This is a genomic window from Paenibacillus nuruki, assembly GCF_001721045.1.
Lineage (GTDB): Bacteria > Bacillota > Bacilli > Paenibacillales > Paenibacillaceae > Saccharibacillus > Saccharibacillus nuruki.
Genome location: NZ_MDER01000038.1, coordinates 57,672 through 173,014 on the forward strand (window position 1 = coordinate 57,672; position 115,343 = coordinate 173,014).

Consider the following 115,343-nt stretch of genomic DNA (forward strand, 5'->3'; position numbering starts at 1 on the left):
GAATGAATAGCAGCCACAGGTGTAGACATTGGATCTACTAATCCTGTAATTAATCGAGCTTCGCGAATTCGTTTGGCAGTAAGATTCTCAAATGTTGCAAGAACGTTGCCTTCATCATCATAAATAGAAATATGACGTTTGATAATATCTGCATCAGCAACAAGATCTTCTTTAGTTTGTACAGTATGAGTATAGATACGTTCAGGAAGAGAACGATAAATCACAAATCGCTCAATCATAAATGGAATATATGGTTTGAACCCTTCCTGTGATCTCTCATTGCCCTGTTCATCCCAACGAAACGATGTGCCGGCGAATGTAGCTCCATCTAATAAAGCTACATGTGCATAAAACTTATCAATATAAGGCGTAGCTATAGAGCTGATCTGTAAATGCATCCACTCATTATCACCTTGTTGATATACAGTGCCCGAATTTTTCATAAAGTCATAATGATGAATATCTGACTGACGTGCTAATCCATATACTTTGTCCATATCCCATTGAATAGCGGCTTGTTTCTTGAGCAAAGGCATTTGAGACTGTGCTTTAATACTGCTGTCAGTATCTATAGGATGAAGCGAACATTCCATATTAATCACTTTGTCGTTCTCTTTGGTACTCTGCTGGGCATGATATACTTTTCGACTGGATACGATGATATCTGTATGTGTATCGTGAGTTGTAAAAGATACCAAAATGTCAATATCAAACTGTTCTGATGTAACGATAGGTTGCTTAAATACAACATGATGCAATTCAATAGATTGAGTTCCTAATGCTTTAGAACTGAGACGATAAATCATATCAAGCAGTACAACACCAGGGAGTGTACATATTTGATGCACTCGATGATCTTGTACAAAATAATCGGTATGCTTCAGCTTTTGCAAAAAGGTTTCGGTACGAGATGCTATAGTCATGCCTATTGACTCCCTTCGCCAACTTTAATCACGTCAAAAAAGTCAGATGTTACTTCTGATTTTGGATAGTCTTGGTATTCAGTAGGCCAGTATCGTTGACGATCAAAGCCAACATTAGAATAAACTAAAGGCAACTGGCGACGGTAAGAAGCAGGAATTCCTTCATCACTCACAAGAATATGAGCATTATTGCCACCTAATCCAAATGCGCTAATACCCGCACGTAAAATGCCTTGTTCATTCCTCCACTTCTGATGTTGTTGCACAATATAAAACGGTGATTGCTCAAATCGAAATCTTGGATTAGGTACTTCACAATGAAGTGTAGGTGGTAACTCTTGATGCACTAGAGAAAGTAACACTTTAATAAAGCTAGCGACTCCAGCGGCGCTTAATAAATGGCCAATATTGCTTTTTACACTACCCACTCCACAGAATTGCTGACGATCTGTCACATCTGAGAAAACACTTGTTAATGCTTTCAATTCAATCGGATCACCAATTAATGTTCCAGTACCATGTGTCTCTATATAACTAATCGTTGAAGGATCAATATTCGCATTCTGTACTGCTTTGTATAATAGTTCTTTCTGTGCTTCTGGATTGGGCGTTGTGATTCCCATCGTATTTCCATCGTTATTTAAGGCACTACCATCAATCACACCATAAATACGATCTTGATCTGCAATCGCTTGGTTAAGCGGTTTTAGCATTACGACTCCACAACCTTCTCCTAATCCTATCCCGTCTGCCTCTGCACTAAATGTTTTGCATCGTGAGTCAGTTGATAATACATTGGCTGACCCTAAGGTTTCAAAAGGAACTTCATCTAATAAAATATCGACACCCCCAGCAAAAGCCAATTCACATTCTCCATTTTGAATACTTTGTACAGCTAGATGAATCGCTGTCAGTGAACTAGAACAAGCAGTATCTACAACCAGATTAGGCCCTTTCAAATTATAAAAATGAGCTAGATGCGCTGCGATAAAATTTTGTCCAATACCGACAATCGTATCTTTAGCTGTACGATTGACTTTAGAAGAATAGTTACTGGTACGTGATCCTACAAATACACCTGTTTGTGTATTGGATAACTGATTTTTGGTATAGCCAGCATCCATAGCTGCTTCGACACTTACTTCTAATAGTTGACGTTGCAACGGATCAATTTGCACCGCCAATGCTTCGCTTATACCAAAATAAGCAGGATCAAATGCATCGATATTTTTTAAAAAAGCACCATATCGTGCATGAGTTATTGAATCATTTGGATGAGTCATTGTTTGTTTCTGACTCTGACGAGAAGCAGGTGCCTGTTGAATACTATCTTTTCCTAATTTTAAATTATTCCAAAATTGCAACGGATCATCGGCATCTGGAAAGTGGCAACCTATACCGATCACCGCAATCTTTTGCTTAGACTCTTGTGGTTCCTGTGAAGCAGAAATAGATGCATTCTGTGATTGTTCAATATTAGCCGATGTTGAACTTTGTCCATGTACTATATTTTTATCATTTGTGAATAAAGTAACTAACTCTAATGGATACGTATATACCAATTGCTCTGCCAATTGTTGAATAGTAGGATACTCTAACATCATAGTTGGGTCTACTGCTGTACCTTGTAGGGTTCGATCTAATGTTGTAATAATTTGAGCCAATAAAATAGAATCTATTCCGTATTCAGCAAACGGTGTACGATCATCTAATCGCGTAACATCTACTTTTAACTCATGTGCAATTAGCTTTGTTAACCAGCTCAAAGTCATTTGATGTAGCTTATCAGACTCAGGCATAGTGATGGATGGTGTAGCCGTATGATCAGATTTAATTTTTTGTTCTGATATTAGCTGATTAGAGAGTATAGGCTTTGGATATTTCATCCATAGAGATGGTTGAGCAATCTCTTGATTGATGATTGCAGGCAATATCACTCTGTTTTTGGATCTATTGATAATGTAATCAAGTAACTGTAATCCTTCTTTATTCGTCATACTAAGTAATCCTGTTTGCTCATAAGGTTTACTTTTAACTTCGCCAAATCCTGTTTCTTTCCAACTGGGCCATTGAATGCTGTAGATCGGATATGAACCTGTATGTGCTTCAGCAAAATAATCCATATACGCATTTGCCATAGCATAATCACTTTGTCCAACAGCCAGAGATGGAATAATCGCTGCAACTGACGAGAATAATATCCAGAATTGTAAAGGTTCTTGTTGTAGGCATTGATACAAAGTATGCAATCCCTGTATTTTAGGATTCATCACAGATTCTACAGACTCTATATCTTTGCGAATAAAGGCTGGATTTATGGGATCAGCTGTACCTGCACAATGGATAACACCACCTATAGAACCTAACACTGAATGGACTTCATGGATGACTTTCTGTAGTTCTTGAACAGATGTCAAATCTACAGAAGTCACATAGACCTGTACACCTTGTTTTTCAAGCTGTACAATCGATCTTATTTTTTCTGCTGTTTTCGAATTTTGAGTATTATATACATGCCATTCTTCTCTTGGTGGTAATAGTTCTTGACCACTTAATACAAGCTTTTTCACTCCGTACTGAGCTACAAAATGCTGAGCACATAACATGCCTAGACCTCTTGTTCCTCCTGTAATCCAAAGTACTTGTTCTTGAGAAAATGAAAGATGTTGGGCATTATGAGCAGAAAAATTAGAGATATTTTCTTCTGGCTTGAGATACGCTACCCAACGTTGCTCTGAACGATAACAAACTTCCACATCTGGAGAATCCAAAAACAGCTCTTGAACAATCGCAAAAGCTGTACTCTCTTCTAGTGCATTAACATCAAAATCAATATGTCTTGAACGTACATGAGCATATTCATGTTGTAACATTCGGTATAGTCCTACACGTTCCGCTCCTTGAAGATGTATAGATGTATTTTGAAAAGATTCTAATCCTTTGGTCACCTGTAATAGAGTGATCGATGTCTTCTGATGGACTTCGATCCAACGTTGAAGCCATAGTAACCAACCGTTGTGTAATGTATGCTGAATTGTACTATTACTTGTAATATCGTTTGTCCATCCCGTGAGATCAATAACGCTTGTAATGGATTTTACTTCTTCATCTGTATTCAACAGCTTATGCTCCAGCTCATCTTCATGCCAGATCAAAGAATGGGGAATCGCAGAAGATAAATGATCTCCTAAAGTTCCTGTCTGATCATTCATTAAAATCACAACATGTTGATTAGAAGGTACTACAACCTTGTTAGTTAATGATTCAACCATAGGACTCATTTGCCAATGCTTGCTGTAGAAGATCGATGTTCGTTCAGGTGTTTCTGATATCTTTTGCACTTTGGTCGGTACGATTGAACTGTTAGACATGAGATCATCTGGAGCCCAGTATCTTTCTTTTGCAAAAGGGTACGTAGGTAAAGCAATACGTTGTGGCTGTGTATCAACATAAAGTAATTTCCAATTGATAGCTAGACCTTTAACCCATAATTCCAACAATTGATTATATTGATGGTGCTCTAGCCACGAAGCAATCATATTCTCAAATCCAAGATCTGAAGACAACATAGATAACATTTCTTTATGCTGCTTAGTATGCCCTCGATATAGCTGATAGGAGTGAGATTGGGTAGTTGATTGTAAATAAGATTTTAATTTTTCTTGCATATCAGATAGCGAATGAGTGACAAATGCTAAGCGCTCTTCCATTGCTTCTCTACCCATCTGCAACGTATACGCAATATTTTGTAGACGATATGCTGAACGATCGGTCTCTAATGTCTCCAACAATTGTTCTACTTGTAAGCGCAGTTGTGATACTGTTTTGGAAGATAATACAATCAGTACAGGATCATTTTCAGGTAAATGACTAACTGCTGTGATGTCTTGATGTACTGTATATTCTTCGATAATAAGATGAGCGTTCGAACCGCCAGCTCCAAAAGAAGAAAGACCTGCTCTTCTAGGTATTTCTTGCTTTTGACCATGTTCCCCAAGTAAAGGTCGTTTCCATTCTGATAATTCTTTTTGCACAACAAACGGAATATGATTAAAGTCGATATTGGGATTCAATACATCTGCATGCAAAGAAGGAACAAGCTGTTGATGCTTCATTTGTAATAGAATTTTAGTTAATCCTGCGATACCAGCGGCGCTTTCACAATGTCCAATATTAGACTTCACTGAACCTATAGCACAGAAATGCTCTTCTTCTGTATTTTGCTGATAAACGGCGTTTAATCCGGCTATCTCAATAGGATCACCTAGTGTCGTTCCTGTACCATGCGCTTCTACATAGCTAATTGTTCTTGGTTCTACTCCTGCTCGGTCAAATGCTTTCTGAATAACTTGAGACTGAGCAACCGGATTAGGAACGGTATAACCATTGGTTTTCCCACCATGATTGATTGCCGACCCTTTAATAATTCCATAAATATGGTCACCGTCTGCCTGAGCAACAGATAGTGGTTTGAGTACAACAGCTCCTACACCTTCTCCAGGTACATAACCATCACCACCTGCCCCAAAGCTTTCACATTTGCCTTGACTAGAAAGAAATCCACCCTGATTCAGCATCAGATACTTGTTAGGATGAACAGAGATATTCACACCACCTGCAATAGCGGTGGAACATTCCTGAGTAATAAGACTCTGGCAAGCCAAATGAATGGCTGTTAACGATGAAGAACACATCGTATCTATAGCCATACTCGGTCCATTAAAGTTACAGAAATATGAGACACGATTCGCAATAGATGCAGGATTTCCACTAAGTGCTACTGAACTATGACTTAACGCTTGCGCTTGTGCTCCATACAATTGATACTCTTCATACATAACACCTACGTAGACGCCTACTTCATTATTTTCATTAGAGTTGGAGTCGTTAGCATTACCCAGTGTTTGTCGGGTATATCCTGCATCTTCTATTGCTTGATATACCGTTTGTAAAAATAATCGTTCTTGCGGGTCCATCATCTCTGCTTCTTTAGGCGAAATATTAAAAAATAGTGGATCAAATTGATCTACTCCATTCATAAATCCACCCTTAATGATATTCTCTGAGGATGTAGAGCCTATCGAGTGTTGATTCCACCGATTCTCAGGAATGTCAGTAATGCAGTCTATTCCGTGTTTTAGATTTTCCCAGTATTGATCCAAATGATCTGCCTGAGGATATCGACCTGATAATCCGATAATAGCAATATCTGTTTCACGTTCTTTTGCAGGCTGGTTTGCAGAATAAGCAAATTTGAAACGAGAATGGATATTGGGTAAAGATTCTTGTCCTGCATCTCTGTATTGACCTGAATATGAAGGCTCTACTTTAGCAACAGATGATGATTTTGGTCTCTTGGTGTTAAATTGTTTATTCAAAATAGCAGAATGAGCTTTGATTAAATATTTTGCTAATGCTGACAATGTCTGATATTCAAACAATAAAGTTTTGGATAATCGACCAAATGTCTGCTCTAATTGTTCTGTAAATTGTAGTGTCGTAATTGAATCTATTCCATACTTTTCCATTGGAGCATTGGCTTCGATCTGTTCTACCGACAACTTAAGAACACTAGACAATGTTTGCTTTAAATACATCATGGTTGCAGATTCTAGATCCATGGATGGTTCTACAGCTTCAGTAGATTGTTTTTCAGATGAATGATTATAGGGTTGTTCTACTGCTCTATTTGTATCTGTTGGTGCTGAGATCATCATTGTAGATTCGATCCAATTCGTTAATTGCTGAATTGTGGTATATTCTACAAACGTTAACGTGGTTAATTTCAATAGAAAAGTCTGATTCAATTGATGAGATAAATCGGTCAACATCGTCTGATCAAAACCATATTCTGACCATTCTGTTTCGGTATCCAGTTCAGAAGAATCTACTTTAAGAATAGTAGAAATGGTGTGTAGTATTTGTTTTTCGACCTTATCATTTGTTATTTTCGCAACAGAGAAAACTTCCTTTTTTCGGGATAATAATGTTGATGATAACTGAGCTTGATTACCATATAGGGTGATGATTTGAGATTGATTTGATGCCATGCCTGCATAAAAAAGATCTAAACCAGTAACCGTAGGCAATGGTCTCATACCTGTGGTACGATACAAAAACTGTGCTGTATCCTGATCAAGATGCATGCCACCTTCTAACCACAGACCCCAATTAAAGCTCACTGTCTGACCGGAACATTGTCCAGATAATACTTTTTGATGACGATCGGTAGCATATTGATCCATAAAAGCATTTGCTGTTGCATAATCAGCTTGACCTGCATTACCGAATGCACTGGCAACCGATGAAAATAATACAAAAAAGTCTAATGGTATAGATTGAGTAGCTAAGTCCAAATGGACAGTACCTGTGACTTTTGGAGCTAGCACTTGATTAAACTCTTCTTCTGTTTTTTTGATAATGAAATTATCCTGAGTCATACCCGCACTATGAATAATACCGTTTAGTGATCCATATTGCTGAGTAATCCATGTGACTAATTGTTGTACAGCTGTCAGTTGAGTTAGATCAAGCTGTTTGTATATCACCACTGCTTCTTTCAATCGTAAAGAGTGAAGTAGAGGTTCAGCTATACTCTCTGCTCGACCTGTCAAAATAAGTGTGGGTTGCTCAACTTGTTGTATAATCTCCTGCGCAAAAATCATTCCTAACCCACCTGTGCCACCGGTAATCAAATAAACTCCGCCATTTTTCCATGGGGAGCGAGTAGTCTTTTTCGGTATAATAATCTGTTCATAATCAGATTGGGTATAACGTTGTTGAGATTCATATCGGATATGTTGATCTATACTATACCGATTTTCTTGCAATTGTGTTATGACTTGCGCAGTTGTCAGAGATGGTTGCGTCTCTATCATTTGAATATTTATATTTGGGTTTTCTAATGTAGCTGTTTTGAGTAATGCTATAAGAGCAGTATGCGATTGTTGAGAATTCTCACGAACAGTAACCATTTGAACCAAAATACGATCTTCTTTATACATTTGCAAAATATGCTTTATTTCTTTAAAGGCTTGCGTAGCTAATTGCTTAAATCGTTGATCTATCGAAATGATTGATTCGGCAACATGTGCTACCTGAACCGGTAATAAAGAAATGCACTGAGCATGAGGTACATGCATCTTCAATTGTTCTGCCAATTCTAAATCCGGCTCACAAAGCATAATAATATACTGATCATATTTATCATTGTCGGCATCTGATCGATGGGTAATCTCTTTTTCTTCCCACTTTGGAGAAAGTAACATAGCTGTTTCATTGCGTATCGCTTTGCTTGTTAAACCTTGTAATCTTACACAAAGAAGTCCTGTATGATCCATCAGATCAATATTTAACTTGGATATAGAAGATTGTACAAATTCATCTTGATAGACATGTGCCCACATCATTGACGTTGTTGGACTATAGATATCTATCTGTTCCAAAGCAAACGGTAAAAATGTCTCTTGCTCTTGGGATTGATCCTCCCTACCTAACCATATACCAATAGAAGTTTGCAAAGCTCCATCTAACATTGCAGGATGAAGTACATAATCTTCGCTATTAAGTTGTAATTCTTCTGGCAACTGTAGCTGTGCCAACCATTCATTTGATCCTGCATATAGATGATGAATCGTCTGATGACGTTCTCCATAATTCATATTCAATTGACGATAAGCTTTATAGCATGTATCAGCTGTAAACTCTTTTATCTGACATCGTTTTTGGATCTGATGAATATCGAATAATGGTTGATCCATAGGCATAGCTTCAATTATAGCGTTCCCTTCACAATGAATAATCGGTTCGGCTAGATGGTCAGATTGCGTGTATATTTCATAACGAATGACATTTTCCTGTTCTGAAAATAAAGCAATGTGTACCGAAGTAGCTACTTGTTGAATCACAAGCGGGTGTTTCCATACTGTTTGTTGCAAAGATACCGAGTACCCTTGTGCTGTTGTTCCATCAATAGCTTGCTCGACAGCAGCTCTTGCCATCTCTAAATACGTTACTGCTGGTAAAAGAGGCTCATCTCCTATACGATGATCTGCTATAAAAAATTCATCACTCTCAAATACTGTCGTATATTTTTGCACACTCATATTGGAAGTGTTGGTATGAACTAAAGGATGAAGTACAGATTGAGAGCCAGACATCGATTCTACTTCTGATTTACACGTCTCTTCGACTTCAGGAATCCAGTAACGATCACGGGCAAAAGGATACGTAGGTAAACTTAATTTTTGAAATTTTTCAGTTGAATATACTGTATCCCAATTCAAGTCTATCCCATTAACCCATAATTCAAGCAGTTTGGAATACTTCCCTTTTTCAATCCATTGCTGAATAGTGGCTACCATATCTTCATCATTAGATAAAAGAGGTAACGCAGGCCTATCATTCTGTATTTCACCATAGTATACCGATGAAGGAACATGTTCCGATTCTACATAGTCTTGAAGCTGATCAATAAGATTAGTGATCGAAGAAGCTACAATGCCCAAACGAAAATCCATCGCTTCTCTACCTGTACATAAAGTATAAGCAATATCAGCCAAACGCTGATCTGTATACGTTTGTTGTATTAAATGATCGTGTAAGTGTAGCACTACCTTTTTTAATCGTTCTTCGTTTTTGGCAGATAATATAATCATTACTGGTTGTACAGGTGTAATTAATTGTTGTGCGACAGGGGCAGATCTATATTCTTGAATCACAATGTGAGCATTGGAACCGCCTGCACCGAATGAAGACACACCAGCAGTCAAAGGAACTTCAGTCATCACATGATCTATTGCGATCACAGGACGCTTCCATTCACTTAATTGATGTTGCACAATAAAAGGTGTTTTAGCAAAGTCGATATTAGGATTAGCCGGTTGTGAATGAATAGACGGAGCAAGTGTACGGTGCTTCATTTGCAGTAATACTTTGGTTATGCCTGCGATTCCTGCTGCACTTTCGCAATGTCCGATATTCGATTTGGCGGAACCAATAGCGCAAAATGAACGATCTGATGTATACCGATCAAACATTTTGGTAAGACCAGCAATCTCAATAGGATCACCTAACGATGTACCTGTACCATGAGCTTCAATATAACTAATACTTCTAGGATTGATGTCTGATTCTTGTATTGCTTTATCTATCACTTCTGCTTGCTGGTTTGGATTAGGAACCGTATAGCCGTTCGTTTTGCCTCCATGATTAATCGATGTTCCTTTAATAACTCCATAAATATGATCTCCATCTGCTATCGCTTTGGATAAAGGTTTGAGGATAGCTGTGCCGACGCCTTCACCAGGAACATATCCATCTCCACCTTCTCCAAAACTTTCGCATCTACCTTTACTGGATAAAAAATGCCCCTGTGTTAGCATGACATATTTGTTAGGATGTACAGAGACATTGACTCCACCTGCTATCGCTACTTCACATTCTTGCTTTTGCAGACTCTGACAAGCCAGATGAATCGCCGTTAATGACGAAGAACACATCGTATCAACAACCATACTCGGTCCATGAAAATTAAAGTAATAAGATACACGATTAGCAATAGATGCAGGATTCCCATTCAATGCAAATGGTTCTTTATGAATTTTTTGAGATTCTACACCATACAATTGATATTCTTGATACATGACACCTATATATACGCCCACTTTATTCACTTTTGATTGATTGGTGGATTGAACTAAATTAGTACGAGTATACCCAGCATCTTCTATAGCCGCATATACATTTTCTAAAAATAATCGTTCTTGCGGATCAATACGTTCTGCTTCTCTCGGAGAAATATTAAAAAAGAGTGCATCAAAACGATCCACTCCGTTTATAAATCCACCCCATTTACCAGAAACCTTACCCTCATTAGCGGGACGTTGAATATCAGTATGCACTTTATAGTTCCAACGCTCTTGAGGTATCTCTGTAATGCAGTCTTTTCCATTTTTTAAATTGTCCCAATACTGCGATATATCTTCTGCTTCAGGATAACGCCCTGCTAATCCAATAATAGCAATATCGAGTGCTTTGGAAGACGTATGCTCTGTTGTTGTTAGAGCATGATTAGCAGGCTCAGCAACACTTTTAAGATTAGTAGATACTTTGGAATATCTTGTATTCTTGGTGTTTCTTAATTCTAGAGAAGCACCGCGTGGTGGGTTCTGTTCTGGTTGTTTGTTGGAATGATTTCCTTTACCGGTGTCCAAAAGCTGAATTAATTGTTTACGATGTGATGTTAAAAAGTATTCTGTTAACTCTTGTAGATTATGATATTCAAAAAATAATGTTTTGGAGAGTGAACCAAACACAGTTTCTAACTGATCTGTTAATTTCATAACCATGATAGAGTCTATTCCATATTTTTCGAGCGGTGCATCTGCTTCAATCTGTCGTTCAGGTAGCATTAACACCGAAGATAACAATGTTTTGAGGTACTGAACGGCTTGATCTTGAAGCTCATCATCATTTGCAGAGTTTTTATGGATAGGATGTTCTATAGATGGTGTAGAAAGCTCATTATGACTAGAAAGCAATTGTTGCAATTGCCTAGCCCCTTCGATCTTATCTATCTTTCCTTGTTCAATCTGTTTGTATAGATGTGATAATGATTCATTCAATGTTAACACCTCATTTCTTTATTATTTTTAAAATGGCTTTGACTGATTATGCTGTTCTAATAATTGATCTAACGAATATTGACCACTTTGAATATGGTCAAACATTTCTAAAAAATATTGATCTTGTACGTCTAAATCTCTACCTTTGTCCACATCCATAAAGCTACGAATTTGTACACCATTGCCATACATAACTACGATTTGAGATTGTTCATGTTGTAATGCTTGATGTAATGCATCAATAGCAGTGGATTGATCGATAGGAAGCATTCCCGAAATCTCCTTCATAGAAGTACTCCTTTGTGTATCCATCTGCATACCACCTTGCTCCCAAAGAGGCCAATTTATAGATAATGTATGACCTGTTCGCTTAGCTGTATGCACCAATTTATTCCGATAATGAGCATATTGATCCATAAAAGCATTAGCTGTTGCATAATCGCTCTGTCCGATATTACCAAGCACTCCTGCAAGAGATGAAAAAAGAACAAAGAAATCCAGTTCAAACAGTTGGCTATATTGATCTAAATATATCGTTCCATTCACTTTAGCTTCTAATACATTGTTCCACTCTTCTGGTGTTTTTCTAATCATAAAGCTATCTTTCAACACACCAGCACTGTGTATAATTCCGTTTAATCTTCCGAATTCTTTTTGGATAGTATTCATCAAAGTAGATACTTCTTCTCTATTTGTAATATCAGATACATAATAAAAAGCCTGAGCTCCATACTCTTGTAATTTATCTATTTTGGTTTGAATCTCTTTATCTAACATAGAGCGACCTGTGATAATCAAAATCGGCTCTGTAACAGATTGTGCTATATCTTGCGCAATCAGATAACCGATTCCTCCCATTCCCCCAGTAATTAAGTAGACATGTTGATCTTTCCATGCCTGTTTTATAGAGGTAGCACTAGGAACAAATTCTTGCCATGTTGCAATATATCTTCGATAGTTATGATAAGAAATATGCGTATCACCTGCACTATCTCTACACTCACATAATTTATCTACTGGATCAAATGCAGCAGCTAAACCGTCTAATTCGATCATTTGTACAATTAACTTCGGCTTTTCTAACTCCGCTGTTTTTAACATACCTGAAAGTGCAGTATACAATTGATAATCTTGATCATGTACGACCACTAATTGTACTAAAATAGAACCTTCTGGTTTGGACTGTAGTAATCGTTGTACTTGAGTAAATGCTTCTAAAGCCGCCGTTCCAAATCGTTGTTCTAAAGGTTGATTCCCATCACAACCAAGCTGTATGCATAATGCGTCTGGAAGTTCTCGTCGAATCTGTTCAGCTATATGTGTCGCAGGACTACAGACCATAATGATATGTTGATGAAATGAAATTTCAGGTACTGTTACAGTATCTTGCTCCAACCATTCGGGTACCAACATTATAGTTTCTTTAGGATACAACGGAGCTTGTAACGATTCTAAACGTTTACTTGTAAATCCTTTTAGACTCGCACAGACTTCCCCATTTTCATGACAAATATCAATATCTAATTTCTGTACTTTATCCATTGGATCACTTCCTTCGCTGTAACGAATATAAGACCACATCGATGCAGAACATGCACTAAATATTCGAATCTGTTCTAATGCAAATGGCAATAGTGGAGCATTTGAACGATCTGCTGAATGATGGCTACCCACGATCAGCCCAATAGAAGCTTGTAATGCTCCATCCATCATACTTGGATGAAGCACATAAGAAGATAATGAAGCTTCTAGCATCTTAGGTATATTCAATGGAGCCAGCACACCCATTGTACCTATTTGCAAAGAAGAAATACTCTGCAACCGCTCTCCATAATACAATCCCATCTGTTCAAACTTTTCATAGCAGGTAGTCGCTATTATCTCTTCTTTAACAGACTTTTGAATAGTGGCTAGATCCAATATAGGTGCATCTGTTAAAGATTGTTGTACCGCTCTACCCTGATTATGAATAGTTCTTGTAGTTACATGGTGACTTTCTTGTTCTGTATACACTTCATATTGAATATGGTTTTCATCTTCTGCATATAACGCAACATGAACAGCCAATTCTCTATCTTCCATACGGATTGGAGTTGCCCAGATTATATTTTCTAACGACCACAAAGTGCGGTCTAAAGATGTACTTGTAGATTGTGCAATCGCTTCGCGCACCATTTCCAAATAAGCAACGCCTGGCAAAATGTTATTCCCATTCACTACATGATCTGCGAAGAAGAATTCCTGACCATTAAAAATAGAAGTAAATCTTTGCTCCGATAATTGAGAAGTATTGCGATGTAGCAAAGGATGCAAAACCATCTTATCGATGACTGTCGATGCATTACGCTCCCGGTCTTGATCTGATATCGCTATATCTGTTTCTGTCTGCATAGGTGCTAACCAATATTTTTCCTTTACAAAAGGATAAGCAGGTAAATGAACAATATTGCTTGTGACTGATCGATTCAATGCACTCCAATGAATAGGCACACCTTGTATCCAAAGTTCTAAAAGAGCATCATACTGACCTTGTAAATAATAATCATTTATAATCTGCTGCATGTGTTCTTCAGAGTCAAACATCGACGTCATATCAAATAAACGTTTTACAGTTCCTTTGTAATAATTAGGCATATGTTCGTCAGGTTGTTGAATAAAAGAGGTTAATTTGGATTGTAAATCCGATACCGAATGTACCATCCAAGCCACACGTTCTTCCATCGCTTCTCTACCCACTTGTAACGTATAAGCAATATCTGTTAATGAAGAATGTGATGATACAGCATGCTCTAGAAATGAAAGTAATTGACGAGCACGTTCGATCAGTTGCTCGGATTGACGGGCAGACAATACAATCATTGTTGGCTGAAGATCAATCGGTTCAGATTGTGATTGGAGTTCAGTCGGCTGTGCTATATATTCCTCTAAAATCACATGGGCATTAGATCCGCCCGCACCAAAAGAAGAGATTCCAGCAATACGCGGAACTTCTTTAAGTTGACCTTCGATATTTATTTGTGGTCTTTTCCAATCTGATAAATGTTGCTGTACAGCAAAAGGAGTCTGCTCAAATGGAATCTCCGGATTAAGTCTTGTTGCATGTAATGTAGGTGCAATTTTTTTATGCTTCATCTGTAAAATGATTTTGGTGATTCCTGCAATTCCTGCTGCTGATTCAAGATGTCCCATATTACTTTTCACAGAACCAATAGCACAATATTGTTGTTCTTGCGTGTCTATACGGAATGCTTTGGTTAATCCTGATACTTCAATAGGATCACCTAATGCTGTTCCTGTTCCATGAGCTTCGATATAACTAATTTCCTGCGCATGAATACCTGCTCGATCCATCGTATCGCGAATGAGGTTAGCCTGAGCTGTTGGATTGGGAACCATATATCCATTGGTTTTACCGCCGTGATTAATACCTGTGCCTCGGATGATAGCATGAATAGCATCCCCATCTGCTATAGCTTTTGATAGTGGTTTGAGTAGCAATACACCTACACCTTCACCTGGAACAAATCCATCTGCTTGCTCTGCAAAACTTTTACATTGACTATCAGCTGCTAGCATCTGTTGTGCACATAGACCAATATAATTGGATGGATGCAAATATAGATTTACTCCTCCAGCAATCGCTAATTCACAAGCTCCACTACGTATACTTTCACAAGCTTCGTGAATGGCTGTTAACGAAGAAGAGCACATCGTATCGACCGGCTTACTAGGTCCATGCAGATCAAGCAAATAAGACACTCGATTCGCTACTGAGCTAAATGAAGTCATTGGAAATAAATCACTCCCCTGCTTCCACAGTTCCGGTCCATACAAGTTGTAGCCTGTTTTCGTAATACCGGCAAATACACCCACTCTGCTCTTATAATGTTCTGTCAGCTTTTCTCTAGTATGTCCAGCATCTTCTAACGATTCCCATACTGATTGTAAAAAAATACGTTCTTGTGGGTCCATATTGATCGCTTCTCGAGGCGATAGTTTGAAAAATAAAGGATCAAAATCTGCAAACCCGTTTATAAATCCGCCCCATTTACTATAACTCTGTCCTTGAGCTACGGCATGCTTACGATCAGGGTTATAAAATCCTTCGATAGACCAGCGCTCTTCAGGTATTTCGCTAATACAATCGATTCCATGTTCCAAGTTGTACCAATATTGCTCTAGATTATCGGCTTGCGGATAGCGTCCACTCATCCCAATAATAGCTATAGGCTCTTGTTGTATGGGCGATGTAGAGTGAGCTGAACTAACAGATTGAGCTACAGGGGGTACTGTTGGTTCTTGCGCTTGCATTTCTTGTACAGGCATTCTTAATTTACGATATCCTTTGTCCGAAATCACTTTAGAGCTGTTATTAGTTAATAAAGACGTTGATGCTACTCTAGTTGATTGGGATGGATTTATCTCTAATAATTCAATAAGCTGTTGCTGATGCTCTTTTATAAAATACTTCATAAGAGCTAGCAATGACTGATGCTCAAAAAATAAAGTACTGTTGATCGAATCAAAATGTTTACGTAACTTATTCGTCAATTGCACAATCAATATTGAATCGATACCGTATTTCTCTAATGGCTCTGAAATATCAATCTGGTCATAAGGTAACTTAACTAAATCCCCGATTAGTTGCTGAAAATAAGGCTTACTGTGTTGCAGCATTTGTTCTTCTGTGATTGGTTCTTCGGTAGCAAGATTCAAATTTATCTGAACATTCTCCTGATGCTCGTGTGGATGAGAGATATCTTGTTCCATAGATGTAGTATTGATTGTCCGGGCTTGCTCCATCGTCTTCTTATCCATATTGTTGAGTAAAAGATTATTAGATTGAGATCGTGGTAAACGAATCAATCCTTGACTAGCAGCTACGATAATTTGTTGCCCTAATGGTTGGGCTGACTTCGTAGGAAATGTTACTGTATGAAAACCTGTATATTCAAGTGCTGTACGCCAGTGATGCTCATCCAATACAGGCGATCCTAGAATACGAATAGATGCATCTTCATACATCCACCAACCTTCTAACAATCCAAAAGTAAGATGACTAAACAATGTACTGCGATTGAGTTCATTCAACAATAACAATCCATTACGTTTCAAAAGTGAATGGATATGCTTGGCTGTACGATTAATATTTTGTGTTGCATGTAGCACATTTGCGGCAATAACAATATCATAACTACCTATAGATAATGATTGTTCTTGCACAGGCTGTTCGACATTGAATAATTGGTATTTGAGATAAGAATGATCTTGACCAAACATCATTTCTGCTCGATTCAAAAAAGCCTTCGACAGATCAGTGTATGCATATTCTGCAATAGCGTCTGTATAAGGCTTTAATTTTTTCAAGACGATACTACTTGTTCCTCCAGTACCTGCTCCTGCTTCCAAAATACGAATAGACGCTGATGGATCATGTTGTAACCTTGCTTGAATATAAGAGACAACTGTATCAGCAAGCTTTTCATTAAAATAATCTGCAACTGCATTATTCTTGTACAAGTTTTCAAGTAATGACATCGAAGCATCTGGAAACATGATATCTGTAGCTAACACTTTACCTTTTATAATATCTGGAAGATGCTTCAACATTGTATCTACTAATACGACTTGAGCGCGCAGATCAGGATGTTGAATCCAGACTTCTTTTCGATGCTCCCATTGGATCCAAAGTTGTTCAGTGGAACCATATAGATCATCTATATTTTTTTGTTTTAACATCAATCTACTATGGTCTAACCAGCGTTCATATACTTCAATAACTTCATTATGATGCTCCAAACACTGTGCCTGTTGTAACTGATAATACAATAAATGAGCTAATAAAGTTTCTAATTCTTGATCAAATATTTGCATCGTTTGCATCAAGCTATTCACTTTAGCATGATCTTTATAATCTCGTTGTAATGTCTCTATAGCTATAGCATTCACTTCTGGCGCAATCCATAATTGTTCATCTGCATGGGTAGTAATGACTGCATCAGGTTGAGTAGTACGAATAAAAGTCATATGATCTATAGCGTTTCCCACGAGATATTCAATAGCCTGCATAGCTTCTTTAGGCTCTATAAATCCTACGCCTGATTGAATTAACCTTTGCTTGAAGGCTGTAGGTACTTTTTCGGCAATTCCGATTTCGCCCCAGTATCCCCAGCTTATTACTTTGATTGGAAATTCAAATTGTTTTCTCATCTCATACGCAAATGTATCTGTAAAAGTACAGCCTGCCGCATAGCTACTCTGACCAATCGGCTTGCTAAATGAACTCATAGAAGAAAAGAATAGTACAATTTCTAGCGGCTCTTTTGCAAAAACTTGCATCATAGCAAGACTGATATCTATTTTGGCAGATAGACTGGCTTGAAAGTGTTCTTCTTGCATATGACTCAAACTGGCATCCATAACTCCTACCGCCGAATGGATCATACCATTAATAGACGAATACGATTGTTTAATCGTTTGATAAGCTTCTGTCAGACTTTGCAGATTAGATGCATCGGCACTGATATATAAAGGTGCTATCCCCTGCTGACCTAAGAGATCTATTTTATTTTGAATTTGCGGATTCAATGGTCGTCTACCGATCCATACTATTCTCGCATTATACGTATTAATCATATACTGACTCCATACTTCCCCAATTCCGCCAGCACCGCCAATAACTACATAGACTCCATTCTGTTGAAAAGAAGTGACTGATTCTTTTGGGGCATCAACTATCATTAACTGTTGACGATACCATTGTTTTTCACGATATAACCAAGTATTACCTTCAAGATCAGCAGGTAAAGTTAACAAATCACAGGTAGCAATATCAAAATGATCTTCCATATCCACATGTTGAATATTCCAATTGGAATATTCTTTAGCCAGAGAACCTACTAGACCTGCAATACCTGCATGTTCTGCATATACATTTTCGTTAACAGATAAAGGCTGCGTATATGCTGTAACAATAGTCCATGCTAGATCCTTTTCGCCATAACCTAACTGTAATAATGATTTCAATATTCGAAATATTTGTATTATTCCTTTAGATGGTTGGTGTACAGGGACATGTAAAAGATCAAGATGAATCGTATTAGATATAGACCATACAATATGATCAATTACAGGCTCTTTTTCTAACAAAGCAGTGATTTGATCTACATCAGCATCTATTTCTAATTGCGCATATCGTATCTGTGGATAATCTTGGATTAGATTCAACCACAATGCTGGAGTCTCTCCTATGCATAACACATGTGTTGAAGGCAAAATATGAGATGCTGTAAATTCTGGAATAACGCTATCCCATACCGGATACTGCATCAATGCACCTACTGGAGGAGCACTTACAGTATGCTGTACATCATCTTGATGATGACTCAAATGAAGAATACTTAGCCCTTTAAGTTCAATACAGAGTTCTCCTTGTTCATTACAGATATCAATGTCTACTTTATCCAAAGATTTCTGTTGTTCTGGAGTATCTTGATAACGTACCCAGGCCCACATGGTAGATGTACATGATTGATATATTCTCATTTCATCCAATGCAAATGGAGTTACTGAATCATATCCAAGTGAAGGTAATCCTATACATGCTTGAATAGCTGCATCCATCATACTTGGATGTAAAATATATTGTTCTTCTGTATGTGATACGGTTGGTGGCAGTGATAATTGAGCGATAGCTTGCTGATGCCCTACGTATATGTTTTGTAGCGCTTGTTGAGCAGGCCCATAATAAAGTCCAACCTGTTTGAAAGATGCATAACATTCTTCTCCTATAATCATCTGCTGGTCGCACTTTTGAATAAGAGAAGAGATATCAATTTCTTTGTGTTCTTTTGTAGTTGGAACCACTGTTACTGTTCCCTGATTGTACAGTGTAGTCAGTGCATCATCTTGTTGACTATAAATTTCGTAATGTAGTACCTGATCATTTTGTGGAATCAATTGAATATGAATCTGTACAGGTTCTTTGTCTACAGCTATTGGACGTACCCAGGTTACATTTTTGAATACAATCATTGATTCTTGATGTTCATAAAGTTCTAATGCTTGCACCACAGAAGCACGCGCCATCTCCAAATAAGCAACACCTGGCAATATTCGCTGTCCTTTAATCACATGATCATCTAAGAAAAATTCTTTTCCTGTAAATGTGGATGTAAATCTCTGTTGGATCAGTGTAGACGTATTATGATGAAGCAATGGATGGATCATATTCGATTCATTTGCTGTTGTATTCTGATTAGAATCTATAGTTAATTCATTAGGAATCCAATATCGTTTATTTTCAAAAGCATATGTCGGCAAACTGATTCGTTGTAATGAACGATCGATATACATAGTTGCCCAATCGATATCCATTCCTTTTACCCACAGTTTTAATAATTTATGATATTTCCCCTTTTGCATCCAGCGTTGTACAGTTTCTTGCATATCCTCATCTGCTGTTAAAAATTCAAGTACTTCCTGATCTCGCTTCACTTGTCCAACATACATATGATCATTCCATAATGTAGAATCGGTTTGTTCAATATAGTTATTTAATTGAGTAATAAGTTCATGAATCGAAGATACACGTATAGCTAATCTTTCTTCCATGGCTTCTCTACCCACTTGCAAAGTGTATGCAATCCGTTCTAACTCATGATCTGTATAGCGATCAGATTGCATAGCTATTCTTAATTGCTTAGCTTGTTCTCGTAAACGCTGTTCATTTCGTGCAGATAATACAATTAATACAGACTCTTCATGTGCAGATGAATCTGTATTGAGAGAAGAAGGTACATATTCTTCGACCAGCACATGAGTATTCACTCCACCAAATCCAAAAGAGCTTACTCCTGCTCTACGTGGCAATACGTTGCCTTGTTCATCTTGTAAAGGCACCCATGATCGGTTTGTATCCACAATATAAAATGGACTTTGCTCTAATTGAATATATGGATTCAATTGTTCAAAATGGACTGTTTTAACCAGTGTTTGATGTTTCATTTGTAATAATACTTTAATGATTCCTGCAATACCTGCTGCTAATTCCAAATGCCCAATATTGGTTTTGATAGATCCTAATCCGCAGGTTGCTGTATTAGATGCAGCATCATAACCTAACTCATTGAATGCCATTTTCAGACCATTGATCTCAATAGGATCACCCAGTGGAGTCCCTGTTCCATGTGCTTCAATATAACTGATTGTTGCAGGATCAACATGAGCACGGCTATAGACAGATTTAATCAAATCTGCCTGAGCTCTTGGATTCGGTGCAGTCAATGAGGTCGCTCTTCCTCCATGATTTTCACTGGTACCACGAATTAATCCATAGATATGATCGCCTGCTTGCTCGGCGTCTTTTAAGCGTTTGATAAAAATCATACCTACGCCTTCTCCGCGAACATAACCATTAACCTGATCAGAGAATGTTTTGCAACGACCATCCTGACTTAACATCCCTGCTTTGTTAAAGCTAATATGATAATCAGGATCAAGAATAGTATTGACTCCACCCACCACTGCCGTATCACAATCTCCATTATGAATCGCTTGTACAGCTCGATGAAGAGCAACCAGAGAACTGGAGCACGCTGTTTCAATAGGTTCACTTGGTCCATTTACATTTAGAAAAAAGCTCATTCGATTCGGTCCTACAGACGACACACTACCTGTCGATGAGTATCCTTCGATCTCTGTATTTGCTTGAGACAAAAGATGGCTATAACCACTATTAGCCGTACCTACAAAAATTCCCATTTTACTACCTGATAAGCTAGAAGGAGCATAACCTGCATCTTCTATCGCTTTCCAGATATACATCATCATGAGACGCTGTTGCGGGTCCATCAATTCAGCCTCACGCGGAGAAATGCCAAAAAACATTGGATCAAAATCAGCTACTCCATCTATAAAGCTTCCCCATTTAATATTCGTCTTATTCTTTTCTTGATAAGGATCACCATAGTAGGCTTTCCAATCCCAACGATCAGCAGGTATCTCGGAAATACAATCTTTACCTTCTATTAGATTTTCCCAAAGTGCATGAATATCTTCTGCCATAGGAAATCTACCGCTCATCCCTATAATAGCGACAGGGTCTGGACTTTGATCTGTAGAAGAAACAGGTTGATATGAGGTCTCTGTTTCTACTGGCTTTTGAAAACGCGATCGTGTTGTAGGAATAGATCTACTATTTACCGATTCAGCTTCTTGTTTAAGCCCATTATCTACTGTCTTTGTTGAATCCGAAGTGAAAGGAACTTTCCTTTGAACATTTGGCATCAAGGTAGATGTTAATTGTACGGCATAAGTAGTTACCAAATGTTTGGCTAATGTATGAAGAGTTGAATATTCAAAAAAGACAGTTGGTGTTAAATCCAAGTGATATTTCTCATTTAGCTGATTGGAGAAGTCTGTAAATGAGATCGAGTCAAATCCATATTCGTTCAATTCTACATCTGGATAAATATCTTTTGAGCTTACTTTAAGCATATGAGAAACGATTTGAATTAAAGCAGATTGCATTTTCTCAATTAATGGAGTTGAATTCATCTCGCTTTTCCCCTCTATGAATGGGTCTAATATAGATGGAGTTGAATCATGATGTAGAATAGTAGAAGCATGCTGTTCTGTTAAGCTTTCTGCTACAAAAGGTTGTAATAACGATTGAAGCTTATCGGTATCGCCATGTAAAACAACAACCTGATCTTGGCTACTTTTAATAGCTTTATAAAATAACTGGATTCCTGTATCGGCATCCATAGGAATCATACCTAACTGTTTTCGAATTCGTGTGCGTTCTACAGTATTTAACTGCATCCCTCCATCTTCCCAAAGCGGAAAATTGAGTGATAATGTCTTACCTGAACGCTGTTGATAAGTCACTTTATGATTACGCTCCGAAGCGAAGATATCCATAAAAGCATTTGCGGTTGCATAATCTGCTTGACCTGTATTACCGACCACTGAAGCAAGAGAAGAGAAAAGCACAAAAAAATCAAGTGGCATATCTGCGCTTACTTGATCTAGCAATAATGTTCCATGAACTTTAGGAGCTAATACTTCTTCGATTTCTTCGTTAACTTTGTGCTGGATATAATGATCACGATGTATACCTGCACTGTGAATAATACCATGCAACTCTCCACAGATGGATCTAATCTGATCGATCATAGTAGTTACATCTTCTGCTATTGTAATGTCTGCTACAAGATAGTGAATTTGAGCTTGATGATGTTGCAATTGATCTAACTTTGCTTGCATAAAATGATCTAGCGGTGAACGACCCACTATAATAAGAGTAACTTGATTGGTTTGTTGAATAATCTCTTGCGCAAAAATATACCCAAGACCTCCAAGGCCTCCTGTAATTAAATAATGACCTTGATCTTTCCATGGAAGCTGCGATTCTTCAGATAGTGTAGGCTCCCACTTGTTCCAATCACGTATATAACGAATCTGATTATCGTAACGTACAATAGAAACAGATTCATTCTGATTATCTTTGATTTTGTGTAGCACATTTATAGCTGTTTCTTGAAGACCCACTTGAATACATTGCGTTTTAAATTTACTGTATTCTTGTTGAGCCGTCTGTAATGTTGCAGCTAATCCAAGTAACGTATGATACTTTCCTTTATTAGGTACAATAAGTTGCAGCAATATGTTTTCGGAAGAATTGGATATTGATTGCTTTAACACGTCAATCAATTGTACTGTGCAACTTGTAAATAAGTGTGCATTCTGTTCTTCTGTTGTTACATAAGCAATCTCTTCTTCTTGCAAAATAATACAGTGAACATGTGGCATACTTGTACGAATATCATTGTATATAGATGCAAAAGATGGAGCTAATACTATGATATGATGAATATTTCTATTGGTATGATCGGAATGTGATAATACTGTCTGTTCTGTCCAAGTTGGCGTAAGTAGCATCGAATCATGATGATCTGAAGATGCTGTTATTGCATGCTCTAATGTTCTAGGCGTAAAGCCACTAAACCGAACACAAATATGACCTTCATTATCGCAAAGATCAATATCTAATTTATGAATTTTATCATTTGCTGTACTTCCAGCACTATATCTTGCCCATACCCACATTTCTGGAAGGCATGGTTGAAATATTTCCAATTTCTGTAGTGTAAATGGAAGTGTAGATTTGCCTTGATATAAAGGGTTACTTACAGTCCCGATCGTATAACCAATCGCTACTTGTAAGGCGGAATCCATCATACTAGGATGCAATTGATATAACTCTTTATCTGGTAACTGATCTACAGGCATCTTGAGGCGTGCTAACACTTCATGATCTTCTGTTGCTTTGGTATAGACGACCTCTATGCCTTTTAAGCTTTCTCCTAAAGTTATTCCATTTTTCTGTGACTGCTCATAAAATTGGTTAGCACTTATAGGACTGATTGAATATTGATGTTGTAGATGAACAATGTCGATGGCTGTTGGTGGTGCTTGCTCTATAATGGATGCTGATCCTTGACTATATACAAGACGATCTCTATTTTCTGTAGAATCGCTATAAATTTCAAAAGAAAGGTCACCATTTGATTCTACATATATATCAATATGAGCTATAAATGGATCTATTTCTAAATGTAAAGGACTGGTCCACACGATATTTTTAAGTTGAATGATTTGATGATCTGGGATACCGCCTATCGCTTCTGTAACAGCTGCTCGTATCCATTCCAGATGAGCCACCCCTGGCAATACTTTGTTGCCTTGTACAATGTGATCTCGGAAAAAGAATTCGTTACCCGTAAATATAGAAGTATATTTTTGTTGTTGTAAATCTGACGTATTTTTGTGCAGCAATGGATGAATAGATTCAACAGCTACTGATTTAGAAGAGGTAAATCTTGCTGCTGGTGTAGATAAGGCTGGAACCCAGTATTGATTTTTAGCAAATGGATAGGTTGGAAGCGGTATTCGGTGTTGTTCTTCTTTTGCAAATATATCTCCCAGATTCCACTCATACCCTTGCACAAATACATCCTTCACTGCTACTAAATATTCCAGATAAGAAGCATCTTGTTTGGCTTGTTGGCACTTTTGAATACAGTCTGCTGCATATTTTTTGAATGATAATTGTTCACGGTTTTCACTTCGATTTACTTGCCCTACAGTTACTTCTGGAGATTCGCCTTGATCTAACCATTGTTGTAGATATGTCGTTAATTCTTGCTGACTTTGTACAATACAAGCCAAACGGTGATTCAAATGCTGTCTACCACTCAATAGGGTGTAACTGATCGCAGCACAATCAGCTGTATGATTCATATTCCAAGATAGTAATTGTTGCGCTTGCTGACGTAATTGTTGCTCTGTACGTGCAGATAATACGATAAGATATCCTGCTTTGGATACTTGGGATTGGGCACCAGTCTGTGGTGCTTCTTCTATTACCATATGAGCATTAGTTCCGCTAAATCCAAATGAGCTAATCGCTGCACGTCGAGCTTGATCTATAGGAACTTCCCACTCTTTAGTGGTCGTATTAACATAAAAAGGGCTATCTGAAAAAGAAATGTTGGCATTGCCCTTTTCCAAATGTAAAGAAGCTGGAATTTTTTTATTTTTAAGTGATAGTACTATTTTGAGAATCCCTGCAATACCTGCCGCTGTCGCCAAATGTCCGATGTTGGTTTTGATTGAACCTATAGCGCAATATTCTTGTTCATTTGTATACGTGCTAAAAGCTTTTGTTAATGCTTGATATTCAATAGGATCGCCTAATTTTGTTCCAGTCCCATGTGCTTCTACCATCTGAATATGTGCCGGATTAATATTAAACGAATCATATACTTGTTGTTCTAATCTAGTCTGAGATTTGGCACTTGGTGCTGTAATCCCATTCGTTGTACCATCTTGATTGATTCCACTTCCCTGTATCACACCGTAGATATGATCTCCATCCTCTAGTGCTTCGTGCAGACGTTTCAATACAATAGTTCCTGCACCTTCCCCGGGTACAAAACCATCTGCTTTCTCATCAAAAGTGTGACATCTTCCTTCAAGAGATAACATACCTGCACGATTAGAATCTAGATAAAATTGAGGTGTCGATTGAAGAAAAACACCACCAGCTAATGCCATATTAATTTCATTTGCCCATAATGCCTGACAAGCTAAATGAATTGCAACCAACGAGCTAGAACAAGCTGTATCTACAGCAATAGCAGGTCCTTGTAAATCTAAATAATAAGCAATTCGTGCAGGTATAATAGATCCTGCTTTGCCCCAAAATGATTGCGGTGGCGGATTATCTCCGACTAGCGTTGGATAATCACTACTCGTACAACCTACATAAACACCGCATTTTTGACCTTTGATCGAATGACCCGCATAACCTGCATCTTCTAATGCTTTCCAAGATTCTTCTAGAAAAATACGTTGTTGCGGATCCATATATATAGCTTCTTGTCCTGAAATATTAAAAAATAACGGATCAAATGTGCTGATATCATCTAAAAAACTACCTTGATCGCAATATTCCTGATCTGCATCATAATATTGCGATAAATCCCATCGAGATACACGCTGAATCAGATCGGTTCCTTGTTCTAAATGTTTCCATAATTCATCAGGAGTATTGGAACCTGCAAAGCGCCCACTAATCCCTATAATCGCAATCGGCTCACGTGAATGTATATCCTGATTGGAAGATAACGCAGGCTTGGGCTTGGATTGTGGCACTACATGATATTGCCATTCTTCTGGAATAGTCACTACGATTTTCCCGATATTTTCGCGGTTTTCAATGTTCCGATAAGCTTCTTGCAATTGATCAAATCTAAACAGTTGACCGATATGAGGAACAATGATCCCTTTTGCTACCCAATCTAACATTTCGTTGTAGTACTCTACCAATCTTTCAGGTTGCTCTAAACTTAGTTTTCTTAAGTCAAGGCTGTAAAAAGACTGATTAGAGCCCATTTGAGATAGATCGATTGCTTTTGCACTTTTTAAAGCAGTCATTGCGATTTCAATATAACTTCCATTGGAAGCTAGACTATTTAATCCTTTTTGAAGAGCATCGCCTGATAAAGTGTTAAGAATAATATCCACGCCTTGACCGTTTGTAAGCTGTTTAATCTGTTTTTCAAAATCGACTTCTCTATAATTGATCACATGATCTACACCTATAGATAATAAATAATCCAACTTGTGTTGTGAGCCTGCTGTGGCATAGATTTCAGCCCCATAGTGTTTAGCCAGCTGAATAGCGACCAGACCAACTCCTCCGGTGGCAGTCTGAATTAATATCCGTTGCTTGGGTCTGATCTGTACTTTGCCAAAAGCAGCAATAACAGTCATAGCGACAACAGGTAAAGAACAAGCTTCTGCAAAAGAAAGCGTAGATGGTTTGGCAAACACTTGAGATGCTTTACATGTAATAGCTGTTGCATGGGCTCCCATATGTTCGCTAGCAAAAAAGACAACGTCTTCTCCAGAACGAATATGTGTCACTTGTGCCCCTACATCGACTACAATTCCTGCGGCTTCAAAACCAGGTGTAAATGGATAGGGAGGCATTGTAGGATACATCCCTTTTACGCTTAATAAATCACCAAAATTTAAAGAAAACGCGCGTACAGCGATACGAACTTCATCTTCTTTAAGTGCTGGTACTTCATGCGCTTGAATAGATAATTCTTGAATATCGGATGGTCGATGAAGTACAACTTGATAAAAAGAGGTATCAGAAGCGTTAGGAGTTATTGTATGCTCCTCTGAAATAATTCGGTTTATGGGTGAAGAATTATATTTGGTATCCTCTTTTGAAGGTTGTACAGATACACTTACTTTGCTAGGAGTTAGATTATCTTGAATCGTTGAAACAGGTTCACTCGCTTCAGACGAATCTTTAGCCACTTGTAACATCTGTTTGAAATGAGCAGAATATTCTTCTAATAAGTACTCTACCAACAAATCAACATTGTTGTAATCAAACAATACGGTAGTCTGTAGAGATAATTGACCACGCTTATTGATTAAATTAACCAGATGTACAGCAATAATAGAATCGACTCCATATTCAGCAAAGCTACGATCATTTTGAATACGATCTGTATTGATTTTGAGATCCTCTGCTATACTTCCGCGAACGATATCACTGACAAAGTCCAGCACCGCTTGATCTGTTACAGCATTAACACTAGCATCTTCTTTAGCTTGCTTTCTCATAAAAGTATGGTTAGGTGGAATTATAGGTATATCGACTTCCGGTATGATATTATTTCGAGCATGAATAACAATTCCATCGCTTTGAGAAGCAATAATTTGTTGCTTGAACATTACCGCTTCTGATGCAGGATATGTAATCGTGTGAAAACCTTCGCGTTTTAATATTTTTTTCCAAGAGTCAGCTGATAGTGCAGGTGATCCACTAATACGTAAAGCTTTATCTTCATAAGCCCACCATCCTTCAAGTAATCCAAACGTCAGATGATTGATTAACGACTTATCTGTGATTTCATTCACAAGTAACATCCCATTTTTCTTTAGAGTGGTTTTAACAGTTTGCACAGTATGACGAATATTTTGGGTTGTATGCAGAACATTACTGGCAATAATAAGATCATATGCACCCAGATCAACGCCTTGACTAGCAAATGACTTTTTCAAATCAATAATTTGATAGTTCAAATAAGGTACAGACGGTCCATACTTTTGTTCTGCATGCATCAAGAATGCTTTTGAAATATCGCTATACACATATTCCTCTATATGACTTTCCCATATTTTTAAATGTTCAAAAACTACTTCACTTGTTCCCCCCGTTCCTGCTCCTATTTCTAAAATACGTACTTTTCTGCCCGCTTGTGCACACTTTTCAACATAAGCAGAGGCAGATTCTGCAAGTACAGTATTGAAGTAATCTGCTGTAGAATGATGTTTGTAAATACCTTCTACCAGTTGCATAGAAGATTCAGGAAACATAATTTCAGTAGCTAATCTGTCTCCTTGCAAAATAGAAGGTAGATTACGCAACATACGATCCACTAACTGGACTTGAGCTTGAAGATCCGGGTTTTGTAACCAGCCAGAAAGTTGTTTTTCCCATTTGTCCCAATAGCGATCTACTACTTGTTTATATATGTTCGTGTCTTTTAAGTTATCTTTATGAGTAGGCAATAACTGAACTTGAGCTTGAAGCATTGCAATACTTTCCACTAACCATTGAGGATAAAATGATAATGTACCTTTTTGCCATACAAAATCTTTATTCAAACAACCTGTAGCATGCAACTGGCACCACAATAGTTGGATTAAAAGTTCATTGACAGCTTCCATTTGTTGATTTGCTGATTCCATCATCTTGAAGTTTTTCATGTCTGAGCACTCCTTTTTATTGCAACCCAAACAAAACGATTATTGATATACCATAATCGTTTTGTTGTTGTTCCATAATGGCAACTCTGGTTGTCCTATCGTCTCAATCATTACAAGCTGATCTAAAGTATTTGTTAAAAGTAACTCAAGGGCTTGATTAGCTTCTGGTGGCTCAATAGAACCAATTCCTTTGTTTGCCATACTCTGTTGAACTTCTGGAGATACAACGGATCCAACATTTCCCCAATATCCCCAGTTCATCACTTTAACTGCACATGAGAAAGACTGTGATAATTGACGGGCAAAAGCATCCATATACGTACAACCCGCTACATAATTACTTTGTCCTGGTAATTTCATAAATGAATTTAAAGAAGAAAAAAATAACACAAAATCTAATGATTCTTTAGCGAATACCTGTGCCATATTTACACTGATATTTAATTTGGGTGCAAGCCCTTTACAGAATTGTTGCTCATCCATATTTGCCAAACTACGATCAGACAAGACCAGAGCAGAATGAATGACTCCATCAATACGATTATAATGTTGCTTGATCTGCTGATATGCTAGCTGTAATTGATTAATATCTGTAGCATCCCCCGAAATATATAAAGGCTGTGGTCCCCAACGAGCCAGTCGATCTAACTGAGCTTGAATCTGTTGATTTTTTTCTTTTCTTCCTATCCATATCACATGGGCATTATACTTACGAATCATATATTCGCTCCATACTTCACCTATTCCGCCAGAACCACCAATAATCACGTAGACTCCACCTTGACGATATATCGTAGATGTGGTGTTTTGTTCATATTCGACAGCTAGTAATTCCTGACGATACCATTCATGTTCACGAAATAGATAAGCATCTCCTTGCGGATCAGGTGCAAGAGATAAAATACTTTCAATTGGAATATCTGCTCCTATTTCCATATCCACTAGACGAATATGCCAGTGACTATATTCTTTGGCAAGCGATCCAATATATCCATGTAATGCAGCTTGTGCGGGATTAATAGCATCAAATGGATGGATACTTTGTGCTTGATAGGTGAGTACAGTTACATGTAATGATCGGCTCCCATAACCAAGTGCTAACAAACTTTTAACGAAGCGAAAAAATAGAAGAACTTCTTTTTCTTGAAAAGTGATACTTTGTTGCTCACTGGCATATGGCATAGATTCCGAAGAAGCAGACCATATGATATGATCGATTTCTTTGAATATAGATAACTGATTATTTATGCCATCAATCGATTGATTAGGATCTAGAGACACTATATTTATATTTGGAATATACTGTGACCACATTTCTGACATGCTAGATTGATTATGGATATAAACGACAGTTTCTATAGACTCCGATAAATCTGTTGTAGGAATACTGTCGAGCATCTCCCACACTGGCGTAAACATCATTGTTGCTGTATTTGAAGTCGCCCGAGTATCTGTACTTGTATAAGGCTGCTCGGTAGTATGATCGGATTGCATGCGACGTGTAACAAATTCTTTTAATCGTATACATACGGTTCCTTGCTGATTGCAAATATTAATATCCAATCTAGGCATAGGATCATGAGAATGACTACCTGCACTGTATTGAATATGCACCCACATCTCTGGATCACAGTTCTCTACTACTTCGAGCCTTTGTAGAGCAAAAGGAAGAGACGGTACACTCATAGATGTATCAAATCCTGTAGTTAATCCTATAGAAGCTTGCAACGCCCCATCAAGCAGAGCAGGGTGAAGAATATAAGGTTGAATTGTATTTTTAAATACATCTGGTAAAGATAATTTAGCTATCAGTTGATTCGAACCTAAAGATACATGCTGTATGGTCTGATGAGCAACACCATAGGATAATCCCATCGCAGTAAATGCTCTGTAACATTCAGCAGCAGACCATTGTTTTAGCTGACAATCTTGTTGAATAGACTGGATATCGATGACTTCCTTTTGCAATGCAATATCAAATGTCGCTCTACCTTGACTACATAAGCGCCATTCTTGTTGATCTTGCTCACTATAAATCTCATAACTAATCTCTTCTACATGTTCCAATTGCAGATTAATATGCACTGATTTAGGCGCATGTTCGATAGAAATAGGATTCGCCCATACTATATGAGTTAATGCAAAAGACAAAGGCAGTTCAGTATTCGAACCTCTTGATAAAGGCATAGAGTGTTTGACTGCTTGTAAAGCCATTTCCAAATGAGCTGCTCCAGGCAATACTGCTATACCTTGTACTTGATGATGTTCTAAGAAAAATTCTTTTCCGCTAAATATAGATGTAAACTTCTGTTCTTGTAGTCTTGAATCATTATGATGTAATAAAGGATGAAGTAATTCTGCTTTAGTATCAGATTGAAACTGTAATGGGGTATCTATACTAGATACCGTTTCTGCTGGCTTATACCAATACTTTTCTTTGGCAAATGGATATACCGGTAAAGACATGCGTTGCGGGCGAGTCTCATTATCGTTATAGGCTAACGACCAATTGATATCTACACCCTGTACCCATAACTCTAATAATTGAGGATATTTTCTTTTGCGAATCCATGATGTCAGGGTAGCTTGCATATCCTCGTCTGACCATTGCGCTTTTATTGACTTACTATTTGTAGCATCGCCTTTATACACATTTGTAGATGTATCAATAGGATCAAGGCTCTGTTTTATATGTTGTTTCAATTCATCTATAGAGGACACTAGGATAGCCAGACGAAACTCCATTGCTTCCCTGCCAACTTGTAAAGTATAGGCTATATTAGATAATTGATTCTCATCTAGAGAAGAGCGTTCCAATTGTTGAAGCAAGCGTTTTGTTACTACCTGTAGCCGTTCTTCTGTACGAGCAGACAACAGAATAGCTACAGGACTGTTAGAATCCTGAGATACATAGACTGGTCGTTGCACAGATGTAGGAATATATTCTGCAACAACAAGATGTGCATTTGCTCCCCCTGCACCAAAAGAAGAAATACCCGCTATTCTCGGTATTTCTTCTTGACGACCATTAACTTCAATTTGTGGTCTATTCCATGTTGTTAATTGTTGTTGAACATGAAAAGGAGTCTGTTCAAACTTAATATTAGGATTCAATCTCTCCGAATGCAGAGATGGTACTAATTGATGATGTTGTAATTGTAATAATATTTTACTTAATCCCGCTATGCCTGCTGCACTTTCACAATGGCCAATATTAGACTTAATTGAACCAATAGCACAAAATTGTGTATCTGTAGTATCCTGTTCAAATGCTCTTCGTAATCCTTCAATTTCAATAGGGTCACCCAAAGCTGTACCTGTACCATGAGCTTCGATATAACTAATCATTCGTGCATCTATTCCAGATGTTTGAATAGCATCTGCAACAACTTTGGATTGAAGCGCTGGATTAGGAACCGTATACCCTTTTGTTTTACCACCTGCATTAATCATGCTACCTTTAATTACACCATAGATATGATCACCATCTTGTATGGCTTGATGAAGTGGCTTTAATACAATGGCTCCTACACCTTCTCCATCGACAAACCCATCAGCAGATTCTCCAAATGAACGGCATTGTTCTCCAGAGGAAAGCATATTTTTATCACATAATCGCTCATAGTGTACAGGATCAACAATCAAATTCACCCCACCAGCAATCGCACATTCACTGGTTCCACTATACAAACTATCTAATGCTAAATGAATAGCTGTTAATGATGATGAACAAGCCGTATCAACCGCCAGACTAGGTCCAACAAAATTAAAGCTATAAGAGACTCGATTGGCAATAGACCAGTACGATGATCCTGTAGGATAATTTCCATTCATCACACCTACAAACACGCCTACTTTTTGTGAATGACTGAGTTGTTGTGGAATATAGCCAGCATCTTCAATACAAGAGTACGCAATTTGTAAAAATTGTCGTTCTTGAGGATCCATTTGTTCTGCTTCTTTGGGAGAAATATAAAAAAATAGAGGATCAAAAGTATCGATTCCTTTGATAAATCCTCCCCATTTACTATAAGAGAATCCTGTTTGCCCTTTTTCAGGATGATAATGTTGTTGCCATTCCCAGCGATCAGCAGGTATTTCAGTAATCGCACTTTTGCCTTCTTGCAATTGATTCCAGAATTCAGTCATATCATCTGTTTGTGCATATCTACCGGCTAATCCAATAATAGCGATATCTGGCTTGATGGAATCCTTAGATTCTGGTGATGTGATCGTTTCAGATTCAAGTAATGGCTCTGTAGGAACAACAGAAGAAGGCTGAATAACTGGCTCTATCACATCTACTTTTTCCCCTAACATAGTTATCAACGCTTCATAACGATGAGTTATAAAATAATCCACTAATGTAGCTATAGTAGAGTATTCAAAAAAGAGCACGCTACTCACATGCTCTTCCATCACTTTATTAAGTTCATCTGTTAATTGAATAATCAAAATAGAATCCATACCGTACATTTCTAGTTCTTCACTGACATCTATACTATCGGGTTCCACTTCCAAAATCTGTCCAATGACTATTTTGAAATGGTCCATACTTTTCTGTTTTAATAATTCTTCAGTCTGATGCGGTACCATTGGTTTCGCAATGACTTTATTTGAGATATCTTCTATACTTTTAGATTGTTCAATGATTTCATTTTGATGATTGTCTTTTGGAGCGTTGTTCTCTTTTTTCTGACGAATCACCCCGTCACTTAAAGCCGTTATCACCTGTTGTCCCAAAAATTCAGTCTCTACAGTTGGATAAGCAATATGTTGATATCCCTCTTGTTCCAATACATTACGCCATTGTGCAGGAGTTAATAACGGACACCCCGGAATCCGTAATATAGGATCTTCGTATAACCACCATCCCTGAAGCAGACCAAAAGTAACATGATTAAATAGCGAATATTCAATAATTTCATTAATAATCATCATACCGTCTTTTTTCAATAATGCTTTGGCATTACGTAATGTTAAACGAATATCGCGCGTAGCGTGTAATACATTAGTAGCTACAACGATATCATAACCACCTATATCAATCTGTTGATTCAGCATGGACTCTTCAATATTTAGAAGATGATATGTTAAATAATCATAATGAATCCCATAATGTTTACGAGCATGATTAAGAAACGATTTGGAAATATCAGTATAAGCATATTCAGCTATATATTGCGTATACGGCTGTAATCTAGAAAATAAAAGCGCACTTGTTCCGCCTGTTCCTGCTCCAATTTCCAAAATGCGTAATGATTTGGACGGGATCGTCTGATCCATGTGTTCGATTTGAGCAATCACTTGATCGGCAACAATATGATTAAAATGATCTGCTATGTTATTGTTTTTGTAGATCCCTTCTACTAAATCCATAGAAGCGTGTGAAAACATCAAGTCTGTTGCTGGCTTATGACCATGCAAAATATCGGGCAGAGAAAGTAGCATCGTTTCAGCTAAGATAATTTTGGCACGCATATTAGAATCTTGTAACCATTTTTCTTTATAATCTGCCCAGTTGCGCCATAACTCATCCGTATTGATCAAAGGAACCGAATATTGTGTTAAAACAGTTGTAGTTTGTTGTAGCCACTTCATATACATTTGATTCGTTTTAGGAAGTAAGTCTAACAGTTCAGAAATAGGCATATCTGCTGTATAGCCTATTTTTTGCATCTGTACATATAATAATTGAACAAGCCATCGATTGAGTTCGTCTAACTGTTGCTGTTGATTGTATAGTTGTTCATTATCAGACATAAAAATCTCCCTTTTCTTATCATTGTATAATCATTAATTCGTGTTCATTGAGATGATACACATTACGTTCATCTATTTGTTTGACCAATCCTATTTGCTGAAATGGAGAGACAAGCAACCATTCTAACGCTTGCATAGCTTCTTGAGGTTCAATAGAACCAATACCCTGCTTGAGCATACGTTCACGATAATTTCTTGATGCTACTGTACCTACGTTTCCCCAATATCCCCAATTCATAACTTTTACAGAACAAGTCCAATGACTCGATAAATATTGAGCAAATGAGTCTTTAAATGTACATCCTGCTGCGTAATTACTTTGTCCTGCTGGTTTGGCAAATGCGTTGATTGAAGAAAAAAACAATACAAAATCAAGCGATACCTTTTGAAATACATGTTCTATACTAGCGCATACATTGACTTTGGCAGTTAATGCTCCTCGAAATCGTTCTTCATCCATCTGAATTACTGTATTATCTAACAAAGCAATCGCCGCATGAATAACACCGTTAATCTGAGGATAATGCTTTATTATTTCTTGATAGACACGTTCCAACTCATCGGGATTGGCTGCATCTGCACTTATATATTCAGGCGCTGTTCCATACTGTGATAAATGACGCAAGCTTGCTTCAATCTGTTGAGTGATACGACGTCTACCTATCCAAATAATCTTCGCCTGATACTCACGTATCATATACTCACTCCATACTTCTCCAATTCCGCCCGCACCACCAATCACTATATAGACGCCATTTTTACGATAAGCAGTTTGTTGAATAGCTTTATACTGAACAGGAATGAGTTGCTGTTCGTGCCACTGCGATCTGCGATAGCTGATTATATTACCATCAGGATTTGTAGGCAAAGAAAAAAGAAGTTGCCAATCTATCGTTTCTGTTTGCTCAAGATCAACCACACGAAAGCGCCAATTTTTGATTTCTTTAGCCAGCGAACCGATGAAGCCGCTAATACTACTTTGAATAGGTTTGACCTCTTCAGAAGGAAATACATATTGCGTATTCATAGTGACGATAGTCCATTCCAAACCATGACGATCATAATGGTGTTGAAGTAAACTTTTGATCAGTCGAAACAATCGAATAACGCCTTGTTCTTGTCCATATATGATAGCTTTACTATGAGTGGTCTCTAATGGGGGATCAGAAGCTATCCATACTATATGATCTAACTGATCATACAAAAGTATAGATTGATTGATAGAATCAATCGTCTGATCTGTGTCCCATTGCCACCGTATAGCATTCGGATAAGAAGAAATAGCATTCCACTGTATATCGGAACTTCCTATAACCAGTATTTTCTGTAAATTGATTATAGAAGTATCCAGAGCTACTATCTTATCTGTTGAGAAAGTATCCCAGATAGGTGCAAACATAGTTAAATGTTCAGGTAATTCAGTCCATACAGGTACAACAGTGGGTTCTAATAATTGTCCTTCTAAAGTTCTGGCTGTATATTTTGAAATGCGTATACATAGTTGCCCCGAATCATTATAGAGAGTAATATCTAACTTCTGCACTTTATCTTGAGCAGTTGTTCCTTCGCTCCAACAAATACGTGCCCACATCGTAGACGTACAAGCTTGAATATACTCTAACTCTTCCAAAGCAAAAGGTAACTGAGGTTTTCCTTTCAAATTCGTACCCTCTTGAGACATTGTAAATAGAATAGCGGCTTGGAATGCTGAGTCAAGCATAGTGGGATGCAGTATATAGTCTGATAACGTATTTTCTATCCGAGTTGGAAGCTTGATCCGAGCTACTGCTTGCTTCTGATCGATCCATAAATAATCGATACCTTGATGACTGTCGCCATAATTCAGCCCCCATTGATTCAGCTTTTTATAGCAGGTTGTATCATCCCATTGTTGTTCTGTACACAATCGTTTGAGTTCTTCAGGATCTATATTTAATTCATTAGATACAGAATGATTCTTCATAGTAACCATCCCGTGACCGCATATAGGAAGGCTCGAATCATGATGTCGCATAGCAATTTCATAACGTAGTTGTTCTTGTTTCTCAGAATGTAGATGAACCTGTACATCAATAGGTTTATCTGTAATATAGATAGGTTGATTCCATGTCACATGACGCAATACAAAGCCAGTACGCACTTTCGCTAACATCCCGCTTGCTTTTTGAAGCGCCGCAACAGCCATTTCCAAATAAGCTACACCCGGTAGAACAGCAATTCCTTGCACATGATGATGCAATAAAAAAAACTCTTCTCCTGTAAATGTAGATTGAAAAGAAATTTGGTCTGCTGTAGATCTATTTTGTTGTAACATCGGATGTGCTGCAATGTCGTTTAGCCTAGACTTTTGAGCTGTGGGTAGATTAGATTTCAGTCGAAATGTGCTACGCTGAAATGCATATAAAGGTAAACTGACTTTAGTATAAGATTGATTGTCATACACTACATCCCATCGAATATCTACACCATTCAGCCATAATTGTAATAATTGCTCTTCATAATCGCCATCTAAGCTAATTAAAGATTCTTTGTTAGTTATCATGCTCTGTGCAATCAGATCTTCCACTAATGTAGATGAATCATACTCTGCACCGACTAGATAGGCTAACCAATCGGAAGGATGATCTATTTCGTTTAAAGTGCGATTATGCGTATATAGTATAGAGTAATTATGTTGCTTATTTATATTATTTAGTTGTTTGGACAATGAATAGGCTATTTGTTCATCGTTCTGATTAGAATAAAGAACAATTTCTAAAGCATCTTGTTTGCTAATGATCTCATCGTCTAATAAATCTATTAATTCTTGCCATGCTTGATGATCAAAAGTATAAGGCTCAGACAAATTCCATTTTTGTTTCAGTTTGCGTAAAGAATGCACAATAATCAACAACAGCATCATGTTGATATGAGTGATAGGATAATCAGACTTTATTTGTTCGTCTTGAATAAGACATTTCACAATATCGATGTTATATTTTTCCTGTGTGATCTTATTCCATTCATCTAGCAATGATTTAAACGTATACTGATGAGCATATAATATTTTAGCTTTTGTTATATATTCTTGTTGAACAAGTAATATATGTTGATCTTGTGCAAGTTCTGATAGTTGCTTGGATAGATATTGAACGTATTGAGCATCCCCTATCAAAGGCATAATAGACTGACCATTTCCTATATATAAAGGAACAGAGGGGCGCTTAAAAACAATCTCTTCTTTATTTTGTTGATTAAGCAATAGCTTGATAATCGTTGTGATCGGTAAAACCTCACTAATGGCTAGTCCAACCCATGTGCCTTTGCCAAATACGGTAACCCATTCTGGTGTTCTCGTTAATTCAATCAACATACAAGCATAACTATACCCGCTTATAAATGTATATAATTCGCTATTCTCTTCAAGCCAAATATCCTGATAATATCCTTCAATCTTTTGAGAATCTTCTGTAAATTGTTGAAGAATATTTAGCAGTTCTGCTTGTTTTTGTTTGTATAAATGATTATTTATAGCACTTGATGTGATATCAGCATACCCTTTCCAAGATGAGAATCTGGTATCTAAGCTCCAATTAGGCATTTCAGCTTTGACAATATGAGAAGCAGCGATTTCCAACCATTTTTTGATGTCGTTGATAGATGAGACGGTACTACCTACTCGATAAGAAAAAGATTCTCTACCTTGCAAAAGAGTTCGACAAATATCCTTCAACGAATATTCATGTTCATCTATATTCTGAATCCAACTTTTCCAGTTCTCAATCAATTGCTTAAGACTTGGAATAGTTTTAGCAGATAATACAATAAATGGAGCGGGTGGTGTACTGAGTGAAGATTCTACAACAGCATCCCTTTCACTAACAACTGAACGATACTCTTCTAACAAGACATGAGAATTAACACCACCAAATCCAAAAGAACTTATTCCTGCTCGTAAAGGTTGATCTGAATCTATGCGTTCCCATACACTACATTTTGTAGTGACTTGAAATGGAGTTGATTCAAAATCAATAATAGGATTAAGGGTTTGGATATTTAGAGATGGCGGTATCTTTTTGTGCTTCATCATCATTAAGACTTTAATTATTCCTGCCATTCCAGCTGCACTTTCCAAATGTCCAATATTGGTTTTGACAGAACCGATCTGGCAAAATCCGTTATTTAAAGTATCTGTCCGAAAAGCTTGAGTTAACGCTTCGATTTCGATAGGATCACCTAATGATGTACCTGTACCATGAGCTTCTATATAATTTATAGTCGATGCTTTCACACCAGCAGATTGATAGGCAGCTTGAATAACTTTTTGTTGAGCTTCCATTTTGGGAGCAGTCAAAGAAACACTTTTACCTACATGATTAACAGCGGACCCTCGGATCACTCCATAAATATGGTTCCCATCTTCTATCGCTTGATCAAGTCGCTGTAATAACAGTACAGCCACCCCATCACCAGGTACATAACCATTCGCTTGTTGATCAAATGTTTTGCACTGTCCATCTGGACTAAGCATTCTAGACTGAGCAAAGGAAACATATTTCATCGGATGTAAATTTAGATTAACGGCCGAGGCGATAGCATAATCACAATCATGATCAATCAATGCGCGTCTGGCTTCATGGACAGCCACTAGAGATGAAGCACAAGCGGCGTTAATCGGCATACTCATTCCTTTTAGATTTAAAATGTATGAGATTCGATTAGTTAACAAACTTTCATATGTACCTAAGCAGGCATAGCTATCTATATTCTCATGATTCAAACTGCTTATTTCTTGTAAATAATCAGCTGACATGATACCTGCGTAGACAGAAGTAATTTGTTGTTGCAAATGTAATAATGAAATACCAGAATCCTCAATACAGTGCCAGGTCTCCTCTAACAACAATCGTTGCTGAGGATCCATGTTGTTTACTTCACGTGGCGAAATATTGAAGAATCGATGATCAAAATCGTATACATGATCTATCGCTCCACACCATTTACTATTGGTTTTGCCTGCTTTGAGCACATCGGCAGAGTAATAGTCTTGAATATTCCAACGATCCGCAGGAATTTCTTGAATAGAATTAACACCTGCTTCAAGATTGTCCCAAAATTCATCATATCCGTTCGCATCTGGAAAACGACAAGATATTCCTACAATAGCGATATCTGTTTTTTTCGAGTCCATTACTCTTCACCTCCGTGAAATTAAGGTTTCATAATACCTGCAAAACGAAGCAAATATGAAAATGATGGTGATTTATCACTATAGCCTGATGTGGTTAGCATTTGGGCTTCGAGAAGATTTGGACAATGACCCATACGACGAAAAGCAGCATTACGTAATTTGATAAAAGAACTATTTTTAACAAACCAACAGAAAGTATGTGCTGTGCTATTTTGCTGAATTAACTTTACATATTTACGTCTTTTCTTTTCGTAAGAACGTAACATCGATTCAGAATAATTTTCAGTAGACAATGCTTCTGTTAACGTTTGACTAAGCTCCATCGCACCTTGAATCGCCAGATTCATGCCTTGTCCTAGCGCTGGGCTCAATGCATGACAAGCATCACCCAAAAGAACTGCACCGTCTACAGCCCACTTATCTGTCTCCAGATAAAATGCAGGTATAGACTGAACTTGTTTGAAATCGGTGATCTGTGTTAACTCTTGCTGAAGATGTGGACAAAGAGATACAAGCAATTGACGCAAAGAATCAATCCCGTCGTCTTTGATACTCTGCCATAGCTCTTTACGAAGTGCGAGATAGACACGAGTACGTTTACCAGGCAAAGGAAATACACCACAGCTTACCCCGCTTCCAAAAAAGAAACTGGCTTCTGCTGGTGGCTCTTCTTCCATATGAAAAGTAAAAGCAAACATTTTAGCTTTTTTCTCTTCATATGGATATAGATGATGCTTAATTCCTAATTGTTCCCTAATCTTAGACTTAATACCGTCTGAACCTACTACGACTTTGCTATGAATGATCATAGCTTCTCCATCAGTCGTTGCTTCTAGCCCTATCACTTTTCCATTATCGTATAATAGCTGCTGAGCATTGACTCCAGCGTAGAAATGAACATTAGGAAGAGCAACCGCAGCATTAAATATACCTTCATGAATTTTATGATGATCTCCATTTAAAGCATATTGAATAGGAATATTCATTGTGCTGTAATCTCCAGTAAAACAGCGTTTCCCACCTACTGTTCCATAATGAACTTTAGTTACCAGTGCACAATGCTTACGAATTTCAGGAAGTACATCTAGCCCTTTTAAAAGTTCTATCGTAACAGGCTGTAAAAAATCACCTTTCGGTATAGGCTTAAATTGTTTTAAACGCTCTACTAAAGTAACATCATGACCTTTTTTGCCCATAGCTAGAGCTAATGCTACACCTGCAATTCCACCACCGACAATCAATACATCTGTATTTATATGCATTCATTTGACTCCTTCACCTTAGGGTTATTGGTATCTACTGGTTATGAAGCAGGCGATGATTTAGTAAATCCGCAGTTTCGTTCATTAACTTATCTGCTATCTGGTCTACATGTCTTTGTTGCCAGTGTTCAAGTAAAGTGCCTTGTACCCACTGATTAAATGCACCTAATGCAGGTCCGCAGTATACTTGATAATCTACTTTGGATTCCTGATCTCCATGTAATGCCAACTCTGTAGAGTAGGTAAAATACCACTTAAACAGCAAAGCCATTTTTGCTTTGGGGCTACGTTCAGCACGTTCAATTTCTTGCGTACTATGCGTTTTTTTTACATCATCATAGATATCTGCAAAACTTTTTTTGAAATATTGTTCTTGTAATCTTGCTTTGGTCTTCTCATCAATATCTTCAATTGCATTATACTGACGATATAATTCATATAATTTATTGGCACGTGCTGGAAAATATAACCCCTTTTTTAGCACCTGTACTTTCGCTCCTAATTCAAACATATCTCCAGCAGGTGCATATTCTGTATCTTGTACATTAATGTGTTGAAGTAATTCTTTTACTGTTGTACTGGTTCCCGCTTCGACAGTGCATTGATTAATAGAGCCTGTCAAAATGAAATCGGCTCCCATAACGAATACTGCTGCCGCCGCTTCTGGTGTACCAATCCCTCCAGCAGCGCCTACTCTTATTTTTCGAGGATATGAGTATTGTTTCATGATTGTGGTTCTCAGACTAAGGAGTGAAGGCAATAAAGCCATCATAACTGCACTATCCGTATAACCACCTGAATCTGCCTCTGCACAAATATCATCTGCCATTGGGATTTTTTTAGCCCAATTTGCTTGTTCCGCTGTAATGTGTCGACTTTGCACCAATTGATCTAATATATGTTGAGGTGGTGGACTCATAAATAAAGTCGCTATCTCTGGACGTGAACATTTAGCGATGATGCGATGAGAGGTCTTTATTTCACCATTAGAATTAAGTGATACACCAGACACCCGATAGTATACAAGCGCTGTTGTCATCGTTAAAAACCCTTTGGCTTCTATGATATTTACTTGATGCTTTAATAAAAGTTCGACCAATTGTTGTTCCATATCTGGTTGAACTTGATTATGTAAAAAATTCACTCCGTACGACTCTCCATGCCGAAGTGTTTGCTGGACGGCAACAATATCAGCTTCAATCCGTTCCATCGTTAGTCCTCCAGTGCCTAGAAAAGCAAGGCAACCAAAAGAGGCTAATGTACTCACCATACGTACAGATGCAATTCCGCCGTACATTCCACCAGCTATATAAGCCAATTTGAGATTGTATTCTTTTTTAAATTCATGACAACCTAGTGTAGAAGCATCATAACGGTGTGCTGTTGATGTAGGCACTTCTTGTTGCGGTGGCTCTACAATGGATTCTTCTATAATCAATGGGCTAGCCTCCCGCTGAATGGCTGCCACCATATTAGTAACCGCTTTTCCAGGCCCTACTTGGATAATTTCTTGTACTCCTTTTCCCATTAAGTAACGTATACTATCTGTCCACTGTACGGATGAGGTGATTTGTTGAATCATACACTCATATAGATTATTGGATTCATAGGGACGCGCATATACATTTGAAATGACAGGGATAGCAGGCATATTAAAATGAAATTGCTTTAGATAATCAGCAAATTTTTGTTGCACGTTTGCCATATACCTAGAGTGAAAAGCTGCACTGACTTTAAGCATTACATAATTTGTAGCTCCCTGTTGTTCAAATATAGATTGTGCTTGTACAAGATCATCTTTAGGCCCGGAGATCACAATTTGTGAAGGTGTATTGAGATTAGCTATATCGATAGTGCTAAGTCGGTTTTCTTTTAAAATTCGTTCTATGCTAGCCTGATCAAGACCGACAACCGCTGCCATTGCCCCACCGTTTGCTTCTCCCATAAGTGCGCCCCGATATTGGACGATTTTTAGACCGGTTGCAAAATCAAACACGCCTGCTGCTAATAATGCATTGAATTCACCTAGGCTATGGCCAGCTACGTAATCAGGAGTCTTGTTCTCTTTTATCATGGTGTAGTACATAAGTGCATTGACTACGTATAGTGCTGGTTGAGTAAAAGAAGTATGTCCGATTTGATTTTGAGTATCCTTTAGACAAAGTTCTTCCATCGAATAGCCAAGGATTTCATTAGCTTGAGCTATTAACTCTGGAAATTCAGCAAAATATTCTTTACCCATACCTTTATATTGTGATCCCTGTCCTGGAAATACATAGGCTCTCATAAGCTGTTCTCCTCCTTGTGATTGAGACGGTACAGATGAATAAGGTGTGGAATGATGAACCCTATTCGATTGATTGAATAGACGTTCTATATTCACGTTCTCATCCAAAGCAGGACCAAGAATGACCGTTGTGGATGATAAAGAATGAGTATTTAGATTGCGTTTGACTAGAGTTGATAATGTTCCTCCAGGGCTATTATCGATATACATATGTGGAGCAGAGGATTCTATATATTGAATCGTTTGTTGGAATAAAATAGGTTGCCTTGCTACTTGCCAAAAATGGTCTGGTTGGATAGCTGTAACTAAACCTCCTTGCAAACATGACAAGTAAGGGATGGTCGGTTTTTGAAATGATATGGTTCTTAAAAATTCTAAATACGGTTGCTCTGCTGGATCAATAGCAGGTGAATGAAAAGCAAATGATACAGGTAGTAACTGGCAAGCGATAGATTGTTGAGCAAGATATTTCTGAATGATTACTAATCTATCTACAGATCCAGAAATAACAAAATGCCCGTCATAGCTGACGGACACCAGTGTACAATATTCTATGTCTGGTAGTTGATCATAGATAGAAATAGGTGATAACACAGTTAACATAGACCCCGTCGCACAATACTGTTCAAAACATTTGGCTTGCTGGATCACGCATCTAAGAGCAGTTGAAGCATCTAACACACCTGCAATCGTAGCCGCTGCAAATTCACCAAGACTACTTCCTAACACATAATCCGGTCGTATTCCACGTGTAATTAATACTTGTGCTAATGCATATTCCACCATGAAAATAGCAGGATGCGACAGCAAAGTACGTGTGAATTGCTGGCTATTGCGAAATTCATTATTGTAAATCGTATGTACAATAGAAATATCAATCATTTCTATCACTATTTTGTCCAAATCAAGCATAATCTGACGATACTGAAGATCTTGATCAAATAATTTTTTGGCCATTTGATAATATTGAGAACCTTGACCGGAAAACATAAATATATTTTTTTTATTCATCGGATACCTCCCGTCTATGTTGGATAATTTGCTTCATTTTGAGACAAAAATGGCCTCGAAGGCATAGCTCTCCCAGGTCGTCTACTGTTATGTACACTACGAAATTTTTTACATATTTTCCTTTGATTTTATGTAACGTGCCGAAACAACGATTAGATATCATCAAAAGATTGGGTATAACTAAAGATAAAATAATTTGCCTGTTAAGTAAATACCTTTTTGTGTAAAATAAGTAACTTAAAGCGATTTAACATTTGATGTAAACTTGATGAATAGTGAACAAAAAGACGTACTTTATATCCATTTATTTGAATATTATGAAATAATAATAATTTTTATATATCCGTTAACAATATAATGCAAACGATTGTGCGTGTCAATATTCAACAAAAAAACTGACCCTTGAAACAAGGATCAGTTCGGTATACGTTGATTATTTGGAAAGTTCGATATAACGTTCTACTTGTGCAACAACTTCTTCAATAGATGCACCTTCTACGCTCACGATTGGGAAATCATACAATCCAGTGTCACTATCATTTTGAACACGAACAACACCTACATCGTATCCTTTTAATTCTTGATCGCTGTTGACTAGATCAACTTGATGTCCTTTACCTTCTAATACTTCTTTAATATCGTCAAATGGTTTTTCTACAGCAATTTTAGCCATGATAGTTACCCTCCAAAAGTATATTTTTATATTTCGTTATGCTCTATTCTATGATTCACCAACTATATGTATAATGAACCATATTGTGCAATTTGGTATACTAATGTGAATTGTATTTATCCATTTTCGGCTATAGTGCGGATAACTTAATATAGTAAGGAGTTTAGGATAGTGAAGGTATTATTTCAAAATGAAGCGCAACTCTCTGTATATGAAACAAACGAATTTTATCATGAAAAAGGATGGTTTCGGATTCTTCAATTTGCGAATGAAGATATACAAGGGGCAATCGATCTGCATCATCCAGAGCGTATCCTTTTTGAATATCCACGTGCTATGATTCATCTCATGGAGCTTAACAATTCAGAGTTTCAAGATGTGTTTGTGATTGGTCATGGAATAGGAACGATTGCGAGTCACTATCCAGACAACACCTTTCGGATTGCTGAGATTGATCCTTTGGTAGTAGAACTGAGCCAGACTTATTTCAATTATGCGATAAATAATGTACGCATCGGAGATGGCAGAGCATTGCTTTCGTCAGAGAACGATCATCAGTATGACTATATTATTTTAGACGCTTTTACGACAGAAGGTACTCCGCAACATTTGATCTCTTTATCATTTTTTCAAATGACTGCTACCAAGTTACATGATAAAGGGTACTTGATGATCAACCTGATCGGTAAAGCGAATCATGATCGGCTTATCAATGCGATCTCAACGACGTTGTATGAGGTCTATCCACATGTACAATGTTTCGCTCTACCTGCTGAAGGAACATCTGATATGCAAAATATGATTATGATCGCTGGTTATCAGCCTATACGATATCAGGGTCGTCATATGGCTGGTTTTGAGAGTAAATCACTAGGACAGGGCTATATTATTGAAGATGAATAAAAGGATATCGAAACACAAAAAGGACTTGTTATGGTACAGACGAGCAAGTCCCTTTTATGTTTCTGGTTTTTACACAGAGTATATGAATGTGATTTGTAAAAGGAACAGGGGTATTGTATAAAGCATATTATGAACCGTTCTGAGTCCATACTTCATTCGCTGTCTCGATCACCAGACGAATCTTATCCCACTGTTCTTCTTCGGTTAACATATTGCCTTCTTCAGTCGAAGCGAATCCACACTGCGTGCTTAGACAAAGTTGATTCAGATCTACCACTTGTGCGGCTTCAGCGATTCTAGCTTTGAGCATTTCTTTGCTTTCAAGTCCACCATGTTTGGTAGTAACTAACCCTAGAACAACAAACTGATCTTTAACAAATCGTAACGGCTCAAATCCACCAGAACGTTCGTTATCATATTCTAGAAAAAAAGCATCGACTTGTGCATGTGCAAATAAAGTCTCAGCAATCGGCTCATACCCGCCTGCGGCAAACCATGTGGAACGAAGATTACCCCGACACACATGTAGCGCAATCGTCATGTCTTCTGGACGATGAGCTATACTTTCATTAATTAACCGTACATAATCTTCGGCTAATTGATCAGGATCAAGTCCACGACTACGCAAATGAACACGATGTCTACCACTGCATAGCGTTCCCCATGTGGTATCATCTAGTTGTAAATAGCGACAACCGGCATCATAGAATGCTTGAATTGCTTGTTGATAGACCGCAATAATGTCTGTAAACAGTTCTTCTTGATCCGAATAGACATCATTACCGTTATAGTGTTCTACAAAATGAAATAGCGCTGGTGAAGGAATCGTCATTTTGGCTATACGATCTCCAGACAACTGTTGTAGTTCATGAAAATGAGCTAACATCGGATGATTAGCAAAAGAAATTTTATCTACAATTTGAAAACTTTCTGTGCGTGTTTTGCTATCTTGTCCACCTGTGCCTTGATTGAGATAAATTTTCTGAGTGCCTTGAATACCCAGAAAGAAATCTAGATGCCACCACGAACGATGAAATTCTCCATCTGTAATCACTTGTAGTCCTAACGCTTTTTGCTTTTCTACTAATTGAGCAATTTCTTCATATTCAATCACTGCTAATTGATCAGCTGTAATTTCGCCTTGTTCATATTGCAGACGAGCGTCTTTCAGATCGTCCGGTCTAAGAAAGCTTCCAACGATATCATAGCGAAAAGGAGGCTTATTTCGTTTGGTGCCGATGACTGGATTGAGCATAGAATCCTCCTGTATAAGTGTAATCATAATAAGAATTGATTCAGATCAAGTAAGTTCTGAGAGATCATATCATTCAGTAGTTCGATATATTGAGCGGTAATATCACTAGGTTGTCGATCTTTATGAGCAATCCAACCAATCGTTACCGTTTCATTGGTTTCGACAGGAACAGAGATTAACTGATTTCCATTAAGTTCGGATACTAAAATACCTGTTCCTACAGTATACCCATCTGTGCCCATTAATAGATTAGATAATGTAGCTCGATCGCTCACTTTAATACTTTTCTCATTGCTCCGAATACTAAGCATTTCTTCTGAAAAGTGTAATGAATTGTTAACCCCTTGTTCAAACGTAATATATGGAAAACCTAACAAGTCATCTATTTTCACGGTTTCTTTCTGCGCCAAGGGATGTGTACTGCGAATCAGAATATGAGGACTTGTATTAAACAACGGGGTGAATTTGAGATTTCCGTCACTAAATAGTTTGTTCATCACTTTGAAATTACGTTCATTGATATACAAAATTCCAATATCACTTCGCAGAGAACGAACATCCTCAATAATCGGATATGTCTGTGTTTCTCTTAAATGAAAGCTATATTCGCTGACATCACTTTGCTTCATGAGTTTAACAAAAGCGTCTACAACAAAAGCATAATGTTGTGTGGATACAGAGAAATGAATTTGTGTGCGATTTTTACCATGATAGCGATTCTCGATTAATTCAGTCTGTTCTATAATCTGACGTGCATAACCCAGAAATTCCATTCCATCGATAGAAATACTGATTCCTCGATTGGTACGATCAAAGATAATAATACCTAACTCATTTTCAAGTTCTTTAATCGCATTGGAAAGGCTCGGTTGAGAGATAAAAAGACGTTTGGCTGCTTCATTCATTGAACCGCAGTTAGCGATTTCGATAGCATACCGGAGCTGCTGCAATGTCAACCGTATTCCTCCTTTTCCATCCTTTTCAATATTTATGATAGAGTACTTCTAGTCTGATCCTGTATTTACATCTAATCGTAGCATATATGTTCAACTGTAAAAAATCAAAAGCTTTTGTTATTTCTCTATTGATCCACTGTATGACAAAACAAAAAGCAGTTCTCCTTAATGATCGAAGAACTGCTTATCTATTTTATTCTGATGTAATTTATAACGCCTGATTAATCCGAGTATTTTCTTCTAGATCACGATATAGCTTTCGCTCGATATCTTTTGCTCTCATCGGCTTACCATAATAGTAGCCTTGAATTTGAAAACATCCTAATTGAGATAACAGTTCTACTTGCTCTTCAACTTCTGCTCCTTCTGCTATCACATTCATATTTAACTGTTGAGCCAATTCTATGACTGAACGGACAACAGCAACATTACGTGGATTGGTACCAATATCATGGATCAATGAACGATCGATTTTGATAAATTGAAAAGGAAAGCGTGTAATAGTTCTCATTGAGGAATATCCTGTCCCGAAATCATCAACAGCTAAAGCAATGCCCATATCGACAAGCGATTTACATACTTTTAGAATTTGATCTTCTTCACGAATGGCTTCGCTTTCTGTAAATTCGAGACACAGTAGATGAGCTGGCAACCCGGTTTCTTTGAGAATACATTCTACTTTTTTGGCAAAGTTAGGATCACTTAGTTGACTAGCGGATACATTGACCGACATTTGCAGATCAGTATGTCCTTCTTTGATCCATAATGCCGCTTGCTGAGCAGCTTCTTTCATCACCCATTCTCCAATTTGCCGGATCGCTCCATTTTGTTCGGCTATCGGAATAAAATCTACTGGTGACACAATCCCTAGATCAGGTGAACTCCACCGCAATAAAGCTTCTACGCCAAATACTTGTTGAGTATGGCTATTCACTTGAGGTTGATATACAAGCGAAAATTCTCCACGATGAAGAGCGTTCTCTAATCCTTGTTGTAGCAATAAATGTTTTTCAGCTAATCGTTTCAATTGTTTGGTAAATAAGTGATATTGATTTCGACCTGAGCGTTTGGCGACATACATAGCTGTGTCTGCATGACGTAGTAATGTTTCTGAATCTTCGCCATCATCCGGAGAAATACATATCCCGATACTACAAGAAACTCTATAATATTTTCCTACAATGACCACTTGCTCTTCAAAAGCATGAAGAATCTGATTGGCTATCCCAATAGCAATCTCTTCACCTTCATCAGGAGCCAGTTCAATCATAATCGAAAATTCATCTCCACCCATACGAGCGACAACAGCATGAGCAGGAACATATTGTTGTAACAACTGAGCCACATGTCTTAACAAAATATCTCCAGCTGAATGTCCCATCGTATCATTGATCCATTTGAAATGATCCAGATCAATTTGCATAACAACCACTTTATTACTCTGCTGATTGATATTATCTACAGCCATCCATAATTTACGGTTAAATTGAAAGCGATTAGCTAGTCCTGTAAGTGGATCATTGTAAGCTAGTTCGATTAGTTGAGCTTCATTTAGCTGTTGAGCTGTAATATCACGTACTAATAGATAACAATACAGTTCACCATCAATCTCCAAAAAGTCATTATTCACTTCGACAATGTAAGACATTCCCGTCAAATTGCGGATCTGGACTTGAGAATTCTGTAATATCGTACGATTTTCAAATGCTTTTTTTAAACGATCTCGATAATTATCTTTATCTTCATGCTGGATCATTGCCAAAATATCAATTTCACCTTGAGATTCAGATACCGCTGTTAATAAGCGAAATGCAGGATTAGCTTCGACTGCGATACCATCTCGATTCATCAAAGCAATACCGCTACTCGATAATGTAAATAAAAGCTTATACCGGCGTTCAGCTGCTGCCAGAAAGTTATATTTGTGCATTGCAATATGAAGGGTAATAGCGAGAATCATCCCTGCGTATGCGGGCAAACTTGCGATAGGAAAAAAACTGATCTCGCCACAGAAAGAAGTATACACAAAAGTAACCACTAACCATATGGCTGCCACAATACTTCCTCGAATGATCGTTGCCATCATACGTTTCTCACGTTGATACAATAGTGATCCATTCATCTTGCGGTAACTAAGGACTACAAATGTAATAAGAGTAGTCAAGCTATAAAGAGCAATAATAATAAACATCAGATCAAATGACAACGTACGTTCTTCGACGCGCCAGTATTCACTTTGTGTAATAGAAATATTAAATAAGTAAGGATATCCATTTAGCAAAGGAATACCTATAAGTGGAATACAAGCTAGTAAATGAACAATATATTTAGGAATAAGCAAACGACTCAAATTAGCAAAAAAGTAAATCAGTAAAGTCATTGCTAAAAAAGATAGATTATAGCCTAAAAATGAAAAAATCATTTGTCCATATTGAAACTCTAAAGTATGCATTAAAAAATCACTTAAAAAAATTAATCCCAATGTAAACATAACCAGCATCGTTAGTCGATGCAAAGAATGTTTGGGGTTTCTCAAAATTACGTTTATCGCTAAAGTCGTAAGAAATAAAAAGGGTAAAAACAAGCTCACTAAACTGATCAAAAAAATAAACATAATCGTATCCTCCAACCTAACGTTACTATAACGTTATATCTTAAATATCGAACAATATAGACAAAAAGATTAGGGTTAGAGGCAATTTTCGACATACTTCGATCATATTTATATCTTTTAATCCTTTTTATACCATAAAAGTATTCATATGTATTATATTATTCATTTATTTATGAGTATCCAAAGAAAAAAACTACCTCTAATTTAAAGGTAGCTTTGATCCTATTTCCAAATAATATGGTGCACTGATTTATGATGTATGTGTGCCTGTTGGTCTTACTATAATCTCATTAACATCTACTTCTTTTGGTTGCTGTATTGCATACAAAATAGCGTTAGCAATAGCATGAGCTGGTATGGAGATACGGCGATATTCGATCATCGTTATACGAGCTTGTTCATCCGATATGCTATCAGCCAATTCAGATTCAGTAACCCCTGGAGAAATTAGTGTCACTTGAATATCTCCCCTTGATTCTTGACGCAATCCTTCTGTTATTGCACGTACTGCAAATTTAGTCGCACAATATACTGAGGCGGTTGGACTCACTTCGTAAGCCCCTATAGAAGCTATATTTATAAAATGACCTGATTTTTGTTGTTTCATAACTGGTAAACCGGCTGCAATTCCATGTAACACTCCACGAATATTGACGTCAATCATTCGATTCCATTCTTCTACTTTATAACTATTCAATGGAGACAAGGGCATGACCCCAGCATTATTGATGAATACATCAACTTTTCCGAATTTTTGCTTGGCAAAATCGACGAATGCTTTCATCTGCTCTAATTGTGTTACATCAAGAGTATAATACTCTGCCTGTCCTCCTGCTGCTCTGATTTCTTCGACGACATGTTCTAAGCGATCTGTACGTCGTGCTCCTAATACTACATAAGCTCCTGCTTCAGATAATACCCGTGCAGTGGCTTCTCCAATGCCACTACTAGCTCCTGTAATCAGTACAACTTTTTTTGAAATCATATTCATTTTTATCATCCTCCCTCATTCTTGAACCTAGTGTATAATAGGAGAACTCTGTTAAATAGATGAGCATTTATACTAGGATTTTTTATCCTAGTCTATTCATATTGAATATATGTATAAAATAATTTATAGGAGGTTACTATGCTAGAATTAGATCGTCAATTGGAATTAGGAGCTTTTCTCAAAAATCGTCGTGCTCGGATATTGCCTGCACATGTAGGATTACCTGAAAATGGACGTAGACGTACCTCTGGGTTACGTCGTGCTGAAGTAGCTATGCTGGCTGGAGTAAGTATCGATTGGTATACCTATCTTGAGCAAGGAAGAGATATTCAAGTTTCTAATCAAGTCTTAGAAAGTATTGCTCGTGTTCTTCAATTAGATGATTCTGAACGTAAGCATCTCTTTTTGTTAGCTCATCGTCAATTACCACCGGAGACTGAACGCCCTCCTTTGCAAGTGAGTGATACGTTGCAACGTTTTCTAGATCAATTAGGTCATGCTCCTGCTTGTGCTATAGATGCGAAGTTAAATATCGTAGCCTGGAATAGAGCCTTCTCAGTTGTGTATGGCGATTATGATCATTTCAATACACGAGAACGTAATTTATTATGGCAAACTTTTATGTCTCCTGCATTTTTGGCTTTAAAAGGATCTCAGTGGAAAGATCATGCTCTTCGCCTTGTTGCTCAGCTTCGTGCACACTATGCCCGTTTTATCGAAGATAATTGGTATGCTGATTTTATTCTTGATCTTCAACAGCACAGTATAGAATTTCAACAATTATGGGAATTGCATGAGGTTTTGGATGCTCCTGAAGGACGTAAACTGATACATCATCCTGTAGTCAAAGAATTAGCATTTGAACATATTTCATTTCAATCTATAGATGTTCCAGATGTACAAATTTTAGTAAATATAGCGTTACCCGAATACGATACAGCTCAAAAATTAGCGCTATTACTGAATCAGAAGTAGTTAAACACTACTTTTATTCAGTAATAGCCGTATTATTTTGTATTTGTATCTATTATAGAGATGTGTTATTCATTTTTTCTGGTTGAGCGTCGAATTTTTCTTGATTTTGCGTATGATGCGAGTAAATTTGGTTTTACTATTATGAATTTTTCATATGTTGAAATTATATTTATAGTCGTTGGCATATCGTTGGTGATCGAAAAAAATGATTATCTATTAGAATTGCTCCCTTTTTCTAACAAAAACAAAAAACCACTGAAAATAGCTAAATATGAGCTATTTTCAGTGGTTTATCATTTAATTATTCTATTTTCTAGCAATTACATGCTATTATTCTTCTTTTCTTGTTCTCTTAGTTCAATTCTGCGAATTTTGCCAGAACTGGTTTTCGGTAGATCGCTCACAAATTCGATTTTACGTGGATATTTATAAGGGGCTGTCCACTCTTTGACGTGAGTTTGTAGCTCTTTGATTAATTCATGCGTCTCTTCGACTCCATCTTGTAGCACGATAAATGCTTTAACTACATGACCACGAACTTCATCAGGACTGGCGACTGCTGCACATTCTTTCACTGCTTTGTGCTTCATCAAAGCTTCTTCTACTTCAAAAGGCCCTATCGTATAACCGGAACTGATAATAATATCGTCGCCACGACCTTCAAACCAGAAATATCCGTCTTCGTCTTTCCAAGCACGATCGCCAGTTACAAAATAATCGCCATGAACGTTGACCTGTTTACGTTCTGGATTAAGGTAATACGTCTGGAACAAGGCAGGCATATCCATTCGTACAGCGATATCTCCTACTTGTCCAGCTTTTACAGGTACACCTTCTTCGTCTACTACTTCTACTAATCCTGGTGACATCGATTTACCCATAGAACCTAAGCGAATTTCGGTATCGATCAAGTTCCCGATCAACAAGGTACTTTCAGTCTGTCCATAACCATCACGAATCGTGATATCGAAATGTCGCTTAAAGGTATGAATGACTTCTTGGTTAAGCGGTTCGCCCGCAGAAACAGCACTACGCAAGTTAGGTAATTTATGTTCATGTAACCCTTCGATTTTGGCCATAATCCGATACTCTGTCGGTGTACAGCAAAGCACTTGGATATTGTAATCATGAAGCAAGTGCAAGTAACGTTTGGGATGAAATGTTCCATTATAGACAAATCCAGTCGCTCCATTACCTAGAACCGATAAGAAAGGACTCCAGATCCACTTCTGCCAGCCCGGTGCCGCTGTTGCCCATACACTATCGGTATCACGAATATCAAGCCATGGTGAAGTAATACGAAGGTGAGCATATGCCCAACCATGAGTATGCACTACGCCTTTAGGATTACCTGTTGTGCCTGAAGTATACGCTAGAATCGCCATATCATCACGGCGAGTATCTGTAGCTGTAAATTCTTCAGATTGTCCATTCATCAGTTCATCCAGTCCAACCCATTGATCTGACAAGGCAATCTCTTCATTAGATACAGCAATACGATGCTTCCAAGAAGGTAACTCGTCTTCAATTTTGTCGACTTCATTCATCACATCAGACCATGCAATCACTGCTTTGGCTTGAGAATGATCCAGACGATACGCTAAGTCTTTAGCGCGTAGCATCTCTGAAGAAGGGATAATCACTAATCCGCTTTTTAGACAAGCCAGATAAATGACATAAGCAATAATCTGTCTTGGTACCATGACCAATACACGATCTCCTTTTTCCAACCCTAACTTAACTAATCCATTTGCCAAACGATTTGCCTTTTTCAACAAATCACCATAAGTGATCTCAGCATAATCATCATGCTCATTTAACCATTTCAAAGCAATCTTATTAGCATCATGACGTTCCATTTCTGACGTCAGGTTATATTGTTCGGGTGCAATCCATTTTTGATAATCCAAATGAGTAATCTCCTTTATTCAACCATAATATAAGTGTTCCCACTTCTGAATAGTATATCACGTCTTAAGACCAGGTTCTAATATCAAAAGTCATAATTCTATCTATACTAACAGAAAAGATCCAATTTGACATATCGGTATTATTCGATATAATAGCTTTTATGACAGAAATCGATATCTTTAAAGCTCTTTCTAATGAGACACGTCTAAATATATTGAAATGGTTGAAAGAACCTGAGAAGAACTTTCCCCAACAACAAGCACACTTGCCTAAGGAGGTCAGTATCAAAGGTGGCGTATGTGTAGGCGATATTCATGATAAGGTGAATTTATCTCAGTCAACAGTTTCACATTATTTATCTATTATGCAAAAGGCAGGTCTTCTAGAAGCAGTGCGTTATGGGCAGTGGACTTATTATCGTCGTAATGAAGACACAATTAAGAAAATAGCTAAGTTCTTAGATGAAGACATTTGAACAAAGCTAGTTTCTTTTTTTGAATGTATATCGATTATTCGAGATATTTATATAAAAGGAGTGAATAATGTGCGTAAAGTACTGATTTATCTAGCGGCAATTATCGCTGGTATGTCTCTAAGTATCGAAGCTGCGATCGGCGGTGCGCTAGGTGAACACGTAGGTGAATTAGAAAGTACGTATTACATTTTTATTATCGGAGCTATGGCTACTTTTCTAGTGACTTTATTTTTTGGTAAAGGTAACTTGGGTGCTATCTTTACAGTACCGAAATGGAATCTTCTTGGTGGTCTGCTAGGTGTTGTATATCTTGCTCTACTCGTTATTAGTGTAACGTTAATCGGTGTAGGCATATCGATCACAGCCGTTATTATTGGACAGATTGTGATCAGTATTATTATTGAGCACTTTGGACTGCTTGGTTCTCCCAAAATCAAATTTAATGTCAATCGATTGGTAGCTGTTGTTTTGCTTACTGTGTCGTTTTTCTTAGTCTTATAGGAGGTCAACTTTATGAATATAGTGATGTTAATTCTTCCTTTACTAGCAGGTATCGGATTAGGTATTCAATCAGCTATCAATGGTACACTCGGCAATAAGATCGGAACGATAGAAAGTGCTTTTTTCACTTTTTTCACAGGAGCGATTTTCTTAACGATTATTGTCAATTTCTTTGGACAAGGTAATATTTTGAATATCCATGAAGTTCCCAAATGGCAGTTATTATGTGCAATCTTTGGAGTCATTTATCTGTCATTGATGGTGTTGGCTGTTCCTAAGATCGGTGTTACGGCTGCTGTTATCTCGGTTATTGTTGGTCAATTAATCGCTAGTATGGCTATTGATCATTTTGGATGGTTTGAAAGTGCAACGATTCACTTTGGTATTAAGCGTCTAATCGGAGTAGTATTAATGCTTATCGCTTTGTTCTTTGTTTTCCGTGAGAAAACGTCGACTAAGACGACTGCATCATAAGTCATTGATTTGTACTCATGAATAGACCGTATATATGATTAGCCTGCTCTACGGCATAATCTGTATGATTGCATATAGCTTTCAATAGAAAAGACCCTACGCTCTGTATACCACAGAACTTAGGGTTTTCTTTTTAGAAATGATTTGGATATTTATTGTCCTTACCTTTCAACTCAAATCTTCACCATTACTAGCAATCACTTTTTTGTACCAATCAAAACTTTTCTTTTTAAAACGCTTCAGTGTACCTTGTCCTTCATTATCTTGATCAACATAGATAAATCCATAACGTTTAGACATTTCAGAGGTAGAAGCACTGATAATATCAATAGCTCCCCAGCTGGTGTAACCCATCACATCTACTCCATCTTGAATAGCTTCTTTCAATTGCCCTAGATGCTGTCTGAAATATTCAATTCGGTAATCGTCGATAATCGTACCATCTGCTTCAAGTACATCTGATGCGCCAAGACCATTTTCTACTACAAATAAAGGCACTTGATAACGATCGTACATTTCTTTGAGCGCATAACGTAAACCTTCAGGGTCTAATTGCCATCCCCACTCGGTTACTTCTAGATATGGATTTTTGACAGTGCTGAATAGATTCCCACCGGTCACTCCATAGTCTTCTGGTGTTACAGTAGAAATCAGTGTCATGTAATAACTAAATGAGATAAAGTCTACCGTATATTTTTTCAAAATAGCTTCGTCTTCTGCTTCCGTCTGAATCTGAATATCGTTTTCAGCGAAAAAGCGTTTGGTAATCGGTGGGTAGCTTCCTCGTACCTGTACATCTGTATACATCAGATTCATTTGATTATCGAATTGACACTGTATCATATCGGCTGGCTTGGAAGTCGCAGGGTAATGTAGCATCCGTGCTAACATACAACCGATTTGAAATTCAGGATTAATTTCTTTCGCACGCTTTGTTACCAGACTACTGGCTATAAATTGATGATGCAATGCTTGGTACGCTGCTTGTTGCGAGTTCTCTTCTCGATCAGTAATAATTCCTGCTCCTGTAAAAGGTTCGATAATGGTCGTATTAATCTCGTTAAACGTAAGCCAGTATTTCACCAGATCTTTATAACGAGTCATCACCGTTTCTGCATAACGTTCAAAGAATCCAATTACTGCGCGATTTTTCCAACTACCATATTTGAGTACCAGATTCATCGGCATTTCATAATGAGAAAGAGTCACTAAAGGCTCGATATTGTATTTACGTAATTCGTTGAACAAATCTTCATAATGCTGTAGCCCTTGCTCATTAGGCTGTGCATCATCTCCATTTGGGAAAATACGTGTCCATGCAATCGATAAACGAAATACTTTAAAGCCCATTTCAGCAAATAATGCAATATCTTCTTTGTAATGATGATAAAAGTCGATCCCGTAACGCTTCGGATATCCTTTGGCTGATGGATCTTGCAATGCTTTCTCTATCGACTCACTAGAACGATGCATTAAGGAAGCAATATCACTGTAATTTTTCGTTTTGGTATACGATACCATATCCGCTGTCGATAGCCCTTTACCATCAACGTTAAAAGCTCCTTCTGCTTGATTCGCTGCAATCGCTCCGCCCCACAAAAAATCCTTTGGAAAAACGTGTTCTGTTGTCATATAAGTAGCTCCTTTATATTAAAATGTTTGTCATTTTAGAATGAAATGTTAGATCGTGATTCATTATAGATTTAGCTGTAATACTGGTTGATTGATCTGAATATTGCCTTTTTGAATCGGTTCAATCTGTTGATAATCATTGGTATTCGTCACAACCATCGCTGTCGTAATATCATATTGTTCAGCGATTTTATCCAATTCAAATGTCAGCAATAGATCACCTGTATTTACTTGATCGCCTGTCTTCACATGAGCTTCAAAGAACTCTCCGCGCAATTTGACAGTATTGATTCCTACATGGATAAGGATCTCTGCTCCATGCTCACTACGTATCACCATCGCATGTTTGGTTTTGAATACATTCAGTACTGTGCCTGTCACTGGCGATGCCAAAATACCTTCAGAAGGTACAAAAGCAATCCCTTTACCCATCATTTCATCTGCAAATGTAGGATCGTTCACTTCTTGCAACGCAATCGCTTGTCCATTCATCGGAGACATGATCTGTTCAGATGCTAAAGTAACAGGTGTAGAAGTAGCGATACTGTCCGATTCTACGGGTGCAGAAGGAACAACTTCTTGTTCTGCTGGATGCACTCCGTTTTCTTTGATACCTAGAATGTAAGAGACAATCACTGCGACGATAAAAGCGACTGCCATACTGAGTAAAGAGTACACGAATGTAGGCCCTATCAAAGCAGGCAATCCTGGAATACCACCATTACCCGCCAGTACATAAGCATTCGCTCCAAATCCTAAAGCAATTGCTCCCCCTGCCGCACTACCGATCAGTCCTGCTAGAAATGGCTTTTTATACGTAATATTGACACCATAAATCGCTGGTTCAGTTACACCCATTAGCGCTGTTAATCCTGTAGACAATGCTAATGATTTTAACTTTTTATCTTTTGCCCGGAAAAACACACCGAATGTAGCTCCTGCTTGTCCCATATTAGCGATATAAGTAATCGGCAAAAATTTATCCACACCAAACTTCGCTAAATTACTGATAATGACAGGCACAAGCGCATAATGCATACCAGTCATCACTAATAACGACATTGTTCCACCGATAAGTATACCTGCAAAGATTCCGCCTTTAGCGATCAACCAGTTGATCACACCAGACAATCCATCACCGATAAACGTACCTAAAGGTCCAATCAAAATAAGAGTAATCGGCACAACGACCAATAATGTAATCAGCGGTACAAATAGCAATTTAAGTGAAGAAGGCATATACCGATCTACATACTTTTCCACATAAGACATTAGCCAGATCGATAATAAAATAGGAATAACTGATGAAGCATAACTTACGGCTGTAACAGGAATCCCGATAAAGCTTACTCCATTACCAGACGACAATAACGCTCCCATATCTGGATATAACAATGATGCTCCAACCGCTACAGCGACATAAGGATTTGCTCCAAATTTACGAGCAGCACTTACAGCTAGTAGTATTGGTAAGAAGTAAAATACTCCATCACCAATCGCTGAAATAATGCGGTACGTATCGGTACCTGCGGACATCCATCCTAGAGATACCAGTAAAGCGATTAATCCTTTAAGTAAACCAGCTCCAGCAATCGCTGGCAAAATCGGTGCAAACACACCAGAAATCACATCAAAAATACTGGAAATTACATTTTTCTTTTTGGATGAAGAAGGTGTACTGTCTTCTTTTGAAGTGGTTTTCTCACTATTTTGTAACGCCGGATACTGTTCTACGAGACTGTCGAATACTTTAGGAACATCGTTACCGACAATCACTTGAAATTGATCTCCTGATATATTGATGCCCATTACTTTATCTATTGATTTCAAAGCGTTTGAATTGACTTTACTGTTGTCTTTCAGATCGAATCGTAGACGTGTAATACAGTGAAACACCGAATTAATATTGTCTGTTCCTCCTACAGCTTCGACGATTTGTTTGGCTGTTTGTGAATGGCTCATATGCTCATCTTCTCCTATACCCCTATATTGGTGTGATTTTGCCAATAAAAAAACCTGAACGAACAGACGTATCCTAGATAGGTCTAATCATTCAGGTATTGCCTGCCAGAGCAGTAACAAGCCTTGGTTATTTTATTGTACCGGTTTATTTTTGACCAAACGCTCTACATGTAAGGTAAGATACAATTGTTCAGAGTGGGTCATCGTATAACCGTAATTTTTCAGAATAAACGTTTTGATTTTGCGAATACAGTTAAAACTTTCTTGATAATTCTTTTTCACGACATCATACAGATACTCTTCTGCATCATCATAGCTAGCATGGGTAATCACCCGCTGACAGAAGTACTTGAGATGCGTAATAAAGCGGAAATAACTAATACTGTCTTCATCATATTCGATATTGAAATGATACTTAATAATATTCATAATCTCCTGAAGCAACTGCATCAAGTGAGTCACATCATTCATCGAATCGTTCACTTCGGCATTGATAAAATGCAAAGCAATATTGCAAATCTCTTCTTTGGGAAATGCTATATTCAATCGTTCTTTGAGCAATGTCAACGCTTCTTTGGCGACATCGTATTCTGCTTTGTAGAAGTGTTGTACTTCCCATGATAGCGGATTACGAACAATCATATTTTGCTGAATACGTTCTGTTGCAAAATGAATATGATCGGATAAAGAGACATAAATGCCATCACTGATCGTTTTATTTAACTGTGTACGTGCCAGACTGACAATATCATCAGTCACTTGCAAAATTTCAATCGGAACCTGCATCACAGTTGCTTTGAATTTCTCATAAATCGTTGCATCTTGTAAGCGAAATATCTTCTCAATCTGATTCTCATGGATCGAGTCGCCTACATGAGAATTAAATCCAATACCCCGGCCGAGGATAAGTAATTCTTGATGATTATCATCCAGTGTACTCACAATATTGTTGTTAAAAATTTGCTTAATGATCATATTCAGTCACCTACTTCTTCGACTATCTTTCATATGAAAACACGAAAAAGGGCAAAACAACAAAAGGAATACAAAACTGTATCCTCATGTGGTTTTGCCCGCATTACCGGTAACAAGCCTTGCCTTTACGTTATCATGATCTGAAAACGGTGTCAATCCCTATTCATGCTTGTAGTTATGATACACGGCTATGAATAGCATTCTCTGGTGAAAGCGGACGGCTGTAATAAAATCCTTGTACATTATAGCATTTCCATTCTCGCAGTAATGCCACTTGTTCTTCCGTTTCTACACCTTCAGCAATAATTTTCAAACCTAACTGCTTCGCCATCGAAATAATCATTTCAGCAATTGCACGACTGTCTTTATCGATAGTAATTTTACGAATAAAGGAACGATCAATTTTGAGACAACCAATCGGCAAATTATGCAAATAACTAAGTGAGCTATATCCTGTACCAAAGTCGTCCATCGATACCGATATACCGGACTCCTTCAATTTACCCAGAATATCGATTACATGATCTTCATTATGCATCATAGCACTCTCAGTAATTTCAATTTCTAACAAAGTCGGATCAAAATCGAGTTCTTTTAACGTTCTAATAATGGTCTCGTAAATATCTGGTTTCATTAAATGGATAGGTGATACATTAACAGCGATCGGTACCGCATCATACCCTTCACACTGCCACTGTTTGCTTTGCAAACAAGCTGTACGTAACACCCACTGTTCTAACGCAATAATCATCCCTGACTTTTCTGCTAAAGGTATAAAAGAAAGCGGTGGAATCTCACCTAGAATCGGATGATACCAACGAATCAATGCTTCATACCCTATAATCAATCCAGTACGGATATCGAACTTCGGTTGATAAACTAATTTTAATTGATTATTATCAATCGCTTGCTCTAGATCATTTTCAAGCATAATCTGTTCCAGACTGCTCTGATCGGATACAGCATCATAAAACTGATATTGAGAGCTACCATTTTCTTTGGCTGTATACATCGCTGTATCAGCACGTTGTGTCAATACACCTGCGGATGCTCCATCTTCAGGGAAACGAGCAATACCGATCGATGCTGATAATTTAACCGCATGTTTTTCGATATGAAAAGGTTGAACAAATCGATCAATCACTTTGCTTGCGATCGCTTTGATTTCTTCAATATCAGATAATCCCGGTACAATAACGGTGAACTCATCTCCACCCATCCGAGCTACAAAGCTATTTTTAGGTAAGCAGCTTTTGAGCACCAGACCGGAATGACGAATGACTGCATCTCCAAAAGCATGACCAAACAAATCATTAATACGTTTAAAGCGATCTAAATCAATAAAAAATAACGTAAATGGTGAATGATGATTATCGACCATCGTATACATGGATAGTCTAGTTTCAAAAGAACGCCGATTCGCCAGCCCTGTCAATTCATCATGGTAAGCAAGGTGACGGATCGTTTCTTGATCTCTTTTGCGCTTAGTAATATTTTTGGCAATGGTATAAGCACCAGCAATTTTGCCATGGACAAAAATAGGAATAGACGTTAATGCAATTGATAATATGCGACCTTGCTCAGAACGTAATTCTAGATCAATCGTACTGGAATGTCCGCTTAATACTAATTCAAGGTGATCTTGAGCCAGAGTTTTCTGTTCCCCTTCTAATAGATCTGTAGCACGTACTCCAATTAAAGGCTTGCCTATTTCTTTAGACATTTTCTCTGCTCTACGATTGATGCCTGTAATCACACCATGAATATCAAATTCGATAACACTATCCGGGTTCTGCTCATACAATGAGCTGTAGTATTGCTCCCGTTGTATCATTTCACGATTTTCTTTCTGCTCACGTACAAAAATAAAACTATCAGGTATAGCATATAGACTGGTCGCTACAAAAATCATGAAGATATAAGGAATAAGGTACGATTTATCAGTCAATCCCATTTGTTCAAAAGATAATACGGAATATGCACAAATTAAAGGTATTCCTGCAAGCCCTATACCTGAAGTAACGATTCCAAAAATCATTGTAGGTGAACGTAGACCATGTTCCCGATTACGACTAGATAATGAAAATAAGCGCATAACCGCCAAGCAAATAGAAATAGCTATCGGAATCGTCATCCAAATCAATTCAGGATTCCACATTAAAAACCCTCGAAATAGATACAATGTATTGGCATAATCAAAAACTAAAATAGTAACAGCAACAATCATACTGGTCATAAAAAATTGCATGGATCCGCGCCATGAAGAAAATGCATACCGTGAAGCAGCATAGACTGCTCCATAACAACCCAAAATCGTAAATATAAGATGTAATCCATAATATTTCATCGTAATCGGTACATTCATTGATATAGGGATCAAAATATGAGACGTACTAAAAGCCAGTGCGCCAATAAGAGCAATTATTCGCTGTCTTTTTTTCATATTTTGATTACGCAACGAAGAGCTAGACCACGAAGAGCTAGACCACGAAGAGCCAATAACTATGACAGCACAACCTACCATAGAAGCTAAAGCGGCTATACACACATATAACCAGTGGACGGGTATCGTCGTTTCCAAAATCGTATTCATTTTTCTGCCTCTTTCGTTACGTTTCTATGCTTCTATCCCTCATTAGTTCTTCAGACTAATTAATATGAGTCTTTTATCATATAAATTTAAACCAAAAGTAAAGACTTTAAACTCATTTTACATAAAAATTGTTAATAAAGTATGAAAAAATTTTATTTTTCGCTAATTTTCGCATAAAATTTTAAGCTTTTTTCGTTTTATTTTATTTTAAAGCTGAAAAGTAAATCAAAAGTCCTAATTTCTAACATAAAAAAAAGTAGATCAATATAAAATTGACCTACCTTTGTAAATGCTATATTTACTTAAAATGATGATGTTATGGTTTGTAAAATCCCTTCCCGTGGAGTCACTCCGAATGCATGTGCCAGATCCGCTAGTTGTTGATCGGTAATTTTTTGACGAATCGAATGATTTGCGATAAGCATATAAATTTGAGCAGCTTTTTCAATCGTTTCAATCAGTCCAAAAGCTTCGTCGATCGAGTGCCCTGTGCCAAATATCCCGTGATGCGGCCATAATACAGCATGGTGATCCCTCATCTTCTGTGCTGTAGCTTGCCCGATCTCATTCGAGCCTGGAACCATCCATGGAATCACACCTATGCCATCTGGAAAAACAACAATACATTCAGTACACATTTCCCATAACGTTCTGGTGAACTGATTTTCATCCAGATTATGAACAAAACTCATTGCAATCACATTGGTTGCGTGATTGTGTATCACAACCCGGTGCTTAGGATCTACTTTTAACCGTTCAATATGACTCATAAAATGCGAAGGTAATTCGCTGGTAGGTACAGCACCATTTTTGAAACCCCATAATACTTCTAATTGCTCTCCATTAGCCGATACACGTAAAAGCCCCAAATTGGCTTCAGGATCATCAATCACATTTTTAAAGTATTTGCCTGATCCAGTTACGATAAAGTACTTACCTGCTAATTCGTGTACAGCAAATGCAGGTTGAATCGTATATTTCACTTGCTGAATATCTATATACTGCTCTACTTCTGCTTCATCCAATATACAACTTACATTTCCACCATTACGTTCATCCCAACCGAATTTCCACATATTATAGGTCGTCTCTGCCATTTCACGTACAAAAGGAATATCAATCCCTACCCTTGCCTGCTGTTGAGAAACTGTCACTGTGTTCATGTTACATCGCTCCTATTCAATATGGTTAGGATGATACATAAAGTAAAATGATGATTTAAACACTTCAAATTCATACTTTGTGAAAATTAGAACTAACTTATAAATTAATATTAGCTCTAGCCTTAAATAAAGTCAACATAAAAAGACATAAATAAACAATAATAAAGATTAATACCCTTATTTAATGTTTGTTTATGTCTTTTTTACGATTCTATTTAGTTATCATATAGGATATGGCTTGATAAGATCATATCCATATTTTTGACGATTTATAGCTTCTTGTACTTGCTTGGCTAATGCTTGTTCTCCTAGTGCTTGAGCATGTTGAGGGCGAACAACACATACACCATCATCATCGCCTAGTACGATATCGCCGGGATGTACAATAACACTACCTACACTGATAGGCGTATTCACTTCGCCTTCCAGCTCTAAGCTACGCGTTGTTAATGCGCTAGTTCCTAATGCAAATACTGGAAAGTTGAGTTCTCGCACTACTTTAATATCGGTAGCACAACCTGAGATAACTACGCCTGCTACTCCTTTTTTCATCGCTACATATGTACGAAATTCTCCCCAACAGGCTCGAAAATCATCTCCTGACATATCGACTACGATTACATCACCAGGCATTACGTGTTGTAGTGCATGCCTTATCGCCGTGGAATCCAGATGAGGAATACGTACAGTAACGGCATTACCTAACATTCGAATTGGGCGAAAAAGAGGCTGTATTCCTCGTAAAAAGCCAAAGTCGGTTAAATGTCCCAGTGTAGAAGGTTGAAGCTGTTTATAAAGTGTTTGTAACTCTTCAGTGAAGCCTTGTACTCGTGGCTCGATACGTATCATACCGTACCCCTCCTTATTGTGTGTTGTCTAGCTCTAGTTGAATGATCAGTATCTGCTTAGATCAACTTTTGCAAATTTTGGGACAGGTTGGACAATAATCTGTTGGAGCCGGTAATTCATAATGAGCACAACATGTTTTGCGTACACGTTGAGGTTGTTCTGAAAGAGGAACTACACGTTTGGGTGTGTAAAACTGAGCTAATGGATTACGCTTTTCGCCAAAACAATCAGCCGGTGCTTGCTTGGTAAGATAGTCTAGATCATGTTGTATGCGTTGCCGTTGATCTTCGCTGACTTCTTTTAATATCCGATTTTCATATAAGACATACACATAGATCGCTATATTTTCCCATAGTATTGTTCGTGAAATAGATGAGACTTCGGATATATTTTTTAAAATCGGTTGCAGATGGTCTGCAAAAATACGTCGTACAATATCTTCTCGCTGTTGTGTATACAGCTCATTATTTTCTGCATGTATAGATTGAAGTTCATATACACTTGGATCACGCAACCATAGATTAGGCATCCATGTTTTGCGTGTAGGCAATTGGAAATAAGCTGATTCTAACTGACAATTGTCGATAGTGAGAGAAAATGTTTTGCGATATACGCTCATGGCATACAACATAGGGCATACCATCATAAAAGCATAACGCTTTGAAAACATTGAAGCTGTAAGTGATCGTGAAGAAGAACGATACAATGGTTGTAGACGATCCAGATAGTCTGCACATTGCTCGGGGTCTAATAGTTCAGCAGAAGTAACACTATACGTATTATCTTCTGCGATCTGATCTGTTAATCTCAATTCTTGATTCAGATAGTTCCATTCTTCAGGTTCCCAAGTTGTAGGATTAGACAGAAATCGATTCATGTAAGATCCTCCCCTTTCCGTAAGGTATAAGCATCGGTGTGCCGAACAAAGGATCACGTGCAATCTGGCAACGCATTTGAAACACCGATTGTACATTTTCGACAGTCATAATCTCTTCAGGGCTTCCTTGTGCGTAAATACCCCGGTCATGTACAGCAATCATATGATGGGCATACCTGCAAGCGAGATTCAGATCATGCAGTACCATAACGATCGTGCGTCCTTCTCGTTCATTCAAGTCAAATAGCAAATCCAAAATTTCCACCTGATGGGTCATATCCAGATAAGTGGTGGGTTCATCTAGCAATAATGTATCTGTTCCTTGCGCCAAAGTCATCGCAATCCAAGCACGTTGCCGTTGTCCTCCGGATAATGAATCCACTGTACGATGAGATAGTTCTAGCATATGTGTTAATTCCAATGCTCGTTGTACCGCTTGTTCGTCCTGAATCGACCACTGCTTCAGCCAACTTTGGTGCGGATATCGTCCTTGCTTCACCAGCTGTTCTACTGTTAACCCTTCAGGAGCAGAAGGGCCTTGCGGCAAAATAGACATCCGGCGTGCAATTTCTTTAGTGGAAATATGAGCAATTTCTTCGCCCGCTAATAATATCGATCCAGTATTAGGCTTAAGTAGACGTGCTAATGTACGCAAAATAGTCGATTTCCCACAGCCATTACTTCCGATCAATACCGTAATTTTACCTTTAGGAATATGCAAATGTAGATCTTCAATAATAGGATCTGCTCCATATGTGATTGTCAGATTGCGAGCTTGTAATTGATCCATCATATGCCCTCCTTTATATTCGAGATAACGTTCACATAGAGATATCTATAGGATCAAAAGCGATTGCGATTCTGATACAACAAATAGATAAAAAAGGGAGCTCCGATTGCCGCTGTAAATATACCTGCTGGAATATCAATCGGATAGAAAGCTGTTCGTGCGATCACATCTGCGACAAACACCAACAGTGCTCCAATTAACCCTGATGCAAGCGAAATGCTACCAAATGTACGCCCCACCCATTTACGAGCAATATGAGGAGCAATTAATCCGACAAATCCGACTGCGCCTACCACAGCAACAGCACTGCCCGCCAGAATAACGCTCAGTATCAACAGCAATAACCGATGCTTCTGTACACGTACACCTAACCCGAGTGCTACATCGTCGCCAAGTTCCTGTGAATTTAGACTACGGGCAAAATACAACAGCAATGGAATCGCAATTACGCATACAGGCAGAATCGAATACACACCACTCCATGTCGCTCCATAGACACTGCCGGTTAACCAGATATACACTTTGCTTGCTGTAAATGTAGAGCTAATGACTAGCATAAATGTCGTCATCGCACTCATCCCTGCGGATATCCCAATACCAATCAACACCAGTCGCATCGGTGTGACTCCATTTTGCCATGACAATAGATAGATCAGTGCAGATACGATCAACGCTCCCATAATGGCTGCTACAGGTAACCAGTCGATACTTAGATGAAATACACTACTTCCATACGAAAGAAATAATACCGCAGCTACAGAAGCTCCACCTGTAATCCCGATAATATCCGGCGAAGCTAAAGGGTTGCGAATCATCCCTTGCAAAATAGCGCCAGACATCCCTAAAGCGGCACCAGCCAGTAACCCTACAACAGCGCGTGGTAATCGTAATCGGTATAATACAAAATCGTATGCTCCTGAACTCTGACCGAATATCGCCCGAATAACTTCCCACGGATGTATCCATGTCTCTCCTATACCGATGCCTATTATACTGACTACGATAACAATCATTGTTAATATCGCCAGAGTACGGACAGATCTTTTTTCCAATTGCATATGAAATCTCGCAGATCGACTGCGTAATGTCCAATATCTAGGTTTGTTCATTTCCATGTCACTCCTTTACGAGCGATATAGAGAAAGAACGGTACTCCGATAAAAGCAGTAATCACACCCAGAGGAACTTCTGCCGGTATAATCACTAATCGTGCAATCAGATCTGCTGTCATCAATAGTAGCCCTCCTAAAGCACCGGAAAAAGGAATGATCCAGCGATAGTCAGTGCCTACCAGTGCACGTGCCATATGCGGAATAAATAACCCTACAAATCCGACAGCTCCTACAATCGCTACCGAACCACCTGCAAGAATCACAATAGTCAGACCCATGACTATTTTGAGCAATACTACTCGTTGCCCCATACCTTTAGCGATATCTTCACCGGTTACAAATAAATTAATAGCCCGGCCCATACCTAATGCAGTCACACCCGCTATAGTCAATAACGGAAGCACAGGCTGTAACATTTCCAGTGTTCGTCCACCGATCGCTCCTGCTAACCAGAAAAGCACATTTTGCATTCCTGTTTCATTTAATACAAGCATCGCCTGTGTAAATGAAGTAAATAACGCTAAAATAGCTGATCCTGCCAGAACTATCTTGATCGGTGTTAATCCATCACGTCCAATAGACCCCAATCCATAGACGATAATAGCGGCTACTAATGCTCCTGCAAAAGCAAACCACATCAATTGTGTCATGTCTGATATCGAAAACATCAGACTCGCGACCACTACAAAAAAGATAGCTCCTGCATTAATCCCAAATGTACTGGGTGAAGCTAATGGATTACGTGTCAATGCTTGCATCAATGCGCCTGCAATCGCCAGACTTGCACCTACGACTAACCCAATAATCGCTCGTGGCAACCGTTCGGTATGTATCAATACATCTGCTGTCGATTCAGGATTGTAATGCAGAAAAGCATTAACCACTTCTCCCCATGATGCAAAAGTTCTTCCTAACATTTGGCTGATCCCAAGGCACACTACACATAGTAGTAAAGTAATAATCAGACTCCATATTTTGGCTGTATTGCTTTTGAATAAAACCAATAGACATTCACTCTTTCATCATTACATTTCGTGAAGTGAGTATCATTCTGACTCACTTCTATCGCTCAATAGTAGATGTGATAAAAGGAGAAGCAGGTGATGTCGCTACCTGTTCTCCTCCTTATGATTACTTGGTTTGAGGTTTCTCTAATTTGTAGATATCATACAATTCATCTAACATCAGACCTGCAGATATATAACCACCTGCTAGATTCCAATTGACTTCATTTACTTTGTAAATTTGATTGTTTTTGTAGGCTTTTAAGTTTTTCCATAATGGATGCTGTGTCCATTGTTGATAATTTTGTTCGATAGCTGCTTTGTCTGTTCCTGAATCAAATACAAAGATCGCATCGGCATCCATATCAGGAATACTTTCTTTCGAATTGACTTTGATTCCCCATTCTTCTTGCTCTTGCGCAGCGGGGCGAGTGAATCCAAGTTCTTTCAATATCAAGCCTGCATACCCCATATAATAAATACGCGCATGATCTGCACGGAAGTTTACAATCGAAGCTTCAATCGGTAAACGGTCGCCCATTTGCTTTTTGAAATCAGCTACACGATCTTCCCACGCTTGTAGCAACTGTGTACCTTTATCTTTTTCATTTAAGACCTGACCTACTAGATCGACTGTTTTTTTCCAATCGTACACTTGATCTACCATAACGGTTGGAGCAATTTCAGACAACTGAGCATATGTAGCTTCATTGCGGAATTTAGAACCGATAATCAAATCGGGCTTTAAATTATAGATTTCTTCCAGATTAGGTTGGGTTTCTAATCCCACTGTAGGTACGCCTGCCAGATCTTTTTTCAAATAATCATAAGCAGGTTCACCTGTATGTGCTTCTACTACGCCTACAGGTTTGACACCATAAGCGACTAACACATCAGTTGCTCCTTGATACAAAGTCACAATCCGTTTCGGTGTTCCTTTGACCTCGGTGGCTCCCATTTCGTGTTCAATTGTACGTACAGATGAATCAGCGCTTGCATTGTCACCTGCTGCTTGAGCGGTAGGCTCTACTGCGCCTTTATTCGTATTTGCACCACAACCTGCGAGGATAATCACGAGAGTCATCATGATGCATAACATATGTATACCTTTAAACGATTTCAACATGGTCTTCGATCTTCCTTTCTGCTCACTACAATTGATATTGATTCTCATTATTAATTATAGTGAACGTTTATTCCTTTAACATGGACAATTCAGTCTAGTCCTTGGAATAATCCGTCATTTGTCGTTTTTATCCAAAAACAATTGACGCACTTTTTCTAACAGCATAAGGTGTGAATATGAGTTATAACAGGTGTGCATATGCTGAGTCGTATACATTTCGTATACAGATTGCGTCTGTACTGCTTGGAGACGTTGCCATAATGGATCTGCACATAAACGGAAAATACCTTGCTCAATACCTGCTTGCATCCCTACAGTTCCATCATGTTGAAAAGGTGTAATTAAGATACAATCTGCATCATAATGAATTAATTCCTCGGGTTGAATTTCATAGTAATGAGCGATATTCTCGACCCCAGCAGGCATGATGAACCCAAGATCGTTATACAATACAGCACCTAGATTACGCTTGCCATAAATACAGATTTTGCTCTCTCCGACACCAAGAATAAGCAATGAGCGTTGACCGAATTTATTTTTCAATTGTTGACGTAATAATTGAGCGATATCTGCATACTGTTCTAGCCAGACTTGCGCTTCTTGATCTTTACCTACAATTCGTGCAATCGTCTGAAAATGAACACGCCAGTCTTCAAAAAAAGGCAATGTGATCGTGGGTGCAATCTGCTCATACATTTTTTCTTTTTGCGACTTTTCAAAATCTCGAAATTCGCAGGTCACGATCAGATCGGGCTGAGCATTCATTAATTTCTCCAGATCAGGCTTATTGTCGCCTATCGGAATCGTATGTTCAAATTGAGTTGTTATGGGATAGGCATTGTTAATCACAGCTGCATAGGGTTCTATCTCAAGCGCTACCAGATGGCCGGTTAACAAATGTTTAAGTGAAGCAATTTTGTTGGAATACCGGATATTATGAATATAGGATTTGGGCGAACGACCTGTGACTGCTTTGAATTTGCGACTAAAATAAAACTCATCACTAAATCCTACCTGCTGAGCTACCGAGCGAAAAGAATCGTTAGAAAGAAGGAGCACTTGCTTGGATTGTGTAATCCGAATTTCAGTGAGATGCTCCATCGGACTTTTACCGACTACTTTTTTGAAAGCACGCGAATAATAATCTGCACTCATCCCTGCAATCTCTGCCAATTGATTGCGAGTAATTGAAGTGGCATAATGCTGTTCCATATGATCCAATGTAGCGGCTATCGCTTGATTCATATCAGGCTTCTGCTCTTGAGCATCTTCTTTGAACAAATGGATTAACAATTCTTGAAAAATAACATTGGCTTTCATCTGATCCCATAGATTTTCTTGATCATGCTTATCTTGAATCTCACGTACACGATCGGCAAACCAGCGAAAATGAGCCACATGCAGTTCATACAGTCCGAGCAACTCAATCGGTACAAAGTGCCCTTGTCCGTCAGGCTGTAATACATGAAAAGAAAGAATATAGTATTCGGTACGACTATCGCTTTCAATCATTATTTTGAGCGAAGCATGTGGAGGTACCAAAAACACTTTTTGCTGATGTAGATCATAACGGTTACCGTTAATAATAATCTGCCCTTTGGCCTCTTTAAAAAGTAAAAGACTATGCAATGTGGCATCGTAGCGTGGTAACACTTGATCCGCATATTGCACAGTCTGTAATTTATAAATATAGGAAGGAAATTGTCGATACTGATCTAATACCTTACTCATCACTCGTCGCCTTTCTACATAGATTGAGAATAATTATCATAATTATGAGAACTATTCTCATTATATAGATTTAGACGGAAAAGTAAATTGTTGTAGCAATTGACGCTAGAGATTACAACTGTAAAAATGGATTCTGAATCGTACTTTGACCGGATGGCATACTGCCCGGTACACCGGCTTGTTCTAACAAAGGCTTCACTAACAATTTAAGTGGCCATTCTTCTTTTTCGAATAAAATAGAATAGATCGCTTGTCTCACTTCTACCGCAAAAGGAACTTCATGTAACTGCTCTCGCAATTGATCTCGCAGTATATTCCACAATAATTTCTCTTTGATATTATACATGGTAGATAGCGCATCTATAATCGCATACAGATTGACTTGTATCCCTAACGTTTGCAAGTAAAAGATCAATTCTTCAGGTGTGTCATTGTACAGGCTATTAGAGTAACCCGGACGAATCATATATTGAGGATCGTCTATGCCTTGTTGCTGAAGCCATGGTAAATGAAGCCGTACAGAATCATGATCTCGTAACAGCATCTGCTTCATATATCCATATTGCCAGACTAATACGCTGTTCTGTCCATGCAACTCTGGCATTAATCCTAAGCGGAATAATCGTAAATTGATTTGGAAAAAAGTCTGGCAGACTTCGCCAAATAAGATACAAATCGATTCTTGATTAACATCCAGATCACGAACCTTCATCCATTCATCAAAAAAGTGTCCTTCACGTGGTGCATCAGTAGATACAGGTAATACTACCGAAAGAGCAGACATCGGCAATAAACGTGTACCTTTTTCCCCTGTGATTAACGATGTTGGATAGGTGCGCACCATTGCTGCTAGATGTCTGGGTTCATCATCAAATAAACTTCCTGCTTCAGGCATATATGCCCACCAGCGACGTTCATCACAAAGAAATAACTGTTGTGCCAATATAGGGTCACATTTTAATGCTTGTTCTAACATGCGTTGTCCACGTTGACCGTTAATCAATTTGACAGCTGGCAGATAGCGAGAAGCCCCTAATGAAAAGACGCTAAGCGGTAATTTGATATAATGCGGGCTATCATTTACAGGAGATAGTGACCGTACAGAAGATGTAGCTTCAAAAAGACCCAGTTGAAGCTGAAGATCAATCCAATCGCCTTGTGCTTGTGCTGTTCTCAAATAGTGAGGCAGATTATGCTGTAATTGCCACGGATGAACAGGAATCGCTATATATTCATTCGTATTTAATCCTTTGTTCTCAATCGCTTGGATCACTTGCTGTTGTTGGTCTAACGATAAAAGATCAGTCATTGGTTCTGATAGATCGCAAGCCAATGTGCTATCTTGGCGATAATCATAGAGCTGATAATCAAGCACTATTCTGTCTAGGAGCGCTTCCCCTTCCATCACCAGATTGCGCTTTATAGCGATCCATGATAACGAGATCGGTTGCGCAAATTCCGCACTGTATTGACGATAATCTTGCTTATCTAATCCTACTTTGGCTTTGGATACGGGATGAAAAGGTCGATCTCTTAAAGAAGCATATCGCTCCATCTGCTGAAAAAAATCACTTGCAGACCGATCACACCATGACTCTTCAGACAGGGAATGATCTAACGACCATGTGGTTTGCTTTATTGTCTCCTCTAATAATTGTACAAATCGCTTCACTCCCGGTTGTTCGCGGTAAGTGGCTGTTAAGCATTGATCATTGACTATTTTCATCAATTGAACGGGTGTTAATGGAGTGATCTGTAGTAATGGTGCATTGTGATCTGTTGTACATGTAGTTGAATAACGAATAGCATAGACATGTGTATCGGTTAGTTCTTTTGCAGATAATGAGGCAGGTCGCGCTGTAGCCCGTTGCCTATACGAATGTATAGTTACACTGGCAGGAACATAACGATACGGTTGCACAATCGCTGATTGTACAGGGAAAACAACCATATATTGTGGTTGATCTATCCGTTGAGATGAATCAGATAATGTGGATGGCTCAATTGATAAAGCTGGAATTTCCCAGTAATACCACAAGCTATTTTGTAATAAAGAGGTATCTGTTATAGAAGAAAGAACAGATAAGATGTCTTCTTTTTGTGACTTATGCTGGTGTATTAAGGTAGAGATCAATTTTTGCTTTAATTGTTCTGTAGATAATAGGTGCAGTTGATCGTTAGACCAGAATCCTTCGGCTAGCAATGTATTTATCAGATCTTGCATCACCTGTTCTGAAGCTACTTTTTGCTTGATTTGAATCTCAGTCTGCTCTAAATCTGTGTATGCTGGAGTAATAGATTGCTCAGAGACAAGTTGATCCTTGTTAGTAGCAAGTGGTTCTAACACTTCATTCCAATTCATAATGATTCATAACCTCCTGTGTGATGATCGATATAGATCATATCGGGATGAGGATGACTTAGAAAATCATGATGCGATATCGTCCATGCATACGCACCGGCAATCGAAAACAAAACAATATCTCCTACAGCAATCTGTTCTAGTGTTACCTCTTGAGCAAGGATATCTTTGGGTGTACAAAGTTCGCCTGCAAGTGTAAGAGTCACTTGCTCTTGACGTGGACGTTGAAATGGATAATCCCACTGCTCTATCGCTATCATTTGAAAAGGTTGATTGTGTCCCCATGAGACAGGTAAACGAAAATGATGAGTCCCTCCACGCAAAATCGCATAATGCTTATCATGATTACATTTAAGATCAATCACTTCTGACGCATAATAACCTGCATGAGCGACTATATATCGACCCGGTTCAAAAATCAGTTCTACGCCTGGCAATACTTCTTCGCTCCAGATATGATGTAGTCCATTGATAAATGTCTCCCATTCGAAATGACGATCTGGTTCTGTATAACAAATACCAAATCCTCCTCCAGCATTAAGGTATTGAATAGACAAGTTATATTCACGAATCCAACGACTCACCGATTGAATATACATATGAACTAGTTCTACATGTAATTGAGCATCCAGATTATTAGATACCGAATGCATATGGAATCCTGCTAACGTCAACTGTGGCAAAGACTGTACTAATTGGATCGCTTCTCCGATCTGTACTTCATCGATTCCAAATTGCGTCGGTTTCCCACCCATCGTAACTGTACCTGTAGGAATACTTTTTCTTAAATTAACACGTAGTAGAATCTGAACCGTTTTATTTTTTTGCTCCGCTATCCATGCGATTCGGCGGATTTCATGTACACTTTCAGCATGAATAAGCATCACATTGTGATCAATCGCTTGTTCAATCTCAATATCTTTTTTACCCGGCCCACCAAAAATAATATGAACATCTGGATCGATTAAGCGAATCGCTTGCACTTCTCCGATTGATGCCGTTTCAAAACCATCAACGATTGGAGCTAATGCTTCAATCAGACGTGGATCAGGATTCGCTTTGACCGCATAAAATAAATGCGTGCCTGCTGGCATATCGGCTACTTTGGAACGTGTACGCTCACATAATGTATTGAGATCATAAATAAAAGCACATACTGGTTTTCTAGATATGACATGGGGATCACGATTGGCTTGTTCTGCTGCTCTTATTCGATAGACTTCATCCATAATCGAAGAAGGCGCTTGCGCTATATAGGGAGCATGCGTTTGAGTAGTATTTGAGTTCAACATAAAGCCTCCTTTGCGTGCTGAATATCTATCATGCAATTACGATTGATCATTTATAATTGTGCGATTGTTCTTTGGAAGGGATAGCAGAAGCTACAGGAAATTGAGCTAATTTACTTTGTAACGCTCGAAAAGCTATTCCACGTTCATCTCCTAATACGTAAGCCTGTACTCCTTTTCCTTGCCAGTAATCATATTGATCCGGTTGACGAGGAATTGCGCAATAAGGGATCTGTTGGTCAGCGGCAACTTGTTGAATATGATCCAATGCTTGACGCACATGAGGATGCTCGGTCTGCCAAGGTACACCATAAGATTGTGATAGATCAGCTGCTCCTTCAAGCACCATATCGACTCCTTTTACACTTAGAATCTTATGGATGTGTTCGACTCCTTTGACCGTTTCAATCATCGGTACAATCATGATTTCTTGATTCGCTCGATCCATATAATCCACTAGATTGTCTCGTCCAAAAACACTCGGTCGCCCGCTATTCATACTTCGTTGACCGATAGGGAAATATTTAGCCGCTTGAATCACGGCTTCGATCTGTTCTTTAGTTTCCACTTGCGGAATAACTATTCCCATTGCTCCGCTATCCAGCACACGTAAAATCACTTTGGCATTGATTTCAGGGATACGTACCAATGGTGTAATCCCAGATTGTTCAGCTGCACGAATCATATGTTCAACCGTTTCAGGATTGATCATCACATGTTCCATATCAATAATTACAAAATCAAAACCGGCATAAGCGATCATTTCAACCATAATTGGTACAGGCACAGAAGCGATCAATCCAAATACTGTCTGCTGTTGTGCTAATTGCTGGCGTAGCCGATTGGACGTTAACATGTGGATTGTCGGTAAGCATATAATGGGTTCATTCCATCTTTGAAATGAAGCTCACCATCTCCGAACAATCTTCTTTTGGTTAATTCTTCGATTAATACTGTCTCCGCAAACAGATCAAAACAATCAAACCGTTCTTGATGCTGTGGATGGTCATGCTGATATTGATGGATAATATCGGCGGTCATTTTCCAGAATGATTGTTCGGATAACTGATAATGCTGTTCCAAAAACATACACATTTCTGTAGCTGCAATAAAAAAGAACGCATCATAAGAGAAATCCCGTACATCATTAGGGTTATTCGTTTGGATAAATGAATTACGATTGATCTTTGCATGACTTGGCGGTTCTGGCGTTAGATCAGGGCATAATTCAGGTTCTACCAGATGTGTCACTGAGAAACGAACACCGTCATGAAAATCTTTGAGTGCAATACGTGTAGGTAATCCATCATGATGAATCAGAATAATATTTTGACCGTGTGATTCCATTCCAATTCCGTGCGCATATAACATATGAATAATAGGAGTAACCGTTGCTGTTAACATGGCATATGTCCACCGTTCTACTCCATATTGCTGTATCCACGGATCGATCAGAGGTACACCGCTTGGTTGCACATGACATAATCCATTGAAAGGAACACCGTCTTCCCCTTCTTTTAGATACGTATGCAGACTTTCACGCCAGATCGTTCCTAATGAACCATAGGTCTGTGACTGTCGATATTCGGGCAACTTTTCATAATTGAAAGTGATTCCTGCACGCTCACGTAAAACTACAAATCCAAGCTGACGGGCAGTCTCGTTATGTTGAATCAATCGAGTTAACCAATCTGTAATCATCGCTCCATTAAGAACGGTATGCCCTGCTAATATACGAGCAGTTGATGTGTTGGTAATACTTAATGCCATTTTCAAATAAGGAGCTTCAGGTCTTGTTCGATTGCCTAATGTACGAATCGATTGCTGAGCATAATAAGCATCATTTCCAATTCCGAGCGGAACGATCTGTTGACTGGCTAGTTCACGGTAAAAAGCCGATACAATCTTATTCTTCCACTGCCACGGATGAACAGGGATCAAGTGATAATCTTCTATATTCAATTGTTGCTGTTGTAAAATCTGCTGAAATTGATTCCATTGCTTGGTGCCTAATGATTCCTGCATAAATGAATCGTGATCTTCGACTGTAGTTGAAAAAGCAGACAAACTGTATTCTTTAGCCACCGCTAACCAAATCGGGTACAACGATTGTTGAAATTCTGGCCCATACTCAGCATTATCTTCTAACGTAAAACCGATTCTAGATTTATAACAAGGATGGTATGGATGACCGTCTTTGATCTGCCCTTCCAGCTGATCATAATAAGACTGTTCTGTTGAGAATACACTTTGTTGTACATATGCTTGAGATTGTAAATCTTTCAATAATGTCTGTTCTAGTTCATTACGGAATTGTTGTAGCTTCTCCCCTTGTTGTACTTGTTGAAGTACTTCATTCAAAAATTCATGCAGATGTGCTGTCTGTTGTTGTCCGTCTGTCGCTATTCGTATAACAGGAACTTGCTCTAATCTTACTCTGCCAAAGCTCACCATCCGCTTACCCGTACACATATACTGCACCTTTTGTTGATCTGTAGTTACACCGACTATAGTAAACTGCTGATAAGCTTTTGGCTCTGATAAGCTAGAACGTATTTGTTGCTGAGACATTTCAGTCTGAAGATAAGGAAGAATATCTTCATAGATGATTGCTTGCATTAATTGACGAATAATTCGCTGTTCTACTGCTGGAAAATGTTCTGAATGGAGTGCTTTGATCATATCAAAAGGATCAGTCGATTGTGTCAATGATAAGGCTGAATACGTAGGTAATTGTTGTGTAAACGTCATTATTTCACCTCGGATTAAGTTAGTGATACCTATAGAGATTGGATTTTGGAACGTGTCCGTACACTTTGCATGAGTTAAGTGACATTACTCTGCGTTTTTATCAACTTTTAGCTAGATATAAAGGATTCGGAATAGCGATAAATGAAGGATGATCGCCTTTGGCTTGAAAACAACTGATAAAGTTAGCTTTAGCGGGTAACGTTTTTACGTGTAGTAAAGATTCAATATGATGGCAAAGAGAACTATTTCCTTCTAACGCTGCTTGGGTTCTCCATATTAATAATTGTTGTTGTACTATATTCCAATAGTGCTGTTCACTACGTTGTTCATAGGCGGCTATGGTGTGAATCAATGAACCTAAATGATTGACTACAAAATAGTATCCTGTTCTTAACCATGAAGTCTCGTGATCATATAGCACATGACTATCCTGTTCGATTAACGTTTGAATCCATTCCTCTACGGATGGACATGTTCGATCAATACTGACTCCTTCCAGATCGCGTACATAATAACAGTCTGGCATCCCGTCTTTGAGCGAAATTAATGAATTTTGCAGATGGGCTTCAAAGCTTATCCCGTAATCTGTAAAAACACGTAATAACGATAAAAGAGTAATTTCTGTATACTTTGATAACCATGTTGATAAATGTGGAACTGTATCTTCTGCATGTTGACGAATCACTGATATTAATTTGGGTTCATTAGTGTTGGGCGCTGATTCCAATAGGGAAGCTACAACATACGTATGCTCAGGATCAATCTGTTGTGGACGATAAATGACAGTCATGGCAGCAGTCCATTGCTCTTGCTGCGCCAAAGTCATGGCCGTCGATGAGTTAAACTGGTTGTCGGTAGCTGATTTGCTATCATTTACTTTATGATTTTCCGCTAGATCGGTAGTCCATTGTGTACTTAACGTACCGACTTTTACTGAACTGTAGCCTGTTTCTGTTAACACTTTAAAATGATTCGATTCTATCGCTGTCCGTTTATGATGAATAATGCGTGCAGCGTCGATAGTCCGTTTGGCTTGTTCTATTGTATTTTCACGAATAAGATTCGTTATTCGGATATGCAAGGGTAACTTATATCCTCGATGGTCTTTGGGATTCCAGACTGTTCTGACCGAAGAAGTCGGATATAGTTCATCACCGAGTGACCCTAACAATACCAAATACTGAGACTGTATCGCTTGCTCCACAATAGGAAGCGTCTGAATATACTTTGCTTGCCACGGATGCATTGGTAAAAGATGATATTGATCTGCCTGTACACCTTTTGCATGTAACAGGTCTGTTGCTTGCTGATATATGGAAGATGAGATTGCTTCTTGTCTGGTCTGTTCATCTAGCCAGTGTTCCTCGATATAGATCGACTGTACCGCAATATAAAACAACTGAAAGCTAGCTCCCATTTCTGGACTATATAATGTTAATTCAGGGATAGCGAATCCTTCTGAACTTTTAGGAAATGGATGAAAAGGATGCCCTGCAATCAGTGACTGTTCCGAATAGATATAATCGTTACAATCTAAACCGTGATCAGCAAGATGATGATCATAGTAATATTCCATTTTGGTCAGACTGTTTCCGATGCGATCTACCATTTGTTGCTTCTGCGAATCTCTTGCCTGACTATCTGTATAATGACTTACTTCTTCGATCATATAATTGATCAACTGATAGGCCGTTATGATCGCTGGAGATTGCTCTTGTTCAATACACACAAAATAATAAATATAATGATGCTGACCGATCAGAGAATAATACGTCACCTCTGTCTGTATCCATCGCCCGGTAAAAGGAAGCTGGATCAATATCATGTCATACGATTCTTCGATATTAATATCTAATCTGGATATCATTTTGTTGTCCAGTAAAGGGAACTTCTCAATCACGGCTGAAATTCTAGGGTCAAATTGTTTCGTTTCTCGTAAATAACTATTGAGTATCGCTTGAATACTTGCAGCAAGTGCCCACTTTTTGGCATCTGAAATAGGATTTTCTGTTAATTCAAAGTCTTCAATATCCGTTGTTTGTTGCATTATTTTCTGATTTTGATGAGTATCTATAGAAGACACATTATGCACTCCTTTTCGTATGATGGATAGGCTCAGAAGATGTTACCGTCTGATGCATAAAGAAAGCCGCTGGAATCGTAAATAAAATGATTATACTTAACACCCAGAATCCCTGATTGATCGTATGCAATGTGCTAAAGGCATCTGAATGTCCATCAGCTATAAGCTGAGTCCGCCGAACTTCATAATAGACTGAAATGATCACAATTCCGAGTGAAGAAGTTATTCTTCGAATCACATTATTCATGGCTGAGCCTTGAGATACCAGCTGATCAGGAATTGCATTTAACCCTGCTGTCGTGACAGGCATATTCGATAATCCCAACCCTACTCCGCGCAACATCATCAGTACAAAAATGATCCAGATTGGCGAATTAACTTGCAACATGCCCAGCATCGCAGTCGTAATACAGGTCATAGATAAACCAATCAACACAATCATTTTCGGCCCTTTACGATCAAGATGTTTGCCTGCAATTCGGACAAAAATACCTGTGAAAATCGCTGAAGGTAAAAATACCAATCCGGTCATCATTGCACTATATCCGTATACATTTTGTACCAGTAAAGGAACCATAAAAATCGTAGCAAACATCGCAATGGCTTGTACACTGACTACCACGACACTAAGCGTATAGGTCGGAATATTGAAGATACGTAGATGCAGTAATGGTTGTTCTTTGGTTAACTCCAAACGAACAAAAATAATAAGCAATACAACTCCAACACCCAGCATCACAAGATTAGACCCTAACCATATATCTGCCAGATGCTTCATTTGACCCAGTGTCCATAAAATAACGCCAACTCCCAGCGTCACTGTAACAAATCCGCTCATATCAAATGTTCGCTTCCGATCAGGTGTCGTATGTGGCAAATACTTAAGCCCGATCAGTAACCCGAGCAATCCAGTAGGTACATTCATCCAAAATAAAGATTGCCAGCTTCCCCATTCGATCATCATTCCTCCGACTGTAGGGCCAATAGCAGGTGCAACCATAATCGCAATGCCCCAGATTCCTGTCACACGACCACGTTCATTTTTGGGAAAAGCATCGAACATAATCGCTAGTGATAGCGGAATCATCAATCCACCTGCAATCCCTTGTAACCCGCGAAAGCAGATCACAGATAACAAATTCCATGAAAATGACCCAAGTATAGACCCGATAATAAACAGGAACAGTCCGAGCAAATAGATTCTTTTTTTACCAAATCGATCGCCCAAATATCCTGTTAATGGCATCGTCATTCCCATACCTAGCAGAAAAATAGTAATAATCCAACTGGTGGAACTGGCACTACTCTGAAAAACGTTCATCAATTCAGGAACAGCCGGATTGAGCGAACTGTTATTCAAAATGACTGTAAATGTCCCTAGTAAAATACTACATAAAATCATCCATTCCGCAGAAATAGCCAACTTATATCGATGCTTGATCATTACACTGTAGAAGTCTGTAACGTTTGATACGCTGTAGTGACAGCTTCACCAAAAATACGAGTGACTTCTAATACTTGCTCTCGTGTAATAATAAGGGGTGGTAAAAAACGCATGACAGTAGAATGTCTTCCTCCTACTTCCAGAATCAGTCCATGTTTCAAACATTCTTGTTGAATCAAGCTTGCTAATTGTGGATGTGCTGGATAATGCCCTAGATGATCCATGATGTGCTGATCATTTACAATCTCCACTCCAATCATTAATCCACGACCACGAATATCACCAATACAACCCACTTGCTGTTGAATCTGCTGTAACTGTTCTACCAATAACGATCCCATATCAGTGACATGCTCAGGCAAATGATGTTCACGAATATAACGTAATGTTGCAAGTCCTGCTGCCATCGCCATCTGGTTACCACGGAAAGTACCAATATGTGCACCTGGATTCCATTGATCCAAATCTTTGTTATAGATAACAACAGATAATGGCAAGCTTCCTCCGATAGCTTTGGACAATACCAATACATCAGGAATAATACCTGCATGTTCAAAAGCATACAATTTGCCTGTCCGACCAAGCCCTGTCTGTACTTCATCAATAATTAATGGAATATTGCGTTCTTGTGTAATACGACGCATTTCACGAATCCACTCTACAGGAGCAGGAATAGAGCCTCCTTCGCCTTGTACCACTTCAAAAATCATTGCACATGGCGATACAATGCCACTCTCAGGATCATCCAACAAATTTTCGATATAACTACTACTGATCTGATGCGTCTGTTCTCCGCCTATTCCGAAGGGGCAACGATATTCATACGGATACGGCATAAAATGAACATCAGGAATCAATCCATTCACACGTTCTTTTTGCCCTAATGTTCCACTAAGGCTCATTGCAGCATGAGTCGATCCATGATATCCCCCTTGAAAAGATAAAATACTACGTTTACCTGTAGCTGTTTTGACTAACTTTATCGCCGCTTCGATTGCATCTCCTCCGGTAGGGCCACAAAATTGAATTTTGGCATTTTGGGCAAAAGATGGCGGAAGACTTGCAAATACTTCTTCTACAAACTGTTCTTTGAGGGGTGTAGTCAGGTCTAAGGTATGCAACGGATGCTTGTTGGTTAGTAATTGCTGAATCGCTTCGATCACAACAGGATGATTATGTCCAAGAGCTAATGTTCCTGCACCTGCTAGGCAGTCATAGTATACTTTGCCATCCATATCTGTAATATGAATCCCTTCAGCTTCTTTGATAACAATTGGTAATCGGCGTGGATAGGAACGAGCATTAGACTCTCTTTCAGATTGGCTTTGCAAATAACGTGTATTTTGAGATACGGCTGAATCTACTGTTTCTATCATCATAATCTCTCCTTTGATATTGATAATCATTTTCAATTAGGCACTTCTTTAGTATATGGAATAAATTTCTAGACTCCATAGACATTTACGTCCTGTATTTGTACAAATACTACATCTTCATTTTTAGGAATCGCGATCAGACAAAAAAAGACGACTCTATAAGAGAACTATAGAAATCGTCGATACAACAAATTAGCTATTCATTTTTCGATATGTCCATGTATGAATAAGCTCTTGATATTTCTTTTCATTGACAGAATGAGGGTCATTTTCCCTAGATGATAATGTGGATTCTATCGTAATCTGCTGATCAATACATTGCCCTGTCAACCAGCTATAATACTTGTCTACAGGTAAAGCGATTTGCCAATCGTATTTATTACTAGCTGAATCTGTAGCTTCATAATGTCGCCACTCTACTGCTGTCCAATCGATCCATGCAGTCGATAAGGCAACCGGTACATGTGGAATCAGGCTACCTGCTCTGACCAGTATAATGATCGGAATGATGGATTCTTCTATATGATGCCAAGTCGAGCCTGCATATCTCTTACCTGTCTGATAATCGATCCACTCTCCAGAAGGAGTATATACCTCTCTAGCTGTCATTCCTTGTTCTAACATCGGAGCAATTAACAGATCTGTTCCTAGAAAATACTGATCTTCAATCTGCCATACACCCGGTTCATCTGGATATTCAAGCAATAGTGGACGCAGTAATGGAATACCTTGTTCAGCACTTACAACCGATTGTGTATAAATATAAGGCATCAACTGATATTTTAACTCAACTGCTTTTCTAAAATCTTCGGTAAACTCTTCATCATAATGCCACGGTTCTTTGGGGGGTGCTCCATGACATCGACTATGCGACGTCAACATTCCAAAAGGCATCCAGCGTCGATACAATTCTCGCGGACTTTGATGGACAAATCCACCGATATCATGACTCCAAAAAGTAAAACCACTCAACCCCAATGACATTCCTGCTCGCAAAGAAGCCGCCATGCCATTATCCGTATTTTCAACATCACCGCCCCAATGTAAAGGATACCGTTGACTGCCAGCCCATGCGCTACGTGCCCAGATAATCGATTCACCAGTGACTTTTTGTGTAATCTCAGATACCGCCTGATTATAGCGAAGAGGATACAGATTATGCTCTTTCCATCCCTTTTGACGAGAATAATACGAACCATGAATCGGTGCACTTTCTCCAAAATCGACTTTGATTGCACTTACACCTATATTTAATAATCCTGCAATCTTTTGTTGATACCATACTACGGCGTCAGGATTGGAAAAGTCTAAAATGGCATCTTCCCCTGCAATATAACCATTGCCATCACTAATCGCATAACCTTTGGCAATAATCTCTTCATATAGCGGATTAGAAGGCATAAAATAAGGATACTGCCATAAGCTAATCCGATATCCCTGCTCACGTAAATCCGTAATCATTTGCTCTGCATGATCAAAACGACTGGTCGAAAATTGATAATCACAACGCCAATCATGCTCAAACCAACCGGTATCCAGATGAATGACATCACAAGGAATCCGGTGCTCTTGCAACTGACTAGCGACTTCCCTCACTTCTTGTTCGGATTGATACGTTATACGGCTCATCCACAATCCGAAAGACCACAACGGTGGAACAGTAGATTTCCCTGTTAACGATGTGTAACTAGACAGTATTTGTTTGGGTGTGCCGAAAAAGAAAAATAAATCCAGTTCATCTTCCCCAATATAGATCGTATTGGTTCCATCAAAATGATGACCTACATCACAAGTCATCGGACAGCTATGATGAAAAAACATCCCATAACCTCGATTACTCCATAACAATGGAATAGGCTTATACATATCTGCGGTCTGCGCGCTTAAAGGATCATATGTAAACCAGTTAAACTTTTGTCCGCGTTTATCCATTTTCAAAAAGGATTCGCCACCTCCATATAATCGTTCTCCTGGAGATAAAGCAAAACTTGCTGCTAGACTACGATTCATATCTTTCGCCGATCGGATAAAACAAAATGGAGTTGGGTCGGAGCTGAGAATAGAAGCTTGATCTGCCATATGATGTGTGCGTGTTAATAATTTTCCTGTAGCATCTCGAAACTCTATCCGCCATGGTTGGTACATTATCGTTACCGAGCCATAAGCACTTCGATACGTCACATGATCATTATCCTGTTGTTCGATAATCCAATCTTGACTAACAGGTATTTCTTCCTCTGCAAGCATCAGACTATGGCGGGGTTCTAAAGTGGGCTTACGAACGGTTAATCGAATCCGAACCGTCTGTGCATCAACAAATTCCAAGCGAAAAGGAAAAGAAGGTGATTCGGTATAGGCAGGAAATTCCCACGATTCTGTGGCTGTAAAAGGCAATGTATATTTACCAAAATCCAATCTAGGCTTACGTGAATACCGTTCCCAATGTATCTCGCCGGTGGCTGTTTCGGGATTGAAATGCTCTATATGCATCCCCATAAAATAGGTATTTTCAATCTGTCCAAATGCTTTGCTCATATCAATAGGTTCACAAAGTAATGCTGTATCATATAATCGAATCATTCGTAGTTATCCTCTCACTATTTATTTAATTGATAACGTTTACATCTTAAAATATTGTATACTTTTGTATAGATTCAACCTATGCTAATTCTATGTAGTATTCGCACAATATTACGATCATCGAAGTACATCAAAATAAAATATATGCTCTACCGTATCGCTTCCGATTCTTATACCGTCTAATTTCACTATACATATAATGGAGGTTGACCACAGATGCAACTCTCACCCCCTTATGAAGTTACTCAAATGCCCGACAAAACATTTCCGATTAATATCTTTCATGTTGCTGCACCTCATTGGCGCTGGGTACCTTTGCACTGGCATGAACATTTGGAATGGATGATCGTCTACAAAGGCTCTTTCCGTGTTCAAATCGGTACAGAGCATCAAGATATTACGGTAGGAGATATTGTGTTTGTTAATACCTGTCAGATTCATGCCGCTTTTCCTTTGGAGGAAGATACTGAATTGATATGTATTGTGTTCAATGAAGCATTGATTCGGAATATCCAGTTAGATCATACAGAGTCACGCTATATTCGACCCCTATTGGAAAACCATTTAGGACTACCAGCTATTTTCACCAAAGATCATCCGTTAGCCAAACAGATCACCTTTTATTTACAACAGATGATTATAGAGTATGAACAATCTACCTATGGTTCTGAATTATTGATCAAATCCTATCTGCTGGCTTGTATAGGTTGGCTTTATCGTATTGTTGCTCATGATCATATAGAGTTGCCTGCCTCCCATCAACCTGCTTATATGCAACCTTTGTTTCAACATCTGAGTCATCATTTTCGAGAATCTATTTCGATCGAGACAGCCGCTGAACTATGTCAATTGACGCCTACTTATTTCTGTTATTTATTTAAAAAGACAACAGGCAAAACATTTATCGAATATATCAATATGCTACGTATTCATGAAGCCGAGCAATTGTTACGTTCTGGTGATTGGAATATCAGTCAAGTGGCTTATCACTGCGGATTTACGAGTCTAAATTACTTTGGCAGAGTATTTAAACAATACAAGCAGATGTCGCCAAGTCGTTGGCTCAAGCATATCGCCAAATCGTAGAATGAACTAAAGTTGTATTATTGTGTAGAACATGTGTATTTCTACGCTCTTTTGTAAATACAGTTTATTTTTCACCTTTCATAAAATACAATAAAATGGAAATTAAACCATATAAAAGGTGGGGTATTCATGTTGATACGCAAGCAGATTGCTATTCTTTTATCCACGCTATGCTTATTTACATTATTGGGATCATGGACTTGGAATTCTCAAGCCGAAGCAGCAGGCACTTGGAAACAAATCTGGTCAGATGAATTCAATGGATCTAATGGAACAGGGGTAGATGGTTCCAAATGGAATTCAGAAACAGGTGCTGGCGGTTGGGGAAATAACGAGTTACAGTATTATACAAATCGTACCAACAATGCTTATATGGATAATGGCAATCTGGTTATTCAAGCGTTAAAAGAAAATTATAATGGTGCTCCTTATACATCGGCTCGCTTAACAACAGCTGGCAAATTCGACGTGAAATATGGAAAAATTGAAATGCGTGCTAAACTTCCCTATGGTAAAGGCATCTGGCCTGCATTCTGGATGTTAGGTAGCGATATCGGTAGCAACCAATGGCCAAAAAGCGGTGAAATCGATATTATGGAATACGTAGGTGCTAATGCTCCAAACACTGTGTATGGAACTATTCACGGTCCTGGTTATTCAGGTGCAGGTGGTTTATCTGCGGCTTATACGATCGGTGAAAATATCAGTAACGCTTACCATACGTTCTCGATTGAATGGGAACCGAATGTCATCCGCTGGTATGTCGATAACAATCTATACCATACACGTACATCAGCAGATATTGGTGGTAATCAATGGGTATTTGATAAACCATTTTTCTTATTACTTAACTTAGCTGTAGGCGGTAACTGGCCTGGCTATCCTGATGCAAGTACTACATTCCCGCAAAAATATGCAATCGACTATGTACGTGTATTCCAGCGCTCTGGAGATACGGGTAATATTGTAGCCCTTAAAGCTACAGCTAATGGAAAATATGTAGCTGCTGAAGATTATGGAAATGCACCTCTACTTGCTCGTTCTACTACAGTAAGCGATTGGGAGAAATTTGAGTTAATCGATCTTGGAAATAACAATGTTGCTTTGCGTTCTCTAGCTAATAATAAATACGTATCTGCTGATAATACAGGTGCAAGCCCGTTAATAGCCAACAAAACGGCGATTGGCACATGGGAAACGTTCCAAATCGGAACAACAGCGGATGGGAAACGAACCTTCAAATCATTAGCGAATAATCAGTATGTCTGTGCAGACAATTATGGAGATAGCCCGCTGATTGCCAATCGAAGTACCATTAGCGGTTGGGAAGCTTTTGAAGTGATCAAGCAGTAAAAAGTAAAATGTGAAGGTATCACTAATTAGCACTATTATATTCACTATTACAATGCAAAAAGGAAGCCTGAGATTGCTATAGGCTTCCTTCTTGCATTATTGCTGTTTTTTTACTTTTAGGTATTTTATTCTTGATATAGAATGTAATTCGAAATAGCACTTGTCACAGCGTTATCTAAAAAATAGATTGTATGACCTTAAAATCATCTTTATTTCGCAATCTTACCATTCTGATTCGCTACTCGTAAATAACGGAAGAAAAAGATAAATACTATTGCCATCCATATCGCAAATACGAGGAAAATATTACTGAACGTATTGGCTTCACTATAATGCCATAAGCTATTAAATGACCACGGCGATTGTACACGATCTAAAATCAATCCCAAGACCGTTGTCCCAATCGCTCCTGAAATAAAGCTTAACATCATGTATAGACCCATCCCTACACCTACTTGTGCGCCGTCTAGTGTCCGAGAAACGGTATTCGCAAGTCCTACTTGGGCAAATGTCAGTCCAGTGTTCCCAATCACCAGTACGCCCATAATCATCCAGTACGAACGATCTGTAAACACAGCAAGAATGATATACGTCATCAGTTGTAAAATAAAAGCAATCCGAAGCAAAAACGTATTTCCTTTGCTATCTGCAATGCGTCCACCGACGATACCAAAAATAGCAGCGATCAATGCACCCGGAAACATAATCATACCAATCGTAAAGGAAGACAACTGATGAATACTGCTTAACATTTGGGGTATCAAGTAAGGCACACATAGATTAAAGATCAATGCCAGACAAGCGATAATCATCGTCATTGTATAGGTGGAGTTACGAAAAATCGCTGGATCCAGAAAAGGTTGTTTGGCTTGACGAATATACAGAATAAAGATAATTAATAATACAATCGTCATTATCGCAAGAATAAAGCTTACATTGGTAATCGCTAGTAAAAGTAATGTTACGGTTGCTGCTAACATTACACCGCCCCAGAGGTCTATTTTCAGCGGACGTACCTGATCTTGATTAAGATATTTGCGGAAAAATGGAATCGTTACTAATGATAGCAAAGAGATCGCAAATAAATAACGCCAATCTGCAAAACTGGTAATCATACCTGCAATAATCGGCCCCATAGCTGTACCTAATGCCATACCAGAAGAAGTAATGCCTAGCGCTCTCCCACGCTTTTCAGGAGATACATAACGAATCGGAATAATCATTGACGATGCTGGAATAACAGAAGCACCTGCTGATTGTAGAATTCTTCCTGCAATCACCATCCAATAATCAGAAGCGACAAACCCTACAATAGAACCGACCGCAAATAAGCAAATACCTACAGTCAGCAAATTTTTAAGACGGTATTTATCGGCTAGCTTGCCATAAGTCACTGAGCCAATCGCGTAAATAATAATATATGACGTTACGACCCAGCTCACTTGTGAACTACTGAGATCAAAATCTTGACGAATGGACGGTAAAGCTACATTAAACATCGTTGAGTTCATGACAGAAATGATCATAGCCAATGCTAAAATATAAATAATTTTCATAATATACCTGAATACTAGCCTTATACACATAGTAAAGACGTATAAGACTAGCGTTATTCTTTTCCTTTATCCCATTATTCTGGACGGTGACCGCCAGGTGGAGTTACAACTTTAAGATCCAACGTTTGGATATTGGCAATCACTCGATCCATACGAAGAGGCCCCGGTGTATCAGGGAAAATATAATGTTCATATTCATCTCCTAATAGACGGAAAAACGGTTCAAATAATCCACTAACCAGTACACCTACAAATTTGGTATAGTGTGTATCCAGACGATAAGAGTGTACGGTTCCAGCAGGTACATGCAAGAAGTCACCGGGTAACAATTGAACTTCTTCTCCATTTGCCCACATCGTCATCTGTCCTTGTACACAGAAAAAGGTCTCTGTATGGTGTTCATGATAATGAGATACGATGGCATCTCCTTTGGGTCCTTCTGTAGATACCATAATATAATCGCCATCTGTAGACGCTTGTGTAGCCAATAAACGATGTAATTGATCCCCTGTTAATAATTTGGTACCTTCTCCACTTTCTAATACATAAGTTGCTACAGATTCAGGAATTACACTGTTGCTGACCAAGGTATAATCAGAAAATACCGTTTGTGATGTAGAAAAGATAATATCTGCTTGTTGCGCAGCTTGTTGTAAATGATCTGTAGAATACACATGGTTGCTAACTGCTGGATATTCATATGGTGTATGGGCTTGACCTAAGATCTCATAAATAGCAGTTACATTACCTGCGATAGAATAGGAAATAAACGCATTACGATGAGCCAGTAATTGATACGCATGTTCTGTCATTGGTGGGATATGTGCATAATCGCCCGGTAATAATAGATGACTCTCCCCATTGATAACAAATTGAATTTTACCTTCTAATACAAAAATAGATTCATAGGTGTTCTGATGCGTATGCAGTGGGAACGATTCCCCTTTAGGCCCTGACAGAATAGCCGCTGATAAAATATCGCCTGTACTTTGAAAATTAGCGATGACAGTAGCTAACTGTTTGCCAAATAAATAACGTTTCCCTTCTCCTCGGCGAAGTAAGTAAGGTGCTACAGTATTTGGTAAATGTGTTGTTAATGATGTTGTCATATGTTCCTCCTGAAATGTGAGTATTCGTATAGTCTGTAAGAGTTATTGTTGATCTCTTGTACTATTTTATTGTAGCGAAATCTACAAATTTGAAATATAGTTGAATACGACAAAAAAATAGGCAAAAGCGACATAAGACTATGTTGTATAGAGGAGCTGTAATATGTCATCATCCGATCATTCTTTTCAAATGCTTGAGCATCCTTTTCCTATAGAAACACCGATCTCTTTTAAAATGTTTACGGTGGAAGGCTCTTTTCAAGAACACGCCCATGATTTTTATGAGATTATTTATATATCAGAAGGTAAAGGCACATTATTTATTCACAAAGATTCCTTACCTTTTGAAGAAGGAGACTTATTTTTTATTCCGATCGGAATGCCTCACTTGCTCAAAGCAGAATCTTCTCCACCTGCTGTACCTTTGCAAATGATGAATTGTATGTTCCAAACAGAGCTACTTGCACCTCAATATGAGCCCAAAAATGAATTAGATCGCGAATTTGACGCAATTGCCCAATTTTTTCGTCAAAGTGAAGCTTGGTTACGGTATCAAGATCAAGGCGGGGAACTGGCTCGAATAATGTATAGCATGAATTTTGCTGTTAATTCTCAGTCACCGGGTTTTCATTATAAGTTGTATATTTGCTTACTGGATCTGCTCAATACATTGTACCGACTCCAACAATTCAGTCTGTTATCGAGACCTGATAAATGGGTCGATCCTGTTGCTTTTACGATTGAATATATTCAAGTCCATTATCGTGATCCACTCAAAATGGAAGAGTTCTGCCAATGGTTGTCCATCAGTCCCCGCCATCTTCAACGCAAGTTTAAAGAAACAACCGGTTATACGTATACTCAGATGTTGCAACAAATTCGTATACAAAAAAGTTGTGAATTGTTAATTAACACCGATCGAAGTATTCAACATATTGCTGACGAAGTTGGTATCCATGATATGAAATATTTTTATCGTTTGTTTAAAACAAGTTGTGGGCTAACTCCGCTTCATTTCCGCCAGCATCACGCACGTACCAAATAAAAAGAACCTTTCTCCTACAGTCTATGCTGTATAAGAAAGGTTCTTTTATTTTTTATTAAATAAGCTTTTCTACAATGGCAGGTTCTTTAATGCCAGCGGCTGATTCTTTTTGTTCTTTTTCAGATGGCATTTGGAACTGACGTACGGAACGAATAAAGAGTAAAATAATCCCGCATCCCACAATGATCATCGCACTGATATAAAGTACACTTTCTAATGGAAATCTTAATGACAGCATCCCACCTACTAAAGCTCCTAAAGGTAATGCCGCATTAGACAGAGTATGCAGGAACGCCATAACACGCCCCATCAGTTCTGTCGGTGTAATAATCTGGATCATAGAGGTTTGCAGAACATTGATAATACCTGTAAATACACCCATCATTAATACTGCACTGAGCTTCATCCATAGTACCGGCGCAATAGCGAATAGATACAGGGAAACACCCATTAGAATCCATGATAATGCAATCACTAGTCCATTTTTCTTCATGATATTGATTAGACCTGATCCTGCAAAAATCCCTGCAAAAAAAGCGATATAAAGTAAACTGTAATAAATCGGCGAACCATACGAAACAGCTAGTGCAGGCACCGTAATAATTAAGATCGACATTGCAAAATTAGTCAAAGCATAAAATGGCAACATCACTTTTAGAAAAGCATTCCGAATTACAAAAGTATATCCTTCTTTTAATTCTGCAAAATAAGAGCTTACTTGTTTTTGAGGTTCATGTTCTTGTACTTCAGAAATATTACTTTTATCCAGTTGTCTTTTCAACTGAATATAGATAAAACCTGAAAGTAATAACAATCCACTCGCAAGGAAAAATGTATTTTCCATACCTACCAAAAGAATAACAGAAGCTCCTAATAAATAGCCTCCAATATTAACAATCTGATCGCTGGATGCAACCATTGAATTGGCCTGTACGATTCGATCAGGTGAACGAATGAGCATCGGCAACATTTTATTATTGGCTGGATAAAATAACATTGAAAAACAAGAAGCTACAAATACTAAAACTAAAATCATAATCAGGCTACTATATTGATCGCCAATCAAAAATGGGACTAACATAATCAAAATAGCTTGAGCAAATAGCGATATACTTGCCAGCAATGAAGGGGAATAACGGTCAACTAATGGTCCTAAAAGAAAACTAAATATAGAAGCTGCTGAGATCGCTGTAAACGTGAAGCTAGTGAATGACACAGATGACGTTGATTTTTGTACAAAATACAATAATACGATCGAATAGATACTATCTGCAATATTTGCTGAAGTCCGAGAGATAAAAAAGCGAGTAAATCGACTATCTTTAAATAATTGAATCATAATCTCGACTCCTTTGGTCTGCATTCAGATGTAGATGTAGAGATAGTAATGAAGATTGCTGTTGCATCATCGTATGAATTGCTTGTATATCTGCTTCGTATGGAAGTAACAGCGATAAATACAATCGGGTGCCGATATGCTGTGCAGTCACATAAATGATAGGTTCGATTGTTTGTTCTGTTGCATCCAGCTCATTCACAGCTTGTGTATGCTGAATCATTTGATTCCATTCTCGCTCTTCCTCTTCTTGCTCACCTAAATAATTAAATACAATCGGCATACCTGCAAAAGCAGATAATAAATACGCACAAGCTTGTGGATATACTTTGCTCATTGATTCGTTATAGAGTAGATTAAAGAAGTTAATATGATGGGTAGTTACCGTATTTAATAGAGCAGGCAAGTCAGGCAATGCTTGATCTGTAGCTATCACTAGAGGAATTTGATCAATACATTCACCCATTTGCTCATAAAAATAATGTTCACCATATTGTCGTCCATAATGAGTTAACCAAAAAGGAACATTCGATATTTTAAAATAAGCACCTAATACTTTTGCAGATAATTGCAATAACACATTCATAGACGTAGAAGAATCTGCTTTTTCTAGATGCTCATATTCGAAATATCCTTCCCATTTACTATACTGATTACGAACTAAAGAAGTACTCTGCTGAACTTGCTGACTAGCTATAGAGAACTGTTCTAATTCAAAACGATGACTTAACTCTTCATCTGTTATATGTTGAGGTCCCTGAAGAACCAATTCCGTATAATCATGATACTGAACATGCTCATATGATACAGATTGATAGTGTTCACCACGTTCATAAGCTTGGGCTAATTCTGCTTTGAGAATTTCTCCACTCATGCCATCGAAAATAAGATGTGAACAAGCGAATAAAACTACGCTTTTCTCTGGTTCAAGACGTACACATAAGATTCGATACAATGGATCTTCTGTACATACATAGGGAGTCATATACAAATCTGGTAATAAAGATGATAATATCGATTGCTGTTGTACTTCTGTATAGAATGATAAATCCAATGTTGGAAAATGAGATACAGATTCATTGATATTGATATTCCAATCATGGACTTCCCATTCCCAAGCTTGTTGATGACTGACTAATCGACTACGTAGTAATTCATGACGTTGAACAATGTTAGCAAAAGCTTTTGCTAGCCGTTCTATATTTACTGCATAAGGCAAAGGAATCACAACACCAGAACATTCTGGGTGAAGCAAATGATGTTGCTGAACAGGAGCAAGTGGATATACTTCTGTCACAGATGATTGCATCGTATATTGATACCACTTCATATTATGAATCTGAATATGTTGATTCCACTGCTTGAATTGCTCTGCTGAAATTTCATAATTTCTATCTGCCATCTTCCAATCACCATTTATAAATACATTTTGTTGAGAGATATACAATGAATCTGGATTGTGATCTTTAGGTATATACAGATCAGATAGCGCACGAATCGTTTGATGTTGAAAGAGTTGATGAATATTTAAAGAAATCCCTTGTTCTTTAGCTTGAGATATAAGCTGAATACCTTTTAGCGAATGCCCACCACATTCGAAGAACCGATCATCGATTCCAACTTTGTCCATTCCTAAAATCTCTGCCCAGATTAAAGCTAATTTTTGCTCTTGATCATTACGCGGTGCTACATATTCCTGAAGAGAAGCTGATGTCAAATCCGGCTGAGGCAAGGCTTGACGGTGAACTTTACCGTTAGTATTCAATGGTAACTCAGACAGAAATACATAATATTGAGGTACCATGTAGTCTGGCAATTTTCCATTGAGGTAATGACGAATATCGGTATACGTTAAAGGTTCTTGTGTAGCTATATAAGCACATAGACTTTTCTGTCCATCCTCGCTAGTAAGAATTGCAACATGAACTTGTTGTATAGACTCATGACGAAGTAGTATATTTTCAATTTCACTAGGTTCTATCCGGTACCCACGAATTTTCACTTGATGATCGATGCGACCTAAATATTCTATAGTGCCATCGGATAACCATCTACCCAGATCTCCTGTACGATACATTCGTGCTGTTGGAAGCCAATAACTGCTAACAAACTTCTCGGAAGTTAGATCATCTCGATTCAGATATCCTCTTGCTACCCCATCTCCGCCTACCCATATTTCTCCAGGTACTCCTGAAGGTAAGAGATGACCGGATTCACTGACAATGTAAGCCGTCGAATGCATAATCGGTCTTCCGATCGGAATTGGACGTTCGTTTTCGATGAATGGAATAGTATAACAACAAGAAAAAGTTGTATTTTCTGTAGGTCCATATCCGTTAATAAGGGTTAGCTGTGGACAATGGTTTTGTACGCTTTTCAGCATTTTGGGCGACAGAACGTCTCCACCGATTATTAATTGTTGTAAAGGTTGAAAAAGCTCTGGTTTTTGCAATGCGAGCTGGTTGAATAATGGTGATGTTAACCACATGGTCGTAATCTGATATTGAAGCAAAGCTACATGTAATTTTTCAGCATCTAAAATAGTTGTGTCAGGCACCAAACAAAGACTTAATCCATTAAGCAGTGCTCCCCATATTTCAAATGTACAGGCATCAAATACTAACGCTCCCGTCATCAGAATACGATCAGCAGGATTGAATTGAATATAATTCGTTTCTTTGACCAACCGAATAACATTACGATGTTCTATCATGACTCCTTTGGGTTGTCCTGTAGATCCCGAAGTGTACATAACATAAGCTAAATCATTGACTTGATTGATAAATGGTAATGAATGCGTACGTTCATCATAAGATGTAGATTCTTTTAAATTCAGAACCGTTCCCTCAAATGTTTGTTCTGATAGTTCAGAGGTGCGATTCATAGTTAGTAATATAGAGATTTGGCTGTCATCAAGCATATATTGAATTCGCTCTGCTGGATAAGAAGCATCTATCGGTACGTAAGCTCCACCTGCTTTGAGTATAGCCAGAATACCAATAATCATATCCGGTGAACGCTCTGGTATAATACCTACCAGTGTATCGGCTTTAACGCCTAATGCATTCAATGTCCATGCTAATGAATTCGCTCGATCTTCAATCTCCTGATAACTCCAACTATCTTCACCACAGATGACTGCTGACATATCTGCATGCGCCGAAACCTGCTCTTCCCATAACTGCTGTATCGTCGCATGTCGCGGATACACTGTATGAGGTGGATTACATGTAGTTAATATATATTCTTGTTGCTTATCCGATATAAGCTTAATATCTCCCAGAAGAATATGCGGATCATAAGCTAATTGATGTAACAATTCCAGGTACTGTGTAGCCATCTGCTCAATCGTTACATGCTCATATAAATGGACTGCATATTCAAAATGGAATAACAACCCTTCCTCTTCTTCCACAGTCAACGATAGATCAAATTTCGATGTATTCGTTTTGATCGGAATAGGTGTAAATGTTACTTCATTTGCCACCATCGCTGAAGAACCTGTATTTTGCAAAGTAAATATGGTATCAAATAACGGATTCCGACTCAGGTCACGCTTAAGATTTAGTTGTTCCAACAGAAGTTCCAATGGCATTTGTTCATGATGAAAAGCTTCCAATGTTCTTTCTTTGACCACATTCAAAAATTGAGAAAAGCTTTGCTTTTTCGTGGAGACATTTCGCAATGGTAGCATATTCACAAACATCCCCATCATACTTTGAAGATCAGCATGATTTCTTCCTGCTACCGGTGTACCAATAATAATATCTTCTTGTCCGGTATATTGAGAAAGTAAAATATGATATGCAGCAAGAAGGAGCATATACATGGTGGATTCATGTTGTCCTGAAATCTGTCGCAATTGATGGGTTAACTCAGGGTCTACTTGAACTGTAAATGAATGTCCAGCAAAACTTTGTTGAACAGGACGTGGGAAATCAGTATGCAAATTCAATACTGGAAGTTCACCCTCTAATTCACTAAGCCAAAACGATTCATGTTGGTCTAGCAACCCGGCTTCAAGTTGCTGTTGGTGCCATACCGTATAATCTCTATATTGTACTTTTAACTCGGCTAAAGGCTCTCCAGCGTACAACTGATTAAATTCTAAAGTTAGACTTTCCATAGAGCTTCCATCAGCAATTAAATGATGAATATCTATTATCAAAATATGTTCATGATCACTGATACTAACCAATCCAGCACGTAATAATGGTACATGAGCTTGGTCAAAAGGACGAACAAAGGTCGTTAACAAATCTGAAAAATCGACCACATCTGCCTGCGAATATTCCAGTTGTTCTATTTGCCAGTGAATATGAGAAATATCGTGTACTTGTTGATAATACTCCTCCCCTTCTCGGTAAAACGAAGTACGTAAAGCTTCATGACGTTCAATTAACTGCACAAATACTTTGTTCATTCGCGCTATATCAGATATTCCCTGAATATGTAGCAAAAGTGGAATATGATATGCGGCACCAACGTCTGCAATATCTTCAATCATAAGTAATCTTTTTTGAGCAGAAGATACTGGATAAGCCAATTGATCATCTACTCGAGGTATTGAGATATGTAAAGCCGGACGAGCATTCTCAATATAATGAGCCTGATCCTGTAATATCGGATATTCAAAAATATGTCGTAACGAGATTTCGCTTCCTATCTCCTGCGCAATTTGTGAGATCAGTACAACTGCCTTTAAAGAATGTCCTCCACGTTCAAAAAAATGATCCTGCCTTCCAATAGATTCGACTCCGAGAATACCTGCCCATAGTTCAGCAAGCTTTCGCTCTATATCCGTAACCGGTGCTTCATAATCTTCTGTAGACAAAAGGGTTAAATCAGGCAAAGGTAATGCTTTACGATCAATTTTTCCATTAGGGGTTAATGGAAATTCAGCAAGCTGTATAATATGAGCAGGTACCATATAAACAGGCAATTGTTCTTGCATATACTGACGCAATTGATTTGACGATATAGACTGTTCATTATTTATAGAAGCATGGACTGTAATATAGGCACAAATTGTTTTTTCTCCTTGAAGCTCATGTACGACTACAGTTGCTTCTTGAATCTGTGGATGAGTAACAAGCTTACTCTCAATCTCGCCAAGTTCAATTCGGTATCCTCGAATCTTCACCTGTTGATCGATTCTTCCTAAATACTCTAGCTGACCATCAGGTAACCAACGTACCAGATCGCCGGTGCGATACAATCGTTCTCCTTGTAAAAAAGGATGGATTATAAATTTCTCTGTTGTTAACTCGGGACGTTGCCAGTATCCTCTCGCTAATACATCTCCACCAATATATAATTCGCCTGCTACTCCGCGTGGTGTTAATTGCTGTTCCGAATTCATAACATATAGATGAGTGTTCCATGATGGTTCGCCAATCGGAATCGTACCTGATACCTGCTTTGGTTCATCACGATTACTTTTCCAGATCGATACACAGATAGTCGCTTCTGTTGGACCATAAGCATTACAATAATCCACATAAGGATTCCAGCGACGTACCAATTCAGCAGAAGACTCAGAGCCTCCTGTAATCAATAGACGTAATGAAGGTAATTTTTCGGGTTCTACATAAATAGCAAAGTTAGGCGGTAACATGGCGACAGTAATCTGATGTGTATTCATCCAACGGGTAAAGTAATCAATATTAATTAACTTTTCTTTGGGAGCCAAATATAATGTTCCTCCCATAAATAGTGCCATATACATTTCCCACACAGAAGCATCAAAAGATAGGCTTGCAAACTGAACCACACGATCTTGCATTGTTAATTCAAAAGTATGCTCATACGTTAATCTCATATTAGCCATACCGTGATGTTCTACTAGAACACCTTTGGGTGTACCTGTTGTTCCTGATGTATAAATAACATAAGCCAAGTGATCTGAAGTCACTTCCGAAGGCGTATACACATAATCATGTTGGTAAAGGTATGACTCATCTAAATCTAGTATTGTGCCACTAAATTCTATATTTTGAGCCAAATGATGATGAGTCAGTAACAATGAAGTACGGCTATCTTCTAACATTAATTGAATACGTGCTGTTGGATATTCAGGGTCAATAGGCAAGTAAGCAGCTCCTGCTTTGAGAATTCCCAAAATGCCAATCACCATCTGAAGAGAGCGCTCTGGCATAATGGCAATAATATCATCAGGCATAACACCTTGATGTTGTAAATAAGCAGCGACTCTATTTGCTTGCTCATCCAGCTCTGCATACGTCATTTTGTCGTCTTCGTAGACGATTGCATCTTGATTCGGATAAAGTAAAACCTGCTGTTCAAAAAGACCATGAATCGTTTGTTCTCTATCATAATCTGCTGTTAAACGTTTCATATCGATAACCAATTCATCATGTTCTGATGGTGTTAACATCTGAATGGTACTTAGTGATTTTTCTGGTGCAGACATCATTTCTTGTAGAATATTTATATAATGATGATGAAATGCCGTGATCGTTTCTTTTTGATATAAATGACTAGCATAGTCCCAGTGAATTATCAGTTTATCTAATAAGCTCGCTTCTTCAATCATTAATGTAAGATCAAATTTTGCTGTGTGAGTGACGTTTTGATATGGTTGAAATTGTAATCCTTGAATCTCAATGACTTCAGGCTGAGCATGCTGATATGCAAATACAGTATCAAATAATGGATTTCGACTAATATCTCTTGGAATAGCAAGCTTTTCAACAATTTGTTCTAACGGATATTGTTCATATTGAAAAGCTTGCAACACATGTTGCTTGACTTCTTCCACAAATGAAATGACTGACTTTTCGCCTGAAGGGTATTGACGCAATGGCAATGTATTCACAAACATACCAATCAACGGTTGTAATGATGAGTGAGATCTACCTGCTACAGGTGTACCTACAATCACATCATTTTGATCGGTATATTTATATAAAAGAATATAGTAAGCCGACAACAGCAACATGTACAATGTGCATCCTTGTTGTGTTGCAAATTGCTTAAGTGATTTGAGAAGTGACCCATCTACAGTAGCCGAAACACGTTCTCCATCAAACTGTTGTACAGATGGGCGCAAGAAGTCTGTAGCTAACTGAAGTACAGGTAGCTCCCCTTGAAGAGTAGTCAACCAAAATTCTTCTTGCTTGTTCCAATGTCCTTCTGTTAACTGTGTATGTTGCCAGACTGCATAATCTTTGTATTGAATAGACAAAGGAGGCAACGATTCACCACTATAAAATGCAATAAATTCCTCTGTCAAACGCTCCATAGACAATCCATCTGAGATAAGATGGTGCATATCTAACATCAACACATGTTCTTGGGAATTGAACTGAACTACCTGAACCCTTATTAGAGGAGCATGCTCTAATGTAAAAGGAATCATAAATTCAGTGATTAACTCTTCAACGATAGCATCTGTTTTCTTTGCACGAGTAAGATATTCCACTTCAAAAGTAATGTCTTCTATTGCATGAATTCTTTGTACACTTTTTCCACTCTCGGAAGCAAAAGAAGTACGTAACGATTCATGACGTTCAATCAGTTGCTTAAATGCTTTATTCAACTGTTTATCATCCAACATTCCATATAATTGAACGATCATAGGCATATGATAGGCTAACGATGCTCCACCTATTTCCTGCACCAGCAGTAACCGATGCTGGGCTGTTGATACAGGATAATAAGCTTGAATAGGCGCTGGTGTAATAGTTGTCGCTTGTTGACTTGCGATTTGAACAGATGTAGTATGAGCTATTCCTTCACGAGACATGCGTGCTTCTAACAATTTGCGTTGCTCAGGAGAAAGATTGGCAATACGTTGTGCTAAATCCATCCGTTTGATTCACTCCTCTACCTATTGGCTATCATGTTACAACTGTTCCATACTTTCTACTTCACGCAGCAACTCTTCAAAACGTCGCAGTTCTTCTTGCTCTTGTATGATTTGATCGGCTGTCCATTCAATAGTAGGATATTGGAAAAAATGACGCAGATCTAATTGTATCCCCCACTTCTCCCGTAGACGTACAATAAACAATGATGCATTCAACGAATGCCCACCTAGCTCAAAAAAGGAGTGTTGAATTCCGATCTGTGATTGTGGTTGATTTAAAATATCCGACCATATTTCAATTAAATCTTGATCCATTTCATGACGTGGAGCGATATATTCTGTTAATGCAATCGTTTCGGTCTCTATATGAAGTAAAGCATTAAGATCAATTTTGCCATTAGGTGTTAATGGCATCTTTTCTATGAGTGCAAAAGAAGAAGGAACCATATAATCAGGCAACTGTGAAAGTAAATGAGTCTGGATATCAGCCAATAACGAAATGGATGTAGAATCCACTAGTACCAAATAGGCAGCTAATGTATACAGATCAGCATGATCTTTAATTGCTAACACAATCGCTTCATTCACTGCGGGTAGACGGGTCAACATTCCTTCAATCTCTCCAAGCTCGATTCGATGCCCTCGAACTTTAACTTGATGATCTATCCGCCCCAAAAATTCGATCTCACCTGAAGGTAACCAGCGTGCCAGATCCCCTGTTTTGTACATTTTGGACGATTGAGCTTGACCTGTAGATTCTGCATAAATAGACGCATTGCTTTCAGTGACTAAAAGTCCATAAGGATCATCTACAAACTTTTCAGATGTAAGAACATCCTGTTTCCAATATCCACGAGCTAACCCTTCACCAGCTATACATAACTCACCGGCTATACCGATCGGTTGCAATTGACCTTGTCCATTTACAATACGAATCTGTGTATTCAATATAGGATGTCCAATTCGAATAGCAGAAGCATCTGTTAATTCATACATTGCTGACCAGACAGTCGTTTCTGTAGGACCATACATGTTATAAATTCGCAGGTTTTTAAATGATTGCACAGCTTGTAGTAAAGATAATGGCAAAGCTTCTCCACCAATTAAAAGTTCTTGCACATTATTTAGACACTGCGCGTCTTCTTTACTATTCATCAACATTTGTAGACGAGAAGGTGTCATTTGGATCATATGAATCTGATGATGTTGAATCAATGCTGCTAAAAGATGCGGATTTTTTTGATGTACTTCTTCTGCTATAACCACAGTCATACCGCTAGTTAATGGAACGAGCGTTTCTAATACAAAAATATCAAATGATAGTGTAGTTAAAGCAAGCACTTTATGACCTGCTGTAAAATGAAGTTCTTGTCGCATTGCTGTAATGAAATTCACTACTGATTGATGTTGAAGCATCACGCCTTTGGGCTGTCCAGTGGATCCAGAAGTATAAATAACATAAGCTAAATGTTTCGAACGAACCGGGATCGGTAGATGTAATTTTTGAGTCGATTCTGTAGCCCATTCTCGATCATCTACCATAATCATTGTTCCTGAATATTCCCAGCCTTTTACAAGGGTACGTTGAGTGATTAATAGGGAAGCTTCACTATTTTCTAACATATACTGCACACGAGCAGCTGGATAATCAGGATCAATCGGTACATAAGCACTTCCTGATTTCAGGATAGCCAGTAGACTAATAATCATCCAATCAGAACGTTCAGTCATAAGTCCAATCAAGCGATCTGGCCCTGAACCATGACTGATTAACAAACGAGCTAGTTGATTCGCCTGCTCATCTAACTGTTGATAGGTCAATTGATGCTCAGACCACATCAGAGCAATCGCATTCGGAGTCTCTTGTGCTTGTTGTTCAAACCATCCATGAATGGTCATCTGATCTGCATAAGCTACTGGAATTGGATTGAATTGATACAATAGTTGTTCTTGTTCACCCGGAGTTAACATATGAAGTTCAGACAATCGAGCTTCAGGAGAATCAATAATAGCAGTTAATAAACACAACCAGTGCTCTGCTATATGTTGAATCGTTTCTTGCTTAAATAAGTGGGTGGCATATTCCCACTGGAATTGAAGTTGCTGTTCTTGTTCTTCTACTTGTAGAGTCAAATCTACTTTGGACACTGCTGCATTGTATTCATAAGCTTTCCACAGCACATCTTTACTTGCTGTATCATCAAATTCCATCGTTTGTACAATAAGCATCGTATCAAATAATGGATTCCGGCTTAAATCACGTCGCAAAGCTAACCCATCTATGATTTGTTCAATGGGTACTTCTTGATTTTCAAACGCTCCAATAGATAGTTGTTTGATCTCTTCTAGAAATTGAATAAATGTGCTATCTGGTTGGGGTTGACTCCGTATCGCTAACGTATTGACGAACATCCCTACGATCGATTGAACATCAGCATGTGATCTTCCAGCAATAGGTGAGCCTGTAATGATATCTTGTTGACCTGTATATTTATGCAATAATGTATGGTAAGCCGCTAATAACAACATGTATAAAGTAACTCCATAATCAGAAGCTAATTTTTTAAGTTGTCGTGTTTCTGAGTCACTAAGCGTGCATAAAAAATGATCACCTTGAAATTGTTGTAACGCAGGTCTGGAGAAATCAGCAGGTAAATTCAAGATAGGCAATTCTCCTGATAACTGATCTAGCCAATATTGAGTTTGTGTACCCATACGATCTGAATGTGTCTGTTGCCATACTGCATAATCTTTGTATTGAAGCTTGAGAGCAGGTAAGGACTGACCTTCATACAGGCGATTAAATTCATCTGTAATAATAGTCAACGAGACTCCATCCGCGATAATATGGTGCATATCAATCAGCAATGCGCTTCCGCCGTTTACAAACTGTACAACGGTTGCACGTAACAAAGGAGCTTGAGTCAGATCAAATGGACGTATAAATGTATCAATAATTGAATCGAATAGATTATGTTCAGCATGAACAATGGATTGATAATCCAAGTCCGATCTTGTAACTTCAAGTTGAAAATGTGATTGAGGATGAATATGTTGCACAGGTTGTTCGTGTACCATTGTAAATGAAGTACGGAACGATTCATGTCGTTGAATCAACTGTTCAAAAACAGACTGTAAACGTGAAATATCTATATGTTGCTCTGTCAGAAGTACATGTGGAATATGATATGCAGAACTGTGTTGTTCCAACTGATCCAAAATAAGCAATCGGCGCTGAGCAGAAGTTACAGGATAATAGGGTTGTTCAGGTGCAGGTTGAATCGACGTAGTTAGTTCATATTCACTTGTTGTAATGAATCTAGCTAGGTCGCGTAATATAGGATATTTAAAAATTTGACGTAACGGTACATCCACCTGACATTGTTGATGAATCAAAGCAACCAGTTGAGATGCTTTTAAAGAATGACCACCTAGTTGAAAAAAGGAATCTGTAGCACTAATTACTTTGACATTCAGCAACTTTTTCCATATATCAGCTAACTTTTCTTCTATTGCACCAGAGGGTTCTACATATTCAGTAGATGTTTGATCCAGTTCTATATTTTGCAAATAGCGACGATCAATTTTGCCATTAGAAGTCACAGGCATATGCGTAATCATCATAAAATGAGTAGGAATCATATAGGATGGTAGTTTGCTAGCTATACGTACACGAATAGCTTCTTCAAGTAAAATGTCTTCTGTATCACTCACTAGATAAGCACACAATACCGCTTGTTGCTGATCATCACGACGATCTAACACAACACATTCTTTAATCGATTTGTCTTCCAAAAGAATGGCTTCGATTTCTCCTAATTCGATGCGGTACCCACGAATTTTCACCTGATGATCTAAGCGTCCCATGTATTCGATATTGCCGTCAGGTAGCCAGCGTGCAAGATCACCTGTACGATACATACGTTGCTGAGGTTGATGTGGAATAGGTACAAACTTTTCAGCAGTAAGTTGCTCCCGATTGAGGTATCCTCTAGCTAATCCTACCCCGGCAATACATAATTCTCCTGGAACACCAATAGGCTGTGGAAGCAAAGCTGTGTTCATAATATACAATTGAGTATTATCTATAGGACGTCCGATAGGGATAGACTGTGTATTGTTGTCTTGGTGTGAACAATCATAATAAGATACATCAATAGTAGCTTCAGTAGGACCATATAAATTAATAAGACGTGTATTATTCGTTTTATAAAGAAGATCATTAAAGCGATTGACTTGTTGCACTTGTAAAGCTTCTCCACTCGCAAATACATAACGAAGACTGGATAACCGTTCTACTTCTGCTTTTAGTTCAAGATGTTCTAGAAAAACAGATAACATCGATGGTACAAAATGAATCGTAGTGACTCCATACTGAGCAATCGCTTGTGCAATCATAGCAGGATCTTTTTCCGCTTCCGGTTCTAAAAAGACTACGCTTGCTCCCTGCGTACTCCACCAGAATAATTCCCATACAGATACATCAAAACTGTAAGGTGTTTTTTGTAAAATAACATCTTGTGAAGTCAGAGGATACTGCTTTTGCATCCAGTGGATTCGATTCACTAAAGATCGATGTTCAATCATCGCTCCTTTAGGATTTCCAGTGGTACCGGACGTGTAGATGACATAAGCCAGATGAGAAGGTTCTACTAGAATAAGATCATCCTCATGATACGCCTCGTTCTCATCAGGCGTTATTGTATCTACCGTAATCAAATGAAGATGTTCAGGTAAACGTGATTCATGCTGAACAGTAGTCACTACTACCTGTGCGCCGCTATCTTGAAGTATAAATTCCAAGCGTTCTTGCGGATGAAAAGGATCAAGGGGAAGATAAGCAGCACCTGATTTGAGAATTGCTAGTAGACTGACCATCATATAATGAGAACGTTCCATCATAATGCCTACAATGTCATCAGGGCGAACACCTTGAGCACGTAACAGACGAGCCAAGTCACTCGATTGCTTATCCAATTGGGTATAAGTCAGTGACGTATGTCCATCTCTTACAGCCAATTGATCTGGTGTGCGTTCCACTTGTTCTGCGAACCACGAATGAATAGTAAGATGAGAAGGATATTCGGCATCTGTAGCATTGAACTCCTCAACCACTTGAGTCCACTCATGAGGAGTCAGCAATTGGATACGCGACAACTCTATATCCGGTGTATGTATAATTTGTTCAATAACACGGGTTAAATGATCTGCCATACGAATCATAAATGATGACTCATAACGATGCAGATTGTATGAAAATGAAATTTCTAATTCCTGACCCGGTACCACCATAACGGTCAAATCATAATTCGTTTGTTCAAATCCGTCGACGTCTGTAATCTGTAAGCTTGCATTACCGTTTTCATCACCATGCGTAATTTCTTCAGATAGCGGATAATTTTCAAAAACAAGAATATGTGACAATAAATTTTGCTTCAATATAGATTGATTCTGAAGTTCTGCAAGCGACTGATAACTGTAACGATTCCCTTCGTTCATAGCAGACTGCATCTGTGCTAATAATGATACAAATGTCTGTTCTTCCTTGCTTTGTACTCTTACAGGTAAAGTATTAATAAATAAGCCTACCATTTCTTCGATTCCTAAAATATGTTCAGGTCTTCCCGAAACGACAGCGCCAAATACCACATCGCGACGACAATTATAACTCTGGAGCATCACTCCCCATGCTGCTTGAAATACAGTACTCACAGTTACTTGATACTGCCTTGCTAATTGTTCTAGCTGATGAGTTAACTGTTGATTCCAGCGAAAAGTATGCTGTTCTAAATCAAATGCCTGTGAATTTTTATCTAATGAACGTATATATCCAGGAATAACCGTCTCTTGATCTAATCCTTCCAAATAATTGTTCCAATAAGTAGAAGCTTCCGTCTTATCTTGACGTTCTATCCATTGAATAAATTGGCTAAATGGATAGACGGTCTCTAATTGAACAGTTGTCTGATCACGTAAAGACGTATAGATAGCAAAGAAATCTTTAGCTACAATGCCTAGACACCAACCATCCATTATAATATGCGGGAAACTCCATACTAATTTTGATATCCCCTCTTTCCATTGAAAAAGAGTGATACGCAGAGGAACATCGCTCTCCAGATCGAACCCGGATATACGATCTTGTTGCTGAAATTCTGTCAGTAGTTGCTGTTTCTGAGCGTCCGAGTGCTGGCGAACATCTTTGATTTCCACACGAGGTGCTTCACGCTCTTTTAAAACGACTTGCAAAGGACGTTCTGTTTCTTTATGCAGAAAAATCGTACGAAAAACATCATAACGATTAATAATCTGTTGCAGACTTTGTTGAACCCAATAAGGGTTCAACGTTTCCTGCAAAGTAATAACATTTTGTTGAAAATAAGCATCTGAATCTGGATCTAATAATGAATGATATAGCATGCCTTCTTGCATTGGAGATAATGGATAAATATCTTGAATTTGTGGCTGACTCAAAGTGCTCATCCTTTCTGGATTAACATACCTTCTGACTGAAAATCATTTCAACTTTCCGCTTAACATGTTGCTAATCTGATCCAATTGACCAATTGAAAGCTGATTATATGTGAAATCCGTAGGACTCTGTTCTGTCGTCTGCTTACCTGTACAATGATCAATCAACTTCAGTAAATAGTGCTGATACTGTTTGGCCAATTTCGCTATAGTCGCTGGAGTATACTGATGACGATTATAATTAAAGGTCATTTTCAGCTGTCCATCATTAACCATCCCATTAATATCCAATGTAAATGCACGTTTCATTTCTGGATGGATTTCCATTCCTACGGATAAAGGAGAAGATTGAAGAAGACGTTGTGATGAATCGTTACTAGCTTCATCAAACTGACCTAAATAATTGAAACTAATTGCTGGTTCTTGAGCAGTACGTAGCTTCTCCAAAGGTAGTGATTCCTGTTCTAATGTTAAATAACGAAGAATGCCATATCCTATACCTTGGTTCGGAACTCTCCTCAATCCATCCTTAATTTCTTTCAACTGATATCCCAGATCATCCGCATGATCTATATTCAAAATATGTGGATACATAACGGTAAACCATCCAACTGTTCTCGAAATATCTATATTGCTGAACAAAGACTCCCGACCATGACCTTCTACGCTGACATGAATCTGTGATCGACCGCTCCATTCATAGAAAGTAAGCCCTAATGCTGTCAGTAAAATATCATTGATTTCGGTATTATAAGCATGGTTGGTCTGTTGAAGTAGACGCTGAGTATCCTCTTTACTTAGAGTCATTACTTCTTCACGACTATCTTGTTCATATCCATCATCTATAACAGGCATATCTTGTGGCAACGGTTCTTGTTTCTGTGATGCCCATGTATTCCAGTATGCCAACTCTTCTATTGCTTTTTGTTCATTAGAGTATTGGTCTAAACGTGCTGACCACTCTGCATAAGAGTCGCTTTTGGAAGGGAATTGGATAGGCTGTTTTTGTAAAATTTGCTGATAGCCTACTTCCAAATCTTCCAATAAAATTCTCCATGACACGCCATCTACCACCAAGTGATGAATGACAATGAACAATTGATCTTCTTCTGGCGCTTGAAATAGAGCTGCACGAATTAAAGGTCCTTGCTCTAGATTCAAACTATGCTGAAGACGATCTGCTATTTGCTCTATCTGTTCATACGCTTGTGTCTGGGAGTATTGAGAATAATCATGTGCATCTAACAGGTATAAATGTTCTTCTTTTATACTGCGATGTTGTGCAGATACAATGTCTTTATGCTGCTTATATACCATTCTCAAAGCATCATGATGTTCAACCACTTGCTGAAATACTTGATTCAGTACATCTATATCTATTCGGTTAGTACTTTGAAGCATGACTGCTTGATTATAATGTTGATGTTGCGCCAGATTATATTTAAAAAATCGTTTTTGAATAGGTGTAAGTAGAGCTTCACCTTGTACTTCATCCTGAAAAATTTGACGCTCTACTTTCTCAATATAAGGAGCAATACTGACAATATCTGAGTATCGGAAAAGATCCCGAATTTCCATTTTGAGTCCTTGACGATTAAGACGTGATGCTATTTGTAAAGCCTTGATTGAATCGCCACCATATTCAAAAAAGTTATCTGTGATGCCTACTTGGCGAATGCCTAGTACTTCTTGCCATACGTTAGCTAATATCTGTTGTACCTCAGTCTGCGGAGCTTCATAAGCTTGAGTATGACGCTGATTAAGATCAGGTTCAGGTAATGCGCGACGATCAATTTTACCGTTAGCAGTCACTGGCATATGATCCAAAAATACAAAATGAGCTGGAATCATATACTCAGGAACATATAGAGCCAAGAAAGAGCGTAATTCGGCTATATCTACTACTTGATTCAAATCAGGCACGATATAAGCGCACAGTTCTTGTCCTTCATCAGAGACTTGACGGGTCATTACATGTACTTCACTAACGACTTCATGACGGAATAAGTGAGTCTCAATCTCACCCAATTCGATTCGATACCCTCGAATTTTTACTTGATGATCAATTCGCCCTAGATATTCGATATTTCCATCGGGCAACCAACGAGCGAGATCTCCTGTGCGATACATTTTTTGACCGGGTACAAATGGATTCTCGATAAATTTCTCTGCTGTTAATTCAGGTCGATTCAAATATCCTCGAGCCAACCCTACTCCTGAAATGCATAGTTCTCCAGCAACTCCAATAGGTTGCAAATGATACTGTGCATCTACTATAAATAATTGAATATTATCTATAGGTTTACCAATAGGTACTTTTACAACTTCGTTTGTTGAAGGGCAATCATAATAACTGACATCTACTGTTGCTTCCGTAGGTCCATACAGGTTAATAAGTTCTGCTCCATAATGAGTTGCAATTAAACGATTAAATCGTTCTACTAATCTCACTGGTAAAGCTTCTCCACTTGCAAAAACGCGGCGAAGGCTTCGAATTTGATGAATACGAGAAGAATTTTCTAATACATCTAGAAAAGCAGATAGCATTGAAGGTACAAAGTGCATAGTAGTCACATGATGCTTTTCTATTTCAGTTAAGATAATCTCAGGATCTTTTTCTCCTCCTGGTGGCAATAAAACTACTTTAGCGCCTACTTCTCCCCACCAGAACAGTTCCCATACCGAGACATCGAAGCTGAATGGAGTCTTTTGCAATATCACATCTTCTGTTCCCAAAGGATAGCGATTTTGCATCCATTGCAGACGATTGATCACAGAATGATGTTCAATCATAGCTCCTTTAGGGCGACCTGTTGAACCCGATGTGTAGATAACATAAGCAAGATTTGTAGATTGACTCATAGGCGATAGATCATGCATATGTTCATCGTACATTTCTGATTCTTCTAATATAAAAGTAGTCCCAGCAAAAGCGATGGATTCTCCAAGATGAGATTGTCGTAATAACCATGAAGTCTGGCTATCCTCTAAAACAAATTGAATACGTTCTTCAGGATGTGAAGGGTCGATCGGTAAATAAGCGCCCCCTGCTTTGAGAATTCCTAGAATACCAACCACCATTTCAAGTGAGCGTTCTACCATCAGCCCAACAATAGCATCAGGCTCTACACCTTGATTGCGTAATTTCATGGCTAACGTATTCGCTCTAGCATTTAATTCTGTGTACGTGATCTGACGATCTCCGCAAATTAAAGCAATATGATCAGGTATTTTGTGTACTTGTTTTTCCCATAGTTGATACAACGTATCCTGCTCAGCATATGGAGCTGCTGTATGATTAAATAAGAACAATTGGTCTTGCTCTTCTTTTTGCAATAAAGGTATATCTGCTATAGATGTTTCTGGATTAGAAGCAATAGCTACTAAAATCGCCATATAATGATTAAGCATTTGTTGTGCTGTTTCTATACGAAATAATTTAGTAGCATATTCTAAAGAAACAATTAATTTATCTGTAAATTCTTCGACATTTAAGGTTACATCAAATTTGGCAATACCCATTTCGAAATCAACCGGACGGAAAGTTAGGCCTTCTACTTCGATCTGTTTCATACCCGTATTTTGGAGAACGAACATGACATCAAATAAAGGATTACGACTAACATCACGGCGCAAATTCAAACGTTCGACCACTTCTTCAAATGGAATATCTTGATGCTCATAAGCTGTTAACGTCTGTTGCTTGGTCTGTTCAAGCAATTGCATAAATGTCTGTTCAGGGTCTATATGAGTACGAATTGGTAATGTATTAACAAACATACCGATGATTTGCTCAATATCTGGATGAGGTCTACCTGCAATAGGTGAACCAATCACCAGATCTTGTTGACTCGTATAGCGATACAACAAACTAGCATAAGCAGCTAACATCACCATATAAAGAGTCGTTCCAGATTTGGCACATAACGCATACAATTCCCGAGTCAGTTCCGGCTTCAATTCCTGTATCAGACTACTGCCTTCAAAATTTTTCATAACTGGTCGATTCCAGTCAGTTGGCAGATTGAGCACAGGAACATCTTTGCCCTGATCAAATAGTTGTTCCCAGTACGGGAGCTGCTTTTCTCTAGTCTCTTCCATCATACTTTGTTGCCATACCGCATAGTCTTTATATTGAATACGTAGCTCTGGTAATTCTTCTTGCGCATATAAACGGCTAAATTCTTCCACAAATACTTCTATAGATATACCGTCTGTAATAATATGATGCATATCTGCAAGCAATATATGATAATCATTAGCAACCTCAATAAGTTCTACACGCAGTAATGGTGCTTGATCCAATGAAAATGGACGGATAAAAGATTCCATCAGTTGTGCCGGATCTGCAAAATCATCTTCACGATAACTGACTTGAAAATCAACCTGAGGATGAATTTTTTGTACCGGTTGTCCATCGACAAAGTGGAAAGAAGTACGTAACGATTCGTGACGTTCAACCATAGCTGCAAATGCTTTTTCCAACCGTGTTTGATCTAATTTCCCCTGTAATTCTAATACAGCGCTCATGTTATAAGCTTGCTGAGTATCGCCTAACTGATCAATAATGAACAGTCTTTTTTGCGCTGATGAAACATCATAATATTCTTGAATAGGTGCTACTTCAATTTCAGTGTAACCTGTATCTTCAACACCTCTTACTAGTGGTGCCATTTGACGTATGGTTGGATAAGCAAATACATGACGTATAGGTAATTCAACACCGAATTGCTTGGTAATCCGTCCAACTAACATTACTGCTTTGAGTGAATGTCCACCCAGTTCAAAAAAAGAATCGTCAATTCCAACACGACTAATACTCAATACGTCTTCCCAGATTTGAGCCATTTCTACCTCTGTTGTATTACGAGGTTTGGCATAAGAAGAAGTCGTTATTGGCGAATCGGTCGGTGCAGGAAGCGCTTTGCGGTCGATTTTACCATTAGGCGTAAGTGGTAAAGTCTCTAGATGAACAAAATGCGCAGGAATCATATACACTGGAAGTTGTGCTAGCAATATTGTTCGTAATACTTGAATATCAATTGTTCCTGTAACATAGGCACAAAGATATTTATCTCCTTGTTCATCTGTACGATCGGTTACAATAGCTTGCTCAACCATCGACTGAGCTAGCAGTACAGATTCGATTTCGCCTAATTCAATACGATATCCTCGAATCTTCACTTGATAATCGATTCGTCCAATAAAATCAACCTGCCCATCAGGTAACCATCGTGCTAGATCACCTGTACGATATAATCTACCTTTTTCAGAAAAGGGATTTGTAATAAATTTCTCTGCGCTAAGTTCAGGACGATTCAGGTATCCACGAGCAACAGACTGTCCACCTATACATAATTCACCGGCTACACCTACAGGAACTGGACGAAGATACTGATCTACGATATAAAAAGAATGATTGGCCAGAGGTCTTCCAATAGGTACATTACCGCTAACTGGTAAATGATCTGCGTCCTCTTCGTAAAAACTAGAATCAATCGCTGCTTCAGTGACTCCGTAACTGTTCATAATACGCATACGTGATCCAAACCGTTCAAGTAAAACTCGATAATCTTGTACACTACAACTATCTGAACTGGTAATTAATAATTTCATCGTATCCAGTCGAATATGTTGCTCATATATTTCTTTCATTAGAGGTAAAATTAAAGCAGGTGTAGATTCAAATACAGTAATTTGATGTTTGACAAGATATTGTGATAATGCAGAAGGATCAATCCGAACGTCTTGCGGACAGATCACCATTGTTCCTCCATTTAAGAAAGTACGTGCCATGTCTCCTGCAAATACATCGAAAGAAAAGCTAGCAATTTGCAATAACTTTACTGCAAATTCTTTCAGACGATAGTCATCTCGATATCCGTATGCTGTGTTCACATATTGACCGTGTTCAATCATAACGCCTTTGGCATTGCCTGTTGTTCCAGAAGTATAGATGATGTAAGCAAGGTCAGAATCATCCACACTTTCGTTTTCTACAACAGCCGTAGTTTCACGTTCTTTTAACTGATCGATATATATCGTCTGACCTGTATAGTTACTATTTTCCAGAGCAGATACCAGATAAGATTGGCTTATTAAAAGTGCTGTTCCACTATCTTGTAACATATAAGCAATGCGTTCTGAAGGGTACGTGGGATCAACAGGTATATAAGCACCACCTGATTTCATGACTGCAAGTGCTGCAATAATCATTTGTGCCGAACGTTCAACCAGAATAGCTACTGGATGACCACGACGTACCCCTTGCTGTTGTAATACTTGTGCCAGTTGATTCGCACGTGCATTTAATTCGTTATAACTAAGTTCTTCATACTCATCTATAACTGCTATATGATCAGGTGTAAGCAAAGCTTGTTGCTCAAATAAGGCATGAAATGTAGTTGGTACACGATCTGTATGTGGACCACTCCAATTTTCAAGAATGATCATAGATTCTTCTTTTGTCATCATATTGATTTCGATAAGAGGTCTTTCAGGTGACTGTATTGCTTGTGTTAACACTTGTATCAAGTGTCCTTCGATCTGCTTCATTATAGATTCATCATATTTTTGACGATTATAAGATAACAAAATAGTAAATTGTTCTGCATCTTCGATTTCAATATTGAAATCATACGGTGTTTGTTCAGATAAATGAGCATTTGTGATATGAAAACCTAGCTTTTCAGCCCATTCATTTTGTTGGACAAGATCTTGTAATGGATAATTTTCAAATACCATAATATGATCAAGCAGTTGTTGCTTCAATTCACTACGAGATTGAATTTCGGCTAATGAACAATAATCATATGTCTGCGCTTCGATCATCAATTGACGAATGTGTCTAAATAATTGTGCAAATGTCTGTTCACTCGACATCTGAATACGCACTGGAATGGTGTTGATAAATGAACCTACCATTCGTTCAATCCCTTGAATCTGTGGTGGCCGACCTGAGATCACCGTTCCAAAGACTACATCTTCACGCTGATTATATCTTCCAAGGATAACTCCCCAGACCGCTAGAAAAAGATTACTTACTGTAACTCCATAAGATTCACTGGTTTGACGAAGCAAACGACTCAATGAAACACTTAACTGAAAAGAATGCTCTCCTATTTCATAGGAAGATGTAGGTTTAATTTGAAGATCGCTTTTCCCAGTTAAAGTACTGATAGAAGGAATTGTTGATTGTTGATCATATCCTTGTAAAAGGTTCTCCCAATAGGACTGAGCTTCTTCTTCATTTTGTTGTTCTAACCATTTGACATATTGACTGTACATAACAGGCTCAGCTAACTGAATAGTATGACCATTACGTAGTGCTGCATAAATAGTCAATAATTCTTCTAGAACAATCCCCAGACACCAACCATCCATAATAATATGGTGGAAAGTAAAAAGAATAGTATATTGTTCTGTTCCTGTATGAAGTACAGAAATACGTATTAATAAATCTTTAGTTAGATCAAATGGAGTCTGACGATCTTTCTTTATCTGCTCTGCTATATCATCTGAAGTGTGCATCCCATCTATATATTGAATAGAAATAGAACGTTCTTTAAAAATAATTTGACGAGGACGTGCCATATTTTTGTGATACAAATTGGAACGCAACGTTTCATGGCGCTGAATCACGGTTTGCATACTTTGCTCTAACATAGAATGATCCAATTCGCCTGTAATAGATAATTGTACTTGTTCGATATAAGCGGATGAATCAG

General features: G+C 38.3%; 46 protein-coding genes and 1 pseudogene (2 of these 47 cut by a window edge). 8 read left to right on the forward strand and 39 right to left on the reverse strand.

The features are described from left to right. From PTI45_RS24635 to PTI45_RS10895, 8 genes and pseudogenes are all read right to left on the reverse strand, one after another. A pseudogene (locus PTI45_RS24635) lies at nucleotides 1–923 on the reverse strand (SDR family NAD(P)-dependent oxidoreductase) (its annotated part extends 3,304 nt beyond the left edge of the window); the annotation flags it as partial. A 2-nt stretch (nucleotides 924–925) separates the two neighbouring features. Beyond that, the gene (locus tag PTI45_RS10865) at nucleotides 926–11,548 is read right to left on the reverse strand and encodes an SDR family NAD(P)-dependent oxidoreductase (RefSeq protein ID WP_069327599.1); all 10,623 of its coding nucleotides are present in this window, start codon (nucleotides 11,546–11,548) and stop codon (nucleotides 926–928) included. Nucleotides 11,549–11,575: 27 nt separating this feature from the next. Next, nucleotides 11,576–28,909 (reverse strand): SDR family NAD(P)-dependent oxidoreductase, encoded by a 17,334-nt coding sequence (locus PTI45_RS23895; protein WP_069327600.1) that lies wholly within the window; start codon nucleotides 28,907–28,909, stop codon nucleotides 11,576–11,578. 39 nt (nucleotides 28,910–28,948) lie between these two features. After that, complete coding sequence (locus PTI45_RS10875) at nucleotides 28,949–34,672, reverse strand: type I polyketide synthase (protein WP_069327601.1); 5,724 nt, start codon at nucleotides 34,670–34,672, stop codon at nucleotides 28,949–28,951. 19 nt (nucleotides 34,673–34,691) lie between these two features. Continuing rightward, a complete protein-coding gene (locus PTI45_RS10880; RefSeq protein ID WP_069327602.1) occupies nucleotides 34,692–39,842 on the reverse strand; it encodes an SDR family NAD(P)-dependent oxidoreductase in 5,151 nt (1,716 codons plus the stop codon). Between the two features lie 20 nt (nucleotides 39,843–39,862). Further along, nucleotides 39,863–41,104 (reverse strand): FAD-dependent oxidoreductase, encoded by a 1,242-nt coding sequence (locus PTI45_RS10885; RefSeq protein ID WP_069327603.1) that lies wholly within the window; start codon nucleotides 41,102–41,104, stop codon nucleotides 39,863–39,865. Between the two features lie 34 nt (nucleotides 41,105–41,138). Continuing rightward, nucleotides 41,139–44,402 (reverse strand): ACP S-malonyltransferase, encoded by a 3,264-nt coding sequence (gene fabD / locus PTI45_RS10890; RefSeq protein ID WP_069327604.1) that lies wholly within the window; start codon nucleotides 44,400–44,402, stop codon nucleotides 41,139–41,141. Between the two features lie 433 nt (nucleotides 44,403–44,835). Then, complete coding sequence (locus PTI45_RS10895) at nucleotides 44,836–45,075, reverse strand: YkuS family protein (protein ID WP_069327605.1); 240 nt, start codon at nucleotides 45,073–45,075, stop codon at nucleotides 44,836–44,838. 171 nt (nucleotides 45,076–45,246) lie between these two features. Between PTI45_RS10895 and PTI45_RS10900 the strand changes: the two genes are divergently transcribed. Continuing rightward, nucleotides 45,247–45,978: a spermidine synthase gene (locus tag PTI45_RS10900; RefSeq protein WP_069327606.1), complete on the forward strand. Its 732-nt coding sequence runs from the start codon at nucleotides 45,247–45,249 to the stop codon at nucleotides 45,976–45,978. 127 nt (nucleotides 45,979–46,105) lie between these two features. On the opposite strand, the gene PTI45_RS10905 is transcribed toward PTI45_RS10900, so the two are convergent. From PTI45_RS10905 to PTI45_RS10920, 4 genes are all read right to left on the reverse strand, one after another. Next, nucleotides 46,106–47,233 carry a 5-methyltetrahydropteroyltriglutamate--homocysteine S-methyltransferase gene (locus tag PTI45_RS10905; protein WP_069327607.1) on the reverse strand — a complete coding sequence of 376 codons (1,128 nt, stop codon included), beginning with the start codon at nucleotides 47,231–47,233 and terminating at the stop codon, nucleotides 46,106–46,108. Between the two features lie 23 nt (nucleotides 47,234–47,256). Next, nucleotides 47,257–48,189, reverse strand: a complete 933-nt coding sequence (locus tag PTI45_RS10910; RefSeq protein WP_069327608.1) for a LysR family transcriptional regulator — start codon at nucleotides 48,187–48,189, stop codon at nucleotides 47,257–47,259. A 208-nt stretch (nucleotides 48,190–48,397) separates the two neighbouring features. Beyond that, nucleotides 48,398–50,569 (reverse strand): putative bifunctional diguanylate cyclase/phosphodiesterase, encoded by a 2,172-nt coding sequence (locus tag PTI45_RS10915; protein ID WP_175425168.1) that lies wholly within the window; start codon nucleotides 50,567–50,569, stop codon nucleotides 48,398–48,400. Between the two features lie 484 nt (nucleotides 50,570–51,053). Beyond that, the gene (locus tag PTI45_RS10920; RefSeq protein ID WP_069327610.1) at nucleotides 51,054–51,794 is read right to left on the reverse strand and encodes an SDR family oxidoreductase; all 741 of its coding nucleotides are present in this window, start codon (nucleotides 51,792–51,794) and stop codon (nucleotides 51,054–51,056) included. Between the two features lie 138 nt (nucleotides 51,795–51,932). Between PTI45_RS10920 and PTI45_RS10925 the strand changes: the two genes are divergently transcribed. Further along, complete coding sequence (locus PTI45_RS10925) at nucleotides 51,933–52,769, forward strand: helix-turn-helix transcriptional regulator (RefSeq protein ID WP_069327611.1); 837 nt, start codon at nucleotides 51,933–51,935, stop codon at nucleotides 52,767–52,769. Between the two features lie 320 nt (nucleotides 52,770–53,089). On the opposite strand, the gene PTI45_RS10930 is transcribed toward PTI45_RS10925, so the two are convergent. Continuing rightward, a complete protein-coding gene (locus tag PTI45_RS10930; protein ID WP_069327645.1) occupies nucleotides 53,090–54,628 on the reverse strand; it encodes an acetate--CoA ligase in 1,539 nt (512 codons plus the stop codon). Nucleotides 54,629–54,840: 212 nt separating this feature from the next. On the opposite strand from PTI45_RS10930, the gene PTI45_RS10935 reads away from it, so the two are divergent. The 3 genes from PTI45_RS10935 to PTI45_RS10945 all read left to right on the forward strand — a co-directional run bounded on the left by PTI45_RS10935 (nucleotide 54,841) and on the right by PTI45_RS10945 (nucleotide 56,130). Next, nucleotides 54,841–55,155 (forward strand): ArsR/SmtB family transcription factor, encoded by a 315-nt coding sequence (locus PTI45_RS10935; RefSeq protein WP_069327612.1) that lies wholly within the window; start codon nucleotides 54,841–54,843, stop codon nucleotides 55,153–55,155. 69 nt (nucleotides 55,156–55,224) lie between these two features. Further along, the gene (locus PTI45_RS10940; protein WP_083243468.1) at nucleotides 55,225–55,656 is read left to right on the forward strand and encodes a DMT family transporter; all 432 of its coding nucleotides are present in this window, start codon (nucleotides 55,225–55,227) and stop codon (nucleotides 55,654–55,656) included. Between the two features lie 12 nt (nucleotides 55,657–55,668). Then, complete coding sequence (locus PTI45_RS10945; protein ID WP_069327613.1) at nucleotides 55,669–56,130, forward strand: DMT family transporter; 462 nt, start codon at nucleotides 55,669–55,671, stop codon at nucleotides 56,128–56,130. Nucleotides 56,131–56,298: 168 nt separating this feature from the next. Here PTI45_RS10945 and PTI45_RS10950 read toward each other — a convergent pair whose 3' ends face one another. From PTI45_RS10950 to PTI45_RS11045, 20 genes are all read right to left on the reverse strand, one after another. Beyond that, a complete protein-coding gene (locus PTI45_RS10950) occupies nucleotides 56,299–57,762 on the reverse strand; it encodes a glycoside hydrolase family 1 protein (RefSeq protein ID WP_069327614.1) in 1,464 nt (487 codons plus the stop codon). A 63-nt stretch (nucleotides 57,763–57,825) separates the two neighbouring features. After that, nucleotides 57,826–59,724 (reverse strand): beta-glucoside-specific PTS transporter subunit IIABC, encoded by a 1,899-nt coding sequence (locus PTI45_RS10955; RefSeq protein WP_069327615.1) that lies wholly within the window; start codon nucleotides 59,722–59,724, stop codon nucleotides 57,826–57,828. Nucleotides 59,725–59,856: 132 nt separating this feature from the next. Beyond that, nucleotides 59,857–60,699: a BglG family transcription antiterminator LicT gene (gene licT / locus PTI45_RS10960; protein ID WP_069327616.1), complete on the reverse strand. Its 843-nt coding sequence runs from the start codon at nucleotides 60,697–60,699 to the stop codon at nucleotides 59,857–59,859. Between the two features lie 175 nt (nucleotides 60,700–60,874). Then, on the reverse strand, nucleotides 60,875–63,292 hold the full coding sequence (locus PTI45_RS10965) for a bifunctional diguanylate cyclase/phosphodiesterase (RefSeq protein WP_069327617.1): 2,418 nt from the start codon (nucleotides 63,290–63,292) through the stop codon (nucleotides 60,875–60,877). Nucleotides 63,293–63,594: 302 nt separating this feature from the next. Further along, nucleotides 63,595–64,455, reverse strand: a complete 861-nt coding sequence (rhaD, locus tag PTI45_RS10970; protein ID WP_069327618.1) for a rhamnulose-1-phosphate aldolase — start codon at nucleotides 64,453–64,455, stop codon at nucleotides 63,595–63,597. A gap of 222 nt (nucleotides 64,456–64,677) precedes the next feature. After that, on the reverse strand, nucleotides 64,678–65,304 hold the full coding sequence (locus PTI45_RS10975; protein ID WP_069327619.1) for an RraA family protein: 627 nt from the start codon (nucleotides 65,302–65,304) through the stop codon (nucleotides 64,678–64,680). Nucleotides 65,305–65,365: 61 nt separating this feature from the next. Next, complete coding sequence (locus PTI45_RS10980; RefSeq protein ID WP_069327620.1) at nucleotides 65,366–66,181, reverse strand: IucA/IucC family C-terminal-domain containing protein; 816 nt, start codon at nucleotides 66,179–66,181, stop codon at nucleotides 65,366–65,368. Next, nucleotides 66,162–66,971: an ABC transporter ATP-binding protein gene (locus tag PTI45_RS10985; RefSeq protein WP_069327621.1), complete on the reverse strand. Its 810-nt coding sequence runs from the start codon at nucleotides 66,969–66,971 to the stop codon at nucleotides 66,162–66,164. The genes PTI45_RS10980 and PTI45_RS10985 overlap by 20 nt, the downstream gene beginning before the upstream one ends. A 53-nt stretch (nucleotides 66,972–67,024) precedes the next feature. After that, the gene (locus PTI45_RS10990) at nucleotides 67,025–68,086 is read right to left on the reverse strand and encodes a FecCD family ABC transporter permease (RefSeq protein WP_069327622.1); all 1,062 of its coding nucleotides are present in this window, start codon (nucleotides 68,084–68,086) and stop codon (nucleotides 67,025–67,027) included. Beyond that, nucleotides 68,077–69,087 carry a FecCD family ABC transporter permease gene (locus PTI45_RS10995; protein WP_069327623.1) on the reverse strand — a complete coding sequence of 337 codons (1,011 nt, stop codon included), beginning with the start codon at nucleotides 69,085–69,087 and terminating at the stop codon, nucleotides 68,077–68,079. The genes PTI45_RS10990 and PTI45_RS10995 overlap by 10 nt, the downstream gene beginning before the upstream one ends. A 127-nt stretch (nucleotides 69,088–69,214) precedes the next feature. Further along, nucleotides 69,215–70,174 carry an ABC transporter substrate-binding protein gene (locus tag PTI45_RS11000; protein ID WP_275094491.1) on the reverse strand — a complete coding sequence of 320 codons (960 nt, stop codon included), beginning with the start codon at nucleotides 70,172–70,174 and terminating at the stop codon, nucleotides 69,215–69,217. Nucleotides 70,175–70,327: 153 nt separating this feature from the next. Then, the gene (locus tag PTI45_RS11005; protein WP_069327625.1) at nucleotides 70,328–71,944 is read right to left on the reverse strand and encodes an ABC transporter substrate-binding protein; all 1,617 of its coding nucleotides are present in this window, start codon (nucleotides 71,942–71,944) and stop codon (nucleotides 70,328–70,330) included. Between the two features lie 112 nt (nucleotides 71,945–72,056). Then, nucleotides 72,057–74,306, reverse strand: coding sequence for an IucA/IucC family protein (locus PTI45_RS11010; RefSeq protein ID WP_069327626.1), 2,250 nt, complete (start codon nucleotides 74,304–74,306; stop codon nucleotides 72,057–72,059). Then, the gene (locus tag PTI45_RS11015) at nucleotides 74,303–75,595 is read right to left on the reverse strand and encodes a type III PLP-dependent enzyme (protein WP_245703470.1); all 1,293 of its coding nucleotides are present in this window, start codon (nucleotides 75,593–75,595) and stop codon (nucleotides 74,303–74,305) included. Before PTI45_RS11015 ends, PTI45_RS11010 begins: the two co-directional genes overlap by 4 nt. A 49-nt stretch (nucleotides 75,596–75,644) precedes the next feature. Beyond that, nucleotides 75,645–76,451: an HpcH/HpaI aldolase family protein gene (locus tag PTI45_RS11020; protein WP_069327627.1), complete on the reverse strand. Its 807-nt coding sequence runs from the start codon at nucleotides 76,449–76,451 to the stop codon at nucleotides 75,645–75,647. Continuing rightward, nucleotides 76,445–78,346, reverse strand: a complete 1,902-nt coding sequence (locus PTI45_RS11025; protein ID WP_069327628.1) for an IucA/IucC family protein — start codon at nucleotides 78,344–78,346, stop codon at nucleotides 76,445–76,447. The genes PTI45_RS11020 and PTI45_RS11025 overlap by 7 nt, the downstream gene beginning before the upstream one ends. A 100-nt stretch (nucleotides 78,347–78,446) precedes the next feature. Next, nucleotides 78,447–80,429: an IucA/IucC family protein gene (locus tag PTI45_RS11030; RefSeq protein WP_083243470.1), complete on the reverse strand. Its 1,983-nt coding sequence runs from the start codon at nucleotides 80,427–80,429 to the stop codon at nucleotides 78,447–78,449. Between the two features lies 1 nt (nucleotide 80,430). Further along, nucleotides 80,431–81,873, reverse strand: coding sequence for an MDR family MFS transporter (locus PTI45_RS11035; RefSeq protein WP_083243471.1), 1,443 nt, complete (start codon nucleotides 81,871–81,873; stop codon nucleotides 80,431–80,433). Continuing rightward, the gene (locus PTI45_RS11040) at nucleotides 81,873–83,249 is read right to left on the reverse strand and encodes an aspartate aminotransferase family protein (protein ID WP_425415577.1); all 1,377 of its coding nucleotides are present in this window, start codon (nucleotides 83,247–83,249) and stop codon (nucleotides 81,873–81,875) included. The genes PTI45_RS11035 and PTI45_RS11040 overlap by 1 nt, the downstream gene beginning before the upstream one ends. A 192-nt stretch (nucleotides 83,250–83,441) precedes the next feature. Then, nucleotides 83,442–85,829, reverse strand: coding sequence for a glycoside hydrolase family 31 protein (locus tag PTI45_RS11045; protein ID WP_069327629.1), 2,388 nt, complete (start codon nucleotides 85,827–85,829; stop codon nucleotides 83,442–83,444). 216 nt (nucleotides 85,830–86,045) lie between these two features. On the opposite strand from PTI45_RS11045, the gene PTI45_RS11050 reads away from it, so the two are divergent. Beyond that, nucleotides 86,046–86,915 carry a helix-turn-helix transcriptional regulator gene (locus PTI45_RS11050; protein WP_069327630.1) on the forward strand — a complete coding sequence of 290 codons (870 nt, stop codon included), beginning with the start codon at nucleotides 86,046–86,048 and terminating at the stop codon, nucleotides 86,913–86,915. Nucleotides 86,916–87,044: 129 nt separating this feature from the next. After that, nucleotides 87,045–88,268 carry a glycoside hydrolase family 16 protein gene (locus PTI45_RS11055; RefSeq protein ID WP_069327631.1) on the forward strand — a complete coding sequence of 408 codons (1,224 nt, stop codon included), beginning with the start codon at nucleotides 87,045–87,047 and terminating at the stop codon, nucleotides 88,266–88,268. Between the two features lie 209 nt (nucleotides 88,269–88,477). Here PTI45_RS11055 and PTI45_RS11060 read toward each other — a convergent pair whose 3' ends face one another. Then, nucleotides 88,478–89,824 (reverse strand): MFS transporter, encoded by a 1,347-nt coding sequence (locus PTI45_RS11060; protein WP_069327632.1) that lies wholly within the window; start codon nucleotides 89,822–89,824, stop codon nucleotides 88,478–88,480. A 74-nt stretch (nucleotides 89,825–89,898) separates the two neighbouring features. Beyond that, nucleotides 89,899–90,933, reverse strand: a complete 1,035-nt coding sequence (locus PTI45_RS11065) for a quercetin 2,3-dioxygenase (RefSeq protein ID WP_069327633.1) — start codon at nucleotides 90,931–90,933, stop codon at nucleotides 89,899–89,901. A 163-nt stretch (nucleotides 90,934–91,096) separates the two neighbouring features. Between PTI45_RS11065 and PTI45_RS11070 the strand changes: the two genes are divergently transcribed. Then, the gene (locus PTI45_RS11070) at nucleotides 91,097–91,978 is read left to right on the forward strand and encodes an AraC family transcriptional regulator (RefSeq protein WP_069327634.1); all 882 of its coding nucleotides are present in this window, start codon (nucleotides 91,097–91,099) and stop codon (nucleotides 91,976–91,978) included. A 55-nt stretch (nucleotides 91,979–92,033) separates the two neighbouring features. Here the strand turns inward: PTI45_RS11070 and PTI45_RS11075 are convergent, their stop codons facing one another. The 4 genes in view from PTI45_RS11075 to PTI45_RS11090 are tightly spaced (at most 42 nt apart) and all read right to left on the reverse strand, a layout consistent with a single transcriptional unit that may run on beyond the window. Further along, a complete protein-coding gene (locus PTI45_RS11075; RefSeq protein ID WP_175425169.1) occupies nucleotides 92,034–93,317 on the reverse strand; it encodes an MFS transporter in 1,284 nt (427 codons plus the stop codon). Then, on the reverse strand, nucleotides 93,301–101,145 hold the full coding sequence (locus tag PTI45_RS11080; RefSeq protein ID WP_069327635.1) for a non-ribosomal peptide synthetase: 7,845 nt from the start codon (nucleotides 101,143–101,145) through the stop codon (nucleotides 93,301–93,303). Before PTI45_RS11080 ends, PTI45_RS11075 begins: the two co-directional genes overlap by 17 nt. Before the next feature lie 36 nt (nucleotides 101,146–101,181). After that, on the reverse strand, nucleotides 101,182–107,619 hold the full coding sequence (locus tag PTI45_RS11085) for a non-ribosomal peptide synthetase (RefSeq protein ID WP_069327636.1): 6,438 nt from the start codon (nucleotides 107,617–107,619) through the stop codon (nucleotides 101,182–101,184). Between the two features lie 42 nt (nucleotides 107,620–107,661). After that, a protein-coding gene (locus PTI45_RS11090) for a non-ribosomal peptide synthetase (protein ID WP_069327637.1) crosses the window boundary here: on the reverse strand, nucleotides 107,662–115,343 show its 3' portion. It continues 82 nt past the right edge of the window; only the last 7,682 of its 7,764 coding nucleotides appear in the window; its start codon lies off the right edge, out of view; its stop codon occupies nucleotides 107,662–107,664.

What these genes read in the sequence shown, in the direction of transcription:
- PTI45_RS23895 (WP_069327600.1), bottom strand. Translation starts at nt 28,909, where the DNA reads ATGAAAAACTTCAAGATGATGGAATCAGCAAATCAACAAATGGAAGCT.
- PTI45_RS10875 (WP_069327601.1), bottom strand. Translation starts at nt 34,672, where the DNA reads ATGTCTGATAATGAACAACTATACAATCAACAGCAACAGTTAGACGAA.
- PTI45_RS10880 (WP_069327602.1), bottom strand. Translation starts at nt 39,842, where the DNA reads ATGGACTCGAAAAAAACAGATATCGCTATTGTAGGAATATCTTGTCGT.
- PTI45_RS10885 (WP_069327603.1), bottom strand. Translation starts at nt 41,104, where the DNA reads ATGCATATAAATACAGATGTATTGATTGTCGGTGGTGGAATTGCAGGT.
- fabD (WP_069327604.1), bottom strand. Translation starts at nt 44,402, where the DNA reads ATGAATAAAAAAAATATATTTATGTTTTCCGGTCAAGGTTCTCAATAT.
- PTI45_RS10895 (WP_069327605.1), bottom strand. Translation starts at nt 45,075, where the DNA reads ATGGCTAAAATTGCTGTAGAAAAACCATTTGACGATATTAAAGAAGTA.
- PTI45_RS10905 (WP_069327607.1), bottom strand. Translation starts at nt 47,233, where the DNA reads ATGCTCAATCCAGTCATCGGCACCAAACGAAATAAGCCTCCTTTTCGC.
- PTI45_RS10915 (WP_175425168.1), bottom strand. Translation starts at nt 50,569, where the DNA reads ATGACTTTACTGATTTACTTTTTTGCTAATTTGAGTCGTTTGCTTATT.
- PTI45_RS10920 (WP_069327610.1), bottom strand. Translation starts at nt 51,794, where the DNA reads ATGAATATGATTTCAAAAAAAGTTGTACTGATTACAGGAGCTAGTAGT.
- PTI45_RS10925 (WP_069327611.1), top strand. Translation starts at nt 51,933, where the DNA reads ATGCTAGAATTAGATCGTCAATTGGAATTAGGAGCTTTTCTCAAAAAT.
- PTI45_RS10930 (WP_069327645.1), bottom strand. Translation starts at nt 54,628, where the DNA reads ATGGAACGTCATGATGCTAATAAGATTGCTTTGAAATGGTTAAATGAG.
- PTI45_RS10935 (WP_069327612.1), top strand. Translation starts at nt 54,841, where the DNA reads ATGACAGAAATCGATATCTTTAAAGCTCTTTCTAATGAGACACGTCTA.
- PTI45_RS10945 (WP_069327613.1), top strand. Translation starts at nt 55,669, where the DNA reads ATGAATATAGTGATGTTAATTCTTCCTTTACTAGCAGGTATCGGATTA.
- PTI45_RS10950 (WP_069327614.1), bottom strand. Translation starts at nt 57,762, where the DNA reads ATGACAACAGAACACGTTTTTCCAAAGGATTTTTTGTGGGGCGGAGCG.
- PTI45_RS10955 (WP_069327615.1), bottom strand. Translation starts at nt 59,724, where the DNA reads ATGAGCCATTCACAAACAGCCAAACAAATCGTCGAAGCTGTAGGAGGA.
- licT (WP_069327616.1), bottom strand. Translation starts at nt 60,699, where the DNA reads ATGATCATTAAGCAAATTTTTAACAACAATATTGTGAGTACACTGGAT.
- PTI45_RS10965 (WP_069327617.1), bottom strand. Translation starts at nt 63,292, where the DNA reads ATGAATACGATTTTGGAAACGACGATACCCGTCCACTGGTTATATGTG.
- rhaD (WP_069327618.1), bottom strand. Translation starts at nt 64,455, where the DNA reads ATGAACACAGTGACAGTTTCTCAACAGCAGGCAAGGGTAGGGATTGAT.
- PTI45_RS10975 (WP_069327619.1), bottom strand. Translation starts at nt 65,304, where the DNA reads ATGATACGTATCGAGCCACGAGTACAAGGCTTCACTGAAGAGTTACAA.
- PTI45_RS10980 (WP_069327620.1), bottom strand. Translation starts at nt 66,181, where the DNA reads ATGAATCGATTTCTGTCTAATCCTACAACTTGGGAACCTGAAGAATGG.
- PTI45_RS10985 (WP_069327621.1), bottom strand. Translation starts at nt 66,971, where the DNA reads ATGGATCAATTACAAGCTCGCAATCTGACAATCACATATGGAGCAGAT.
- PTI45_RS10990 (WP_069327622.1), bottom strand. Translation starts at nt 68,086, where the DNA reads ATGGAAATGAACAAACCTAGATATTGGACATTACGCAGTCGATCTGCG.
- PTI45_RS11000 (WP_275094491.1), bottom strand. Translation starts at nt 70,174, where the DNA reads ATGATGACTCTCGTGATTATCCTCGCAGGTTGTGGTGCAAATACGAAT.
- PTI45_RS11005 (WP_069327625.1), bottom strand. Translation starts at nt 71,944, where the DNA reads ATGAGTAAGGTATTAGATCAGTATCGACAATTTCCTTCCTATATTTAT.
- PTI45_RS11010 (WP_069327626.1), bottom strand. Translation starts at nt 74,306, where the DNA reads ATGAATTGGAATGAAGTGTTAGAACCACTTGCTACTAACAAGGATCAA.
- PTI45_RS11020 (WP_069327627.1), bottom strand. Translation starts at nt 76,451, where the DNA reads ATGTTAACGTCCAATCGGCTACGCCAGCAATTAGCACAACAGCAGACA.
- PTI45_RS11025 (WP_069327628.1), bottom strand. Translation starts at nt 78,346, where the DNA reads ATGACGTTTACACAACAATTACCTACGTATTCAGCCTTATCATTGACA.
- PTI45_RS11035 (WP_083243471.1), bottom strand. Translation starts at nt 81,873, where the DNA reads ATGATCAAGCATCGATATAAGTTGGCTATTTCTGCGGAATGGATGATT.
- PTI45_RS11040 (WP_425415577.1), bottom strand. Translation starts at nt 83,249, where the DNA reads ATGATAGAAACAGTAGATTCAGCCGTATCTCAAAATACACGTTATTTG.
- PTI45_RS11045 (WP_069327629.1), bottom strand. Translation starts at nt 85,829, where the DNA reads ATGATTCGATTATATGATACAGCATTACTTTGTGAACCTATTGATATG.
- PTI45_RS11050 (WP_069327630.1), top strand. Translation starts at nt 86,046, where the DNA reads ATGCAACTCTCACCCCCTTATGAAGTTACTCAAATGCCCGACAAAACA.
- PTI45_RS11055 (WP_069327631.1), top strand. Translation starts at nt 87,045, where the DNA reads ATGTTGATACGCAAGCAGATTGCTATTCTTTTATCCACGCTATGCTTA.
- PTI45_RS11060 (WP_069327632.1), bottom strand. Translation starts at nt 89,824, where the DNA reads ATGAAAATTATTTATATTTTAGCATTGGCTATGATCATTTCTGTCATG.
- PTI45_RS11065 (WP_069327633.1), bottom strand. Translation starts at nt 90,933, where the DNA reads ATGACAACATCATTAACAACACATTTACCAAATACTGTAGCACCTTAC.
- PTI45_RS11070 (WP_069327634.1), top strand. Translation starts at nt 91,097, where the DNA reads ATGTCATCATCCGATCATTCTTTTCAAATGCTTGAGCATCCTTTTCCT.
- PTI45_RS11075 (WP_175425169.1), bottom strand. Translation starts at nt 93,317, where the DNA reads ATGATTCAATTATTTAAAGATAGTCGATTTACTCGCTTTTTTATCTCT.
- PTI45_RS11080 (WP_069327635.1), bottom strand. Translation starts at nt 101,145, where the DNA reads ATGGATTTAGCACAACGTATTGCCAATCTTTCTCCTGAGCAACGCAAA.